The 112,648-nt window shown below is 58.3% G+C and carries 103 protein-coding genes; 55 read left to right on the top strand and 48 right to left on the bottom strand.

Features of this window, described 5'->3' with window-relative positions:
* Positions 1–122 precede the first annotated feature (122 nt).
* Both hrpB and WF513_RS14265 read left to right on the top strand, forming a co-directional pair.
* The gene (gene hrpB / locus WF513_RS14270) at positions 123–2,663 is read left to right on the top strand and encodes an ATP-dependent helicase HrpB (RefSeq protein WP_339080053.1); all 2,541 of its coding nucleotides are present in this window, start codon (positions 123–125) and stop codon (positions 2,661–2,663) included.
* Positions 2,664–2,959: 296 nt separating this feature from the next.
* The gene (locus tag WF513_RS14265) at positions 2,960–3,805 is read left to right on the top strand and encodes an SDR family oxidoreductase (protein WP_339080052.1); all 846 of its coding nucleotides are present in this window, start codon (positions 2,960–2,962) and stop codon (positions 3,803–3,805) included.
* A 28-nt stretch (positions 3,806–3,833) separates the two neighbouring features.
* Here the strand turns inward: WF513_RS14265 and WF513_RS14260 are convergent, their stop codons facing one another.
* A complete protein-coding gene (locus WF513_RS14260) occupies positions 3,834–4,496 on the bottom strand; it encodes a hypothetical protein (protein WP_339080051.1) in 663 nt (220 codons plus the stop codon).
* 152 nt (positions 4,497–4,648) lie between these two features.
* On the opposite strand from WF513_RS14260, the gene WF513_RS14255 reads away from it, so the two are divergent.
* The 3 genes from WF513_RS14255 to WF513_RS14245 all read left to right on the top strand — a co-directional run bounded on the left by WF513_RS14255 (position 4,649) and on the right by WF513_RS14245 (position 6,042).
* Positions 4,649–5,128, top strand: a complete 480-nt coding sequence (locus WF513_RS14255; RefSeq protein ID WP_339080050.1) for an NYN domain-containing protein — start codon at positions 4,649–4,651, stop codon at positions 5,126–5,128.
* A gap of 3 nt (positions 5,129–5,131) precedes the next feature.
* On the top strand, positions 5,132–5,758 hold the full coding sequence (locus tag WF513_RS14250; RefSeq protein ID WP_339080049.1) for a 3'-5' exonuclease: 627 nt from the start codon (positions 5,132–5,134) through the stop codon (positions 5,756–5,758).
* A 107-nt stretch (positions 5,759–5,865) separates the two neighbouring features.
* A complete protein-coding gene (locus WF513_RS14245; RefSeq protein ID WP_339080048.1) occupies positions 5,866–6,042 on the top strand; it encodes a DUF6435 family protein in 177 nt (58 codons plus the stop codon).
* Between the two features lie 52 nt (positions 6,043–6,094).
* Here WF513_RS14245 and WF513_RS14240 read toward each other — a convergent pair whose 3' ends face one another.
* Positions 6,095–7,000 (bottom strand): GlxA family transcriptional regulator, encoded by a 906-nt coding sequence (locus WF513_RS14240; protein ID WP_339083596.1) that lies wholly within the window; start codon positions 6,998–7,000, stop codon positions 6,095–6,097.
* Positions 7,001–7,240: 240 nt separating this feature from the next.
* Between WF513_RS14240 and WF513_RS14235 the strand changes: the two genes are divergently transcribed.
* Complete coding sequence (locus tag WF513_RS14235) at positions 7,241–8,377, top strand: acyl-CoA dehydrogenase family protein (RefSeq protein WP_339080047.1); 1,137 nt, start codon at positions 7,241–7,243, stop codon at positions 8,375–8,377.
* A gap of 120 nt (positions 8,378–8,497) precedes the next feature.
* Here WF513_RS14235 and WF513_RS14230 read toward each other — a convergent pair whose 3' ends face one another.
* The 5 genes from WF513_RS14230 to gatC form a co-directional block, all read right to left on the bottom strand.
* Complete coding sequence (locus tag WF513_RS14230) at positions 8,498–9,586, bottom strand: calcium/sodium antiporter (RefSeq protein WP_339080046.1); 1,089 nt, start codon at positions 9,584–9,586, stop codon at positions 8,498–8,500.
* Between the two features lie 99 nt (positions 9,587–9,685).
* Entirely contained in the window at positions 9,686–10,087 is a 402-nt protein-coding gene (locus tag WF513_RS14225) for a septal ring lytic transglycosylase RlpA family protein (protein ID WP_339083594.1), read from the bottom strand.
* Positions 10,088–10,199: 112 nt separating this feature from the next.
* Positions 10,200–11,648: an Asp-tRNA(Asn)/Glu-tRNA(Gln) amidotransferase subunit GatB gene (gene gatB / locus WF513_RS14220; RefSeq protein WP_339080045.1), complete on the bottom strand. Its 1,449-nt coding sequence runs from the start codon at positions 11,646–11,648 to the stop codon at positions 10,200–10,202.
* Positions 11,649–11,659: 11 nt separating this feature from the next.
* Positions 11,660–13,111, bottom strand: a complete 1,452-nt coding sequence (gatA, locus tag WF513_RS14215) for an Asp-tRNA(Asn)/Glu-tRNA(Gln) amidotransferase subunit GatA (RefSeq protein WP_339080044.1) — start codon at positions 13,109–13,111, stop codon at positions 11,660–11,662.
* A 15-nt stretch (positions 13,112–13,126) separates the two neighbouring features.
* Positions 13,127–13,414 (bottom strand): Asp-tRNA(Asn)/Glu-tRNA(Gln) amidotransferase subunit GatC, encoded by a 288-nt coding sequence (gatC, locus tag WF513_RS14210; protein WP_339080043.1) that lies wholly within the window; start codon positions 13,412–13,414, stop codon positions 13,127–13,129.
* Positions 13,415–13,654: 240 nt separating this feature from the next.
* Here gatC and mreB point away from each other — a divergent pair, with 240 nt between their 5' ends.
* From mreB to tldD, 8 genes are all read left to right on the top strand, one after another.
* Positions 13,655–14,695 carry a rod shape-determining protein MreB gene (gene mreB, locus WF513_RS14205; protein ID WP_339080042.1) on the top strand — a complete coding sequence of 347 codons (1,041 nt, stop codon included), beginning with the start codon at positions 13,655–13,657 and terminating at the stop codon, positions 14,693–14,695.
* A 171-nt stretch (positions 14,696–14,866) separates the two neighbouring features.
* Entirely contained in the window at positions 14,867–15,790 is a 924-nt protein-coding gene (mreC, locus tag WF513_RS14200; RefSeq protein WP_339083592.1) for a rod shape-determining protein MreC, read from the top strand.
* Positions 15,790–16,275 (top strand): rod shape-determining protein MreD, encoded by a 486-nt coding sequence (mreD, locus tag WF513_RS14195; protein ID WP_339080041.1) that lies wholly within the window; start codon positions 15,790–15,792, stop codon positions 16,273–16,275. Before mreC ends, mreD begins: the two co-directional genes overlap by 1 nt.
* 45 nt (positions 16,276–16,320) lie before the next feature.
* Entirely contained in the window at positions 16,321–16,941 is a 621-nt protein-coding gene (locus WF513_RS14190; RefSeq protein WP_339080040.1) for a Maf family protein, read from the top strand.
* A gap of 247 nt (positions 16,942–17,188) precedes the next feature.
* Positions 17,189–18,646 carry a ribonuclease G gene (gene rng, locus WF513_RS14185; protein ID WP_339080039.1) on the top strand — a complete coding sequence of 486 codons (1,458 nt, stop codon included), beginning with the start codon at positions 17,189–17,191 and terminating at the stop codon, positions 18,644–18,646.
* Between the two features lie 31 nt (positions 18,647–18,677).
* Positions 18,678–22,508: a YhdP family protein gene (locus tag WF513_RS14180; protein ID WP_339080038.1), complete on the top strand. Its 3,831-nt coding sequence runs from the start codon at positions 18,678–18,680 to the stop codon at positions 22,506–22,508.
* An 86-nt stretch (positions 22,509–22,594) separates the two neighbouring features.
* Entirely contained in the window at positions 22,595–23,443 is an 849-nt protein-coding gene (locus tag WF513_RS14175; protein WP_339080037.1) for a carbon-nitrogen hydrolase family protein, read from the top strand.
* A gap of 2 nt (positions 23,444–23,445) precedes the next feature.
* Entirely contained in the window at positions 23,446–24,903 is a 1,458-nt protein-coding gene (gene tldD, locus WF513_RS14170; RefSeq protein ID WP_339080036.1) for a metalloprotease TldD, read from the top strand.
* A gap of 63 nt (positions 24,904–24,966) precedes the next feature.
* Here the strand turns inward: tldD and yjgA are convergent, their stop codons facing one another.
* Positions 24,967–25,485, bottom strand: coding sequence for a ribosome biogenesis factor YjgA (gene yjgA, locus WF513_RS14165; protein ID WP_339080035.1), 519 nt, complete (start codon positions 25,483–25,485; stop codon positions 24,967–24,969).
* A gap of 103 nt (positions 25,486–25,588) precedes the next feature.
* Here yjgA and pmbA point away from each other — a divergent pair, with 103 nt between their 5' ends.
* The gene (gene pmbA / locus WF513_RS14160) at positions 25,589–26,935 is read left to right on the top strand and encodes a metalloprotease PmbA (protein WP_339080034.1); all 1,347 of its coding nucleotides are present in this window, start codon (positions 25,589–25,591) and stop codon (positions 26,933–26,935) included.
* Positions 26,936–26,999: 64 nt separating this feature from the next.
* Here pmbA and WF513_RS14155 read toward each other — a convergent pair whose 3' ends face one another.
* The 10 genes from WF513_RS14155 to WF513_RS14110 form a co-directional block, all read right to left on the bottom strand.
* Positions 27,000–27,272, bottom strand: a complete 273-nt coding sequence (locus tag WF513_RS14155; RefSeq protein ID WP_339080033.1) for an HPr family phosphocarrier protein — start codon at positions 27,270–27,272, stop codon at positions 27,000–27,002.
* Between the two features lie 12 nt (positions 27,273–27,284).
* Positions 27,285–28,142 carry an RNase adapter RapZ gene (gene rapZ / locus WF513_RS14150; protein ID WP_339080032.1) on the bottom strand — a complete coding sequence of 286 codons (858 nt, stop codon included), beginning with the start codon at positions 28,140–28,142 and terminating at the stop codon, positions 27,285–27,287.
* A 2-nt stretch (positions 28,143–28,144) separates the two neighbouring features.
* Positions 28,145–28,618: a PTS IIA-like nitrogen regulatory protein PtsN gene (ptsN, locus tag WF513_RS14145; RefSeq protein ID WP_339080031.1), complete on the bottom strand. Its 474-nt coding sequence runs from the start codon at positions 28,616–28,618 to the stop codon at positions 28,145–28,147.
* Between the two features lie 15 nt (positions 28,619–28,633).
* Positions 28,634–28,942: a ribosome-associated translation inhibitor RaiA gene (gene raiA, locus WF513_RS14140; protein WP_339080030.1), complete on the bottom strand. Its 309-nt coding sequence runs from the start codon at positions 28,940–28,942 to the stop codon at positions 28,634–28,636.
* 191 nt (positions 28,943–29,133) lie between these two features.
* Entirely contained in the window at positions 29,134–30,648 is a 1,515-nt protein-coding gene (locus WF513_RS14135; RefSeq protein ID WP_339080029.1) for an RNA polymerase factor sigma-54, read from the bottom strand.
* Between the two features lie 136 nt (positions 30,649–30,784).
* The gene (gene lptB / locus WF513_RS14130; protein WP_339080028.1) at positions 30,785–31,510 is read right to left on the bottom strand and encodes an LPS export ABC transporter ATP-binding protein; all 726 of its coding nucleotides are present in this window, start codon (positions 31,508–31,510) and stop codon (positions 30,785–30,787) included.
* A gap of 2 nt (positions 31,511–31,512) precedes the next feature.
* Positions 31,513–32,055 carry a lipopolysaccharide transport periplasmic protein LptA gene (lptA, locus tag WF513_RS14125; RefSeq protein WP_339080027.1) on the bottom strand — a complete coding sequence of 181 codons (543 nt, stop codon included), beginning with the start codon at positions 32,053–32,055 and terminating at the stop codon, positions 31,513–31,515.
* A complete protein-coding gene (gene lptC, locus WF513_RS14120; RefSeq protein WP_339080026.1) occupies positions 32,042–32,611 on the bottom strand; it encodes an LPS export ABC transporter periplasmic protein LptC in 570 nt (189 codons plus the stop codon). Before lptC ends, lptA begins: the two co-directional genes overlap by 14 nt.
* A 7-nt stretch (positions 32,612–32,618) precedes the next feature.
* Positions 32,619–33,158 carry an HAD family hydrolase gene (locus tag WF513_RS14115; protein ID WP_339080025.1) on the bottom strand — a complete coding sequence of 180 codons (540 nt, stop codon included), beginning with the start codon at positions 33,156–33,158 and terminating at the stop codon, positions 32,619–32,621.
* Positions 33,158–34,132 (bottom strand): KpsF/GutQ family sugar-phosphate isomerase, encoded by a 975-nt coding sequence (locus WF513_RS14110; protein WP_339080024.1) that lies wholly within the window; start codon positions 34,130–34,132, stop codon positions 33,158–33,160. Before WF513_RS14110 ends, WF513_RS14115 begins: the two co-directional genes overlap by 1 nt.
* Before the next feature lie 240 nt (positions 34,133–34,372).
* Between WF513_RS14110 and WF513_RS14105 the strand changes: the two genes are divergently transcribed.
* The 10 genes from WF513_RS14105 (at position 34,373) to hisC (ending at position 42,333) form a co-directional block, all read left to right on the top strand.
* Positions 34,373–35,182: an ATP-binding cassette domain-containing protein gene (locus WF513_RS14105; RefSeq protein ID WP_339080023.1), complete on the top strand. Its 810-nt coding sequence runs from the start codon at positions 34,373–34,375 to the stop codon at positions 35,180–35,182.
* Positions 35,182–35,979: a lipid asymmetry maintenance ABC transporter permease subunit MlaE gene (mlaE, locus tag WF513_RS14100; RefSeq protein WP_339080022.1), complete on the top strand. Its 798-nt coding sequence runs from the start codon at positions 35,182–35,184 to the stop codon at positions 35,977–35,979. Before WF513_RS14105 ends, mlaE begins: the two co-directional genes overlap by 1 nt.
* Positions 35,979–36,449 carry an outer membrane lipid asymmetry maintenance protein MlaD gene (mlaD, locus tag WF513_RS14095; RefSeq protein ID WP_339080021.1) on the top strand — a complete coding sequence of 157 codons (471 nt, stop codon included), beginning with the start codon at positions 35,979–35,981 and terminating at the stop codon, positions 36,447–36,449. The genes mlaE and mlaD overlap by 1 nt, the downstream gene beginning before the upstream one ends.
* 16 nt (positions 36,450–36,465) lie before the next feature.
* Positions 36,466–37,098: an ABC transporter substrate-binding protein gene (locus WF513_RS14090; protein WP_339080020.1), complete on the top strand. Its 633-nt coding sequence runs from the start codon at positions 36,466–36,468 to the stop codon at positions 37,096–37,098.
* Positions 37,095–37,403 (top strand): STAS domain-containing protein, encoded by a 309-nt coding sequence (locus tag WF513_RS14085; RefSeq protein ID WP_339080019.1) that lies wholly within the window; start codon positions 37,095–37,097, stop codon positions 37,401–37,403. The genes WF513_RS14090 and WF513_RS14085 overlap by 4 nt, the downstream gene beginning before the upstream one ends.
* A gap of 131 nt (positions 37,404–37,534) precedes the next feature.
* Positions 37,535–37,774, top strand: coding sequence for a BolA family protein (locus WF513_RS14080; protein WP_339080018.1), 240 nt, complete (start codon positions 37,535–37,537; stop codon positions 37,772–37,774).
* Positions 37,775–37,786: 12 nt separating this feature from the next.
* The gene (gene murA, locus WF513_RS14075; protein WP_339080017.1) at positions 37,787–39,052 is read left to right on the top strand and encodes a UDP-N-acetylglucosamine 1-carboxyvinyltransferase; all 1,266 of its coding nucleotides are present in this window, start codon (positions 37,787–37,789) and stop codon (positions 39,050–39,052) included.
* 4 nt (positions 39,053–39,056) lie between these two features.
* Positions 39,057–39,692, top strand: coding sequence for an ATP phosphoribosyltransferase (hisG, locus tag WF513_RS14070; protein WP_339080016.1), 636 nt, complete (start codon positions 39,057–39,059; stop codon positions 39,690–39,692).
* A 169-nt stretch (positions 39,693–39,861) separates the two neighbouring features.
* The gene (hisD, locus tag WF513_RS14065; RefSeq protein WP_339080015.1) at positions 39,862–41,172 is read left to right on the top strand and encodes a histidinol dehydrogenase; all 1,311 of its coding nucleotides are present in this window, start codon (positions 39,862–39,864) and stop codon (positions 41,170–41,172) included.
* A gap of 108 nt (positions 41,173–41,280) precedes the next feature.
* The gene (gene hisC / locus WF513_RS14060; RefSeq protein WP_339080014.1) at positions 41,281–42,333 is read left to right on the top strand and encodes a histidinol-phosphate transaminase; all 1,053 of its coding nucleotides are present in this window, start codon (positions 41,281–41,283) and stop codon (positions 42,331–42,333) included.
* 95 nt (positions 42,334–42,428) lie between these two features.
* On the opposite strand, the gene algW is transcribed toward hisC, so the two are convergent.
* Positions 42,429–43,571 (bottom strand): Do family serine endopeptidase AlgW, encoded by a 1,143-nt coding sequence (gene algW, locus WF513_RS14055; RefSeq protein WP_339080013.1) that lies wholly within the window; start codon positions 43,569–43,571, stop codon positions 42,429–42,431.
* 111 nt (positions 43,572–43,682) lie between these two features.
* Here algW and WF513_RS14050 point away from each other — a divergent pair, with 111 nt between their 5' ends.
* The 3 genes from WF513_RS14050 to cysN all read left to right on the top strand — a co-directional run bounded on the left by WF513_RS14050 (position 43,683) and on the right by cysN (position 47,450).
* Positions 43,683–44,441, top strand: coding sequence for a Nif3-like dinuclear metal center hexameric protein (locus WF513_RS14050; protein WP_339080012.1), 759 nt, complete (start codon positions 43,683–43,685; stop codon positions 44,439–44,441).
* Between the two features lie 176 nt (positions 44,442–44,617).
* Positions 44,618–45,535: a sulfate adenylyltransferase subunit CysD gene (cysD, locus tag WF513_RS14045; protein ID WP_339080011.1), complete on the top strand. Its 918-nt coding sequence runs from the start codon at positions 44,618–44,620 to the stop codon at positions 45,533–45,535.
* Between the two features lie 13 nt (positions 45,536–45,548).
* A complete protein-coding gene (gene cysN, locus WF513_RS14040) occupies positions 45,549–47,450 on the top strand; it encodes a sulfate adenylyltransferase subunit CysN (RefSeq protein WP_339080010.1) in 1,902 nt (633 codons plus the stop codon).
* Between the two features lie 82 nt (positions 47,451–47,532).
* Here the strand turns inward: cysN and WF513_RS14035 are convergent, their stop codons facing one another.
* A complete protein-coding gene (locus WF513_RS14035; RefSeq protein WP_339080009.1) occupies positions 47,533–47,970 on the bottom strand; it encodes a DUF1043 family protein in 438 nt (145 codons plus the stop codon).
* Positions 47,971–48,100: 130 nt separating this feature from the next.
* Between WF513_RS14035 and WF513_RS14030 the strand changes: the two genes are divergently transcribed.
* The 4 genes from WF513_RS14030 to WF513_RS14015 all read left to right on the top strand — a co-directional run bounded on the left by WF513_RS14030 (position 48,101) and on the right by WF513_RS14015 (position 52,995).
* A complete protein-coding gene (locus tag WF513_RS14030) occupies positions 48,101–48,730 on the top strand; it encodes an alpha/beta fold hydrolase (protein WP_339080008.1) in 630 nt (209 codons plus the stop codon).
* Between the two features lie 41 nt (positions 48,731–48,771).
* Positions 48,772–50,118: a tryptophan--tRNA ligase gene (locus tag WF513_RS14025; RefSeq protein ID WP_339080007.1), complete on the top strand. Its 1,347-nt coding sequence runs from the start codon at positions 48,772–48,774 to the stop codon at positions 50,116–50,118.
* Between the two features lie 227 nt (positions 50,119–50,345).
* Positions 50,346–51,440 carry a cell division protein ZapE gene (gene zapE, locus WF513_RS14020; protein WP_339080006.1) on the top strand — a complete coding sequence of 365 codons (1,095 nt, stop codon included), beginning with the start codon at positions 50,346–50,348 and terminating at the stop codon, positions 51,438–51,440.
* 214 nt (positions 51,441–51,654) lie between these two features.
* Positions 51,655–52,995, top strand: coding sequence for a DEAD/DEAH box helicase (locus WF513_RS14015; RefSeq protein ID WP_339080005.1), 1,341 nt, complete (start codon positions 51,655–51,657; stop codon positions 52,993–52,995).
* A gap of 2 nt (positions 52,996–52,997) precedes the next feature.
* Here the strand turns inward: WF513_RS14015 and WF513_RS14010 are convergent, their stop codons facing one another.
* The 3 genes from WF513_RS14010 to WF513_RS14000 all read right to left on the bottom strand — a co-directional run bounded on the left by WF513_RS14010 (position 52,998) and on the right by WF513_RS14000 (position 55,996).
* Positions 52,998–53,459, bottom strand: coding sequence for a PAS domain-containing protein (locus WF513_RS14010; RefSeq protein WP_339080004.1), 462 nt, complete (start codon positions 53,457–53,459; stop codon positions 52,998–53,000).
* Between the two features lie 161 nt (positions 53,460–53,620).
* On the bottom strand, positions 53,621–54,589 hold the full coding sequence (locus WF513_RS14005; RefSeq protein ID WP_339080003.1) for a response regulator: 969 nt from the start codon (positions 54,587–54,589) through the stop codon (positions 53,621–53,623).
* A 162-nt stretch (positions 54,590–54,751) separates the two neighbouring features.
* Complete coding sequence (locus WF513_RS14000; RefSeq protein WP_339080002.1) at positions 54,752–55,996, bottom strand: TIGR03862 family flavoprotein; 1,245 nt, start codon at positions 55,994–55,996, stop codon at positions 54,752–54,754.
* A 113-nt stretch (positions 55,997–56,109) separates the two neighbouring features.
* Between WF513_RS14000 and WF513_RS13995 the strand changes: the two genes are divergently transcribed.
* Positions 56,110–57,243 carry an aminotransferase class V-fold PLP-dependent enzyme gene (locus tag WF513_RS13995; protein ID WP_339080001.1) on the top strand — a complete coding sequence of 378 codons (1,134 nt, stop codon included), beginning with the start codon at positions 56,110–56,112 and terminating at the stop codon, positions 57,241–57,243.
* 7 nt (positions 57,244–57,250) lie between these two features.
* Here the strand turns inward: WF513_RS13995 and WF513_RS13990 are convergent, their stop codons facing one another.
* Both WF513_RS13990 and WF513_RS13985 read right to left on the bottom strand, forming a co-directional pair.
* A complete protein-coding gene (locus WF513_RS13990; RefSeq protein ID WP_339080000.1) occupies positions 57,251–58,102 on the bottom strand; it encodes a DMT family transporter in 852 nt (283 codons plus the stop codon).
* A 120-nt stretch (positions 58,103–58,222) separates the two neighbouring features.
* Positions 58,223–59,149, bottom strand: coding sequence for a histone deacetylase (locus tag WF513_RS13985; protein WP_339079999.1), 927 nt, complete (start codon positions 59,147–59,149; stop codon positions 58,223–58,225).
* A 292-nt stretch (positions 59,150–59,441) separates the two neighbouring features.
* Here WF513_RS13985 and tesB point away from each other — a divergent pair, with 292 nt between their 5' ends.
* Both tesB and WF513_RS13975 read left to right on the top strand, forming a co-directional pair.
* A complete protein-coding gene (tesB, locus tag WF513_RS13980) occupies positions 59,442–60,311 on the top strand; it encodes an acyl-CoA thioesterase II (protein ID WP_339079998.1) in 870 nt (289 codons plus the stop codon).
* The gene (locus tag WF513_RS13975) at positions 60,308–60,898 is read left to right on the top strand and encodes an HAD family hydrolase (protein ID WP_339079997.1); all 591 of its coding nucleotides are present in this window, start codon (positions 60,308–60,310) and stop codon (positions 60,896–60,898) included. The genes tesB and WF513_RS13975 overlap by 4 nt, the downstream gene beginning before the upstream one ends.
* A 50-nt stretch (positions 60,899–60,948) precedes the next feature.
* On the opposite strand, the gene WF513_RS13970 is transcribed toward WF513_RS13975, so the two are convergent.
* The 3 genes from WF513_RS13970 to WF513_RS13960 all read right to left on the bottom strand — a co-directional run bounded on the left by WF513_RS13970 (position 60,949) and on the right by WF513_RS13960 (position 66,011).
* The gene (locus WF513_RS13970) at positions 60,949–62,865 is read right to left on the bottom strand and encodes a methyl-accepting chemotaxis protein (protein ID WP_339079996.1); all 1,917 of its coding nucleotides are present in this window, start codon (positions 62,863–62,865) and stop codon (positions 60,949–60,951) included.
* A 184-nt stretch (positions 62,866–63,049) separates the two neighbouring features.
* Positions 63,050–63,445 carry a Cu(I)-responsive transcriptional regulator gene (gene cueR, locus WF513_RS13965; RefSeq protein WP_339079995.1) on the bottom strand — a complete coding sequence of 132 codons (396 nt, stop codon included), beginning with the start codon at positions 63,443–63,445 and terminating at the stop codon, positions 63,050–63,052.
* Between the two features lie 169 nt (positions 63,446–63,614).
* Complete coding sequence (locus tag WF513_RS13960; protein WP_339079994.1) at positions 63,615–66,011, bottom strand: heavy metal translocating P-type ATPase; 2,397 nt, start codon at positions 66,009–66,011, stop codon at positions 63,615–63,617.
* 138 nt (positions 66,012–66,149) lie between these two features.
* Between WF513_RS13960 and WF513_RS13955 the strand changes: the two genes are divergently transcribed.
* Entirely contained in the window at positions 66,150–66,362 is a 213-nt protein-coding gene (locus WF513_RS13955; protein WP_339079993.1) for a heavy-metal-associated domain-containing protein, read from the top strand.
* On the opposite strand, the gene WF513_RS13950 is transcribed toward WF513_RS13955, so the two are convergent.
* Positions 66,341–67,003 carry a TetR family transcriptional regulator gene (locus WF513_RS13950; protein ID WP_339079992.1) on the bottom strand — a complete coding sequence of 221 codons (663 nt, stop codon included), beginning with the start codon at positions 67,001–67,003 and terminating at the stop codon, positions 66,341–66,343. The genes WF513_RS13955 and WF513_RS13950 overlap by 22 nt on opposite strands.
* 139 nt (positions 67,004–67,142) lie before the next feature.
* On the opposite strand from WF513_RS13950, the gene WF513_RS13945 reads away from it, so the two are divergent.
* From WF513_RS13945 to WF513_RS13935, 3 genes are all read left to right on the top strand, one after another.
* The gene (locus WF513_RS13945) at positions 67,143–68,282 is read left to right on the top strand and encodes an efflux RND transporter periplasmic adaptor subunit (RefSeq protein ID WP_339079991.1); all 1,140 of its coding nucleotides are present in this window, start codon (positions 67,143–67,145) and stop codon (positions 68,280–68,282) included.
* Positions 68,283–68,294: 12 nt separating this feature from the next.
* Complete coding sequence (locus tag WF513_RS13940) at positions 68,295–71,423, top strand: efflux RND transporter permease subunit (protein WP_339079990.1); 3,129 nt, start codon at positions 68,295–68,297, stop codon at positions 71,421–71,423.
* Positions 71,424–71,556: 133 nt separating this feature from the next.
* Complete coding sequence (locus WF513_RS13935) at positions 71,557–72,747, top strand: multidrug effflux MFS transporter (protein ID WP_339079989.1); 1,191 nt, start codon at positions 71,557–71,559, stop codon at positions 72,745–72,747.
* Here the strand turns inward: WF513_RS13935 and WF513_RS13930 are convergent.
* On the bottom strand, positions 72,744–72,923 hold the full coding sequence (locus WF513_RS13930; RefSeq protein ID WP_339079988.1) for a hypothetical protein: 180 nt from the start codon (positions 72,921–72,923) through the stop codon (positions 72,744–72,746). The two genes, WF513_RS13935 and WF513_RS13930, sit on opposite strands and share 4 nt — an antisense overlap.
* A gap of 102 nt (positions 72,924–73,025) precedes the next feature.
* Positions 73,026–74,822 carry a PAS domain S-box protein gene (locus WF513_RS13925; protein ID WP_339079987.1) on the bottom strand — a complete coding sequence of 599 codons (1,797 nt, stop codon included), beginning with the start codon at positions 74,820–74,822 and terminating at the stop codon, positions 73,026–73,028.
* A gap of 376 nt (positions 74,823–75,198) precedes the next feature.
* Here WF513_RS13925 and WF513_RS13920 point away from each other — a divergent pair, with 376 nt between their 5' ends.
* The 6 genes from WF513_RS13920 to WF513_RS13895 all read left to right on the top strand — a co-directional run bounded on the left by WF513_RS13920 (position 75,199) and on the right by WF513_RS13895 (position 79,953).
* A complete protein-coding gene (locus tag WF513_RS13920; protein ID WP_339079986.1) occupies positions 75,199–75,585 on the top strand; it encodes a DUF2946 domain-containing protein in 387 nt (128 codons plus the stop codon).
* A 202-nt stretch (positions 75,586–75,787) separates the two neighbouring features.
* Positions 75,788–76,270, top strand: coding sequence for a copper chaperone PCu(A)C (locus WF513_RS13915; protein ID WP_339079985.1), 483 nt, complete (start codon positions 75,788–75,790; stop codon positions 76,268–76,270).
* A gap of 117 nt (positions 76,271–76,387) precedes the next feature.
* Complete coding sequence (locus WF513_RS13910; RefSeq protein WP_339079984.1) at positions 76,388–76,759, top strand: DUF2946 domain-containing protein; 372 nt, start codon at positions 76,388–76,390, stop codon at positions 76,757–76,759.
* 118 nt (positions 76,760–76,877) lie between these two features.
* The gene (locus tag WF513_RS13905) at positions 76,878–78,953 is read left to right on the top strand and encodes a TonB-dependent copper receptor (protein WP_339083590.1); all 2,076 of its coding nucleotides are present in this window, start codon (positions 76,878–76,880) and stop codon (positions 78,951–78,953) included.
* A 200-nt stretch (positions 78,954–79,153) separates the two neighbouring features.
* Positions 79,154–79,420, top strand: a complete 267-nt coding sequence (locus tag WF513_RS13900; RefSeq protein ID WP_339079983.1) for a PepSY domain-containing protein — start codon at positions 79,154–79,156, stop codon at positions 79,418–79,420.
* Positions 79,420–79,953: a cytochrome b/b6 domain-containing protein gene (locus WF513_RS13895; RefSeq protein ID WP_339079982.1), complete on the top strand. Its 534-nt coding sequence runs from the start codon at positions 79,420–79,422 to the stop codon at positions 79,951–79,953. Before WF513_RS13900 ends, WF513_RS13895 begins: the two co-directional genes overlap by 1 nt.
* 75 nt (positions 79,954–80,028) lie before the next feature.
* On the opposite strand, the gene WF513_RS13890 is transcribed toward WF513_RS13895, so the two are convergent.
* The 5 genes from WF513_RS13890 to WF513_RS13870 all read right to left on the bottom strand — a co-directional run bounded on the left by WF513_RS13890 (position 80,029) and on the right by WF513_RS13870 (position 84,232).
* Positions 80,029–80,976, bottom strand: coding sequence for an adenosine deaminase (locus WF513_RS13890; RefSeq protein WP_339079981.1), 948 nt, complete (start codon positions 80,974–80,976; stop codon positions 80,029–80,031).
* A 69-nt stretch (positions 80,977–81,045) separates the two neighbouring features.
* A complete protein-coding gene (locus WF513_RS13885; RefSeq protein ID WP_339079980.1) occupies positions 81,046–81,732 on the bottom strand; it encodes an SDR family oxidoreductase in 687 nt (228 codons plus the stop codon).
* Between the two features lie 78 nt (positions 81,733–81,810).
* Positions 81,811–82,398, bottom strand: a complete 588-nt coding sequence (locus tag WF513_RS13880) for a YigZ family protein (RefSeq protein ID WP_339079979.1) — start codon at positions 82,396–82,398, stop codon at positions 81,811–81,813.
* Positions 82,398–83,069 carry a TetR/AcrR family transcriptional regulator gene (locus WF513_RS13875; RefSeq protein ID WP_339079978.1) on the bottom strand — a complete coding sequence of 224 codons (672 nt, stop codon included), beginning with the start codon at positions 83,067–83,069 and terminating at the stop codon, positions 82,398–82,400. Before WF513_RS13875 ends, WF513_RS13880 begins: the two co-directional genes overlap by 1 nt.
* Positions 83,070–83,311: 242 nt before the next feature.
* Positions 83,312–84,232 carry a LysR family transcriptional regulator gene (locus WF513_RS13870; RefSeq protein WP_339079977.1) on the bottom strand — a complete coding sequence of 307 codons (921 nt, stop codon included), beginning with the start codon at positions 84,230–84,232 and terminating at the stop codon, positions 83,312–83,314.
* Positions 84,233–84,394: 162 nt separating this feature from the next.
* Here WF513_RS13870 and WF513_RS13865 point away from each other — a divergent pair, with 162 nt between their 5' ends.
* The 3 genes from WF513_RS13865 to WF513_RS13855 all read left to right on the top strand — a co-directional run bounded on the left by WF513_RS13865 (position 84,395) and on the right by WF513_RS13855 (position 88,547).
* Complete coding sequence (locus WF513_RS13865) at positions 84,395–85,741, top strand: aspartate aminotransferase family protein (protein ID WP_339079976.1); 1,347 nt, start codon at positions 84,395–84,397, stop codon at positions 85,739–85,741.
* A 194-nt stretch (positions 85,742–85,935) separates the two neighbouring features.
* Positions 85,936–87,432, top strand: a complete 1,497-nt coding sequence (locus tag WF513_RS13860; RefSeq protein ID WP_339079975.1) for a CoA-acylating methylmalonate-semialdehyde dehydrogenase — start codon at positions 85,936–85,938, stop codon at positions 87,430–87,432.
* A gap of 332 nt (positions 87,433–87,764) precedes the next feature.
* Positions 87,765–88,547, top strand: coding sequence for a gamma-glutamyl-gamma-aminobutyrate hydrolase family protein (locus WF513_RS13855; protein WP_339079974.1), 783 nt, complete (start codon positions 87,765–87,767; stop codon positions 88,545–88,547).
* A 126-nt stretch (positions 88,548–88,673) separates the two neighbouring features.
* Here WF513_RS13855 and WF513_RS13850 read toward each other — a convergent pair whose 3' ends face one another.
* The 4 genes from WF513_RS13850 to WF513_RS13835 form a co-directional block, all read right to left on the bottom strand.
* Positions 88,674–89,549: a restriction endonuclease gene (locus tag WF513_RS13850; RefSeq protein WP_339079973.1), complete on the bottom strand. Its 876-nt coding sequence runs from the start codon at positions 89,547–89,549 to the stop codon at positions 88,674–88,676.
* 271 nt (positions 89,550–89,820) lie between these two features.
* Positions 89,821–90,648 carry an NYN domain-containing protein gene (locus tag WF513_RS13845; protein ID WP_339079972.1) on the bottom strand — a complete coding sequence of 276 codons (828 nt, stop codon included), beginning with the start codon at positions 90,646–90,648 and terminating at the stop codon, positions 89,821–89,823.
* 106 nt (positions 90,649–90,754) lie between these two features.
* Positions 90,755–91,540: a transporter substrate-binding domain-containing protein gene (locus WF513_RS13840; protein WP_339079971.1), complete on the bottom strand. Its 786-nt coding sequence runs from the start codon at positions 91,538–91,540 to the stop codon at positions 90,755–90,757.
* A gap of 287 nt (positions 91,541–91,827) precedes the next feature.
* Positions 91,828–92,586, bottom strand: a complete 759-nt coding sequence (locus tag WF513_RS13835; protein WP_339079969.1) for an SDR family oxidoreductase — start codon at positions 92,584–92,586, stop codon at positions 91,828–91,830.
* 102 nt (positions 92,587–92,688) lie between these two features.
* Between WF513_RS13835 and WF513_RS13830 the strand changes: the two genes are divergently transcribed.
* The 5 genes from WF513_RS13830 (at position 92,689) to WF513_RS13810 (ending at position 97,159) form a co-directional block, all read left to right on the top strand.
* Positions 92,689–93,420 carry a DUF2470 domain-containing protein gene (locus WF513_RS13830; RefSeq protein ID WP_339079968.1) on the top strand — a complete coding sequence of 244 codons (732 nt, stop codon included), beginning with the start codon at positions 92,689–92,691 and terminating at the stop codon, positions 93,418–93,420.
* 218 nt (positions 93,421–93,638) lie between these two features.
* Entirely contained in the window at positions 93,639–94,148 is a 510-nt protein-coding gene (locus tag WF513_RS13825) for an FxsA family protein (RefSeq protein ID WP_339079967.1), read from the top strand.
* A gap of 213 nt (positions 94,149–94,361) precedes the next feature.
* Positions 94,362–94,655: a co-chaperone GroES gene (locus WF513_RS13820; protein ID WP_339079966.1), complete on the top strand. Its 294-nt coding sequence runs from the start codon at positions 94,362–94,364 to the stop codon at positions 94,653–94,655.
* Between the two features lie 58 nt (positions 94,656–94,713).
* The gene (groL, locus tag WF513_RS13815; RefSeq protein ID WP_339079964.1) at positions 94,714–96,357 is read left to right on the top strand and encodes a chaperonin GroEL; all 1,644 of its coding nucleotides are present in this window, start codon (positions 94,714–94,716) and stop codon (positions 96,355–96,357) included.
* Between the two features lie 574 nt (positions 96,358–96,931).
* Positions 96,932–97,159 carry a hypothetical protein gene (locus WF513_RS13810; RefSeq protein ID WP_339079963.1) on the top strand — a complete coding sequence of 76 codons (228 nt, stop codon included), beginning with the start codon at positions 96,932–96,934 and terminating at the stop codon, positions 97,157–97,159.
* Between the two features lie 231 nt (positions 97,160–97,390).
* On the opposite strand, the gene WF513_RS13805 is transcribed toward WF513_RS13810, so the two are convergent.
* The 7 genes from WF513_RS13805 to WF513_RS13775 all read right to left on the bottom strand — a co-directional run bounded on the left by WF513_RS13805 (position 97,391) and on the right by WF513_RS13775 (position 108,804).
* Positions 97,391–100,441 (bottom strand): multidrug efflux RND transporter permease subunit, encoded by a 3,051-nt coding sequence (locus WF513_RS13805; protein WP_339079962.1) that lies wholly within the window; start codon positions 100,439–100,441, stop codon positions 97,391–97,393.
* An 83-nt stretch (positions 100,442–100,524) separates the two neighbouring features.
* On the bottom strand, positions 100,525–101,655 hold the full coding sequence (locus WF513_RS13800) for an efflux RND transporter periplasmic adaptor subunit (protein ID WP_339079961.1): 1,131 nt from the start codon (positions 101,653–101,655) through the stop codon (positions 100,525–100,527).
* A gap of 183 nt (positions 101,656–101,838) precedes the next feature.
* On the bottom strand, positions 101,839–103,464 hold the full coding sequence (locus WF513_RS13795) for a methyl-accepting chemotaxis protein (RefSeq protein ID WP_339079960.1): 1,626 nt from the start codon (positions 103,462–103,464) through the stop codon (positions 101,839–101,841).
* Between the two features lie 201 nt (positions 103,465–103,665).
* Positions 103,666–104,805, bottom strand: a complete 1,140-nt coding sequence (locus WF513_RS13790; protein ID WP_339083588.1) for a DUF1513 domain-containing protein — start codon at positions 104,803–104,805, stop codon at positions 103,666–103,668.
* A gap of 9 nt (positions 104,806–104,814) precedes the next feature.
* Positions 104,815–105,876: an imelysin family protein gene (locus tag WF513_RS13785; protein ID WP_339079959.1), complete on the bottom strand. Its 1,062-nt coding sequence runs from the start codon at positions 105,874–105,876 to the stop codon at positions 104,815–104,817.
* A gap of 10 nt (positions 105,877–105,886) precedes the next feature.
* Positions 105,887–107,302, bottom strand: coding sequence for a di-heme oxidoredictase family protein (locus WF513_RS13780; RefSeq protein ID WP_339079958.1), 1,416 nt, complete (start codon positions 107,300–107,302; stop codon positions 105,887–105,889).
* Positions 107,303–107,481: 179 nt separating this feature from the next.
* Positions 107,482–108,804, bottom strand: a complete 1,323-nt coding sequence (locus tag WF513_RS13775; protein ID WP_339079957.1) for an imelysin family protein — start codon at positions 108,802–108,804, stop codon at positions 107,482–107,484.
* A gap of 199 nt (positions 108,805–109,003) precedes the next feature.
* On the opposite strand from WF513_RS13775, the gene WF513_RS13770 reads away from it, so the two are divergent.
* Entirely contained in the window at positions 109,004–109,576 is a 573-nt protein-coding gene (locus WF513_RS13770; RefSeq protein WP_339079956.1) for a LemA family protein, read from the top strand.
* 48 nt (positions 109,577–109,624) lie between these two features.
* On the top strand, positions 109,625–110,476 hold the full coding sequence (locus WF513_RS13765; protein WP_339083586.1) for a GIDE domain-containing protein: 852 nt from the start codon (positions 109,625–109,627) through the stop codon (positions 110,474–110,476).
* A gap of 61 nt (positions 110,477–110,537) precedes the next feature.
* On the opposite strand, the gene WF513_RS13760 is transcribed toward WF513_RS13765, so the two are convergent.
* Positions 110,538–112,601: an EAL domain-containing protein gene (locus WF513_RS13760; protein WP_339079955.1), complete on the bottom strand. Its 2,064-nt coding sequence runs from the start codon at positions 112,599–112,601 to the stop codon at positions 110,538–110,540.
* Between the last annotated feature and the right edge of the window lie 47 nt (positions 112,602–112,648).

Here is a 112,648-nt window from a genome sequence, read left to right as displayed (position 1 = left end):
TGGGCAATGCCGCTGCATCGGGCGCTGTTGCTGCATTTCGCCGGTAATATTGGCTGCACGTGAGACAGCACGAATGCCTGCCAGGTTCGCCGTTATAATCGTGCGCCTGAAATGGAGCCCGCATGAATTCCCTGCCTATCGATGTGTTGCTGCCCGATCTGTGTGCAGCCCTGGCCTTGCGTGACGAAGCGGTATTGGAAGCGCCGCCCGGTGCAGGCAAAACCACCCGTGTGCCCTTGGCGTTGCTGAACCAGCCCTGGCTGGCCGGGCAAACCATCATCATGCTTGAACCGCGGCGCTTGGCGGCGCGGGCAGCGGCCGAGCGCTTGGCCAGCGAACTGGGCGAGGTTGTGGGGGAAACCGTCGGTTACCGCATCCGCCTAGACAGCAAGGTTGGCCCGCGAACACGTATCGAAGTGGTGACCGAAGGCATCTTGGCGCGGCGTCTGCAGGATGACCCGGCCTTGGAAGGTGTCGGCTTAGTGATTTTCGATGAATTTCACGAGCGCAATCTGGACGCTGATTTAGCCCTGGCGCTGTGCCTGAATGGCCGTGCGATGTTTCGTGCCGAAGGTTCTGGCGAGTTGCCGCTAAAGGTGCTGCTGATGTCGGCGACATTGGAAGGCGAGCGCCTGGCAGGTTTATTGGGCGATGCACCGGTGTTGCGCAGCGAGGGGCGGATGTTCCCGGTGGACATCCGCTGGGGCGCGCCCTGGCAGGCGGGTGAGTGGCTTGAGCCGAAAGTGCTGCAAACCGTGTTGCAGGCGCTGGCGGATGAGTCAGGCAGCGTGTTGGTATTTTTGCCGGGGCAGGCGGAGATACGCCGGGTGGCTGAGCAATTAGCTGAAGCCCTGAGCGCTCGCCAGGATATTTTGCTCTGCCCGCTGCATGGCGAGCTGGACCTTAGCGCTCAGCGCGCGGCCATTGAGCCGGCGCCTGCAGGGCTGCGCAAAGTGGTGCTGGCGACCAATATCGCGGAAACCAGCTTGACCATTGATGGCGTGCGCGTGGTCATTGATGCGGGGCTGGCGCGGGTGCCGCGGTTTGATCCAAACAGCGGCATGGCCCGTCTTGATACCCAACGTATTTCCCGCGCCTCCGCGACCCAGCGCGGCGGCCGGGCTGGGCGTCTGCAGCCGGGCGTGTGCTATCGGCTGTGGTCGCAGGCCCAGCATGAACAGTTGGCCGCCTACGGCACAGCAGAAATTCTCCAGGCGGACCTCGCCGGCTTAGCCCTGCAGTTGGTGCGTTGGGGCGTGCAGCCCGATGAGCTGGTCTGGCTCGACCCGCCGCCTGCTGCCGCGTATGCCCAAGCAGTGGAGTTACTGGAGCGTTTGGGCGCGGTGGATACTCAGGGCGTGCTCACCCGCCATGGTCAGGCCATGGCCGAACTGCCGACCCATCCACGTATTGCCCATTTGTTGTTACGTGGGCAGGAGCTGGGCCTGGGTCCATTGGCCTGCGATCTGGCCGCGTTACTCGGCGAACGCGACATTCTGCGCGGCGCCGGTGCTGATGTGCACAGCCGGTTGGCGTTATTGGCCGGCGAGTCGCGCACCAGCCAACAAAACGCTGCTCGTGGCGCCGTGTCGCGCGTGCGGCAATTGGCCCGGCAGTTTCAGGGCTACCTCAAGCGCAGGCCCAGCCCGCAGGCGGTCAGTGATCCGGAACATTCACGTTGGCTAGGTGCACTGTTAGCGTTTGCCTACCCGGATCGTATCGCCCAGCAGCGCCGTATCGGCGGCGCCGAGTATCGACTGGCCAATGGTCGGGCGGCGTTGTTTGCCGAAGTTGACGGCCTGATGAAACACACTTGGATAGTGGTGGCTGATCTGGGCAGCCGACAGGGCCAGCGTGAAGAGCGTATCTACCTAGCTGCAGCGCTTGAACCGCAGCTGTTCGACAGCGTGTTGGCCGAGCAGGTGAGCAATCTTGAGGTGTTGGATTGGGATGAGCGTGAGGGCGCGTTGCGTGCCGAGCGCCAGCGCAAAGTGGGTGAACTGGTGCTGTCGCGCGAGGCCTTGACCGGGCTAGACGCACAACAACGCAGCCGTGCTTTGCTCGGTCTGGTACGGCGTAAAGGCTTGGCATTGTTGCCGTGGACGCCAGAGCTGCGCCAATGGCAAGCGCGGGTGACGTTACTGCGCGCGCTTGATTTAACCGCCAAAAACACCAGCGAATGGCCGGATGTCAGCGACGCTGCCTTGCTGGAGACGCTGGAAAACTGGTTGCAGCCTTATCTCGATAAAGTCAGCCGGCTTAGCCATTTCGCTCACCTGGATTTGCCCAGCCTGCTGCAAAACCTGCTGCCTTGGCCACTGCCGCAGCGCCTAGATGAGCTGGCCCCGCGTAGCGTACAAGTGCCTTCCGGTTCACGTATCGCGCTGGATTACAGCGAACAACCGCCGGTATTGGCGGTGCGGTTGCAGGAGCTATTCGGTTTGGCGGATACGCCGCGCATCGCCAGCGGCCGGCAGGTGATCAAGCTGCACCTGTTGTCACCGGCGCGCCGGCCGGTGCAGGTGACGCAAGATTTGGCCAACTTCTGGCGCAGCACCTATGCCGAGGTGAAGAAGGATTTAAAAGGCCGCTACCCGAAACATTATTGGCCGGACGACCCGCTGGTTGCCGAGCCAACAGCGCGGGTTAAACCGCGTAAGTAGGGTGTTAGGGTAAGCGCTGAGATCGCGTGCGGGCACCCTCCCGCAAGCGTTACAACCGTTACAGCATGACGCTGCTCAGGCTGCCGCAGCTGTTGATGTAGCAATAGATCGGCGTTGTAGCAGCCTATGCGCGCAGCGGATGGGCAGCATTGCTCACGCAGCCCAACCCGCTCAAGCACTGCGCTAGACGGCGGGTATGTCTGCTGCGTTAAGCACAGACAAGCACAGCCTTATTGCGATGACCGCCATAACAGGTTGTAGTAAGACTCTTCCACACGCTGGGTCGGGGGCTGGTTATGTACCGCAAGGTGTTCGCTAACAAAGTATTTGACCGCAAAGTGGTGCTAATCACCGGCGGCTGCGCGGGCATTGGCCGCGCGCTGGCGATGCGTCTGGCCCAGGCCGGTGCGCGGCTGGTGATTTTTGATCTGGACCAGCAAGCCCTCGACAGCTTGGTGCAGCACCTGGCCGATCACCACAACGCTGAGGCCTTAGGCGTGCTCTGCGATGTGGCCGACGCGGCGGCCGTTGAGCAGGCCATGGCCCTGACGGTCGAGCGTTTTAGTGGTATCGATGTGCTGGTTAATAACGCCGGTATTACTCACCGCAGCAGTTTTGCCGACACCGAGCTTGCGGTGTTTCAACGGATTATGGCGGTTAACTATTTCGGCGCGCTGCACTGCACCAAGGCCGCGCTGCCCAGTTTAGTTGCCCGCAGCGGGCAGATTATCGTGCTGAGCTCGCTGTCAGGCTTCTCACCGCTGCTCTATCGCAGCGCCTATAACGCCAGCAAGCATGCACTGCACGGGCTGTTTGAAACCCTGCGTTATGAACTCACAGGTTCTGGGGTCAATGTGATGCTGGTATGCCCGGGGTTCACCGCCACTGACCTGCGCAAAAATGCCTTAGTCGGTGATGGTTCTGTGGCCGCACAGCCGCCGTTAGCGATGGGTAAGGTGGCGTCGGCGCAGGATGTTGCTGAAGCCATCTACCGAGGCGCATTGAAGCGTCGGCGGCTGCTGGTGCTGTCTAATGTTGATTGGCGTGCGCGGGTATTGGCGCGGTTTTTCCCGCAGTTATTTGAGCGCGTTTTACTGCCGCGGTTATCCGGCTTGAAGCCGCCGCGTACGGGGCGTTTCTGATATGCCTTGCGGGACGTATCAGGCGGGCTCACTCGGCATCCGGTTGGCTGCTGCGCAGCATAAACAGACGAAACACCACCACACTCATAAACAGCTGTAAAAAGCGGCTCATGCAGTCCACCAGCAGGCTGCCCAAGGCATTATTGGCCAAGGTTTCGTTGGCCTGGCTCCAGCTGTCCAGCAGCCACAAAGGCAGCATGATGATCAGGATGGCGCCGAGCATGGGCCAGAAGTAACCACGGCTCATCGTGAAACTCTGCTGCAGCGCTTGCATCGGGCTCAGGCCGCGCAACACCAGCAAGTATTCGGCAAATGCTAACTTGACCATCAGCCATAGCCCCAGCAGCACAAATAGCGATGCGCCGAGCAAAATGGCTGCGGTGTTGAGCCCCGCTAACAGGGCAAAGCGTGGCCACAAACGCAGGCTTGCGGCCATGAGGTCGCGGCCGTGGGGTTGCAAGCCTTGGCTGCGGGCATCAAGAAACAAAATCAACGCCGCGCTGTACAGCGGGTAGAACAGCAGGCCGGCGATCAAGCGCGACAGCGTGGCCGATTCGGCAGCCACTAGATTGCCGACCTGTTGCAGTAACAAGCCTTCGAGCACGATCAGCGGCAGACATAAGCGAGCGATCGCCACGAGGTTGTGGCTAAAGAAGTACCAGGAGTCACGCAGTACGGAGAACAAATTCATGGAGGGCGCGCGTTAACTTAAGAAGGGCGGTCGCCACTTTAGCTGATTGCGGCGGCCGATTGCGCGCGAGGCCTCCTATTGATGCGGGCGCAGCACGCGTTCAGCTTCTGGCATACTGCTCGGCGCCTATCGCCCAGCCATGAGGATTGCCGGTGAAGAAGATCGCCGTATTCGCCGATGTACAGAACCTCTATTACACCGTGCGCCAGGCTTATGGTTGCCACTTTAATTACGCCGCGCTGTGGGCGGATATCAGCCAGCACGGGCAGATTGTCGAAGCCTACGCCTATGCCATCGACCGGGGTGATCAGAAGCAGCAGCAGTTTCAGCAGATCCTGCGCAACCTCGGTTTTACCGTAAAGCTCAAACCCTTTATCCAGCGCAGCGACGGCTCGGCCAAGGGCGATTGGGATGTGGGTATCACTATCGATATCATGGACGCCGCGCCGCGCGTCGACGAAGTGGTGCTGGCGTCTGGTGATGGCGATTTCGACATGCTGCTGGAGAAAATCCGCAGCAGTCATGGCGTCGAGGCGATCGCCTATGGCGTGCCAGGGCTGACCGCGCAATCACTGGTGCGCGCCGCCAGCCGTTATGTGCCGATTGAAGGCAGCCTGTTGCTGAGAAACTGATCAATGCTTGCAGATTCCATCGCCGTACTCGACTTTGAAACCACTGGCATGTCACCGGCCCAGCAGGCCCGCGCGACGGAAATTGGCGTGGTGATCGTCGAGGATGGACAGATCGTCGCGCGTTATCAAAGCCTGATGAACAGTGGCGCCTGGGTGCCACCGTTTATCGAGCAGCTCACCGGGATCAGCAACGCCATGCTGCGTTCGGCGCCGCCTGCCGCACAGGTGATGCAGGAGGTGGCTGAATTTGTTGGGGATCGCCCGCTGCTGGCGCACAACGCCAGCTTTGATCAAAAATTCTGGGACGCGGAGTTGGCGCTGATTCGCCGTCGTCGGGTGCAGCCGTTTGCCTGCTCCTTGTTATTGTCGCGGCGGTTATTGCCCATGGCGCCTAGTCATAAGCTGGGCAACCTTAACCATTGGGCCGGCTTGCCAAGTACCGGCAAGGCGCACCGGGCGTTGGCTGATGCGGAAATGGCTGCCAACCTGACCTGCTTTATGGCGGGGCTGCTGCGCGAGCGTCATGGTATTGCCGATATTTCCCACCAATTGCTGTGCAACCTGCAACGGGTGCCCGCGGCGAAAATGTCATTGGCCTTGCAGAAAATTCGCGACCAGACATTTAGCTAGCGTGCGGCCTTAGTACCTTGTTACATCTGTTCGCCAAGCTGTGCGTGCGACTGAATTAAGCTTGCAGCACGCTTATCCCGGCGTTTTTCTCGGCAGAGGCACCACACATGTTCGGTTTGTTTAAAAGTGATCCCGCGAAGAAATTGCGCAAGCAGTACAGCGCCAAGTTGGAGGAGGCCATGCAGGCTCAGCGCAGTGGTGATATTCGCAGCTACTCCATGCTGACCGAAGAAGCTCAAGCCTTGTGGGCTCAGCTTGAGCCGCTGGAGCGCGAGAAGTCCTGATATGGCGGTTGCTGTTCTTTAGAAAAGGCTGCCTGCGGGCAGCTTTTTGCGTTTAAGCGTGACCGTCTTTGTGTTGGAACTGGCGGCGGTATTGGTTGGGCGACAGTTCTGTGTGCTGACGAAACAGGCGAGCGAAGAAACTGGCGTCGTCGTATCCGACTTCATAGCTGATGGTCTTGATGCTTTTACGCGTGGCGCTGAGCAGGCCTTTGGCGGTTTCGATACGCAGGCGTTGCAGGTAATGCAGCGGCTTGTCACCGGTGGCGGTTTGGAAGCGGCGCATAAAATTACGGATGCTCATGCTGTGCTCGCGGGCCACGTCTTCAAAGCGGAACTTGTCGGCAAAGTGATCTTCTAGCCACTGCTGGATTTGCAGAATGGTCATGTCGTGGTGCAGTTTCTGCCCACCAAAGCCGATGCGGCCGGGTGCGTAGTTGCGCTGCACCTCATACAAAATATCGCGGGCGACACCCTGGGCCACGCTGGCACCGCAGAAGCGCTCGATCAAGTAGATATAGAGGTCGCAGGCCGAGGTGACGCCGCCCGCGCAGTAGAGATTATCGGCGTCCGTTAAGTGCTTTTCTTGGTTGAGCAGTACGTTGGGAAAGCGCTCGGTGAATTCGTTAAAGAAGCGCCAATACGTGGTGGCTTGTTTGCCGTCGAGCAGGCCGGCCTGGGCCATCCAGAACACCCCTGTGGCCTCGCCGCAAATCGCGCTGCCAGCAGTGTGGCGCTGTTTTAGCCAGCTAAGCACCTGCGGATGACGTTGGCACAGTGCATCAAAGTCGTCCCAGAAGGCCGGCAGTATAATGATGTCAGCATCATTCAGCGCGCCATCGACCGGTATCAACACGCCACTGAAGCTGCGTACCGGCAGGCCATCAGGGCTGACCAAGTGGATCTCGAAGGTCGGCGTCAGCCCCAGCCCCTGCTGTTTGCCGTAGCGCAGGCTGGCCATGTGGAAGAAGTCTTTGGCTTGCATCAGGGTCGAGGCAAACACGCCTTCGGTGGCCAGAATGCTGACGCGTTGCAGGGGCGCTGGTGACGTAATTGACATAATTAGTGTTCTTAAAAAGGCTAAGTGGTCATGAGCTGGCTGGATCGTCTTATTTATTGGCGCTTGTGTCCAGTGTAACCAAGCGTTTGCTTGGCTAAAGTCGTGGTCACTTTGAACCCGGTCCGATGAGTAGGTAGTGCCATGATCCCCAGAACGATTTTCAGCTCTGAACACGAACAGTTTCGTAACAGCGTGCGCAAGTTTCTTGAGCAAGAAGCGGTGCCATTCCATCAGCAGTGGGAAAAGGACGGCCACATCGATCGCGCACTCTGGAATAAGGCGGGGGAGGCCGGCATGCTCTGCTCGCATGTCCCTGAAGAATACGGCGGCATGGCGGCGGACTTTCTTTACAGCACTGTGGTGATTGAGGAGGTCGGTCGTCTGGGCCTGACCGGTATCGGCTTCTCACTGCATTCCGACATCGTTGCGCCTTACATCCTGCATTACGGCACCGAGGCGCAGAAGCAGCACTACCTGCCCAAGCTGGTATCCGGGGAAATGGTTACCGCTATCGCCATGACCGAGCCTGGCGCTGGCTCCGACCTGCAGGGCGTGAAAACCAACGCCGTACTCGATGGCGATGAGTACGTCATCAACGGCTCGAAAACCTTTATCACCAATGGCTTTCTCGCTGACTTGGTGATTGTGGTGGCCAAAACTGATCCGAAAGCCGGAGCCAAGGGCACCAGCCTGTTTTTAGTGGAGGCCAACACGCCCGGTTTCTCCAAAGGCAAGCGCCTAGAAAAAGTCGGTATGAAGGCCCAGGACACCTCCGAGTTATTCTTCCAAGATGTACGCGTGCCTAAGGAAAACCTACTGGGTCAGGCCGGCATGGGCTTCGCCTACCTAATGCAAGAGCTGCCGCAGGAGCGTTTGACCGTGGGCATCGGTGCACTGTCTTCGGCGGAAGCGGCGCTGCAATGGACCCTCGACTACACGCGTGAGCGCAAGGCGTTCGGCAAAGCGATTGCGGATTTCCAAAATACCCGCTTCAAGTTGGCGGAAATGGCCACGGAAATTCAGATCGGTCGAGTATTTGTCGATCGTTGCCTAGAGCTGCACCTGCAGGGCAAGTTGGATGTGCCCACTGCTGCCATGATCAAGTACTGGACCACAGATTTGCAGTGCAAGGTGCTCGACGAATGTGTGCAGCTGCACGGCGGTTACGGCTATATGTGGGAATACCCAGTGGCGCGGGCTTGGGCCGATGCGCGGGTACAACGCATCTACGCGGGCACCAACGAAATCATGAAAGAAATCATCGCCCGCTCGCTGTGACCGCTACGCAGCGACTAGGCCGCTAGTTACACAAGCAACAATGCAGCCCGGCTTATGCCGGGTTTTTTTGTGCCGATGCCCGTCACGTTTGGTGGCGTGACCGACATCGATTAGCACCTGTCAGGCTTTTTGCTTGTGCCAAGCGCGACCCGCGATCACCACCAGCGTCACCGCAGTCAACGGCAGTACATAACCGAGCATGGCATCACCAAACACCTCGGCAAACGGCTTGCCGGTGGACGACAGCACCAGATAGGCCGTGTAAGCCACGTAGTAGGCAACAAACAGCAGGCCTTCCCAGCGGTTGATGCGATAACCGGCGAAGAAGATCGGCAGGCAAGCCACAGCAACGGCGATCATCACCGGGAAGTCAAAGGCCAGGGCATTGGCTGCCACCTTGATGGCCTCAGGCGAAATCATCGAGGCCAGGCCTAGTACACAGAGCAGGTTGAAGATATTGCTGCCGACGATATTGCCCACCGCGATATCGCGCTCGCCCTTGATGGCCGCCATGATTGAGGTGGCCAGCTCCGGCAGTGAGGTGCCAATAGCGACGACGGTCAGGCCAATCACCAGCTCCGAGATGCCCAGCACGCGCGCCAGCGTAACCGCGCTGTCGACCAAGAAGTTAGAACCGGTGACCAGTAAGACCAAACCGACAATGATCAGCCCTAGGTTGATCACCCAGGCGTAAGGTTTGACGGGTTCATTAAGGCCAAACTCCTTAGCGAACTCGTCGTCCTCGTTGGCGCTCTTGTCGCGACGCGAACTAATGATCAGAAAGGCGGTGTAGCTCACCACGCCGGTGAACAGCAGGGCACCGTCGAGGCGGCTGAGGCTGCCGTCCCACGCCAGGGCATAGACCACCAAGCTCGCGCCGATCATGATCGGCACATCGAGGCGGATCAGTTGGCGCGAGACGATCAGCGGGGCAACCAATGCCGTCACGCCCAGGATCAGCAGAATATTGGCGATGTTGCTGCCAATCACGTTGCCGATGGCCAAGTCGCCACTGCCGTTCATCGCTGCTTGCACGCTGACGGCCGTTTCTGGTGCGCTGGTGCCGAAGGCCACGACGGTAAGGCCGATAATCAGCGGTGGAATGCCAAACTGTGCCGCTAGTTTGGCTGCGCCGCGCACCAGTACTTCAGCGCCGGCGACCAGCAGCACCAGGCCGATGATCAGGTAAACAAAGGTCATCAGGGTCATTGCAAGGGGCTCCAGAAAAGTGGCGCTAGTGTAATCATCGGCTTGCCGTGCGCCAGAGGCTGCTCGGGGCGATTAGGGCTTATTTGTAAGTATCTGTGTTTATTGGCTCAGCTGCTCGATGCGTACGGGCACCACGCCGTCACGTAGCATGTCGAGCTGTTTGGCGGCTTGTTGCGAGAGATCAATGATGCGTTTTTTTGCATAAGGGCCGCGATCATTGATGCGCACCACCACGGTTTTGTCGTTACGCAGGTTAGTCACCCGCACCCTGCTGCCAAATGGCAGGCTACGATGCGCGGCAGTCAAGGCGTGTTGGTCGAAACGCTCACCGCTGGCGGTTTTATTGCCGTGGTGGCGCGCGCCGTAATAAGACGCCTGACCGTCGGCGCGATAACCGTTTGGATCTGTCTGGCCCTGGCTGGCGCACCCGGCGAGCAAGGTCAGTGCGCCGAGTATCACGCTGTTGCGGATCAGTGCGCGTGCCCGTAGCCCAGGTGCAATCCGGGGGCTGAGGGTTTCCTGGATGGCATCCGGGCTACGAGTGGGCAATTATACTTACTCCGAGTGGAAGAACGCCGGGCAGGCCCGGCGTCGATTAGTCGCAAAAGCCGGCTCAGCCTTCGAGTTTTTTCTTCAGCAGCTCGTTCACTTGAGCAGGGTTAGCTTTGCCTTTCGAGGCTTTCATGGCCTGGCCGACAAAGAAGCCGAACATCTTGCCGCGCTTGGCTTCATCGCTGGCGCGGTACTGTTCAACCTGCTCGGTGTTGGCTGCCAGCACCTCGTCCAGCATCGACTCGATCGCGCCGGAGTCGGTGACCTGCTTCAGGCCTTTCTTCTCGATCACTTCATCGGCCGTCGCGCCTTCACCGGCGGCTAGGGCCTCAAAGACCATCTTGGCGATCTTGCCGCTGATGGTGTTGTCCTTGATGCGCAGGATCATGCCGCCCAATTGCTCGGCGCAAACGGGCGACTGCTCGATGCTTAGGTTGCCGCTGTTGAGCAGGCTAGACAGCTCCCCCATGACCCAGTTGGCGGCCAGCTTGGCATCGCCACACACAGCGTTAACGGCCTCAAAATAGTCAGCTTGCTCACGACTGGCGGCCAGTACGTCGGCGTCATAGGCGGACAGGCCAAACTCCCGTTCAAAGCGTTCGCGCTTTTGCACGGGCAGTTCCGGCAAGGTGACGCGAATTTCGTCGAGGAAGCTTTGCTCGATCACCACCGGTAGCAGGTCCGGGCAGGGGAAGTAACGGTAGTCGTTGGCCTCTTCCTTGCTGCGCATGGAGCGGGTTTGGTCTTTGTTTGGGTCGTACAGGCGGGTTTCCTGCACCACCCTGCCGCCGTCTTCGATCAGCTCGATCTGGCGCTGCACTTCATGGTTAATGGCTTTTTCGATAAAGCGGAATGAATTGACGTTTTTAATCTCGGCGCGGGTGCCGTATTCCGCTTGGCCGACCGGCCGTACTGAGACATTACAGTCGCAGCGCAGCGAGCCTTCGGCCATGTTGCCATCGCAAATATTGAGGTAACGCACCAAGGCGTGCATGGCCTTGACGTAGGCTACGGCTTCTTTAGCGGAGCGAATGTCTGGCTCGGAGACGATTTCCAGCAGCGGCGTACCGGCACGGTTGAGGTCGATACCGCTCATGCCATGGAAGTCTTCGTGCAAGCTTTTGCCGGCGTCCTCTTCCAGGTGGGCGCGGGTGATGCCGATGCGCTTCTGCGTGCCGTCTTCCAGGGTGATGTCCAAGAAGCCCTTGCCGACGATAGGGTGATCCATCTGGCTGGTTTGGTAGCCCTTGGGCAGGTCCGGGTAGAAGTAGTTTTTACGGGCAAAGATATTCTTCGGCGCGATTTCGGCGTCAATCGCCAAGCCGAACTTACAGGCCATGCGCACCGCTTCAGCATTCAGCACCGGCAGGGTGCCAGGCATGCCAAGGTCAACCAGGCTGGCCTGGGTGTTGGGCTCGGCGCCAAAGGCGATGGCGCTGGCGGAGAAAATCTTCGATTGGGTGCTGAGCTGGGCGTGAATTTCCAGCCCGATTACGGTTTCCCATTGCATCTTTATAGTCCTCAGAAGCCAGTCGGTGCTTGGGTGTGCCAGTCAGTAACCTGTTGGTACTGGTGGGCGACGTTGAGCAAGCGGCCTTCTTTGAAGTACGGGGCGAGCAGTTGCGCGCCCACCGGCAAACCATCAACAAAGCCCGCCGGCATCGACAAGCCAGGGATGCCGGCGAGGTTGGCGGTGATGGTGTAGATGTCTTCCAGATAGGCGGCGACTGGGTCGCTGTTCTTCTCGCCGAGCTTCCAGGCCAGGTTCGGCGTGGTCGGGCCGAGGATCACGTCAACATCGTTAAACGCGGCGACGAAATCATTCTTGATTAAGCGGCGGATCTTCTGCGCTTTGAGGTAATAGGCGTCGTAATAACCGGCGGACAATGCATAAGTGCCGACCATGATGCGGCGCTTCACCTCGGCGCCGAAGCCTTCACCGCGCGAGCGCTTGTAGAGGTCTTCAAGGTTGACCGGGTTTTCGCAGCGGTAGCCAAAGCGCACGCCGTCAAAACGCGACAGGTTGCTGCTGGCTTCCGCCGGGGCGATGACGTAGTAGGCCGGGATGGCGTGCTGCATATTCGGCAGGCTGATCTCTTTAACCGTGGCGCCGAGCTTTTTCAGCTCATCGACCACCGCCATGACCTTCTCACCGATGCGTGCATCGAGGCCTGCGCCGAAGTATTCCTTCGGCAAGCCAATGCGCAGGCCGTTCAGCGGTTGGCTCAGGGCGGCCAGGTAGTCATCAACCGGTTGATCAACGCTGGTGCTGTCTTTGGCATCAAAACCGGCCATGGCGTGCAGCATCAACGCGCAGTCTTCGGCGGTGCGCGCCAAAGGGCCGCCCTGATCAAGGCTTGAGGCATAGGCAATCATGCCCCAGCGCGAAACGCGCCCGTAGGTCGGCTTTATGCCGGTGAGGTTGGTCAGCGCCGCCGGCTGACGGATCGAGCCGCCGGTGTCGGTGCCAGTAGCAGCCGGTAGCAGCCGCGCCGCAACGGCCGCCGCAGAGCCGCCGCTGGAACCGCCGGGTACACGGGTTAGGTCCCAAGGGTTTTTTACTGCGCCGTAGTGGCTGGACTCGTTGGCCGAGCCCATGGCGAATTCGTCCATGTTCAACTTGCCCAAGGTCACGGCGCCGGCGGCCGCGAGCTTGTCGACCACGGTGGCGTTGTACGGCGCTTTAAAGCCGTTGAGGATTTTCGAGGCGCAGCTGGTGAGTACGTCTTGGGTGCAGAACAGGTCTTTGTGGCCGATTGGCGCACCGAGCAGCGCGCCGTTTTCGCCCGCTGCGCGGCGGCCATCAGCGGCCTTGGCTTGGGTGAGGGCCAGTTCGTCGGTGACGGTAATAAAACTATTAAGCTGCGGGTCGAGTTGGGCAATGCGCGCCAACAGGCTGCGGGTCAGCTCTTCGGATGAAAATTGCTTGTCGGCGAGTCCGCGGGTGATCTCGGCCAGAGTCAGTTGATACATGGCTAGGCGTTTCCCTTACTCGATGACTTGTGGAACCAGGTACAGACCGTTTTCCACGGCCGGGGCGATAGCTTGATAGGCGTCGCGCTGATTGTGTTCGGTAACGTGGTCAGCACGCAGGCGCTGAGTCGCTTCAAGCGGGTGAGCCAGCGGCTCAATGCCATCAGTATTGACGGCCTGCATGTGATCAATCAGGCCGAGAATGGAGTTGAGCTTTTCGGTAGTAGCCGGGATTTCAGCTTCATTTAGGCCCAATCGAGCCAAATGAGCGATCTTCTCCACGTCGCAGCGTTCAAGCGCCATCAGGTTTGTCCTTGTATAGGGGCCGTGCAGTTGCCGGCCGCTTGTGCAAATGTGAGTGGGTCGCCGTGCGCGGGTGCGCAAGGGATAAATAATTGAAGGTGGCGGTCAAAGGCCGCGATGTTGGGCCGTAAAGCCCGGAAAAGCCCGCAATCTACCATATTGGTGCCTTGCTCAAAATCCCTGCCGTTGTTAGAGTTTGCCGCACTTTTTACCCACGCGTTGCCTAGGGTCCTTAATCCCATGTTCAAAAAACTGCGTGGCATGTTTTCCAGCGATCTTTCGATTGACCTGGGCACTGCCAATACCCTGATTTATGTCCGCGAGCGCGGCATCGTTCTGAACGAGCCTTCTGTTGTTGCTATTCGCACCAGCGCCAATAACCAGAAGAGCGTGGTGGCGGTCGGTACCGATGCCAAGCGTATGCTCGGCCGCACCCCCGGTAACATCCAAGCCATTAGGCCGATGAAAGATGGTGTGATCGCCGACTTCAGCGTCTGCGAAAAAATGCTGCAGTACTTCATCAATAAAGTTCACGAAAATAGCTTTCTGCAGCCATCGCCACGCGTCTTGATTTGCGTGCCGTGCAAGTCGACTCAGGTTGAGCGTCGTGCCATCCGCGAGTCGGCCCTGGGTGCCGGTGCTCGTGAAGTGTTCCTGATTGAAGAACCTATGGCCGCTGCCATCGGCGCTGGCCTGCCGGTTGAAGAAGCGCGCGGTTCAATGGTGGTCGATATCGGCGGCGGTACCACGGAGATTGCCCTGATTTCGCTGAACGGTGTGGTATATGCCGAATCCGTTCGCGTCGGCGGCGACCGTTTCGACGAAGCCATCATCACCTACGTGCGCCGTAACTATGGTTCGCTGATCGGTGAATCCACCGCCGAGCGGATCAAGCAAGAAATCGGCACTGCCTACCCGGGCGGTGAAGTGCGCGAAGTCGACGTGCGTGGCCGTAATCTGGCTGAAGGTGTACCGCGCAGCTTTACCCTGAATTCCAATGAGGTGCTTGAAGCGCTGCAAGAATCGCTGGCGACCATTGTTCAGGCGGTTAAAAGCGCTCTTGAGCAGTCGCCGCCGGAGCTGGCCTCGGACATCGCCGAGCGTGGCTTGGTGTTGACCGGTGGCGGCGCATTGCTGCGTGATCTGGACAAACTGCTGTCACAGGAAACCGGCTTGCCGGTTATCGTCGCTGAAGATCCGCTCACCTGCGTAGCACGCGGCGGTGGCAAGGCGCTGGAAATGATGGACCGTCACAGCATGGACTTGCTGTCCTCAGAGTAAGGCGTTCGGCGAAATGAGCGGCGCAGCCAGTGTCTGCGCGGTTACCTTCGCCCTTTGCGAGTGAGCCTAAGCTGCAACCGGGTATCTTCCCGCTTGCAGCTTTTGTTTTGTGCCTGACGCTGTGAGGAATTGCCGATCAAACCGCTATTTGCCAAAGGTCCTTCGCTGGGTGTGCGCCTGTTGGTGTTCGCCGTGCTATCGGCTGCGTTGATGGTGGTCGATGCACGGTTCACGTGGCTGCAGCCGCTGCGGGCGCAACTGGGTGTGGTGGTCGAGCCGGTCTACTGGGCCGGCCGTTTACCGGTAAGGGTGTGGGAGAGTGCGACTCAGGAATTGAGTACGCGCAGCGAGTTAACGGCCGAAAACGAACAGCTCAAGGCTGAACAGTTAATCATGCAGCGCCGTTTGCAGAAGCTTGCCGCCTTGACTGAGCAAAACGTGCGCTTGCGCGAGCTGCTTAATTCCGCTGCGTTGGTCGATGACAAAGTGCTGGCCACTGAGCTGATCGGTGTCGATCCAAACCCCTTTACCCATCGTATCCTGATCGATAAAGGCGAGCAGGACGGGGTGGTCTTGGGTCAGCCGGTGCTCGATGCGCGTGGTCTGATGGGCCAAGTGGTTGAAGTTATGCCTTACACCTCGCGCGTTCTATTGATAACCGATACCACTCACAGCATTCCGGTGCAGGTTAACCGTAATGGCCTGCGCGCTATCGCCACGGGCACCGGTAATCCAGAGCGTTTGGAGTTGCGCCATGTGGCGGATACGGCGGACATCAAAGAAGGTGACTTACTGGTTAGCTCGGGCATGGGCCAGCGCTTCCCGGCGGGCTATCCGGTGGCCATGGTCACTGAAGTGATTCACGATTCTGGCCAGCCATTCGCCATTGTCCGTGCAGTACCGACGGCGAAGCTCAACCGCAGCCGCTATATGTTGCTGGTGTTTACCGATCAGCGTACGGCGGATCAGCGTGCCACTGAGTCGGCGCAAGCTCAAGAAGCCCTGGATCGTGAGATCCGTCAGCAGGCGCAGCCTGTGCAGCCGGCGGCTGGTGCGCCAGCGGCTCCCGTTAATCCGCCGGAGGCTGGGCAATAATGGCTGCGCGTTCAAGCAATATCTGGGTGGTCTGGCTGACCTTCGCCTTGGCGTTGCTGCTCAGTGTGTCGAGCATGCCGAAGTTTATGGAGCTGGGGCGCCCGTTGTGGCTGGCGTTGTTTCTGACCTATTGGGTGCTGGCGCTGCCGCATCGTGTGGGCATGACCACCGCCTGGGGCATTGGTTTGTTAGCGGATGTGCTGAATGGCAGCCTGCTCGGGCAAAACGCTTTGATTCTGACCTTGATAACGTTCCTCGTGCTGACCCTGCATCAACGCTTGCGCATGTTCCCTATGTGGCAGCAGAGCACTGTGCTGCTGGTGGTGTTTGGTCTGGCGCAATTGGTGCAGTTGTGGCTCAACGCGCTGACCGGCAGTCGTCCACCCACCCTAGCGTTTGTCTTACCGGCGCTGGTCAGCGCTCTGCTCTGGCCTTGGGTCTGCATGCTGTTGCGTGGGTTGCATCAGCGCCTGGGCGTCAACTAAACAAGGCCGCTCGGCCTTGCCTTTATCCGTCAGGGAGACGTCAGTATGGCCACCCTCTATCTCGCTTCTGGGTCGCCGCGCCGGCGAGAATTGCTGACGCAAATTGGCGTGCCTTTCCTTACGCACAGCGCCCCGATTGATGAAGGTTCGTTGCCAGGTGAGTCGCCAGTCGCCTATGTAGAGCGGCTGGCCTGCGCGAAGGCGCAAGCGGGGCTGGATGCTTTGGCAGCTATTCAAGGCGCGGTTGTGCTCGGGGCTGATACGGCGGTGGTGCTTGATGGGCGCATTCTGGGTAAGCCGGCTGACGGTGACGAGGCCTTGGCGACGCTTACGGCTCTGTCCGGGCGCTGCCATGAGGTGTTGACCGCCGTGGCGCTGGTTAGCCGCGAACGAATGGCGTCACGGGTGGTCAGCAGTCAGGTCACGTTTCGTCCGTTGAGTCGAGCCGAAATAGAGGCTTATTGGGCCAGCGGCGAACCCCAAGACAAGGCTGGGTGTTACGGTATTCAGGGCTTGGCAGCGGTGTTTGTCAGCCAGTTGCAGGGCAGTTATTCCGCGGTAGTTGGCTTGCCGTTGTGTGAGACTGCCGCATTACTTAAAGAATTTGCTATTCCGTGCTGGCAGCTACGGCCAGTTCACAGTCAAGAGGTTACGGGTCGCGGGTAATGATCGCCTTTAATCGGCGCAGTCCCCGGGCTTTCAGCTTTGCCGCAGAACCAGTTCACGATTTCCCGAGCTAGAGCCCTGCAAGGCGCTACGTTAGTAACAGCCTTCGGCTGGTCAAAGCGGGCGAGGAAGCGGAGTGTACTGTTGTACATGAGCATTCCGACTGGGCTCGCACCCGAGCCTGTTTTTAACGCCGCAGGGCCGATGCGCAGCAGATCGTAAACAGGTTCTCAGAAGAGATAAGCACATGAGTGAAGAGATCCTGATCAACATCACGCCCATGGAATCGCGCGTGGCGGTGGTGGAAAACGGCGTGCTGCAAGAAGTGCACGTCGAGCGCACACAAAAGCGCGGCATTGTTGGCAATATCTACAAAGGCAAGGTGGTGCGGGTGCTGCCGGGTATGCAAGCCGCTTTTGTCGACATCGGCCTGGACCGCGCGGCGTTTATTCATGCGGCGGAAATCTCCAGCCGCGACGGCCCGGCTGTGGAGAGCATCAGCGCGTTGGTGCATGAAGGCCAGAGCTTGGTGGTGCAGGTCACCAAGGACCCTATTGGCAGCAAAGGGGCTCGCCTTACCACGCAACTGTCGATCCCTTCGCGCTATTTAGTGTACATGCCGCGCACCGCGCATGTGGGCATCTCGCTGCGGATTGAGGATGAAGCCGAGCGCGAGCGGCTGAAGCAGGTGGTCACCGATTGCGTGGCCGCAGAAGGGATCGAGGAATCCGGTGGTTTTATCCTGCGCACGGCGGCTGATGGTGCGGGTGCTGATGAAATCCTTGCGGATATTCGTTACTTGCGCCGGCTGTGGGGCCAAATTGCCACGCAAATGAAGGTGGGTCCGACGCCGTTGGTGATCTACGAGGACCTCAGCCTGGCGCTGCGTACCCTACGTGATCTGGTCAGCCCTAAGATCGAAAAAATCCGCGTTGATTCCCGCGAGACCTTTCAGAAAATTACCCAGTTTGTCGACGAGTTGATGCCGGAAGTCGCCGACCGTCTGGAGCACTACCCCGGCGAGCGGCCGATATTTGATCTGTATGGCGTCGAAGATGAAATCCAGAAGGCACTGGAACGCAAGGTGCCGCTTAAGTCGGGCGGTTACCTGATCATTGATCCAGCCGAGGCGATGAGCACCATCGACGTCAACACCGGTGCGTTCGTTGGCCACCGCACGCTGGAAGAAACTATCTTCAAAACCAACTTGGAAGCCGCCACGGCGATTGCCCGCCAACTGCGCCTGCGCAATATCGGCGGCATCATCATTATTGATTTCATCGACATGGAAGATGAAGAGCATCAACGCCAAGTGCTGCGCACCCTAGAGAAGCAACTGGAGCGCGACCACGCCAAGACCAATATCATCGGCATCACCGAGTTAGGCCTGGTGCAGATGACCCGCAAGCGCACCCGTGAAAGCCTTGAGCAAGTGCTGTGCGAGCCCTGTAGCTGCTGCCAAGGGCGCGGCAAACTGAAAACAGCGGAGACCACCTGTTACGAGATTTTCCGCGAGATTCTGCGTGAAGCGCGGGCCTATCAGCCGGAAGGTTATCGGGTACTGGCCAACCAGAAAGTGGTCGACCGTCTGCTCGATGAAGAGTCGGCGAATGTCGCCGATCTTGAAGCCTTTATCGGCCGGACCATCAAATTCCAGGTTGAGACCATGTATTCCCAGGAGCAATACGATGTGGTGCTGCTCTGATATGCGCGCTAAGCGCTTAGGCGTGAACTGAATGGCAGCGTTGGCGCGCGGGTTTGCCCTGCTGCTGCGTTCGGCATTTTGGCTGTGCGCCGCGTCTCTGGTGCTTGCTGCGCTGTATGTCAGTCTCGGTCGCGAGCTGGTACCGCTGGTCGCTGAGTACCGTTTAGAAGCCGAAAATAAAGCCCGTGAAGCGTTGGCCATGCCGGTGCAGATTGGTGCGCTGGAAGGGCTGTGGCAGGGTTTCTCGCCGGTGCTGACCGCTCATGATGTGAGCATCGGCGAGGGCGCAGGGGCCTTGCAGCTTGATCAAGTGCGCGTGGTGCCGGATGTGCTGGCCAGCCTGATGGCGCAACAGGTGCGAATTGCCCGGCTTGAGCTGGATGGCGTGCAGTTGCGGGTGGCGCAGGATCAGGACGGCCGTTGGTCACTCAAGGGTTTGCCGCCACGCCGTGGTCCGACACCGGACTTGGCTCAGGTGCTGATTCAGTCGCAAGCGATTAAGCGCCTGTCGCTGTTTAACAGCCAGGTGACTGTGCAGGCTTTTGACCAACCCACGCGCACCCTGACCTACGTCAATCTGACCCTGTTTAATGGCAGTGTTCGCCAGCGTTTGCAGGGGCGATTGTTGCTGCCAGATGGCCAGCCGTTAGCTGTGCAATTGCGTACGCGCATCAATGCTCAGCGTTGGCAGGACAGTGATGCTGCGTTGTACCTGAGCCTGCCGCAAAGTGATTGGGCCGCCTGGGTGCCGCCTAGCCTACTGGCACAGTGGCGTCTTGAGCGGCTGCAGCTGGGCGGTGAGGTCTGGCTGAACTGGGCCAAAGGTGGCGTGCAGCGCGCCGTCAGCCGGCTGCATGTGCCCCAGTTCAAGGCCGGGTACGCCACGCGTAAATCGGTTGCACTGGAGGACGTGGCCCTGAATGCGTATTTCAGCCGTACCGAGCTGGGTTTCACGGTGCTGTTGGATGATCTGGCATTTAGCCGCGATGACCAGCGCTGGGGTGGCGTGCGCGTGGCCCTGACCCAGCAGGCGGAAAGTGCCGAGGTACACGAGCAATGGCTGCTCAATGCTGATCGCCTCGACCTAGCGCCATTGGAACCGCTGGTGGCGGCGCTGGCACCGTTGCCTGATAACGCCTTGGCGCTGCTTGAGCAGCTCAAGCCGCAGGGCGCGCTGCGCAACATTCAACTTGATTACCGCCCGCAACTGAGCGACAGCAAGCGCCTGCAATTTTCGGCCAATCTTGAGCGCGTTGGTTTTGCCGCGTGGCACGGCTCGCCCGCGGCGGAGAATGTCAGCGGCAGCATCAGCGGTGACCTTGGTCAGGGTGAGTTGCGCGTCGATAGCGAAGATTTTTCTCTGCATTTCCCCAATTTGTTTGCCGAGCCTTGGCGCTATAAGACCGCCAATGCCTTGCTGACCTGGCAGATTGATAAGCAGGCCTTCACCCTGCGCAGCCCTTACCTGAAAGTGGTGGGGGAAGAAGGACCTGCTGCGGGGGACTTTCTTATACGGCTGCGCACCGACCCCAGCGAAGAGGACTACATGGACCTGCGCGTTGGCCTGCGTAATGGCGATGCGCGCTTTACCGAGAAGTACCTGCCAAGTCGCTCACCGGGCTTGAGCCGTGAGCTGGATGCCTGGCTAAAAAGTGCCATCCGCGGTGGCGCGGTCGATGAAGGCTATTTCCAATATCAGGGCTCGTTGAACAAAGGCGCAGAAAATGCCGCGCGCAGCATCAGCCTGTTCTTCGCTGTACATGATGCCGAGCTGGCCTTTCAGCCAGGCTGGCCGGCGCTGCGCGAGGGCCGTGGTACGGTAATGATTGAAGACAGCGGTGTGCGGGTCGCGCTGGCCGAAGGCCGCTTACTCGACAGCCACGTGCATAATGCTCAAGTGTTAATCCCCACCGCCTTGCCCGGCCAGCCGCCGCGCCTGTTGCTGACCACTGAGCTGAGCAGCAACGTCAACGATGCGCTGCATATCCTGCAGCAAACGCCGCTCGGCACCGCGCAAACGTTCGCCGGCTGGACGGGTGAAGGTGCGCTGGCGGGCAAACTCAAGCTTGACCTGCCGCTGCGCAAAGGCTTGGCAGCGGATGTGGTGGTGGATTTCGCCACGCAAAGCGCGCAGCTCAGTCTGCCTAATCCGCCGCTGCAGTTCAGCCAAGTGCAGGGCGCATTTCGCTACAACACCGCCAGCGGCCTCAGTGCCCCGGATATTCGCGCTCAGGTGCTCGGTCATGCGGTGCGCGGCAAAGCGTTGGCCGAAGGCTCGCCGGGCAACGCGCGCAGTCGTATCGAGGCCAGCGGACAGATTGCGGTTGATGAGTTAAGCGCCTGGCTGGGTGTTACTCAGCCGCTGCCCGTCAGCGGCAGCCTGCCGTATCGCTTGAACCTGACGCTGGACGGTGCGGACAGCCAGTTACGGGTCAACTCCAGCCTGAAAGGAGTGACAGTGGCGCTGCCGTCACCTTTCGGTAAAGCACAAGCCGAGGAGCGCGCGACCCAGTGGCGCATGAGTGTGGGCGGGCGTGAGCAGCGTTACTGGCTCAATTACGCCGAGTTACTCAGCCTGTCTTTCGCGGCAAGTCCGGGCCAGTTTAATCAGGGCCGCGGTGAAATTCGTTTGGCTGACGGTCCAGCACGCCTGCCCACTGGCCAAGGGTTGCGTGTGCGCGGGCGAGTAGCAGAAGTGGATTGGTCGGCCTGGCAGCAGGTGTTGCAGCCTTACAGCAACCTGCCGGTGAATGACGCGCAACAACTGTTCAGCGATGCACAGCTGCGCATTAACCGTTTTACCGGCTTTGGCGTAACCCTTGAGTCGCTGGAAGTCGGCGTTAAGCGCGATGCCTTGAGCTGGGCCGTCAGCCTCGACAGCCCGCAGTTGAAGGGCCAAGTCGGCTTGCCCGATACCGCAGGGGCGCCGATTGCTCTAAACCTCGACTATCTGCGCTTCCCGGCGGCCGTGCCCAAACCTGAAGGCAAGCCGGCAGTGGACGCGCCAGACCCGCTGGCGGCGGTCGACCCGAGTCGTTTCCCAGCGCTGGATGTGCGTATCGCCGAGGTTTTTCAGGGTATAGAGCCGCTGGGCAGTTGGTCGCTCAAGGCGCGTCCGGTAAGCACCGGCGTGCAATTCAGCGAGCTGGATATCAACCTCAAAGGCTTGAAAGTAGCGGGTCGAGCCACGTGGTTGCAGGGCGCCAATGGCACGCGCACAGCCTATCAAGGTCGCTTAGAAGGCGCAGACTTGGGCGATGTGCTGATCGCGTGGGGCTATGCGCCAACGGCTACCAGCCGAGATTTTCATGTGGATGTGGACGGCGACTGGCCAGGCTCACCAGCGTGGTTCAGCATGAAGCGCGTGAGCGGCACGCTGGATGCTTCCTTGCGCAAAGGGCAGTTCTCCGAGGTCGAAGGGCCCGCCTCGGCGCTGCGAGTTTTTGGCCTATTGAACTTCAATTCGATTGGCCGGCGCTTGCGCCTGGATTTTTCCGACTTGCTGGGCAAAGGCCTCAGCTATGACCGGGTCAAAGGCGTGCTGCAGGCCAACAACGGCGTGTATGTCACCCGTGAGCCGATCACCCTTGAGGGGCCGTCGAGTAACCTTGAATTGAATGGCACGCTGGACATTGCCCATGACCGAATCGACGCCAAGCTGCTGGTCACCTTGCCGGTGACCAACAACCTGCCCCTGGCTGCACTGATTGTTGGCGCGCCGGCTATCGGTGGAGCACTGTTTATCGCGGATAAACTGCTGGGCAACAGCGTCGCGCGGTTTGCCAGCGTGCAATACGACGTCACCGGGCCTTGGCAGAATCCGGATATCAGCTTCGACAAGCCCTTTGAAAAGCCCCAGTAAAGCCCGCGTGTTGCATCTGCAGCCGTGCAGTCTGCCGGCATGGCTTGTAAGCTGAAGCCTAGTACCGGCATTGAGAAAAGACAGTCATGACCCTCGCAGTCATTCAAATGGTCAGCCAGGCCGACGTGTTGGACAATTTGGCGCAGGCAAGACAATTGCTTGAGCAAGCAGCCGTTCAGGGGGCGCGTCTGGCGGTGTTACCAGAAAATTTCGCCGCCATGGGCCGCCGTGATTTAGCGGCACTAGGGCGTGCCGAGGCTTTGGGCGAGGGGCCGATTTTGCCCTGGCTGCGCCAAACGGCCATAGATTTAGGTCTGTGGATTGTGGCGGGGACGTTGCCGCTGCCGTCGGACGGCCAGCCTGAAGCCAAGGCGCATGCCTGTTCATTGCTGATCGATGACAAGGGCCAGCGGGTGGCGCGCTACGACAAGTTGCACCTGTTCGATGTGGACGTCAGCGATAACCATGGCCGCTACCGCGAGTCGGATGATTACGCATTCGGCGGCCATGTGGTGGTGGCGGATACCCCCTGTGGCCGGTTGGGGCTGACGGTCTGTTACGACCTGCGCTTCCCCGAGCTTTACAGCGCTTTGCGAGCGGCGGGCGCCGAATTGATCAGCGTGCCCGCGGCCTTCACCGCCATGACTGGCGCCGCCCATTGGCAGGTACTAACCCGTGCGCGCGCGATTGAAACCCAGTGCTATGTGCTGGCCGCAGGCCAAGGCGGTACTCATCCTGGGCCGCGTGAAACCTTTGGCCACTCAGCGCTCATCGACCCATGGGGCCATGTGCTCGCGGAGTTGGCGCAGGGCCCTGGGGTGTTGCTGGCTGCGCGCGATGGCACAGAGCAAGCAGCAATACGCCAGCGCATGCCAATCACCCGACATAAACGATTTTTTGCAGCGGCCGAACCGCGGCTGCCAGGTTTGGAGTAGCTATGAACAATATGTTGGCGTCAGTCAGTGAGCATCTTTTAGGCCCGGGCGGCTTGACCATTGACCATCTGCCGGGTGTCTTGGCTGAGTTAGCGGGCCCCGGAATCGATGCGGCTGATCTGTATTTCCAGAGTCAGGTGTCGGAAACCTGGGCGCTGGAGGATGGCATTGTTAAAGAAGGCAGTTTTAACCTCGATCAGGGTGTTGGCGTGCGCGCCCAGTCCGGTGAGAAAACCGGCTTTGCCTACAGCAATGCGATTACCGCTGACGCCTTAAGTCAGGCGGCGCGTGCAGCCCGTTCGATTGCCCGTGCTGGCCAGAGCGGGCGCGTGCAGGCGTTCAGCAGCCCGTTGGTTAAACCGCTGTATGCCCAAGACAACCCGCTGGATGTGCTGGGCCGGGCGGAAAAGGTCGAGTTGCTCAAGCGTATCGACGTTGCGACCCGTGCCCTTGACCCGCGGATTAAACAAGTGTCAGTCAGCTTGGCGGGCGTTTGGGACCGTATTCTGGTCGCGGCCAATGACGGCAGCTTGGGTGCGGATGTGCGTCCGTTGGTGCGCTTCAATGTCAGCGTAATCGTTGAGCAAAACGGGCGCCGCGAGCGAGGCGGTCATGGCGGCGGCGGGCGCACCGATTACCGCTACTTCCTTGAGCAAACCAGCAATAACGAAGAGCGCGCCATGGGCTATGCCCGTGAGGCGTTGCGTCAGGCGCTGGTTAACCTTGAAGCGATTCCGGCGCCAGCAGGCAGTATGCCAGTGGTGATGGGTGCGGGTTGGTCCGGCGTGCTGCTGCACGAGGCGGTCGGCCACGGTCTTGAGGGCGACTTCAACCGTAAAGGCAGTTCGGCCTACAGCGGCAAAATTGGCGAAAAAGTCGCCTCCAGCCTGTGCACCATCGTTGATGACGGCACCTTGTTTGAGCGTCGTGGCTCCCTGAGCATGGACGATGAAGGCACCCAGACCCAATGCACTACGTTGATCGAAAACGGTGTGCTCAAGGGCTATATGCAAGACAAGCTTAACGCGCGCTTGATGGGCGTGGCCGCCACCGGCAACGGTCGGCGCGAATCCTATGCACACCTGCCCATGCCGCGCATGACCAACACCTACATGCTGGCGGGCGAAAGTGATCCGGAAGAAATCATCCGTTCGGTGAAAAAAGGCATCTACTGCGCCAACCTTGGCGGCGGTCAGGTGGATATCACCAGCGGCAAGTTCGTATTTTCTACCAGCGAAGCTTATTTGATCGAGGACGGTAAAATCACCGTACCGGTCAAAGGCGCCACCCTGATCGGTAACGGCCCGGAAGCCATGAGCAACGTGTCGATGGTCGGCAACGATTTGGCGCTGGACAGCGGCGTCGGCACCTGCGGCAAAGACGGCCAGTCAGTGCCAGTGGGCGTCGGCCAGCCAACGTTGAAAATCGATGCCATCACCGTCGGCGGTACGGGTACGTAGAGGCGGTTAAGGCGCGCGTTGGGTGGGTTACGCCGAAGGCGTAACCCACCCAACGCGGCAAGATCAACGCAAGCCGCGTTGCGCTTCATCCAGTTCGCGGATGTATTTGAAGATTTTGCGTGAAGCACCAGGCGCTTTGTTCTGCGCCAGCTCATGCTGAGCTTGGCGTGCCAACTGACGCAGGTATTGGCGGTCGGCGTCGGCGTACTGGCCGACAAAGGCTTCGAGGGTGTCATCGTTACCGTTGATCAAGCGGTCACGCCAACGCTCAAGGTTATGGAAGCGTTCGTTGTATTGGCGCGTTGAGGCGTCGAGTTGGTCGAGCAAGGTCAGGATGGATTCGATGTCCTGATCGCGCATCAGCCGGCCGATAAACTGCATATGGCGCTTTTTTGCGGCATTCGCAGTGTGCTTGGGTGCTTCGGCAAGTGCGCGGCGCAGCTCGTCGGTCAGCGGCAGCTTGTTCAGCAGGTCGAGTTTAAGGGTGGTCAGGCGTTGCCCCAGATCTTGTAGCGCATGCAACTCGCGTTTGACTTGGGTTTTGCTCTTCTCGCCGGAGAAGTCGTCAAGGTATTCAGACATGGTGGCGGTCCAGTGGAAAACGCCGACATGATAGCAGCAAGTTTCCAGCTGTAAGCGACTGGCCTGCGTGGCCGCGCTTGCCGCTTATCGTTCAGGAGTTTTTATGAGTGCAGTAGATACAGTTGGGCCTCAGGCCGTAGCGCAATTACAGGCCCAGGTAGAGCAGATCATCGCTGAGGCGAAAAAGCAGGGCGCGAGTGCCTGTGAGGTGGCGGTATCAGTGGAGCAGGGCTTGTCCACCACGGTGCGTCAGCGCGAAGTGGAAACGGTTGAATTCAACCGTGATCAAGGGTTTGGCATCACCTTGTATGTGGGGCAGCGCAAGGGCTCGGCCAGCACGTCGGCCACCGGGGACGCGGCTATTCGCGAGACGGTGGCGGCGGCTCTGGCCATTGCCAAACATACCTCCGAAGACGAATGCGCGGGTTTAGCGGATGCCGGGCTGATGGCGCGTGAGTTGCCGCAGTTGGACCTCTATCACGCCTGGGCGATCACCCCAGAACAGGCCATCGAACAAGCACTACGCTGCGAGGCAGCGGCATTTGCGGCAGACCAGCGGATCAAGAATGCTGATGGCACCACCCTTAATACCCATCAAGGTTGCCGGGTTTACGGTAACAGCCATGGTTTTATCAGTGGCTATGCCAGTACTCGCCACAGCCTGAGCTGCGTGATGATCGCCGAAGCCGATGGGCAGATGCAGCGTGACTACTGGTATGACGTCAATCGCCAAGGCGAGTTGCTGGCGGACGCCGGCAGCATTGGCCAGCGCGCTGCTGAGCGGGCGGTGAGCCGTTTGGGTGCGCGGCCGGTGCCAACCTGCGAAGTGCCGGTGCTGTTTGCCGCAGAGCTAGCCGGTGGCTTGTTTGGCAGCTTTTTAGCGGCTATTTCGGGCGGCAACCTGTACCGCAAGTCGTCATTTCTTGAGGGCACCTTGGGCCAGCAATTATTCCCCGAGTGGCTAACGCTGGGTGAACGCCCGCATATTCCGCGCGCGCTCGGCAGTGCCGCTTTCGATGGTGATGGTTTGGCAACCTATGCCAAATCTTTTGTTGAGCGTGGCGAGTTACTCTCTTACGTACTCGGCACATACTCCGGGCGCAAGCTGGGTATGCCCAGCACGGCTAACTCCGGCGGCGTGCATAACCTGTTCGTCAGCCACGGCGATGAAGACCAAAAAGCCTTGCTCAAGCGCATGGGTCGCGGCCTGTTGGTCACTGAGTTAATGGGCCAAGGTCTGAACATGGTCACCGGTGATTATTCGCGTGGCGCGGGTGGTTACTGGGTAGAAAACGGCGAAATCCAGTTCCCGGTGCAGGAAGTCACCATCGCCGGCAACATGCGCGACATGTTCAAACAGATTGTCGCGGTGGGCAGTGACGTGGAGTTGCGCGGTAATATACGTACCGGCTCGGTGCTAATTGAGCGCATGACGGTGGCAGGTAGCTGATTTACAGGCATAAAAAAGGGGCTGTCGCTTAAGCGTACAGCCCCTTTTTTATGCCGTGGGCGTTTTACTCGCCTTCGTCGAAGAAGTTGTTGATCAAGTCACTCAGGGCCGCCAGTGCGTCGTCTTCCAACTCGCCTTCGGTATGCACGTGCACGGCTGTGCCTTTACCCGCAGCCAGCATCATCACGGCCATAATACTTTTGCCATCAACCAAGGTTTCTGGGCTGCGGCCGACCTTCACGTGGCAAGGAAAGCGCCCAGCGACGCCAACAAACTTGGCGGCTGCGCGGGCGTGTAAACCCAGCTTATTGATAATGGTGATTTCGCGTGCAGGCATCGCGGTAATTCCTTAACTGAGGTCGCGGTGGCGAATCTGCACGTTTTTTAGGATGGGTTTTAGCGTTTCACCCAGACGGCTGGCCAGGTACACCGAACGGTGATGGCCGCCCGTGCAGCCAATCGCCACCGTGACATAGGCGCGGTTGCTGGCAGCAAAACGCGGCAACCATTTGCTCAGGTAGGCGAGGATGTCTTGGTACATGTCTTCGACATCGGCTTGGGCCGACAGGTATTCAATCACAGGTTGGTCGAGGCCCGAGAAATCGCGCAGATCTGGCTTCCAATAGGGGTTCGGCAAGCAGCGCACATCGAAGACCAAATCAGCATCCACTGGCATACCGCGCTTAAAACCAAAAGACTCCAGCAAAAATGCAGTACCCGGCTCAGGCTGGTTAAGCAGGCGTAACTTGAGGCTGTCGCGCAGTTGATACAGATTGAGGTGAGTGGTGTCGATCTTCAGGTCGGCCAAGTCGATGATCGGCCCCAGCAGCAGGCTTTCGTCGGCGATGGCCTCAGCCAGCGAGCGGCTTTCGTTGGTCAGCGGATGGCGCCGGCGGGTTTCTGAGAAGCGTTTGAGCAGCGTTTCTTCGTCGGCATCCAGGTAGATCACATCGCACTTGATATGCCGAGCACGAACTTCCGCGAGCAACTCGGGAAAGCGCTGCAGATGGCTCGGTAAGTTACGTGCATCAATCGACACCGCGACCTGCGGGTGCAGCAGTTCGGTGTGCACCAGCGCGCGTTCAGCGAGTTCAGGCAGCAGGCCGGCGGGCAGGTTATCAATGCAGTAGAAACCGTTATCCTCGAGCACATTGAGGGCGGTGCTCTTGCCGGAGCCGGAGCGACCGCTGACGATGATCAGGCGCATGCTCAGGCTCTATTGAGTTGGTTTTGTGTGTCGACTACCACTTGGTACAGCGCTTCGCTGCTTGCGGCTTGGCGCAGGCTGGCACGTACCTCACTGCGGTCGAGCATGCTGGCGATTTGTCGCAGCAACTCTAAGTGAGCATCCGTGGCCGCTTCTGGCACCAGTAGGACAAACAGTAGGTCCACAGGCGCACCGTCGATGGCGTCAAAATCCACCGCGGCATCTAAGCGCAGCAGCGCGCTGATGGGCGCTGTACAGCCCGGCAGGCGGCAGTGTGGAATGGCGATGCCGTTACCGAAACCGGTGGAGCCGAGTTTCTCGCGGGCAATTAGGCTTTCGAAAATATCTTGGCCATCCAGGTCAGGCAGCTCACGCGCCACCAGGTTGGCAATCTGTTCGAGAACACGCTTTTTACTGCCGCCCGGCACGTTCACGAGGGAACGACCGGGGGTCAGGATAGTTTCAAGTCGGATCATAGGAGATAGACGACGTCAGCGAGCCATAGCACCCTGTTGACGATCGAGCTGTTTTTCCTTGTGTTTGATGAGTTGTCGATCGAGTTTGTCAGTCAATAAATCGATGGCGGCGTACATGTCGTCATGCTCGGCATTGGCGACGATTTCACCGCCTGCGATATGCAGGGTCGCTTCGATTTTCTGCTTGAGCTTCTCGACCTCCATGATGACTTGTACGTTGGTGATTTTGTCGAAGTGGCGTTCTAATCGGCCGAGTTTTTCGCCGATGTAGTTACGCAGGGCGTCGGTCACATCCAGCTGGTGTCCACTGATGTTGACTTGCATACCGCTTTCTCCTTGTTGCCGTGTGTAAGAAGCAGGTAATAGACCTGCCGCCGGAACACTGTGGCGTGGAAGACGCTGTCAGAACAAGCCCGCAGCCACCGCTAATTGCTTAGTTGCAGTATGGCTGCTTAGCAAAATATGTGGCGTAGGGTGTTGTGCGCAGAATGAGCTGTCTTCCTTCTTGTGGCTGCCTAAATCAATCGCTTGCGCTCACTGGAAGGCGCTATTGCGAGGGATTCACGGTATTTGGCGACCGTGCGGCGGGCAACTTGAATGCCTTGTGCTTCCAGTAGACCAGCGATCTTGCTGTCACTCAATGGCTTTTTCGCATTTTCCGCGGCGACCAATTTTTTGATGATGGCGCGAATAGCTGTGGACGAACATTCGCCGCCCTCAGAGGTGCTGACATGGCTGGAGAAGAAGTATTTCAGCTCATAAATACCGCGCGGGGTGTGCATAAATTTCTGCGTGGTTACCCGCGAAATCGTCGACTCATGCATGCCCACCGCCTCCGCGATATCGTGCAGTACCAAGGGCTTCATCGCCTCGTCGCCGTAATCGAGAAAGCCGCGTTGGTGCTCGACTATTTGCGTCGCCACCTTCATCAAGGTCTCGTTGCGGCTTTGCAGGCTTTTGATAAACCAGCGCGCTTCTTGCAGTTGGTTACGCATGAAGGTGTTATCGGCACTGGAGTCGGCGCGCTTCACAAAGCCGGCGTACTGGGCATTGACGCGCAGGCGCGGCATGGCTTCTTGGTTTAGCTCCACCAGCCAGCGCTCGTTGTGTTTACGCACGATCACATCAGGCACCACGTATTCCGGCTCGCTGGACTCGATGTGCGAGCCGGGGCGCGGATTGAGACTCTGAATCAAGTCTATGACTTGGCGCAGCTCATCTTCCTTGAGCTTCATGCGGCGCATCAGTTGGCTGTAGTCGCGGCTGCCGAGCAAGTCCAGGTAGTCGCCCGCCAAGCGTTGGGCCTCGTTTAACCACGGGGTGCTAGTGGGCAGCTGGCGCAGTTGCAAGAGTAAGCATTCGCCCAGATTGCGCGCGGCGATGCCGGTGGGCTCGAACTGCTGAATGCGGTGCAGCACGGCTTCAACTTCGTCCAGCTCAATGTCCAGTTCCGGATCGAAGGCCTCGACCACTTCTTCCAGGGTTTCTTCGAGGTAGCCTTGCTGGTTGATGCAGTCGATCAGGGTCACGCCAATCAAGCGATCTTTGTCCGACATCGGCGCCAGGTTTAGCTGCCAGAGCAGGTGGCTTTGCAGGCTTTCACCGCTGGAGGTGCGGGTGGTGAAATCCCACTCGTCATCGTCGTTGGTGTTGCTGGGCAAGCTGCTGGCGCTGGTTTGGTAAATGTCTTCCCACGCGGTATCGACCGGTAGCTCGTTAGGAATACGCTCACCCCAATCGCCTTCTTCCAAGTTGTCCACGGTCTGGGTGGCTTCTTGATAGCTGGTTTCTTGATAGGGTGCTTCGGGCTGTTCGCTGGGGCTGGCGCTTTCTGCGCCATCGGCCATGGGGTCCGAATTGTCGAAATCCTCGCCTTCTTCTTGGCGTTCGAGCATCGGGTTAGATTCCAATGCCTCTTGGATCTCTTGTTGCAGATCCAAGGTCGACAGTTGGAGCAAACGGATGGCCTGTTGCAGCTGCGGTGTCATCGTCAGCTGCTGGCCCATTCTCATGACGAGCGATGGTTTCATTGCAGACCTTATTTACCGGCGTCTATGCGCAATCCACTACGGGCGTTTTAAAAAATGCCACTTGGAAGCAAATTATATGCCTGACTCTAAGGGGTTTGCCTAGCCTTGGCTGTGGCCAAAAAGAGAAAAGCTGCAGTTACAGCTTGAACTCGTGCCCCAAGTAGACTTCTTTGACTATTTGGTTGGCGAGGATGGCCTCGGCATTACCTTCGGCGATCAGCTGGCCATCACTGACAATATAAGCTGTTTCACAAATATCCAGAGTCTCGCGCACGTTATGGTCGGTGATCAACACACCGATGCCCTTGGCCTTGAGGTGATGGATGATCTGTTTGATATCGCCAACGGAAATCGGATCAACACCAGCGAACGGCTCATCGAGCAAAATAAACTTGGGGTTGGTTGCCAGCGCGCGAGCGATTTCCACCCGGCGACGTTCACCGCCCGACAGGCTCATGCCGAGGTTGTCGCGGATGTGACTGATGTGGAATTCCTGCAGCAGGCCTTCGAGTTCTTTGCGCCGCGCTGCACCGTCGAGGTCTTTGCGGGTTTCTAAGATGGCCATGATGTTGTCAGCCACGCTGAGCTTGCGGAAAATCGAAGCTTCCTGCGGCAAATAGCCGATACCGGCGCGCGCGCGGCCATGCATCGGTTGATGGCTGACGTCGAGGTCATCAATCATCACCCGACCCTGATCAGCTTGGACCAAGCCGACGATCATGTAAAAACAGGTGGTTTTACCGGCGCCGTTGGGGCCAAGTAAACCGACGATCTGCCCGCTCTCGATGCTCAGGCTGACGTCACGCACGACTTGGCGACCTTTGTAGCTTTTGGCCAAGTGTTGGGCTTTCAATGTGGCCATTTTTACTGCGCCTGTTGTTCAGCGGGTTTGTTCTTTGGCTGGATCACCATATCAATGCGCGGACGTGGCGCGGTGACATTGGTGCCAGTGGCGCGGCCGGCATTGACGATTTGGCGTTGGGTGTCATAAACGATTTTCTCGCCTTCGAAGGTGTTGCCTTCCTGGATCACCTTGGCCTGATCAATTAGCACGACGCGCTCGTTGGCCATAAAGTACTGAATGGTCAGGCCATAGGCCTTAACGATCTGTTTATCGGCTGAGGGCTGTTGCTCGTAGTAGGCCGGCCTGCCGACTGAGGTGAAGACTTCAACATCGCCCTGAGCATTCTGGGTAATGGTGACAGTGTCGCCGGTGACTTTCATGCTGCCTTGGGTGATGACGACGTCGCCGCGATACACTGCCACGCCTTGTTTGTCATCGAGTTCGGCGCTGTCAGCCTGAATACGGATCGGCTGTTCGCGGTCGGATGGCAATGCCCACACGCTGGCACTGCCGAGTGCGACGCTGAGGCTGAGTAGTAGGGGGAGGGTATTAACGAGCCTCATGCAGACCTCTTACGTTGGACAGCAGGAGCATCCTGCCGTCATTCAAGTACGCTTTCATTCCTTGTGCCGTGGTCACCCCATTGGCCGCGTCGATTCTAACGGCTTGCTGGGTCTGCGCATATTCCTTCTCGGGGAAGATGGTCAGGCGGCTGGTGGTGAGAATAGTCGGGCGGCCTTTGGCATCAATGCGATCAACGCGAACGCTGTCGATCAATTCGACTTCAGTGCCGCCAGACGATACCTCACCACGCTCGCTGCGGATCTTCCAAGGCAGTTCTGTGCCGCGAAACAGGTTCATATTTGGGCGGGTCATCAGGGTGATATCACTGGCCCTAAGGTGCTCGACCTTGTCGGCGGTCAGCTCATAGTGCAGCTTACCGTCGGCTTGGTATTGCACGGTGTAGGTGTTGGTGGCGTAAAAATCGATGGCCGTGTCGGTCCCGGCAGCATTCGGCTGCTGGTTGAAGCTTTCTGGGCTGAGGTTCCAAAAGCCGAGTGCAGCCACAAGCAGAGCGACACCGGCGATCAGGGCAACATTGAATAATTTGCGGGGCATGATGAGCCTATAGATAATCGGCTTGAGCAGCTTCAAGGGTGCCTTGGGCGTGCATGATCAGTTGGCAAAACTCGCGTGCCGCGCCTTCACCGCCGCGCGCATGAGTGACGCCATGGGCATGTTGGCGGACAAAACTGTCGGCGCTGGCAACGGCCATGCCCAGCCCTACGCGGCGGATCACCGGCAGATCGGGCAGGTCGTCACCCAGGTAGGCAACTTGTGAGTAGTCTAGCCCTAGTTCACCCAGTAACTCGTCTAATACCACCAGCTTGTCTTCGCGGCCCTGATAAAGATGTTGAATGCCTAGGTTCTGTGCGCGGCGCTCAACCACCGGCGTTTTGCGACCGCTGATAATGGCGGTGCGCACGCCTGAATTGATCAACATCTTGATGCCATGGCCGTCGAGGGTGTTGAAGGTTTTGAACTCGCTGCCGTCGACCAGAAAATACAGCTTGCCATCGGTAAGCACGCCGTCGACGTCAAAGATCGCCAGTTTAATGGCCTGAGCGCGTTGCAACAGGTCAGGGTTGATCGCAGCAATTGTCATCACATCACTCCGGCGCGCAGCAGGTCATGCATATTTAATGCACCGACCGCCTGGTGGTTGTCGTCGATCACCACCAATGAGCTGATTTTGTGGTCTTCCATGATTTTTAAGGCCTCAGCCGCGAGCATTTCCGCGCGGGCGGTCTTGCCCTGAACGGTCATGACGTCATCAATGATGGTCTGGCGTACATCGATGCTCCGATCCAGGGTGCGGCGTAAGTCGCCGTCGGTGAAAACGCCAGCCAAGCGGCCGTCGTCCTCGGTCACCACGGTCATGCCCAGGCCTTTTTGGGTCATCTCCAGCAGCGCGTCGCGCAGCGACGTGCCACGCTTGACACGTGGCAAGCTGGCGCCGGCGTGCATGACGTGTTCCACCTTCAGCAGCAAGCGTCGGCCCAGGGCGCCACCGGGATGGGAGAAGGCGAAGTCTTCAGCGGTGAAGCCGCGCGCTTCCAGCAACGCAATAGCCAAGGCGTCCCCCAGCACCAGGGAAACCGTGGTGGACGAGGTTGGCGCCAGATTCAGCGGGCAGGCTTCTTGGGCTACGCGCGCGTCCAGATTCACGTCTGCCGCTTTGGCCAGCGGCGACTCCGGGTTGCCGGTCAGGCTGATCAGGGTAATGCCGAGGCGCTTGATCAGCGGCAGCAGGGTAATGATTTCTGCGGTGGAGCCGGAGTTGGACAGGGCTAATACCACGTCGTCGCGGGTAATCATGCCCATGTCGCCGTGGCTGGCTTCGGCGGGATGCACGAAGAAGGCGGTTGTTCCGGTACTGGCCAAGGTTGCCGCGATTTTATTGCCGACGTGGCCGGATTTACCCATGCCGACCACCACAACACGGCCTTTGCTGGCGAGGATCAACTCGCAAGCCTGCACAAAATCACCGTTGATACGTTGCAGCAGGTCCTCGATCGCTTCGAGTTCTAGGCGAATGGTGCGCTGTGCTGACTGGATCAGATCAGTTGACTGGCTCATGACTTCTCTGCGTTGTGCGGCTAAGCGACCGATTATAACGGTAAAGGTGCGCCTGCCCAGCCTTTCCAGCAACGGCGGGTGTGGCGTTGTGAAGTGTTTATCTCTGGCAACATGATCAATCTTGGGTGGGGATTGTCGCGGTGCTATAGTTCGCACCCATTTTCGGTACGCTCGACGACCCGTAGTGCCCTTTGTCCAGGGTGGTGCGTCAGTCAGGCAAGCGTTGAGCAAGGAGTCCAGATGAGCGCCGAGAACCCTTATGCAGTCGAGCTTAAAAAGCTGAGTTTTAAGCGCGGTGAGCGGGATATTTTTAAGAACATCGATATCAGCATCATGCGTGGCAAGGTCACCGGCATTATGGGGCCGTCTGGCTGTGGCAAAACCACGCTGCTGCGTTTGATTGCCGCTGAGCTCAAGCCCAGTCAGGGCGAGGTCTGGGTTAATGATGTGAACCTGCCAAGCCTGTCGCGCAGTGAGCTGTTCGACATGCGTAAGCAGATGGGCGTGCTGTTCCAAAGTGGCGCGCTATTTACGGACCTAGATGTATTTGAGAACGTTGCTTTCCCGCTGCGCGTGCACACCAAGCTGCCGGAAGAGATGATTCGCGATATCGTCCTGATGAAATTGCAAGCCGTCGGCCTGCGCGGGGCTTTAGATTTGATGCCAGACGAGCTTTCGGGCGGCATGAAGCGGCGTGTGGCATTGGCGAGGGCAATTGCCCTAGACCCGCAAATATTGATGTACGACGAGCCTTTTGTGGGTCAGGACCCCATTGCTATGGGTGTTTTGGTGCGTTTGATTCGTCTGCTCAGCGATGCGCTGGGGATCACCAGCATTGTGGTATCCCATGACTTGGCGGAAACCGCGAGCATCGCCGACTACATCTATATCGTTGGTGACACCCAGGTATTGGGCTGGGGTACGCCGGCCGAGTTAAAAGCCTCGCAAGATCCGCGCGTGCGTCAATTCATGCAGGGCATCCCTGATGGGCCGGTGCCGTTCCATTTTCCTGCGGCTAATTACCGCGACGATCTGCTGGGAGGGCGCTGATGCGCAAGACATCTGTGCTCGAACGGGTGCGCCTGTTTGGGGTGGCCGGTATCGATCTGGTAGAAACATTGGGTCGCTCGGTGTTGTTTCTACTGCGCGCCCTGTTTGGTCGTGGCTCGACCGGCCACAGCTTTCAGCTGCTACTCAAACAACTGTACTCAGTTGGGGTTATGTCCCTGGCGATCATTGTTGTGTCTGGCCTGTTTATCGGCATGGTGCTGTCGCTGCAGGGTTTTAGCATCTTGGCCCAATACGGTTCAGAGCAGGCGGTGGGGCAGATGGTAGCCCTGACGTTGCTGCGCGAGTTAGGCCCGGTGGTGACTGCGTTGTTGTTCGCTGGGCGTGCCGGATCGGCGCTGACCGCGGAAATTGGCAATATGAAATCCACCGAGCAGCTGTCGAGTTTGGCGATGATTGGTGTTGATCCGCTGAAATACATCATTGCACCTCGTTTGTGGGCGGGCTTTATCTCCATGCCGCTGCTGGCAATGATCTTCAGCGTGGTCGGTATTTGGGGTGGCGCGATGGTCGCCATCGATTGGTTAGGCGTTTACGAGGGCTCGTTCTGGGCCAATATGCAAAGCAGTGTTTCGTTTCGTGAAGATGTGCTCAATGGGGTAATCAAGAGCGTGGTCTTTGCGTTTGTTGTGACCTGGATCGCTGTGTTTCAAGGGTATGACTGTGAGCCGACGTCGGAAGGGATTAGTCGTGCCACCACCAAAACCGTGGTGTACGCCTCACTTGCCGTATTGGGGCTGGACTTTATTCTGACCGCTTTGATGTTTGGAGATTTCTAATGCAGAACCGCACGCTGGAAATTGGTGTCGGCTTATTCCTGTTGGCTGGGCTTCTGGCCTTTTTGCTGTTGGCCTTGCGCGTCAGTGGTTTGACCGTGGGCAGTAACGACGATACGTACAAGGTGTACGCGCACTTTGAGAACATTGCCGGTTTAACGGTCAGATCGAAAGTGACCATGGCGGGTGTGACGATCGGTAAAGTCACCGCCATCGACCTAGACCGTAACAGCTACATGGGGCGGGTCACCATGCAGGTGGATGATGCCGTGAATAATCTGCCAGCAGACTCCACCGCCTCAATTCTTACCGCGGGTTTATTGGGCGAGAAGTACATTGGCATTAGCGTGGGGGGGGAAGAAGAGGTGCTGAGTGATGGCGGCACCATCTTTGACACGCAGTCATCGTTGGTATTGGAAGACTTGATTGGCAAGTTCTTGCTCAATTCGGTTAACAAAGACCAAGCTAATTAAAATAGAGGCACTGAAGATGTTCAACGCACTACGTAATGGTCTTTTTGTTTGTTTGGCTGTCCTATCGTGTTCGCTGCAGGCGGCTCCCGCTGCCCATGAGGTGGTGCAGCAGACCACCAGCACGCTGCTGGCTGACCTCAAAACTAACAAAGAGCAATACCGCACTGATCCGAGTGCGTTTTACGACGCACTGAACAGTATTCTTGGCCCGGTAGTGGATGTCGATGGGATTTCCCGTGGCGTGATGACCGTGCGCTATTCGCGCCAAGCGTCGCCTGAGCAAATGCAGCGTTTCCAGGAAAACTTTAAGCGCAGCTTGATGCAGTTTTATGGCAATGCATTGCTCGAATACAACAACCAAGACATTCGCGTGTTGCCGGTCAGCGGTCAGCAGGACGCGCAGCGCACCTCGGTGAACATGGAGATTAAAGACGGTAACGGCACCATCTATCCGCTGTCCTACACCATGGTCAATCAAGAGGGCACTTGGAAGATGCGTAACGTAGTGATCAACGGCATCAACGTCGGCAAATTATTCCGTGACCAGTTCTCCCAGTCCATGCAGAACAATCGCAATGATCTGGATAAGGTCATCGATAGCTGGACCGAAACGGTCGCCAAAACTCGCCAAGGGACGGATGCGACGTGAGTCAAGCAAGCATCAGCGAGGTTACGCCCGGCATCTTTAATTTGGTTGGCGTGCTGGATTATGTCAGCGCGCCGGCGTTGCGTGAGCAAGGCGCACGCCTGCTCAAGGCCAGTGCCGCGACAGGCTGCGTGCTTGATTGCACTGCTGTGGAGAAATCCAGCAGTGTCGGCATTGCTCTGCTGTTGGCTTTTATGCGTGACGCCATTGCGGTGGATAAAACCTTAAGCGTGCGCAACCTGCCCGAAGACATGCATCAAATTGCCGAGGTTTGTGGGTTGCTGGAAATTCTCCCGCTGCAATCTTGAGTACCTGCGGCCACCCTTGCACTCGCCCGAGAAGAATGCGGGGTTCGCAGGCGGGAGGCTTTTTTGTATGATGCTCGACCCGCGAGCGTCTGCTCCGCTGTCGTTAATTGATGCATTGATCGAGGTTGAGCATGCAGGCCTTTGAAGTAAAGAGTCTCCTTGAGGCTAAATTGCCGGATACCCAAGTGGAAGTGGAAGGCGAAGGCTGCAACTTTCAGCTGAACCTGATCAGTGACGAGTTGGCCGCCCTAGGCCCCGTCAAGCGTCAGCAGCAGGTCTACGCTCACCTCAACGCCTGGATTGCTGATGGCAGCATTCACGCCGTGAGTATGAAATTCTTTAGCCGTGCCGATTGGGCCGCGCGCTCCTAAACCGAGAGCATCATGGATAAATTGATTATTACCGGCGGCGTGCGCCTTGATGGCGAAATCCGTATTTCCGGGGCAAAGAACTCTGCCCTGCCGATTCTGGCTGCCACGTTGCTCGGTGACGCCCCCGTCACCATCTGCAACCTGCCGCACCTGCACGACATCACCACCATGATCGAGCTGTTTGGTCGCATGGGTATTGAGCCGATCATCGACGAGAAGCTCAGCGTGGAAGTCGACGCGCGCGCGATCAAAACCCTGATTGCACCCTACGAGCTGGTGAAAACCATGCGCGCCTCGATTTTGGTGCTTGGGCCAATGGTGGCGCGCTTTGGTTACGCCGAAGTGGCCCTGCCAGGCGGCTGCGCCATTGGCTCGCGCCCCGTTGACCTGCACATCCGTGGCCTCGAAGCCATGGGCGCGATCATTGATGTCGAGGCCGGTTACATCAAGGCCAAGGCGCCTGAAGGTGGCCTGCGTGGCGCGCACTTCTTCTTTGATACCGTCAGTGTAACCGGCACTGAAAACATCATGATGGCCGCTACCTTGGCCAAAGGCCGCAGCGTGTTGGAAAACGCGGCGCGTGAGCCGGAAGTGGTCGACCTGGCTAACTGCCTGATCGCCATGGGTGCAAAAATCTCTGGCGCAGGCACCGACACCATCACCATTGATGGCGTCGAGCGTTTGCACGGTGCGCGTTTCAGCGTGATGCCGGACCGTATTGAAACCGGCACTTACTTGGTTGCAGCGGCCATTACGGGTGGCCGGATCAAGGTCAAGGACGCTGATCCAACCACCTTGGAAGCGGTGCTGTCCAAGCTGCAAGAAGCCGGCGCTGAAATCACCTGCGGTAATGACTGGATCGAGCTGAATATGCACGGAAAGCGGCCTAAAGCCGTCAACCTGCGCACCGCGCCTTATCCAGCGTTCCCCACTGATATGCAGGCCCAGTTTGTGGCCCTGAATGCGGTTGCCGAAGGCACGGGTACGGTGATCGAAACCGTATTCGAAAACCGCTTTATGCACGTGCATGAAATGATCCGCATGGGCGCGCAGATTCAAGTTGAAGGTAATACGGCCATCGTCACGGGCGTGCAAACGCTCAAAGGCGCGCCTGTTATGGCCACCGATCTGCGCGCTTCAGCCAGCTTGGTGATCTCGGCGTTGGTCGCCGAAGGTGACACGCTGATCGACCGCATTTATCACATCGACCGCGGCTACGAGTGCATCGAAGAGAAGCTGCAGCTCTTGGGTGCCAAGATTCGCCGCGTGCCGGGTTGAGATCATGCTGACTATTGCCCTGTCCAAAGGCCGGATTCTTGATGACACCCTGCCGCTGCTGGCTGCAGCGGGTATTGTGCCGACAGAAGACCCGGACAAAAGCCGCAAGCTGATTATCCCGACCACCCTGGAGTACGTGCGCTTGCTGATCGTGCGCGCGACCGATGTGCCGACTTATGTCGAGCATGGCGCGGCGGACCTCGGCGTCGCCGGCAAAGATGTGCTGATGGAATACGGTGGCCAAGGCTTATACGAGCCGCTGGACCTGCGTATTGCTCAGTGCAAGCTAATGACGGCTGGTGCTGTTGGCGCGCCCGAGCCAAAAGGCCGGCTGCGGGTGGCGACTAAATTCGTCAACGTGGCCAAGCGCTATTACGCTGAACAAGGTCGTCAGGTTGACATCATCAAGCTCTATGGCTCGATGGAGTTGGCGCCGTTGGTGGGGTTGGCGGATAAGATTATTGACGTGGTCGACACCGGCAACACCCTGCGTGCCAATGGTCTAGAAGCTCAGGAGCTGATCGCCACGATCAGCTCGCGGTTGGTGGTCAACAAGGCCTCAATGAAGATGCAGCATGCGCGCATCCAGATGCTGATCGACACCTTGCGTGATGCGGTCGAAGCGCGACACCCCCGCTAATACCCGTGCGGCATTTCGCCGCGTAGCCGCCAAGGATGGCGGAAAGACCGAGCCTGCAGGAGCATTTTTCGGTTGCCTATCCGCGTCATAGCCAATTTTCTCGGGCGTCCATGCGGTGGGCTTGGTAGCCTAACCACGCCCGAGCATTTGCCAATTTAAGAGGCCCGCTATGACCGCTGCTATCGCCATCCGCCGACTCAACGCCGCTGACCAGGATTTTGCCCAGCATCTGGATCACCTGCTGAGCTGGGAAAGTGTCTCGGACGATGCGGTCAACCATCGCGTGCTGGAGATCATCAAGGCTGTGCGTGAGCGTGGCGATGCGGCGCTGGTCGAGTTCACTAAGCAGTTTGATGGGTTAGACGTCGCGTCGATGGCTGATTTGATTCTGCCGCGCGAGCGCTTAGAGCTGGCTCTGACCCGTATCACTCCTGAGCAGCGCCAGGCCTTAGAAGTGGCGGCTGAGCGGGTGCGCGTTTATCACGAGCGGCAAAAGCAAGAGTCTTGGAGCTATACCGAGGCCGACGGCACCGTGCTGGGACAGAAAATTACCCCGCTGGACCGTGCCGGCCTCTATGTGCCGGGCGGTAAGGCTTCGTATCCCTCGTCGGTGCTGATGAATGCCATCCCGGCCAAGGTGGCGGGCGTGCCGGAAGTGGTGATGGTGGTGCCGACGCCCCGTGGCGAGATTAATGAATTGGTGTTGGCCGCCGCCTGCATCGCCGGCGTCGACCGGGTGTTTACCATTGGTGGGGCGCAAGCCGTGGCTGCACTGGCCTATGGCACCGAAAGTGTGCCGCCAGTGGATAAAATTGTCGGCCCCGGCAATATCTATGTCGCCACCGCCAAGCGCCACGTGTTCGGCAAGGTCGGCATCGACATGATCGCCGGCCCTTCGGAGATTCTGGTGGTGTGTGACGGTCAGACCGACCCGGACTGGATCGCCATGGACCTGTTCTCCCAAGCCGAGCACGACGAAGACGCGCAGTCGATTCTGGTCAGCCCGGATGCTGCGTTCCTTGATCGCGTCGCGCAAAGCATTGCCAAGCTGCTGCCGACTCTGGAGCGCGAAAGCATTGCGCGCACCTCTCTTGAAGGCCGTGGCGCGTTGATCCAGGTCGCCGACATGGCTCAAGCCATTGAGGTGGCCAACCGTATCGCGCCGGAACACTTGGAGCTGTCGGTAGAAAACCCAGAGCAATACTTGCCGTTGATCCGCCACGCCGGCGCGATCTTTATGGGTCGCTTCACCGCCGAAGCCTTGGGTGATTACTGCGCAGGCCCTAACCACGTGCTGCCCACTTCGGGTACCGCGCGTTATTCCTCACCGCTCGGGGTGTACGACTTCCAGAAGCGCTCGTCGATCATCCATTGTTCGGCAGAAGGTGCGTCTGAGTTAGGCAAAGTTGCCAGCGTGCTGGCCCGTGGCGAGTCGCTGACCGCCCACGCCCGCAGCGCTGAATACCGCATCAAGGGTTGAGCGTAGGGTGGACAACGCTGTTCTTGTCCACCTGATGTGCATGTAATGTCGGTGGACAAAAAAGCGTTGTTCACCCTACAAGAATTGAATTCGAGGAGAGAAGGGTAGATGAGCAAATTCTGGAGCCCCTTCGTTAAAAACCTGGTGCCTTACGTGCCGGGCGAGCAGCCCAAATTAGCCAAGCTGGTTAAGCTCAACACCAATGAAAATCCCTACGGCCCGTCGCCCAAAGCAATCGCGGCCATGCAGGCGGAGCTAAACGACAACCTGCGCCTGTACCCGGACCCAAACGGCGAACGGCTGAAGCAGGCGGTGGCTGACTTTTATGCTGTGCAGACCAATCAGGTGTTCCTTGGCAATGGTTCCGATGAAGTGCTAGCACACGCCTTTCACGGCCTCTTCCAGCACGGCCAACCGTTGCTGTTCCCGGACATCAGTTACAGCTTCTACCCGGTGTATTGCGGCCTGTATGGCATTACCGCTGAAACGATTGCCTTGGATGAGCAGTTCCAAATTCGCCTAGAGGATTACGTACGCCCCAACGGCGGCATCGTTTTCCCCAATCCGAATGCTCCGACGGGCTGCGCGCAGGGGCTGGAGGCGATTGAGCGCCTGCTTAAAGCCAACCCGGATACCGTGGTGCTGGTCGATGAGGCCTATATCGATTTTGGCGGCGAAACGGCCATCAGTTTGGTGGACCAGTACCCCAATCTACTGGTCAGCCAGACATTGTCCAAATCACGCTCCTTGGCCGGTTTGCGCGTCGGTATTGCGGTGGGTCATCCGGACTTAATTGAGGCGCTGGAGCGGATTAAAAATAGCTTCAACTCCTACCCCCTGGACCGTATGGCAATTGCCGGCGCGGCGGCGGCATTCGAGGACAAGGATTATTTCGAGCAGACCTGCCAGCGGGTCATCGACAGCCGTGAGGCGATGGTGGCTGAATTGCAAACGCTGGGGTTCGAGGTGCTGCCTTCAGCGGCGAACTTCGTTTTTGCCCGTCACCCGGATAAAGATGCCGCGACCTTGGCTGCCGGCTTGCGTGAACAAGGGGTCATCGTGCGCCACTTCAAGCAGCAGCGCATTGCTCAGTTCTTGCGCATCAGCATCGGTACGCCGGAGCAAAACCAGGCGTTGTTGGATGCGCTAGCAGGGCTATAAGCAGCATGCTTTAAATAGCAGGAGCGGATCTAACGCTCCGGCTTTTTTATGCCGTGCAGGTTAAGCAGCCGTGTGCAGGCCATCCATGCCGTGACTTATTTGTCGCTGATAGGTGGCCTGACGCCGATTTCTGCGGTGAGCTGCAGCGCTTTGCCGTTGCGCAAGATATCAATACGGATCTTCTCGCCAGGTTTGGCCCGGGCTACCTGGTTCATTGAGCGGCGACCATCGCCTGCTGTTTCACCGTCAATGCTGAGAATCAGGTCGCCGGGCTGCAGCCCGGCCTTTTGCGCCGGCCCCTCGCGATAGATGCCCGCCACAACGATGCCGGGGCGACCGTCTAGGCCGAAGGATTCGGCCAGCTCTGGGGTCAGCGGTTGCACTTCGATACCCAGCCAGCCGCGAATCACCTGGCCGTGCTCGATAATTGCCTGCATCACTTCCATTGCCAGCTTCACCGGAATAGCAAAGCCGATACCTTGCGAGCCGCCTGACTTAGAAAAGATGGCGGTGTTGATGCCGACCAGATTGCCGTAAGCATCCACTAGCGCGCCGCCCGAATTACCGGGGTTGATCGCGGCATCGGTCTGGATAAAGTCTTCGTAAGTATTGAGGCCGAGCTGGTTGCGCCCGGTGGCGCTGATAATGCCCATGGTCACGGTCTGGCCGACGCCGAATGGGTTGCCGATAGCCAGGCTAACATCGCCAATACGGATGTTGTCTGAGCGGCCGAGGATGATAAACGGCAGGTCTGGCAAGTCAATTTTCAATACGGCGAGGTCAGTTTCTGGGTCACTGCCAATCAGTCGGGCTAGGGTTTCACGGCCATCTTTCAAGGCCACGACAATCTGGTCGGCGCCCGCCACCACGTGGTTGTTAGTCAGTAAATAGCCTTCCGGACTCATGATCACCGCCGAACCTAGGCTCGACTCCATACGCTGTTGCCTAGGCAGGTTGTCGCCGAAGAATTTGCGAAACTGCGGGTCTTCGAACAGCGGGTGCGTAGGTTTATTAACGAACTTGCTGCTGTAAAGGTTAGCCACCGCTGGTGAAGCGACAGTGACGGCGTCGGCATAAGACACCGGTCCTTCCTGCGCTCGGCTGAAGAGCGGGGCTTGGCGCACGTTTACATCCTGCCCCGGCAGGCCGACCCATTGCGGAAAATATTGCATGATCAGCAACGCCGACAGCACGCCGACCAGTAGGGGCCAGCCGAGGAAACGCAGGGCCTTGAACATCGATTCAATCCTGAGGGTTGCCGGGGGCAGGTGCGCCCCTTAAGGTGCGCCATTATAGGGAAGCACCTGGAAATAAAGCAGCGCCCCGCAACTATTGATAAGGAAACTCTAATGGCCATCGCCCTAGCGATCTTGGTGGAGGAAGCCGATCGCTACCTCAACGCCGCGCGCATCAATGATTATTGCCCCAACGGCTTGCAGGTTGAAGGCCGGCCGCAGGTGCGCCGTATTGTCAGTGGGGTCACCGCCAGCCAGGCGCTACTCGACGCTGCCGTGGAGGCTGGTGCTGACGTGGTGTTGGTGCACCACGGTTATTTTTGGAAGGGCGAGAACTCCTGTGTCACCGGGATGAAGCGGCGCCGCCTGCATACCTTGCTGGCTAATGACATGAGCCTGCTGGCCTATCATTTGCCGCTGGATGTGCACGCGGACGTCGGCAATAACGTGCAACTGGCCGCCCAACTCGGCATCACCGTAGAAGGCTCGCTGGAGCCTGAAAATCCAAGCACTGTCGGCTTAGTCGGCTCACTTGCCGAGGCCATGACGGCACAGGATTTCGCCCGCCATGTGCATCAGGTGCTTGGTCGTGAGCCACTGTTAATCACAGGCGAGGGCATGATCCGCCGCGTGGGATGGTGCACGGGCGGCGGGCAGGGCTACATCGATCAAGCGATCGCGGCGGGTGTTGACCTCTATCTGACAGGGGAGGCCTCTGAGCAGACCTTCCACAGTGCCCAAGAGAGCGGCATCAGCTTTATCGCCGCCGGTCACCACGCCACTGAGCGTTACGGGGTGCAAGCGTTGGGTGAATACCTGGCGCGACGCTTTGCTATTGAGCATGTGTTTATCGATTGCCCCAACCCCATCTAACGGCCTGCTTTGGCGTTGACCAAGCGCCCATTGAGTGGCTGGGGACCGGCTTGCCTGTCGGTATAAAGCTAGACCGTTTCGATCTAAACAGGCTCCTGATTAGACGATGATGCTGTGCTAGAGTGCCGCTTCGTCCACGGCCCGCCGGCCCAACTACATCGAAATCGTGAGTAGCCATGCTCGATAAACTGACCCATCTGAAGCAGCTTGAGGCGGAAAGTATCCACATCATTCGTGAAGTGGCTGCTGAATTCGACAATCCGGTCATGCTCTATTCCATCGGTAAAGACTCCGCAGTGATGTTGCACCTGGCGCGTAAAGCCTTCTATCCGGGCAAGTTACCGTTCCCGGTGATGCACATCGATACCCGCTGGAAGTTTCAGGAGATGTATCGTTTTCGCAAGCAGATGGTCGACGAGTATGGCCTGGAGCTGATCACCCACATCAACCCCGATGGCGTGGCGCAGGACATGAACCCCTTCACCTACGGTAGTGCCAAGCACACCGACGTGATGAAAACCGAAGGCCTTAAGCAGGCGTTGAACCATCACGGCTTTGATGCCGCCTTTGGTGGCGCCCGTCGTGATGAAGAGAAGTCGCGGGCTAAAGAGCGCGTGTACTCTTTCCGCGACAGCAAGCACCGCTGGGACCCGAAAAATCAGCGTCCCGAACTGTGGAATGTTTACAACGGCAACGTCAAAAAGGGCGAGTCGATTCGCGTATTCCCGTTGTCCAACTGGACCGAGTTGGATATCTGGCAGTACATCTACCTAGAAAGCATCCCAATTGTTCCGCTGTACTTCGCCGCCGAGCGTGACGTGATCGAGATGAACGGTGCGCTGATCATGATCGACGACGAGCGCATCCTCGAGCACCTTACCCCTGAGCAAAAAGCCAGCATCCATAAAAAGATGGTGCGCTTCCGGACCCTCGGTTGCTACCCGCTAACCGGTGCGGTGGAGTCCACGGCAACCAGCCTGCCGGAGATTATTCAGGAAATGCTGTTGGCCAAAACCTCTGAGCGCCAAGGCCGCGTCATCGACCATGACTCCAGCGGCTCGATGGAAGAGAAGAAACGTCAGGGCTATTTCTAAGCAAGGGGTTAATATGTCGCACCAATCCGAATTGATCAGCGAAGACATTCTCGCTTACCTGGCCCAGCACGAACGTAAAGAGCTGCTGCGCTTTCTTACGTGCGGCAACGTCGACGACGGCAAAAGCACACTGATTGGCCGTCTACTGCATGACTCCAAGATGATCTATGAAGACCATCTGGAAGCCATCAGCAAAGACTCGAAAAAAGTCGGCACCACCGGTGACGATATTGACTTGGCGCTGCTGGTCGACGGCCTGCAGGCCGAGCGCGAGCAAGGCATCACCATTGATGTGGCCTACCGCTATTTCAGCACCACCAAACGCAAATTTATCATTGCCGACACCCCCGGCCATGAGCAGTACACCCGCAACATGGCCACCGGTGCGTCCAACTGCGACCTGGCAATTATTTTGATCGACGCCCGTTACGGCGTGCAGACCCAGACCAAGCGCCATAGCTTTATTGCCTCCTTGCTGGGCATTAAGCACATCGTCGTTGCGGTCAATAAGATGGATCTCAAAGGCTTCGATCAGGGCGTTTTTGAGCAGATCAAGTCCGACTACCTAGCGTTTGTTGAAGGGATTGCCTTCAAGCCAAGCTCGATGTATTTCGTGCCGATGTCAGCGCTCAAGGGCGACAACGTGGTCAACAAGAGCGAGCAGTCGCCTTGGTACACCGGTCAATCGTTGATGGAGATTCTTGAAACGGTGGAAGTGGCTGGCGATCGTAACTTCAACGACTTGCGCTTCCCGGTGCAGTACGTCAACCGCCCCAACCTGAACTTCCGCGGGTTTGCCGGCACCTTGGCCAGCGGCATCGTGCGCAAGGGCGATGAAGTGATTGCTTTGCCATCGGGCAAGGGCAGCAAGGTCAAGTCCATTGTCACCTTTGAAGGTGAGCTGGAGCAGGCCGGTCCTGGTCAGGCGATCACCATCACCTTGGAAGACGAAATTGATGTGTCGCGCGGCGACATGCTGGTGCACGGTGATAACCGTCCGCAAGTGGTCGATAGTTTCGACGCCATGCTGGTGTGGATGGCCGAAGAGCCGATGCTGCCGGGTAAGAAATACGACATCAAGCGCGCCACCAGTTATGTGCCGGGCTCGATTGCCTGCATCAATCACCGGGTGGATGTGAACACCTTAGAAGAAGGCGCGGCTAGCAGCCTGCACCTTAATGAAATCGGCCAGGTGCGTATCGCCTTGGATGCACCGATTGCGCTGGACGGCTATGCGCACAACCGTACCACTGGCTCCTTTATCATCATCGACCGCCTAACCAATGGCACCGTTGGCGCTGGCATGATCATCGCCGAACCGATTGGCGCGCACGGCTCGGGTGGTCATCATGGTCAGCTGGCCCATGTGTCGACCGAAGAGCGGGCCACGCGTTTCGGTCAGCAGCCGGCCACGGTGTTGTTCAGCGGCCTGTCTGGCGCGGGCAAAAGCACCCTGGCCTATGCCGTGGAGCGCAAACTGTTCGACTCAGGCCGTGCGGTGTATGTATTGGATGGCCAGAACCTGCGTCATGACCTGAATAAGGGCCTGCCGCAGGATCGTGCCGGGCGTACCGAGAACTGGCGGCGTGCCGCTCACGTGGCGCGTCAGTTCAACGAGGCTGGCTTGCTAACCTTGGCGGCCTTCGTTGCCCCGGATGCCGAAGGCCGTGATCAGGCCAAGGCGCTGATCGGTACCGAGCGTCTGATCACCGTGTATGTGCAGGCTTCGCCGCAGGTCTGCGCCGAACGCGACCCGCAAGGGTTGTACGCCGCCGGTGGCGATAACATCCCGGGCGAGTCCTTCCCTTATGACGTGCCGTTGAATGCTGACCTAGTAATCGACACCCAAGCACTGTCGCTGGAGGAAAGCGTCAAGCAGGTGCTGGCACTGCTGCGCGAGCGTGGGGTGATTTAACGCTGGCTCAGTCATTAAAAAACCCGCTCAGTGCGGGTTTTTTATGGGTGCTGAATTGTCAGTGCAGTGGTTTGAGCGGCTGTTACTTGTTCTTCAGTCCGTAACTTTCATCCAGCATGCCGGGCACATCGGCAGTTTTTGGCGCGTAGTCTTTGGGCATCTCATGGTGCACGGGCGGCTTTAGGCGCTCGCGTTTTTCGCCGCTATCGTCGGCATGCAGGGTGGCCAGTAGGCGCTGACGGGTTAATTCGTCTAAGGCCAGGCGATTGGCTCCGTCGGACAGGTGTTGCTGCACATCCAGTTGGGTCTGGCTGAGTTTTTTCACCAGGCTGGCGGTGGTGTTGAAGTGGGTGACCACCTCACTCTGGTAGGTGTCGAAGCGTTGTTGAATTTCATCCAGCTGGCGCTGGGTACGGTTGGGTGCAGCGTTGGGCGCTAGGCGCGCAATCAGGAAGCCAATGGCAATGCCGGCTACCAGGGTAATGGCGGGTAGCAACCAGGCGGTAAGCGTCTGTTCCACGAGTCCTTCCTCTCTAAACGGCTTTGCTTTACGTTAACGGCTCGAACCTGCGCTGTATAGCCGAATGATGTGTGCAGCGCAGGCTGTCTGCTAGACGTGTCGACCCTCTGCGAGGTCACGGAGTTCCCTGTTGCTTAGCCGCGAAACCCCCTTGATGATTGCCGGCCCTTGCGGCCAACTCGAAGCCCTGCGGCTGGACACCCTTGACGCCCGTGGTGTGGCGCTGATCTGCCACCCCAATCCGGTGCAAGGCGGCACCATGCTCAATAAGGTGGTTTCGACCTTGCAGCGCACTGCTCGCGACTGTGGTTTGGCCACGGTGCGCTTTAATTACCGCGGTGTCGGCGCCAGCGCCGGCAGCCATGATATGGCCAGTGGCGAGGTGGATGACGCTGAGGCTGTGGCCCACTGGTTGCGCGCCCAATACCCTGATTTACCGCTTACCCTGATGGGTTTTTCCTTTGGTGGCTTTGTGGCGGCCGCGCTGGGTGGGCGTTTGGAAGCTCAGGGCGTGATGCCCGAGAAGCTGTTTATGTTGGCCCCGGCAGTGCAACGTCTGACGGCTGAAACGCCGCCTGCGAGCCACTGCCCGCTGGTTCTGATCCAGCCGGAAGATGATGAGGTGATCGACCCGCAAACGGTTTACCAATGGTCAGCGGCACTCGGGCGTGCCCATGAGCTGTTGAAAGTGGCAGAATGCGGGCACTTTTTTCACGGCAAGCTCACTGATCTTAAAGATCTGCTGCTGCCGCGTCTCTGACCCCTACAGGCTGTCTGCGCCTGAGTTGATAAGCGAACGCCATGACCACTCGTATCCTTACCGGCATCACCACCACCGGCACCCCGCACCTGGGTAACTATGCGGGCGCGATTCGCCCAGCGATTGTGGCCAGTCGCGCAGCCGATGCGGACTCGTTCTATTTTCTGGCTGACTACCATGCGCTGATCAAGTGCGATCAGCCGGCGCGCATTCAGCGTTCACGTCTGGAAATTGCTGCTGCTTGGCTGGCGCTGGGGTTGGATACCGATAAAGCAACCTTCTACCGTCAGTCAGATATCCCTGAAATTCCTGAGCTGTGCTGGTTGCTTACCTGCGTGGCAGGCAAGGGGCTGCTGAATCGCGCCCATGCCTACAAGGCGTCGGTGGACAAAAACGTCGAACAGGGCGAAGACCCGGACGCTGGCATCACCATGGGCCTGTTCAGCTACCCCGTGCTGATGGCGGCCGACATCCTGATGTTCAACGCGCACAAAGTGCCGGTTGGTCGCGATCAGATTCAACATGTGGAAATGGCCCGTGACATCGCTCAGCGCTTCAACCACCTGTTCGGTAACGGTAAAGAGCTGTTCACCCTGCCTGAGGCAGTGATTGAAGAAGACGTCGCCACCTTGCCCGGCCTCGACGGGCGCAAGATGAGCAAAAGCTACGACAACACCATCCCGTTGTTCGGCAGCGCCAAGCAGCTTAAGGACGCCGTGGCACGTATCGTCACCGACTCCAAGCTGCCGGGCGAGGCGAAAGACCCCGACAACTCGCACCTGTTCACCCTCTATCAAGCCTTTGCGGCACCCACCCAACAGGCGGATTTCCGTGCAGCGCTGCAAGAGGGTCTTGGATGGGGCGAGGCCAAGCAGGCATTGGTCACCCTACTTGAAGCTGAGTTGGGCGAAGCCCGTGAGCGTTATCAGGCGCTGATCAGCAAACCTGCGGACTTAGAAGATATTTTGCTGGCCGGCGCTGCCAAGGCGCGCAAAATAGCGACGCCGTTTCTTGGCGAGCTGCGTGAGGCGGTGGGCCTGCGTTCCTTCCGCAGTCAGGATGTAAGCGATGCCAATGAAAAGAAAAAAGCCGGTAAGAGCGCGCGTTTTGTCAGCTTCCGTGACGACGATGGCCGTTTCCGTTTCCGTCTGTTAGACGCGTCGGGTGAGCAGTTGCTGCTGTCCATACCCTTTGCTGATGGCAAGGCTGCAGGCATGGTCAATAAGCGCTTGCAGTCCGGTGATACGCTGGATGTACGTGAGCAAAACGGCGGCTTTGGTGTTTGGTTGGACGATGAGTGCGTGGCGACCAGCCCGACATTTGCCGACAGCGCTGCCGCCCAAGCGGCGATCCAGCGCTTGCGTGAGGCGCTGACCCCGGCTGAATAAAGGCTCGGTAGCTCGGTAGCTCGGTAGGATGGGTTGAGTCACGCGATACCCATGCGGGCTCATCAATGCTTAGCATCGCAGGTTCAACCTGCGCGGCCTGACCCGCCCTACGGCTGCGCGGCGGTGTGTTAATTGGATTTCCGCCGACCAGTCGTGCTGGCTGATTGCCAAGCAGTGGGGGCATCGCTAGAGTGGCGTCCCCGTTTTACGTGCTCGGCTAACGAATTATGAACCCCCTAGAACGCTACCAAGCTGACCTCAAGCGCCCTGAGTTTTTCCATGATGCTGCTCAGGAAACAGCGGTGCGCCATCTGCAGCGTCTGTATGACGACCTGATCGCGGCCGAGAAGGGCACCTCAGGTGTGTTCAGCAAACTGTTTGCTAGAAAACCGCAGGGGCCGGTCAAGGGTTTGTATTTCTGGGGTGGCGTCGGTCGCGGTAAGACCTACTTGGTCGACACCTTCTTCGATGCGCTGCCGTTTGAGCGCAAAGTGCGTACCCACTTTCACCGCTTTATGAAGCGCGTGCACGAAGAAATGCGCACCCTCAAAGGCGAAAAGAACCCGTTGACCATTATCGGTAAGCGCTTTGCCGACGAAGCGCGGGTAATTTGTTTCGATGAGTTCTTCGTCTCTGACATCACCGACGCGATGATCCTCGCCACCCTGCTGGAGGAGCTGTTCAAAAACGGTGTCAGCCTGGTCGCGACCTCCAATATCGTGCCCGATGGCCTGTACAAAAACGGTCTGCAGCGCGCGCGCTTTCTGCCGGCGATTGCCCTGTTAAAACTGCACACCGATGTCGTCAATGTCGACAGTGGTATTGACTACCGCCTGCGTGCGCTTGAGCAGGCGGAGTTGTTCCACTGGCCGCTGGACGCTGCTGCCGAAGAAAGCCTGCAAAAGAGCTTCACCAGCCTGCTGCCTGAGCACTGCGTGGTGCAGGAAAACGAGCCGTTAATGATCGAAAACCGCGCCATCATCGCGCGCAAAATCGGTGATGACGTGGCCTGGTTTGACTTCCGTGAGCTGTGCGATGGCCCCCGCAGCCAGAACGACTACATCGAGCTGGGCAAGGTTTTCCATGCCGTGTTGCTGGCGAACGTTGAGCAAATGAGCACCGCCAAAGACGATATGGCCCGGCGCTTTGTTAATTTGGTGGACGAGTTCTATGACCGCAACGTCAAGCTGATCATCTCCGCTGAAGTAGAGCTGAAAGACCTCTACACCGGCGGTCGCTTGACCTTCGAATTCCAGCGTACCCTCAGCCGCCTGCTGGAAATGCAGTCGCATGAGTTTCTCTCGCGCCCGCACAAGCCCTGAGTGCAGGACACAGAGCGCCATTCTCGTAGGGTGGATGGCGCTTTATCCATCCACCGCCTCATGCCCCCTCATGGTGGATGAAAAAAGCGTCATCCACCCTACACACTGATTCGGCGTGCTTATGGCGCTGGCGGTTGCTGAAGACAGTCAGGCCGCCTGCCTTCAGGCAGGGTAAACTCAGCGCCATCGCCTTTTAGCTCTTTGTGGTAACCCTATGACGTTTGCCTCCCTCGGCCTGATCGAGCCTCTGTTGCGCACCCTCGATAGCCTCGACTACAAAACCCCAACTGCCGTGCAAGCGCAGGCCATTGTGCCGATCCTTGCGGGGCGTGATCTGATGGCTGCCGCACAGACCGGTACCGGCAAGACCGCAGGCTTTGCCTTGCCCGTGTTGCAACGGCTGATGATGGAAGGGCCGGAGGTGGCGAGTAACTCAGTGCGCGCGCTGGTACTGGTGCCAACGCGTGAGTTGGCTGAGCAGGTGCTGCAGAGCTTTATTACCTACGGTCAACACCTGCCGCTGCGCAGTTTTGCCGCGTATGGCGGGGTCAGCATTAATCCGCAAATGATGAAGCTGCGTAAAGGCGTGGATGTGCTGGTGGCAACGCCCGGCCGTTTGCTCGACCTCTATCGGCAGAAAGCAGTCAAATTCAACCAAGTACAAACTTTGGTCCTCGACGAAGCCGACCGCATGCTGGATCTGGGCTTTGCCAGCGAGCTGGAGAGTGTGTTCCGCGTATTACCGAAAAAACGTCAGACTCTGCTGTTTTCTGCGACGTTCTCCGACGCCATCCGCAGCATGGCGGGTGAGATGCTCAATGATCCGCTGAGTATCGAGGTCAGCCCGCGTAATGCGGCGGCCAAATCAGTCAAGCAGTGGCTGATCCCAGTGGATAAAAAGCGCAAAAGCGAGCTGTTTCTGCACCTGTATCAGGCCAAGCGCTGGAGCCAGGCGCTGGTGTTTGTGAAAACGCGTAAGGGCGTTGATGAGCTGCAAGCCGAGCTGCAGGGCCACGGCATCAGCGCCGACTCAATCCATGGCGACAAGCCCCAAGCCACTCGCCAGCGTGCTTTACAGCGGTTTAAAGATGGCGAAGTGAAGGTGCTGGTGGCCACCGACGTGGCCGCCCGCGGCCTGGACATCGACGACATGCCGCTGGTGGTCAATTTTGACTTGCCCACCGTCGCCGAAGACTACGTGCACCGCATCGGTCGCACGGGCCGTGCTGGCGCTTTAGGGCAGGCGGTATCACTGGTCTGCGCTGATGAAGTGCAGCTGTTGTCCGCCATCGAGACCCTGACTCAGCAGGTGCTGCAACGCGTCGATGAGCCGGACTTTATCCCCGATCACCGCGTCCCGCAGACGTTGCCCGGTGGTCAGGTGGTGAAAAAATCAAAAAAAGCCAAGAAGCCGAAAATAGTCGGTGGTGGCAAAAGCGGCAGTTTAGGCCGCTGGATGGAGGCCGATGCACCCGCTGCACCGGCGGTCAAAGCGGTGCGCAAGGTGCCGAGTTTTGGCGCTAAGGCGGGTAAACCGGGGAAGTTTGCTAAATAGCCTTAGGCGATACTGGCGGCTTGGGCGGCTGCCAGTTGTTTTTTATGGGTGGCAGCGGCCGTCATGTCGTAGATCACCACGCAAATATGCTCGACTTCGCCCGGTGCACCCGCCAGCGGCAGCAGGGTGACGTTTTGGTACATAAATTCTTCTTGGCCGGTGATCGGCTGGTAGTTCTTGAAGTGCATCAGGTAGGGGTGTTGCTCCCACAGGCTGAATGCGCGGGTGCCCAATTGCACCACAGTATCAACCTTACGCCGTAGCCAGGTTTCGTCGATCTCTGGGAATAGGCTGAACAGGGTTTTGCCATGCACCTCATCTGGGCCCATGCCAGAGTGGTTTTCCATAAAACTGTTCCACACCTCGACCTGATATCGACGGTCGAGCACGATCACGCCAACATCGATGCACTGCACGATATCGAGCAGCCAGTGCACTTCTTTAATATCAATCTGGGCGGGCATAGGGGTGGCCTGTATGGTTAGTTCGGTTAGTCAATTTCGGCGGCTGACGCCCTGATACTGCGTTGCCGCTCCTCCCAACAGCCGGCTATGGCTCGTTGCGCCGCCTGGTCTCAGCACCTCAGCTATCCGGTCTTGAGTCAACCCACTAGCCGTACAGGCCACTAACTCATCAGGTAGTTGATTTTGTTGGTCAGGCGCTTGATCGAATCTTCGGTAAACAGCAGCAGCAAATCGAAGTGGATGTCGTGCGATTCCAAGCTGTAACTGACTTCCACCGCCAGGGTTTTCTTCCAGCGGCGCTGATTAAGGTGAATCAGTTGCTCAATGGAGGAATGTTGGCCGAGCAGTTGCGGATGACCTTGAGAGAAGCGCACATCGATCTGCTCGGCAATCCCTGAAAGGCATGCGCCAATCAAGATGCTCGCCAAATCCAAAAGCATCTCTGAGGTTTCTAGATCGTCCTTCGGCTGCCAGTTAAGCAGGCGCGCCATGTCAGCAACTTCTGAATCATGAAACAGCAACAGCGATTCGCCCGCGATGCCGTCACCGATAAAACCTTGGCACACCGCACTCATGCGCTCGCCGCGCATGGCGTCAGTGAGGGTCATGTGCAGTTCGCTGACTTCAAAAATATTCACCTGCGGCACTGGCAACTGCACGAACACGCCGAGTGCCTTGGCCAGCAGAGCGGCGGCGCGGCCCATGGCCACGTTGGTCACTTCGCGTAGGGCGTCGCGGAAATTAACCTTGAGCTCATCGAGCACAGCGGCTTGGCTGACGGCGCTGGGCGCAGCCTCAGGGTCGAACAGGCCAAGTTCGAGCAGGGTGCTACGCAGTGTTTCGGGATCGGCAGGCTTCTTGATAAAAGCCAGTGCACCCAGCTCTTTAACCCGTCGCACCGCTTCATCTTGAACATCACCGGAAACCACCAGCACCTTGCAGGCCAGGCCTTCAGCGCGGATCGCCGCGAGGGTTTCATAGCCATCCAGCACCGGCATGGTCAGGTCCAGCAGCATCACCTGACCTAAACCTTGGCGCAGCGCCTCAAGGGCTTCTTGGCCATTGGTTGCTTGGCTAATAGTGACCGGCCATTCAGGCGGCAGCGCGCGGATCAACTGCTTGCGCGCCATGTTCGAGTCGTCGCAGACCACTAAAGGAATCAAGGCTGAAGATTACCTGTGCGCGTGGGAGAGCACCGCTTGCAGACTGTTTGCGGGCGATTGCCCTCGATTACACAGCCGGTTTGTGCGGTTTTTTTCAAGCATAGCCGTTTGAGGTGGCGCGTGGGAGGCTTATTCGGTTGGGCGTTGCAGCCACTCAAGGATGCCCTGCGCAGCTTTGCGGCCACTGGCAAAGCAGGCGGTTAGCAGGTAACCCCCGGTGGGGGCTTCCCAGTCGAGCATTTCTCCGGCGCAAAAGGTACCGGGCAGCTGTTTCAGCATCAGGTGCGGGGTCATGTGCTCGAACGCTACGCCACCGGCGCTACTAATGGCCTCATCCAAGGGGCGTGGACGAATCAAGGCGATGGGCAGGGCTTTAATGACGCTGGCCAATTGCAGTGGGTCAGTAAACACCTCAGCGTTGGCTAACTCGCGCAGCAGAGCCGCTTTAACGCCATCAATGCCAGCCTGCCGGTGCAGGTGTTTAGCCATTGATTGCGAGCCGCGTGGCTTGCTTAAGGCGATGTGCAGTTTGCCCAGCGGCGTTTGCGGTAATAGATCGAGGTAAACCTTGGCACTGCTCTGCCGATTGATTGTGTCGCGAATGCTCGCTGACAGGGCATAAACCAGGCTGCCTTCGATGCCGCTGGCGGTTAGCACACACTCGCCCAAACGCGGCGCTTGCTGGGGCAGGCACAGGCTGACATTTTTCAGCGGCGCGCCGGCGAATTTATCGCGCAGTAATGGGCTCCACGCAGCAACATCGAAGCCGCAGTTACTCGCCTGCAAGGGCGCTATGTGCACCCCGCGCGCCTCAAGTAGCGGCACCCAGGCACCGTCTGAGCCGAGGCGCGCCCAGCTGCCGCCCCCCAGCGCCAGTAGGGTGGCATCGCTATTAACCGCCCGTTCACCCGCTGGCGAGCTGATGCGTAAGGCGCCCTGGGCATCCCAGCCCAGCCAGCGATGCCGTGTGTGGATCTGTACGCCCAGTTCGCGCAGGCGCTTGAGCCAGGCGCGCAACAGCGGCGCGGCTTTCATATCACTGGGGAATACCCGGCCTGAGGTGCCGACAAAGGTGTTGATGCCCAGGCCGTGAATCCAGCCGCGCAGGGCATCGGCATCGAAGTCTTGCAGCAGTGCGGTCACTTCATTCTGTCGCGCGCCATAACGGCCCACAAACGCAGGTTTTGCCTCGGAGTGGGTAATGTTCATGCCGCCGACGCCCGCCAGGAGGAACTTGCGGCCCACTGACGGCATACCGTCATACAGTTCGACCTGCACGCCGCCAAAGGCCAGCACTTCTGCCGCCATTAACCCGGCGGGGCCGCCGCCGATAATAACGACGCGAGAGGCAGGCTGTTGGGTGAGGGTGGTCATGGCAGGTTCGGGGTTATCAGCGGGCTAACATTCTAACTGACGCCGCTGCGACCTTGTCATTTCTGCGAGCTTCGGGCACGGTCAAGCCTAAGCCTTTTTAACTGGAGCCCTTTATGTCTGACCTTTACCCCAGCAACGACCCCGATGGCCTGATCGAATACTCGGTGGTCTACACCGACCGCTCACTCAACCACATGTCGCAGTCGTTTCAGGGCGTGATGAAGGACATTTCCGCCACCCTCAAGCAGGTCTACAACGCTCATGCGGTAGCCATTGTGCCGGGTAGCGGCACGTATGGCATGGAAGCCGTGGCGCGGCAGCTGGCCACGGGGCAGAAGTGCTTGGTTATCCGTAATGGTTGGTTCAGCTACCGTTGGACGCAGATTTTTGAGATGGGTCAGATCCCGTCTGAGGCCATCGCGCTCAAGGCCCGTCAGGTTAAGAGCGTCAGCCAAGCAGCGTTCACACCGCCGGCGCTGGCTGATGTATTGGCCGTTATAGCCGTAGAAAAGCCTCACGTGGTGTTTGCGCCGCATGTGGAAACGTCTTCCGGGATGCTGCTGCCGGACGGCTACCTGCGCGCGGTGGCGGATGCTGTGCACGCGGTGGGCGGTTTGTTTGTGCTCGACTGCATTGCCTCCGGCACGCTTTGGGTGGACATGCAGGCGTGCGGTGTTGATGTGCTGATCAGCGCGCCGCAAAAGGGCTGGAGCGCTTCACCCTGCTGCGCCCTAGTAATGCTCAGTGAAGCGGCCCAGGCTCGCGTCGAGGCAACCCAGAGCAGCAGTTTTGCCTGTGACCTGAAGAAGTGGCTGCAGATCATGCAGGCTTATGAGCAGGGCGGCCACGCTTACCACGCCACTATGCCCAGCGATGCCTTGGCACGCTTTCGCGAGGCCATGCGTGAAGCTGAAGCTATCGGCTTTGCCACCGTACGTCAGCAACAGCAGGAGTTGGGCGATCGAGTGCGGGCCATGCTTGCCAGTAAAGGCTTTAAAAGTGTCGCCGCTCCGGGCTTTGAAGCACCCGGTGTGGTGGTCTCTTACACCGACGATGCGCAAATCAAAAACGGCAGTAAATTCGCCGCCTTGGGTTTGCAAATTGCTGCGGGCGTGCCGCTGCAATGTGATGAGCCAGCGGACTTCCAGACCTTCCGCCTCGGCTTGTTTGGGCTGGATAAACTGGGCAATATCGAGCGCACGGTAAACACCTTGGAGCAGGCGCTGGATAAGGTCTTAGCCGAGTAACGCTTGGTCAGGCCTTTACGCGGCGTTGCTGCACGCTCAGCACCAACGCAATCCCGCCGAGCACTGCAGCGGCGCTGAGCAGCAAGCGCAGGCTGAGCGCTTCATCCAATAAGAGGCTGCCGGCCAGCGCCGCAAGGATCGGCACGCTGAGCTGTACGCAAGCGGCTTGAAAAGCGTGCAGGCCGCGCAGCGCGCTGTACCAGATGGCGTAGCCGACCCCTGAAGTCAACGCGCCAGACAGTAGCGCATAGATTAGCCCCGGCATATCCCAGCGGGCCTGAGCGAATAACAGGGTGCTGAGCGCCAGCGCCATAGGCACGGTGCGCAGGAAGTTGCCGGCGGTGGCCGCCAGCGGGTCTTTGACGCCGCGGCCTAATAATGAGTAAACCCCCCAGGCAACGCCCGCCAACAGCATCAGCAGTGCGGCTGCTGCAGGAGGTCTATTGGCGCCGGGCAACAGTAAGATGAGTAGGCCTGCGAATGCCATGACTAGCCCACTGCAACCCTTTAGCCCCAAGCGTTCACCGCGGTACAGGCCCCAGGCAAGCATGCTCAATTGCACCGCGCCGAACAGAATCAATGCCCCCGCACCCGCTTCTAGGTTGAGATAAGCGAAGGAGAACGCGGCGGCGTAAATAAACAACGCGGTGGCCGCAGGCCAGCTACCGGCATTGACGTTGTTGGCTTTGCGCAGGCGCAGCAGCAGCCACAGCGTAATCGCGCCGGCAAGCAGGCGCAGGCCGGTAAAGCTGGCCGCATCAATCTCGGTGTCGCGCAGTGCTAGGCGACATAGCAGCGAGTTACCGGCAAAGGCCAGCATGGCCAGGGTGGTTAGCAGTAAGGTTCGAGTATTGACCATGGCTAAATTTAATGAGGTGATACAGCGATGCTTGGCGATGGGTATCGCTGCGCTCAACGCCATCCTACGGGGTTGGTTAATTTTATTGCCTGCAGCGCCAAGCTTAACGCCATCCCGCAGTTATGCGCCGCCCAAGCCGCGTTCGCGCCACACCCGGTCAGCGCTGTGATGGAGTATCCCGTGCCGGCGCGCCAATGCTGCACGGTCTTTGTCGTAGCCGCCGCCAATCACCCCGACCACCGCAATGTCGCGGCCTAGGCAGTGGTTGAGCACCGCTTCATCACGGGCAGCGATGCCGGCGTCAGTCAGGTTGAGGTAGCCGAGGGCGTCATCCTGATGCACGTCGACGCCGGCGTCGTAGAGCACGATGTCCGGCTGGTACAGCGGCAATAGGTAGTTGAGGGTGTCGTCCACCACCTTGAGGTAATCGGCATCGCCCATGCCATTGGGCAGCGGAATGTCCCAGTCACTCAGCGCTTTGCGTGCCGGGTAATTTTTCTCGCAGTGCAGCGACACGGTAATCGCCTCTGGGGTGTTTTCCAGTAGGCGTGCGGTGCCGTCACCTTGGTGCACGTCGCAGTCGAAAATCAGCACGCGCTGGGCTTTACCGCTGGCCAGCAAATAGTGGCTGATCACCGCCAGGTCATTGAAGATGCAGAAACCGGCCGGATGATCGAAGTGCGCGTGATGGGTGCCGCCGGCTAAGTGGCAGGCCAACCCATGCTGCAACGCCTGCTCGGCGGCCAGCAGCGAGCCGCCGACCGCGCGAATGGTGCGCTGCGCCAGCGCTGCGCTCCATGGCAAGCCTAGGCGGCGCTGTTCTTCATAAGCCAATGCCCCGCTGGCAAACCGCTCGATATACGCCGGGCAATGCGCCAAGGCAAGAATGTCTGCAGGGCACAGTTCAGGGCGCAGTAATTCGGCGTCGGTGCACAAGCCACTGCTCACTAAGTGATCGCGCAGCAGGCGGAACTTCTCCATGGGGAAGCGGTGGTTGCTGGGGAAGGGCGGGCTGTAATCGTCGTGATAAACCAGCGGCAAACGCATGGGGGCAGGCTCGTTCGGATGTGCGCAGAGTATGGCGGCCCGGCAACGCTTGGCTCAAGTCAGTCTGCTGATTGGCTTAAATGCTGCCATGATTATCCGCATTCATCGTTCAGTTGGGCCGACAAGCGTCGGCAAAGTCTTTACCATCTCGCCCCCTAGCCCGATGCGCTAACGGGTATGTCGCAATAGCCCCGAGTATCATCAAGGCCTGCGTATCGCGTCACTTTCTCTGCAGGGGAAGGGCATAAGGAAGGCGTCGCTAGGCGACATTTAGGTTAACCGGAGAGCATGCATGAGTCAGGTGTTGAATGAATTGGTCGCCCTGCTGACCCTGGAAACCATCGAGGAGAACCTGTTTCGTGGCGTCAGCCAAGACCTCGGCTTTCGTCAGCTCTTTGGCGGTCAGGTGCTCGGTCAATGCGTCTCGGCAGCCAGCCAGACGGTGGAGCCGGAGCGGCATGTGCACTCCATGCACGGTTATTTTCTGCGCCCCGGAGATTCCACCCTGCCGGTGGTGTATCAGGTTGAACGCGTGCGTGACGGCGGCAGCTTTAGCACGCGTCGGGTAACGGCGATCCAGAAGGGCAAGCCAATTTTTACCTGCAGCGCGTCGTTTCAATTTGATGAAGAAGGCTTCCACCACCAAGACCTGATGCCCGACGTGCCGGGGCCGGAAGCCTTAAAGTCGGAGACCGAACTGGCGCGGATGATCGCCGATGCCTTACCTGAGCGCATGCGTGAACGGGCAGTGAGCGACAAACCGATCGAAATTCGCCCTGTAACGGTGGGCAACCCCTTTGCGCCGCAACCCTGTGAGCCGGTTAAGCATGTGTGGTTTCGCGCGGCCGGCGAGTTGCCGGATGACCCGCAGCTGCACAAATACCTGCTGGGTTATGCCAGTGACTTCAATTTACTGACCACCTCCATGCTGCCGCATGGCGTTTCGGTGTGGCAGAAGTTTATGCAGGTGGCCAGCCTCGACCATTCGCTGTGGTTCCATGGCAACCTGCGCATGGATGAATGGTTGCTGTACAGCATGGACAGCCCGTGGTCTGGCAATGCACGCGGTTTTGCCCGCGGCAGCATCTTTAATCGTCAAGGCCAATTGGTCGCCTCAGTGGCCCAAGAAGGCCTGACACGTGTGCGGGAGGACTGGAAATGAGCCTAAATGCTGCGCGCCATTGGGTGTTCGACATGGACGGCACCCTAACCCTGGCTGTGCATGATTTTGAAGCGATCAAGCGGGCGCTGGATATTCCCCTGGCCGAGGACATTCTTGGCTACTTAGCCGCCTTACCTGCAGATGTGGCAGCGGCTAAACATGCGTGGTTACTGGAGCATGAGCGCGAGCTGGCGCTGACCTCGGAACCCGCGCCGGGGGCGATTGCGCTGGTGCGTGAGCTGCGTGAGCGCGGTTGCCGCCTGGGCATCCTCACCCGCAATGCCCATGAGCTGGCGCTGCTGACGCTGCGTGCCATTGGCCTGGATGACTGCTTTGCCAGCGCCGATGTAATCGGCCGGGATGAAGCGCCGCCCAAGCCTGACCCCGGCGGCTTACTGCACTTCGCTAATGCGTGGCAGGTGACGCCAAGCGAGCTGGTGATGGTCGGTGATTACCGCTTTGATCTTGAGTGCGCCCGCGCGGCCGGAGCCCGCAGCGTATTGGTCAACCTGGCAGAAAATCCCTGGCCAGAGCTGACCGATCACTTTGCCTTAGATTGCCTTGCGTTGCAGCGCTCTCTTGGATGAAATTCACTACCACACTCACTGCTGCAGCGAGACAGTCATTAAGGCTGCGCTCATTGGTACTTGAACTGGCCTACTAGGGTTTGTAGGTCAACCGCCAGATGGGCCAGTTGGCTGCTGGCTTGGGCGGTCTGTTCGGCAGACTCGGTGACTCGTTCGGCGACGTCATTGATGTTGACCACGTTCTGATTAATCTCATCCGACACCGCGCTCTGTTCTTCGGCAGCGCTGGCAATTTGCGCGTTCATATCATTGATGCTGGTCACTGAGAGGGTTATTTTTTCAAGTGCGACGCTGGCCTGCTGGGCTTGGCTGACACTCTCGTGTGCGCGCGTCTGGCTTTGCTGCATGACGACTGCCGCCTCGCGTGCCGCATTCTGCAGCTGTTCGATTACAGTTTGAATCTCGACGGTGGATTGCTGGGTGCGTGATGCCAGGGTGCGCACTTCGTCCGCCACCACGGCAAAACCACGGCCCTGCTCGCCGGCTCGAGCAGCTTCAATTGCGGCGTTAAGGGCCAGTAGGTTGGTTTGCTCGGCGACTCCACGGATTACCTCAAGGACGCTGCTAATATTTTTGCTGTCGTCTTGCAAGCGGGCAATGACCTGGGCGGCACGTTCGACGTCGCTGGCGACTGCGCCAATCGCGCTCACTGCTTCGGCAACAACATGTTGGCCTTGAAGTGCTTGCTGGTCGGTACTGTTGGCAGAGCGTGCAGCCTCCGAGGCGTGGCGTGCGACTTCTTGCACGGTGGCAGTCATTTCATTCATCGCTGTGGCCACTTGTTCAATTTCGCCACGCTGTTTTGCTAAGTCGCGGTTCAGTTCATCGGTAATAGCCGACATTTCCTCGGCGGCAGATGCCACCTGAGTGGTAGAGCCTGCGACGTCAGCTACGAGCCTGCGGACTTTCTCGGCAAAGTGGTTGAAGGCCTGCGCCAACTCAGCCACCTCATCACGGCCGTTGATTGGCAGGCGGCGAGTGAGGTCGCCTTCACCAGCCGCGATGTCACGCATAGCGGCGGCGGCGGCACTTATCGGTTGGACGATGCTGCGCGCGATGAGCATGGCTAGCAGCAGACCAACCGCCAGAGCGATGACCGCCACAATAGCGGCACTATTGCGCGCACCAGCCAAGGCATCGGCGTAGTAGCTGCGGTCCATGGCGATTTCCAACAGACCCAACGGTTGGCCTGAGAAGTCCTTTATGGGCGCGGCAAATACGGCGACTGAGCGGCCGTCGAGTTCCGTCTGCAGCGTTACTGCTTTACCGTTGTAGGCGTCTTCACGCTGAGCGTTTGACAGCAGTTGGGGATTACTGAACGTACTGGCGAATGCGCTGTATTGGCCGGATGCTTGCCTGAGTATCAAGCCTACATCAACGTTGTAGCGTTGTTTGAACGAGTCGAAGAAGGGCTGTCCGAATGACAAGCCGAACTCCACCGAACCGACATGGCGGCCTTCGGCTTGAATCGGTGCTAAACCACGAATGCCAAGGCCGGCGACCCCTGACTCAATGCCATGTAAGGAGCGCTTCTGGGCATTGACTTGAATCACTGTCTTGCGGATAGCCGACAAATCATCACCGAACTTTGGCGGCTCATGCACACGCAGAAACGAGGTCGCCGGCGCTTGATGGAACTGGAATTGACGCAGGTTGTACCGCCCCGCCATGTTCGCAAAACCCGGTACGAACATAGCAGTAAGGCGCTCACGATCACCGTCGGCCATAGCCTGTTGAACGTCGGGGATGCCAGCCACCAGCGCCGACAATTTTTCAGACATGACGCCTTCCGATTCAATCGCGGTAGTGATGTTATTGAATAAGCCTCGCAGTTCGCGTTGTTCAGCTTCGGCGATCACATTGTTAAAGCGGCTTAAAAAAACTGTCAGCAGGACTGCGACGGTTACAGCCAGCAACAACACCAGGCTGATAGCGATGCGCTGACCAATTTTAAAATTGCTGAACATGGCTGAAGCTCCAAATAGTAAGAGTCATCACTGTCATAGTGTGGAGAGTTAGTGTGCATGGTGTTGGGCGCGGGCTTGCCCAAAAGTTTTCGGCTATTGAGGGCATATCTTTAATGCTCAGCCCGTGCCGGCCTGGCATGCGCTCAGTGTTGTCCATATCGGTTTGAGACGCAGCGGAGTATCGCTAGCTGACGCGCCCAGCCAAGTCTTTGAGGATCGGGCAATCGGGGCGGTCGTTGCCTTGGCAGCTGTCTATTAGTTCTTTGAGGGTGTCGCGCAAGCCGCTGAGTTCGTTGATCTTGCGTTCCAGCTCATTGATATGGGTGGCGGCGAGCGCTTTAACATCGGCACTGGCGCGCTCACGGTCCTGCCACAGGGCCAGCAGCTGACTGACTTCGGCCAAGGAAAAGCCGAGATCACGTGAGCGTTTGATAAAAGCCAAGCGATGCAGGTCCTGCGCGCTGTACTGGCGGTAGCCACCTTCTGTGCGGTAGGCGGTGGGCAGCAGATTGATGCTTTCGTAGTAGCGAATCATCTTGGCGCTAAGGCCAGTCTTCTTTGCCGCTTGGCCGATATTCATGGGCGTTTCCTAAACGATGTTCAGAGGCTGTGGCCGGCCACGCAGGCTGCACGTCACGATAATTATTAAGGGTTGCCTCGGTACATTCGCCAGTTTTACCGATGGCGCTGATGGGTTGCGCCGTTCAGCTGTTATGGCGGCCGATTGAACTGCCTGCGCTCAACCCATCCTAGGGTTTGTGGCTGCGATCCTGAGGTTTCCAGGTTTTAAGCAGTAAAGCATTGCTCACCACGCTGACGCTGGACAGGGCCATGGCGGCGCCGGCCAGCATCGGGTTAAGCAAACCCGCTGCTGCTAGGGGAATACCAATCAGGTTATAAGCGAAGGCCCAGAACAGGTTTTGCCGGATTTTGTTGTAGGTGCGTTTACTGATATCCAGCGCGTCGGCCACCAAGCGCGGGTCGCCGCGCATCAGGGTAATGCCGGCGGCATGCATGGCCACATCGGTGCCGCTGCCCATGGCGATGCCAACATCAGCGGCGGCGAGAGCTGGGGCATCGTTGATGCCGTCGCCGACCATGGCCACCACCGCGTCTTTTTTCAATGCTGTGATGATTTCAGCTTTATTTGCCGGCAATACTTCAGCATGCGCGACGGTAATACCAAGCGCCTTGGCCACGGCATTAACGCTGCCGCGGTTGTCGCCGCTGATCAGGTGGCTGTCGATACCCTGCTCAGAAAGCGCGGCAATGGCTTCTGCTGCGCCCTCTTTGAGGGTGTCGCCAAAGGCAAATAAACCGAGAACCTGTGGTCGCGGCGCCAGTTCCATCAGCCACGACAAGGTGCGGCCCTCGGCTTCCCACTCAAGTGCTTGGGCGACAAGCGTCTGGTTCTGCAGCCAGTGTTCTTCCAGCAGGCGTTTGTTGCCCAGCGCCAGCTGACGCTCGCCAATGTGCCCAGCAATACCGCGCCCGGCCAGTGCTTTGCTGTCGCTGACCTCAGCCAGTGTCAGCTGCTGTTCCGCACATTCATCCAGTACCGCTTTAGCCAGTGGGTGTTCGCTGCCGCGTTGCAGTGCGCCGGCCAGTTGCAGCAGGTGCGTGGTGTCGCCGTCGACGGCTTGCAGGTGGGCGATGCGCGGCGAGCCTGAGGTTAGCGTGCCAGTCTTGTCGAAGGCCACTAGGTTGACCGAGTGGGCGATCTCCAGCGCTTCGGCGTCTTTGATCAAAATGCCATGACGCGCGGCCACGCCGGTGCCGGCCATGATGGCGGTCGGGGTCGCTAAACCAAGGGCGCACGGGCAGGCAATCACCAGTACGGCCACGGCGTTGAGCAGCGCCGTCTCAATACCTGCGCCCAGTGCTAGCCAGGTAATTAAAGTGGCCAAGGCAATCAGCAAAACACTGGGCACGAAGATCCGGCTGACTTTATCCACCAATTTTTGGATCGGTGCTTTAGCTGCTTGAGCGTCTTCAACCAAGCGAATAATGCGTGACAGCACAGTTTCTGCACCGAGGGCGGTGGTTTCGATCAGCAAGCGACCTTCACCGTTGATCGCCCCGGCAGTCACCGTATCGCCCGGTTGTTTCGGCTGCGGCAGGCTCTCGCCGCTAATCAGTGCTTCATCGGCATGGCTCTGGCCTTGCGCTACCAATCCATCGACCGGGAAGCGTTCGCCGGGCTTAACCACAATACAGTCGCCCAGCTGCAATTCATTCAGTGCGACCCATTGTTCGCTGCCATCGCGCAGGCGTAAAGCGCGCTCCGGGCGCAAGGCTTGCAGAGCGCGGATGGCGCTGCTGGTTTGGCGTTTGGCGCGGCTCTCTAGGTATTTACCGAGCAGGATCAGGGTGATGATCACCGCCGAGGCTTCGAAGTACAGGTGCGGCATGCCATTGGCTGGGGTCACCGCCCACTGATACAGGCTTAAGCCGTAAGCGGCGCTGGTACCGATGGCGACCAGTTGGTCCATGTTGCCCGCTTTGGCCCGCAGCGCACTCCACGCCGCGCGGTAGAAGCGTGCACCGAAAATAAACTGCACCGGCGTGGCCAGAACGAACTGCGCCCACGCCGGTAACATCCAATGCAGGCCAAAGGGCGCCACCAGCATGGGCAGCACTAGGGGCAGCGTCAGGGCGATGGCCAAGAACAGCATCCAGCGTTCGCGTAGCAGCTGTTTGGCGGCCGTGGCTTGGGTAGTTTGTGAGTCGCCAATCCGGCTGGCGTGATAACCCGCCTTGCTCACGGCCTGCAGCAGAGCGGTTATGTCGCCCGCGTTTAGCACCTGCAGTTGCGCCCGCTCGGTGGCCAGGTTGACGCTAACTGAGAGCACACCCGGCTGCTGCGCCAACGCGCGCTCGATGCGGCCGGCGCAGCTGGCGCAGGTCATACCGCTGATGGCTAATTCCACGCGTGCGCTGGGCACGCTGTAACCGGCGGCGCTCACGGCATTCACCAGTTGCTCCAGGCTGCCGGCGGGCGCTTCGATGCGCGCGTGTTCGCTGGCCAGGTTGACACTGACACTGGCGACGTCGGCCACTTTGGCCAGCGCGCGCTCTACTCGGCCGGCGCAGCTGGCGCAGGTCATGCCGGCGATTGGTAGGTCAACGCTGATGAGATGAGACATGTAGTGCCCTCCATTGGACTGCGCTAGAGGATCAACCTTGCCACCTAGGTAAGGTCAAGGGCTGTTTTATGGCTTGACCTTACCCCGCTAGCAGGGAGGACACTGTGCGCCTCAATTAGTTAATGCAGGTGCTGAGTGATGCAAACAACGAGCGTTCACACATTTCGGGTCGAGGGCATGACCTGCGACCATTGTATTAAAGCAGTGACCGACGCCGTGCTGGCTCGTGATGCCGCTGCGGATGTCAGGGTAAAAATCCAAGGCGGCGAGGTCACGGTGGGCAGCCACCTGGCCAGTGATGAATTGATTATCGCGATTGCCGAAGCCGGCTACAGCGCAGGCTTGGCGTGATCAGCAAGTGAAGGCTCGTGGGCTGGCCAATCGCGGATCAGCCCACGAAAGCAGGCATCGACCATCGGCGCGGTGTCATGCAGCGGGTCAAACAGCGTAGGGTCGCGCAGCCAGTCGTGAAACAAGCCTACCAGTAACGCATGCACCGAGCGCGCTGCCAGGCGCGGACTCAGCCCCGCATGCAAGCGCGGGCTGACGGCTGGGCTGCTGAACTGCTGCTCGCAGAGCTCGATAAACAGATTGATAAAGGCCTCATGGCGCTCTTCAGCCTCGCGTAACTCCTCGGTGAACTCGCAACGCCGTAGCAGCACCGTGAAGATGCGGCGTTTTTGTTCGTCCCGGGCCAAGTTAGCAATGGCCTCGATGCACAGCTCACGTAAGGTCAGCAGCGGGTCATGCTCGGGGCAGCCGCGCATACGCTCAGCCAGATGCTCAGGCGGCAAGCGCACTTGGTTGAGCATGGCGTTGAAAAGGTGGGCCTTGTTAGCGAAGTGCCAATACACCGCGCCGCGCGTGACCCCGGCCTGGCGGGCAATATGCTCCAAGCTGGTGCGTGCCACGCCTTTTTCTAGAAACAGCGTTTCGGCGGCCGCAAGCAGAGCAATCCGGGTTTTTTCAGCATTTTCTTTGGTTCGGCGCATGGCAGCAGGTGCATTTCTGGCTAGGCTCAAGGCCAAAGTGTAATGAAGTTGAGGGCAATGTTCTATTTACAAACACTTGTGTATGTAACTAGCATTGCCGGTCATAACTGCTGCGCCTCGCGTTCCTTCGGAGACATCCATGCCCTTTTCCCTTCATCTGCCGGCGGCTGCCGGTGCCTTGTTGCTGGCTATTTTTGCCTGCCCGCTGTACGCCGCTGATACCCCGCCGGCGCCCGAAGTGGTGGTGGAAACGGTAAAGGTCGAAGCGTTACCGCTGGAGTTTGAATACTCCGCCCGCACGGCAGGTTTTCGCGAGGTGCAGGTGCGCGCTCAGGTCAGCGGGATTTTGCAGGAACGCACCTATCTAGAAGGCAGCCAGGTCAAGCAAGGGCAGGTGATGTTCCGCATTGACCCGCGCATTTATCAGGCGGCGCTAAGCCGGGCTAAGGGTGCGCTGGCGCAGGAGCAAGCACGCTATCGTCAGACGGAACGCAACCTCAAGCGCATCCGTGAGCTGCAGAAAAAGGGTTTTGCCAGCGAGAGTGAACTGGACAACGCGGTGTCGAATTTCGAGCAGAGCAAAGCCAATATTCAAGCGGCGGAAGCCGAGGTGTTGTCCAAGCAGATCGACCTCGACTACACCACAGTGAAGGCACCGATCTCCGGCATCACCAGTAAGGAAACGGTCTCCGAAGGCAGCCTGATGGTCGCCGGTGATCCGAATGCCAGCCTGCTGAGCAACATCACCCAGCTGGACCCGATCTACGTCAATTTTGCCGCCCCCGACTCTGACGTGGAGAGTGTGCGCAGTGGCTTGCAGAACGGCAGCTTAGTGCTGCCGGAAGACGGCAAAATGAGCGTGACGATTACCCTTGGCGACGGCAGCGTCTATCCATTAGAAGGCAAGGTGGACTTTACCGACAGCTTGGTTGATCGCGGCACGGGCACGGTCAGCGCTCGCGCTGTGGCGCCTAATCCCGAGCAGCATCTTCTACCCGGTCAGTTTGTCCGGGTTCAGGTCAAAGGTTTGAGCCTGCCCAATGCCATGACCCTGCCTGAACGGGCGATTGCCCAAGGCCCAAGCGGTACTTTTGTGTATGTCGTCGATGAGCAAGGCTTGGCGCGTAAGCGGCAGGTCACTACCGGGCACACAGCCAAAGGTCGCTGGGTGATTATTTCTGGGGTCAGTGCCGGGGAGCGGGTGATCGTTGAGGGCCTGCCGAAAGTGCGCCCGGACAGCCCGGTCAAGGTTGTTGCTCCCGCTGCCAGCCAATCTTAAGGAGCGCCTGACGTGATCTCACGCTTCTTTATTGACCGCCCGGTGTTTGCCGCCGTCATCTCGATCGTCATCATCATGGCCGGCCTTATGGCCATGCGTTCGCTGCCGATCGCCCAGTACCCGCAGATTCTGCCGCCGCAAGTGTCGGTTAGCGCCAGCTATGCCGGTGCCAGCGCCCAGGTCATCGCTGAGACAGTGGCTGCGCCGCTGGAACAGTCGATTAACGGCGTTGAGGGCATGATCTACCAGCAGTCCAACTCCGGCGGTAACGCCATGAGCCTGTCGGTGTACTTCGAAGTGGGTCGTGATCCGGATCAGGCCACCATCGACGTCAACAACCGGGTGCAAGCGGCACTGGCTAAATTGCCCGAAGAAGTGCGCCGCCAAGGTGTGAAAGTGCAGAAGAAGTCTTCCGACATTCTGCAGGTGGTGACGTTGTTTTCCCCGGATGGCTCGCGCGATCCGGTGTTCATCAGTAACTACGCGCTGATCAACGTTATCGACGAACTTAAACGCTTGCCCGGTGTGGGCGATGTCACCCAGTTCGGCTCTAAAGACTATTCCATGCGCATTTGGTTGCGCCCGGATAAGCTGGCGCAGTTCAACCTAACGCCCAGCGATGTGGTCAAGTCGATCCGTGAGCAGAACTCGCAGTTTGCCGCCGGCAGCTTCGGCCAGCAGCCGCTCAAGCAAGAGCAAGACTTCACCTACACGGTGACCACCCAAGGCCGCTTCACTGACCCGAAAGAGTTTGAAAACGTCATCCTGCGCACCGATGAAACCGGCGCAAGTTTGCTGCTCAAGGATGTCGCCCGCATCGAACTCGGTGCGCAAGACTACTCGCTGATGACCTCGCTAAACGGCCAGCAGAACGCTGCGTTTGGCGTTTATCTGCAACCCGGCGCCAATGCCCTGGACACCGCCGAAGCGGTCAGCAACGCGCTGGAGCGGCTGTCGAAGAATTTCCCCAGCGGCATGACCTTTAAAGTGCCGTATGACACCACCAAATTTGTCCGGGTATCGATCGAAGAGGTGATTTACACCTTCTTCGAAGCCCTGGTACTGGTGGTGTTAGTGGTGTTTATCTTCCTGCAAAACTGGCGCGCCACGCTGATCCCGGTGCTGGCGATTCCGGTGTCATTGATCGGCACCTTCGCCGGCATGTACATGCTCGGTTTCTCGATCAACCTGCTCACGCTGTTCGGCATGGTGCTGGCCATCGGTATCGTGGTGGACGATGCCATTGTGGTGATTGAAAACGTCGAGCGGGTGATGGCCACCGACAAGGTTGGCCCGCGCGAGGCCACCATCAAAGCCATGGAAGAGGTTACAGGGCCGATCATCGCCATCGTGCTGGTGCTCTGCGCAGTGTTTGTGCCAGTCGGATTTCTCGGTGGCCTGGCCGGGGAAATGTATAAACAGTTCGCCATCACTATTGCCGTGTCTGTGGTGATTTCCGGCATCGTCGCCCTGACCCTGAGCCCGGCGCTGTGCGCCTTGCTGCTCAAGCCCGGTCATCATGAACCAGCGGCGCCATTTCGCCTGTTCAACCGCTTCTTTGACAAAATGACCGACGGTTACACCGCCGGTGTGCGCTTCTTTCTTAAGCGCTCAGCGGTGGGCTTGCTGCTGTTCGGCGCAATGATTGCGGTAATGGTGGTGCTGTTCAACCGGGTGCCCAGTTCTTTGGTTCCCAGCGAGGACCAAGGCTATGTGATCAACGCCTACTTCCTGCCACCCGCTGCATCACTGACCCGTACCGAGAAACTCACCAGCGAGGTGACTCAGCAATTGATGGCGCACCCAGCCGTTCAGGACGTGGTGACCTTTGCCGGTTTCGACGTGTTGAGTTCGGGTACGCGCAGTAACTCGGGTGTGTCCTTTGTGCCGCTAAAGGATTGGAGTGAGCGCACCACGCCTGAGCTGGATGCGCGCAACCTGACCGGCGAGTTTATGGCCATGGCCTCAAGCCAGAAAGACGGCGTGATGATGAGCTTCAACCCGCCGCCGATTACCGGTATGAGCACCACCGGCGGTTTTGAAGGCTTTATCCAAGACCGCAGTGGCGGCGGCACGGCAGAATTGGCGAGCAAGGTGCAAGCCTTCCTTGCCGCTGCAGCTAAGCGCCCAGAACTTAAAGGGGTGCAGAGCACCTTTAACGCCAATGTGCCGCAGTACTATATCGATCTTGATCGCACCAAGGCGCGTGCTTTGGGCGTACCGATCAATGATGTGTTCACCGCCATGCAGGCGACGTTTGGCAGCTTCTATGTCAACGATTTCAGCTTGTACGGCCGCACCTTCCAAGTCAGCTTGCAGGCCGAGGCGGAGTTCCGCAGCAAGCCTGAGGACCTGTCCCAAGTCTACGTGCGCGCCGCCAGCGGTGAGTTGGTATCGCTGGCCAGCCTTGTTAAGGTCAAACGTATTCTTGGCCCCGATACTTACGCGCGCTTTAACGTCTACCCGGCCGCGAAGATTCTCGGTGGGCCGGCTCCAGGTTACAGCTCAGGTCAGGCCCTGAGCGCGATTCAGCAAGTGGCGGATGAAGTGCTGGGCAGCGAATACAGCATCGGTTGGACCGGTTCGGCCTTCCAAGAAGTGGCATCCCAGGGTTCGGGTAGCAGTGCCTTTCTCTTCGGTTTAATCATGGTATTCCTGATCCTCGCTGCGCAGTACGAGCGCTGGACCTTGCCGTTGGTGGTGGTCACAGCGGTGCCATTCGCGGTGTTCGGGGCGATCCTTGCGGTGTGGCTGCGCGGCATCGAAAACGATTTGTACTTTCAGGTTGGCCTGCTCACGTTGATCGGCCTGGCGGCGAAGAACGCCATTCTTATCGTCGAGTTCGCGGTACTCAACCGACAAAACGGCATGGGCATTTTCGAGTCGGCGCTGGAGGCTTCGCGCCTACGTTTTCGCCCGATCATCATGACGTCGCTGGCGTTTATCCTCGGTGTGGTACCGCTGGCTATTAGCTCGGGCGCAGGCTCTGCCAGTCGTCATTCGATCGGCACCGGGGTGATTGGCGGCATGTTGGCGGCCACCTTCCTGGCGATTTTCCTGATTCCAATGTTCTACCTGTTGGTGGAATCCATAGCAGAAAAAATCAGTAAAGGCCGGAAAAAAGCCGACACACCGGTTTAACCCCGCGCCTCGAGAAGGGCAGGCAGGTCGTAGCCCGGATGCAATCCGGGAGCGATTTGCAAGGTCGTGAGTGTTGCGGACGTGCTCCGGATCATTGACGACGGCCCATCTGCTCTTACTTTCCTGGATACCCATGCCGTTACGTCTTTTGTTGATACTCGGTGCGCTTAGCGCATTCGGGCCGCTGGCCATTGACTTCTACCTGCCGAGCTTCCCGGCTCTGGCCCGCGCTTTTGCTACCGATGTTGAGCATGTGCAGCTGTCGTTGGCCGTCTACTTTATCGGCTTAGCTATTGGTCAGCTGGTTTACGGCCCGCTGGCTGATCGTTTCGGCCGGCGCAAGCCGCTGCTTGTCGGGGTGACGTTATTCAGTCTGGCGTCGCTGGCTTGCGCGCTGGCGCCTAGTTTGGAGTGGCTAATCGCGGCGCGGTTTGTACAAGCATTGGGCGGTTGCGCCGGCATGGTGGTGTCGCGGGCGGTGGTGCGCGATTTATGCGACCCGATCAACTCAGCCAAGGTGTTTTCCCAGTTGATGCTGGTGATGGGGCTGGCGCCGATTCTTGCACCGTTAGCCGGTGGTCTGCTGCTGAGTACGTTGGGTTGGCCGTCGATCTTTATCTGCCTGACGCTGTTTAGCTTTCTGTGCCTGTTGGCGGTGGCTAAGTGGCTGCCGGAAACGCTGGCCAGGGACGCGCCGTCAGCGCCTTTAAGCGGTGCGCTCGGGCAATACCGGCGCCTGTTGGCGAATTTGCCGTTCCTTGGGTATGCGTTAACAGGCGGGTTTGCCGTTGCCGGGATGTTTGCCTACATCGCCGGTTCGCCGTTCGTATTTATCGAGCTGTACGGCATACCCACTGAGCACTATGGCTGGCTGTTTGGCAGCAACGCGTTGGGTTTTATTCTGGCGGCGCAGCTGAATGCCTGGTTGGTCGCACGGCATGGACCGGGGTATTGGTTGGGTAAAGTCGTCTGGTTTTACTGGGCCGCCGGCTTAGCTCTGTTGCTGGTGGCGCTGGCCAAGCCGCAGGCGCTGTGGCCGTTACTGATTCCGCTGTTCTGCTGCATTGCCTGTTTGGGCATCCTTTTGCCCAATGCCTCAGCATGTGCCATGGCTGGGCAAGGCCGGCATGCTGGCAGTGCGTCGGCGTTGCTTGGCAGCCTGCAATTCGCCATCGCCGCCAGTGCTGCCGCCATGGTGGGCGTGCTGCATGACGGCAGCGCCTGGCCAGTTGCGGTGGTGATTTTTAGCTGCGGGATTTTAGCCGTTGGCTGCTCCCTATTTACCCGCTGGGCCGAACGTGGAGTGAGCCATGTATTGGGCTAACTGGCAGCGCGTTGTTGTTCTGTGGGTAAAACATGCGGCGCATTCACGCGCGTTTGCAGTGTGCTGACGAACTGGCGTGCTTCGGCTTCACTGCGGAAGGTGACGCTCTGTTTACCAATGCGTACTTGCCAGCCGCTGCCTGCAGCTGTTTTTACCGGTTGGGTCATAACGTTCATAGACGGATCTCCTCAAGGCAAGAACGTGCAGTCTACGCGCTCAATATGAACCTTTATTGACCTGTAACAAATCTGATCACCACCGCTGCGCTGTTGGTCTGCTCAGCTCACCGTGGTGGCGCTGAACTGCACCGCTAGCCCCGCCAGCCGGGTGAACTCAGTAACCAGCGCGATATCCGCAGAGCTTGGCCGGGTGGGGTGCGGGTAATAGATGCCGAAGGTGCCGAGCACGTGGCCGTTATCGTCTTTAAACGGCAGCGACCAGCACGCATGCAGGCCGGCTGCGAGGGCAACGGACTGGTATTCGCGCCAATTGGGGTGCTGGCTGACATCTTCGGCAATCACTAATTCGCCACTCGCGGCGGCATGCCCGCATGAGCCTACGCCCAACGCCGCTTGAATCCCTTCAATGGCGTGGCAATACGCTTCCGGCAGGCTGGGCGCTGCACCCACATGCAAACGTTGGTATTCATCAAGCAGCATGATGGATACGCGCATCTGCGGTTGCAGCCTTTCCAGACGCTGACTGATGCCGACAAGGATGCTATTCAGCGGATGCAGGGCCAGCAGTTCATCCAGTACAGCATTGCGCGCCTGTTGCAGCTGCAGGGTTTGATAGCGTTCATGCACGTCACGTAGGCTGCCGTGTAGGCTCTTTTCCAGCGCATTGAAATTAAACTGCAATTCCACCCGGCGTACTTGGCCGCAGCGGGTCAGTAACTGGCATTCCAAGCGCAGATTATCCAAGTCACCTTTGAGCAGTTCTTGCAGCCTTTGGTTAAGCGGGACGTGGCCCAATTCCGGCATAAATCGCTGCAGTGGGCTGCCCAGGCTTTCGTGGACGGGGTAACCACTGATGCGCTCCCACGCCGGGTTAAGGAAGGTCAGCTGGTTGGCTGCATTAGTGATAAAAATCGCATCACCCAAGTGCTCGACCAGCGAGCGGTAACGGTGCTCGCTGACCTGCAGTTCGCTGTCCAGTTTTTTATAGTCGGTGAGGTCGATGTCAACGCAGTACATCTCCACCTGATCGAAGCTGTTACGCAGCATAAGATGGCTGGAGTAGACCCAAATCGGAGTGCCATCTTTGCGCTGCAACTGGACCTCAGCTGCGGGGATTGGTGGCCCGCCGAGTTGCCATAAATTGACGGCGCTGATTAGTTTGCTGCGGTTCTGCGGCGGTACGACCAGCTCCTCTAGGCGACGGCCCATGACTTCATGCAGGGCATAACCATAGAGTTGTGTGCTGGCCTGGTTCCAATAAATGACCCGGCGTTCTCGGTCGTAGCCCTGCACGGCAATTCGCGGTGTTTGTTCAAACAATTGCCGAAAACGCTGCTCACTTTCACGCAAGGCGCTTTCATCGCGTTTCTGTGCACTGATGTTCTGCAAGGTCCCGAGGATGCGACCAGGCTCGACGACTTCTCCACGCAGCATCACCCAGGTGGCTGATTGTTGCTGCGGCAGCAACAGGCGAGCGCTGACCGTCATGCTCGTGTGGTCCTCGAGTAAGGCGAGCAAGGCACGCTGCACCGCAGGACGTTCGGCAGGGTGCAGCCAACTGAGCAGGTCTTCAACGTTACATGGCTGACTATTAAGGTCGCGGCCAAGCAGGCGCTGCGCCTCGTCACTGAGCTGGAAACCGTTGCGGTATTCCCAGCTGCCGAGTCCGGCATTGCGTTGGGTGTGTTGCAGCAGTTGGCTGCTGTGGGTCAGTGCATCGAGCAGCCGACGCTGCGCATGGCGGTCGCGCAGGCTGAAAAAGAAGATCAACCCGGTGCTGAGCAAAATAAACAGCAGACCTTTGCTGGTTTGCAGAGCAGCTACCCTCTCACTGTTCTTGATCAGCGCATTCAGCACATAGTCGCTGCCGAAAATCCACAGAGCACTAAACAGCATGTACACGCCTGCTAAGCGCAATGGGCCTCGAAAATCAGGTCGCATCTAGTTTCACCAAGGGGCTAAGTCGAAAACTACTTAGGCTGTTACCAGCGCTGAAGTTGTGCAGATGTTGCTTAGCTTAGCTGAGCTAGGCGCTAAACGCAGAGTGCAGTGCAAGGCGTTTAGGGCAAGATTAAGCGCGCAGCCCCTAGCGTGCTGCGGGAGCCGTTGAATAAACCGCGGCTGCTATTAAGCGCGTGTTGGTAAACACTTTGCGCTCAGCTGTTGGCGCACAGGCACCCAGCACACTAGTATTGAGGCCAGCACGCTGCGGCAATCCATCGCAGCGGCGCCGCACCAATGATGCGCAAGAGCAATGCTAGAGTCGCGCCCCATGAAATTAACCCGATCTGACCGTCGCCTGCTGGCCTGGATGCTGTATTTCAGCGTGCTGTTCAGTGCGTTCGCCTGCAGCATTGGCCATGGGCAAATGGCCGGTTTGCAGCTCAGCGGGTTGAGCAGTCAGTACTGCTCTTTCGACGGTAACTTCGGTGCGGGCGCGGATCTGGACGGCTCCGGTGTTGTCGCACCCAATCCCGCGACGGGAACGGGGTGCGCTCTCGCCAGCCTGTTCAGCGCGATCATTCTTGCAGCTTTCTTCGGCCTCTTAGGCTTACTGGTTGCAAGCTGCGCGGCGTTGTTAAGCGTTTTCTTCGCCCCCCATCCGGTCCGCTACCTCTGGCCATCGGCCAATCCCCGCGCCTCACCTTCAACCCTCTAGGTTTTGCCGAAGCATCGCCGTTGAACCGCATGGTTCACGTGTGTGCACGGTATGTTCGAGCTAGCGCACGCGAGCTGTGAGTCAATTTTCCATTGGTAACACCACCCGGTTCGGCGCTGGCATTGCTAGGTGTCCGGCCTGTGCTGATGCACCTTATAAAACCTTACGCCGTGGACAGCCAGTCCACTCCAGGAGAAACACCATGCTATTGAAAAAGACCCTGCTAATTGCCGCACTGCTTAGCCCAAGCCTGTTTGCCAACGCGCATGACTACAGCGTGGGCAACCTGCACATTGAACACCCGTGGTCGCGTGAGATGCCGCCGGTTGCGCCGACCGCAGCCGCTTATTTTGTGGTGCATAACAAAGGCAGTGAAGCGGATCGCCTGCTCAGTGTCAGCACCCCGGCGGCCGGTAAGGCTGAGCTGCATGAGCATGTACATGCCGATGGCCTGATGAAGATGCAGCAGGTGCAGGGCGTGGACATTGCCGCCGGTGGCGAGGTGAAGTTCGAACCCATGGGCTACCACGTCATGCTGTTCAACGTGCAGCAGCAGGCCAAAGACGGCGAACGCTTCCCGCTGACCCTGACCTTCGAGAAGGCCGGCCAGCTAGAGGTACAGGTTGATGTGCACAACGATGCGCCTAGCGCTGAGCCTATGCAGGGTGATGAGCACAGTCACTAGGGTGCTGACCCACTCGTTGCACTGCAACGAGTGGGTTCCGTAGTTTTTATTGATATTTATCAATCGCGTGACAACCACGCGTGGTCATAATTTGCGCGAGATGCTTGAGTAACCGTGATGCCCTGTAGTCGCCCCCGTTCAGCCCGCTACCGCTCAGCCTGCTTGGCCTTATTGGCCATGTTGTTGCTCAGCGTCGGGCCGCTGTGGTCGCAACTTAGCCAGCCTGTGGATATGGCATGGCTGAACGAGCTGGCCTGCGGCGAACACCGCGACGCACAAACCAGTGCCCTCAGTGATGAAGCGCTGTGGGCTAAATGCGGTTACTGCACCTTGCTGCTCAATAGCCCCGCCACCGGTTGCTCCAGCCGGACGCTGGCACTGGCGGCAACTGCGGCAGTCGACCGACATACCGCGCCGGTTCGCTCTGGAGTTGCCCGCTCAGCTATTTTTCCCGGCTCACGCAGCCGCGCACCGCCTGTTTATTCCTGATCGCAATTGCCCTTGTTACCGGCGTGAATGTTGCTAAAGCACGGCCGGTTATTAATTGGTGTGCCTCGATTTTGGAATAAATATGCTTACTCGTTCGCTGTTAACCAGTGCTGCACCTATGCGCCTCGCGCCGCTCTATGTTTGCTTGCTCTGGGCTGCTCAGGCGCATGCCGAGCAAAACGCCGAACCGTCGCTGCTGCAGTTGCCGCCCTTAGTGGTGACTGGGGTCGCTCAGCAGTCGCCGGTGACGGTGGTCACTGACCCCAAACAGCCGCGCCAGCCAGTGCCCGCCGCCGATGGCGCGGACTACCTGAAAACCATTCCCGGCTTTAATGCCATCCGCAGCGGCGGTGCCAATGGTGACCCGCTGTTTCGTGGGCAATTTGGCTCGCGCCTGAACATCCTCAGCGACGGCGGCGTGTTGCTCGGCGCATGCCCCAATCGGATGGATGCACCGACCTCTTACTTGTCACCGGAAAACTTCGACCGTTTGACCGTTATCAAAGGCCCACAAAGCGTGTTGTGGGGGCCAGGTGCCTCGGCCGCAACGATTTTGTTTGAGCGTGATACGCCGCGTTTTGAAGCCCTCGGTGGGCGTGTCGATGGCAGCGTATTAGCCGGCTCCAATGGCCGTTTTGATCGCCGTATTGATGCCACTGCCGGCGGCAGTCAGGGTTATATCCGCGTGCTCGGTAACACCGCCCAAGCCGATGACTATGAAGACGGCAATGGCGACACCGTGCCCTCGCGCTGGGAGAAATGGAACAGCGACATGCTGCTGGGCTGGACGCCGAACGACGACACCCTGATCGAACTCAGCGCCGGCCGAGGTGATGGTGAAGCGCGTTATGCCGGGCGCGGCATGGATGGCAGCCAATTCCTGCGCGAAAGCCTCGGCCTGCGCGTGCGGCTGGAGAATCTTGGCGAGGTGTTCCGAGGCCTCGAAGGGCAGGTGTATTACAACTACGCCGACCACGTGATGGACAACTTCAGCCTGCGCAGCCCAAATCCGCAGGATGTGATGGCCATGATGCGCAACCCCATGGCCAGTAATGTTGATCGTCGCACCTTGGGCGGTCGTTTGGTGGGCACGTGGACCTGGCAGTCGGTCGAGCTTAAGGCTGGCGTTGATGCCCAACGTAACGAGCACCGCAAGCGAGCCTCCACATTTATGATGGGGCGTTATACCGACTACGACCAATTCAACTGGGATAAAGATGCTGAGTTTCACAACTACGGCCTGTTCGGTGAATTGACCTGGCAGGTTAGCGAGCGTGAGCGCTGGGTCACCGGCGCACGCCTGGACCGTGCCTCGGTCAAGGATTACCGGCAGACGCTTGGCAGCCAAATGAACGGGACGCTCCGCGCCAACCCCACGGCTGATGAAACCCGCAGTGACACGCTGCCCAGTGGCTTTGTGCGTTACGAGCAGGACCTGCAAAACCTGCCGGCCACCTGGTATGCCGGCCTTGGCCACACCCAGCGCTTCCCCGATTATTGGGAGTTGTTCTCCGCCAGCCCCGGGCCAATTGGTTTTGTGCAACCGATGGAAAGCCTGGAACCGGAGAAAACCACCCAGCTGGATATGGGCATCAACTACCGGGGTGCAAAACTCGAAGCCTGGGCCTCGGTCTATGCCGGGCAGGTGCGTGATTACATCAGCTTCAGCTATGGCCCGGGGATGATGCCTGGGCATGTACGCTCGCAAGCCAGCAATATCGACGCGCGGATCATGGGCGGCGAGCTGGGCATGAGTTATCGCCTGGACAGCAACTGGAAAACCGATGCCAGCGTGGCCTATGCCTGGGCCAAAAACAGCTCGGATGATCGCCCGTTGGGGCAAACGCCGCCGCTGGAAGCGCGTTTTGGTTTGGCCTATGAGCGCAGTGATTGGAGCGCTGGCGCTCTATGGCGTGTGGTCGCGGCGCAGAACCGGGTGGATGAAGGCAAAGGCAACGTGGTCGGCAAGGACTTCGACAGCAGCAGCGGCTTTGCCGTGTTCTCGCTGAACACCGCGTACCGCTTGACGCCTGACGTCAAACTCAGTGCCGGCGTGGATAACCTCTTCGATAAAGCCTACAGCGAGCACCTCAACCTGGCCGGTAACGCCGGGTTCGGGTTTGCAGCGGACGACCCGCAAGCGTTCAACGAGCCTGGGCGCACGCTATGGACCAAGGTGGATTTCAGCTTCTAAGTTCACCTTGTGTGCGGTCGGTAAACCGGCTGCACAGCTTGGCTGCATAAACCGCATCGGCCACTTTGTCGCGAACAGATTGGCCGATGCGGTTTTTTTGTGGGCGATGGAAATAAGTGGCGCGCCTTAAGCAGTTTTTAAGCTTCGACGCGCACTGTGCTCCTGCAGACGTTAATCCACTCTCTCGAAAGGTACATCTCATGCGCAAATTAGTCCTGTTGTCCCTGCTGCTTGCCAGCCCGTTGACCTTCGCTGCGACCCAGTGCACCACCGCTGACAAAGCGCAGTGGCAGGATCAGGATGCGTTCCAGGCTGACCTCAAGGCCCAGGGTTACGAGATCAAGAAGTTCAAAGTGACCAGCGGCAACTGCTACGAAATCTACGGCTTCAACAAAGACGGCCAGAAGGTTGAGATCTACTTCGATCCGGTCACCGGCAAGGTCATCAAAGGTGGTGTTGAAGGCTGATGAATACACCCACCCAGCGCCTATGGGACCCCGTGGTCAGGCTGTTCCACTGGTCCTTAGCGGGCGTCTTCCTGGCTAATTACTTCTTCACCGAAGAAGGCGAGAACTGGCACCGCTGGTTTGGTTATTACGCTATGGCCTGGCTGACGATTCGCCTGGTGTGGGGTTTTATTGGGTCACCGGCAGCGCGTTGGGCCGACTTTTGGCCGACCCGGGCACGGCTGGCTGAGCACATACGGGCACTCGTTGGTGGCCGTGATTACCACCGCATGGGGCATTCGCCGCTAGGCGGCCTGGTCATGATCGGCATGATGCTGTTGATGCTCGGTTTGGGCGTGACCGGCTTCCTGATGGAGGAAGTCGATTATTTCTGGGGTGCTGATTTACCGCTGGAAATTCATGAATTCTGTGCCAACGCGTTAATGGCCCTGGTGGGACTGCATATCGCGGCGGCACTGTTTGAAAGCTATCGACTGAAAGAAAACCTGCCGTTGTCGATGGTCACGGGTAAGCGGCGCACGCTTGATCCGTGAATGACCGAACACGCTCAGCAGTACCGCTTAAAAAATAGCCCGGCGAATGCCGGGCTATTTTTTGCTCTGTGCGCGTTAAACCAGTCGCGCATCTAGGCTGTTTTGCGCGAGGCGCTTGGCCTGTTCCTGAGTCATGCCCAAGCTTTCATGCAGCGCAGCGAAGTTCTCGGTCACGTAGCCGCCGAAGTAGGCCGGGTCGTCCGAGTTCACCGTGACCTTCACCCCGCGTTCGAGCATCTGCAGGATGGTGTGCTGGCGCATGTCGTCGAACACGCAGAGTTTGGTATTGGACAGCGGGCACACGGTCAGCGGAATCTGCTCGTCGATCAGCCGCTGCATCAGCCGCTCATCCTCGATGGCGCGCACGCCGTGGTCGATACGTTTAACTTTCAGCAGGTCTAGGGCTTCCCAGATGTACTCGGGCGGACCTTCTTCGCCGGCGTGCGCCACGGTCAGATAACCCTCGCTGCGGGCCTTGTCGAATACCCGCTGGAACTTGCTCGGCGGATGGCCCATCTCAGAGCTGTCCAAGCCCACGGCGATAAACGCATCGCGGAACGGCACGGCTTGTTCCAGCGTTTTAAACGCCTCTTCCTCGGGCAGATGCCGCAAAAAGCTCAAGATCAAGCCGTGGCTGATGCCCAGTTGTTTCTCGCCATCCACCAGCGCCTGCTTGATGCCGCGCAGCACCACTTCAAACGCAATACCACGGTCGGTGTGGGTCTGCGGGTCGAAGAATGGCTCGGTGTGGATGACGTTCTGCGCTTTGCATTTGAGCAGGTAGGCCCACGTCAGGTCATAGAAGTCCTGTTCAGTGCGCAGCACATCGGCGCCGGCGTAATAGAGGTCGAGAAACTCCTGCAGGTTGTGAAACGCATACGCACCGCGCAGCGCTTCAACGTCATTCCAGGGCAGGGCGATTTTGTTGCGTTCAGCCAACGCAAACAGCAACTCAGGCTCCAGCGAGCCTTCTAGGTGCAGGTGCAATTCGGCTTTGGGCAAGGCGTTGAGCCAGTCGTACATAGTCAGTTCTCGTGATCAGGCGTGCGTGGCGCAAAGTTTAACCGCATGAGCAGGGCTGCGCCGGTCTGATTACCAAGGGATCGTCTGGCCCTTATAGTCGATAAAGTGGTGGCCGCCGCGTCCGGCGAACTGTTCGATCTGCTGCACCAGCCCTTTGCAGCTGTCGACGATTTCCACCGGTGCGTTGTCGCCACCCATCTCGGTCTTAACCCAGCCCGGATGCAGCGATAACACGGTGGGGCGTGGCTCGGCCAGGCTGCAGATAAAACTGTTGGTCATGGAATTGAGCGCCGCCTTGCTGGCCTTATACAGCGCCAGAGTATTGCCTTCTGGGTTGCAGACGCTACCCAGTACCGAGCTCATAAAAGCCAACACGCCGGTGTCGGGGCGCAACTGGCCAACCAAGCGCTCAGCCAGACGAATCGGCGCAAGCGCATTGGTCATAAACAACTGGCCCAACTCTTCGCAGGTGACGGCGCTGGCTGACTGATTGACCGGGCCGGAGATACCCGCGTTAATAAGAAGCAGGTCAAACGTTTGCCCCTGTAGGCGTTTAATCAGTGCCATCAAGGCTTGGCCGTCGTCGATATCCAGCGTTTCAATGTGTACGCCGGGCAGCGCGCGTAAGGCGTCTGCGCGGCTGGGGTCGCGCACCGTTGCAGTGATCTGCCAGCCATCGTGATGCAATTGCTTAACCACGCCCAGGCCGAGCCCGCGCGAGGCGCCGATGATCAGAGCAGTTCGAGTCGAGGTCATGAGGCTACTCCCAAGGTAAAGGCCGTTATCTTAGCGCCGGCAAGCCGATAGGTGTGCGGTGATGAGGTGTGCCGGGCGTTAGTGTGCGCGTTGCAAGATACTGCGACCACGGCTGATACCCGCCAGCAGCTCTTGCAGCTCGGCGACTCGTTGCGCAGGCAAGGCTAAGGACAGTTCGGCGCCTGTGGCGTCGTAGGCTTGGTTTTCCAGCAGGCAATCGAGGTCTGCTAAGCGCGCTTTGAGCAATGGCAATTCGGCAAACAGGCAATGGCAGCGACAGTGCTCACGGGCAATCAGCTCAAGACATGGCGCCGCTTGCAGGCATTTGTTGGCGCTGCCGCCATAGGCGCGGGCCAGGCCGCCGGTGCCGAGTTGAATGCCGCCGTACCAGCGGATCACCAGCACCGCGACGTGGTCCATGTCTTGCGCTTCGATGGCAGCGAGGATTGGCCTCCCGGCGGTGCCGCCCGGTTCGCCGTCATCATTAAAGCGGTAGTGCTGGCCGACTTTCCACGCCCAGCAGTTATGGCTGGCGCTGGCGTCGCTGTGTAAGGCGATAAACGCCTGCGCCTCGGCTGCACTGGCCACCGGGGCGGCGAGGGCGATAAAGCGACTTTTGCGAATATCCTCGCGGTAGTCGCAAGGGCCCAGCAGGGTGAACGGCATTAAGTGTCTTTGCCGGGCGGCGTTAAGCCGCAGCCTTTGAGGATGATGCTGATCAGGTTGTCAGTGGCTTCGTCGTAATCGGCTTTGACCAGCCGCGAGCGGCCGGTAACACGGCAGATCTGCGAAGCAAAATCGGCGTAATGTTGGGTGCTGCCCCAAAGCAGGAAAATCAAATGCACTGGGTCGACCGGGTCCATCTTGCCGGCGGCGCTCCAGGCGGCGAACACGGCAGCACGGCCGCGAAACCACGTTTGATAATCCTGATCGAGCATCTGTGACAGGTGCTCACCGCCGCTGATCACTTCCATGGCATAAATGCGCGACGCTTTCGGGTGGCGCCGCGAGAAATCCATTTTGGCGCGGATATAGCGCGCTAGCGCTTGGGCGGGGTCGTCATCGACGCTGAGGGTGTTGAAGGTGCTGTCCCACAGTTCAAGGATGTTCCCCAGCACCGCCTGATACAGCCCCAGCTTATTGCTGAAGTAGTAGTGCAGGTTGGCCTTAGGCAGCCCAACGTTCTGCGCGATGGTGTTCATGCTGGTGCCTTTAAAGCCGTGCTTAGCGAACTCTTCTTCGGCGGCCTTGATAATGGCATGTTCATTTTTCTGCCGAATACGCCCAGCCGGTTTGGTGTTTAGGTCGGCAATGTGCGCAAGTTCTTCAACGGTCATAAACGGTTCCGCAGGGGTCAGGTTTTTGGGTTGGGCAGCACTGATACCCCAGCGCTTCTTGGGAGACAAGCCGACCGGGCTTAAAAAGCACAACAGTGGATGTTTTTTTCGGGCTTTACACCGAATTTGGCCTAGGGCTGCGCCTTCAGTGCGTAGCCCGGATGCAATCCGGGGCCATCGGTCGTTTGCCAGGGCGTTCCCGGATTGCATCCGGGCTACAGCGTCGGTGCGCTCCAAACGGCTTAGCTGCAGTTCGCCAGCGCCTCCAAAAAACTCTCCAGCACCAAATGCGCACGGCGGCCTTTACGCGTGACCGAGGCCAAGCTGATGTCGTAAAACCGGCTGTTGGGTTTGAGCACGCGCAGCCGGCCTTGTTGCACCCAAGCTTGGGCATAGTGGTCGGGCAGGTAGCCGATATAGCGGCCGGTGAGAATCAAAAAAGCCATGCCTTCGCGGTCGGAGGCGCTGGCGGTGCAATTGAGCACCTGATAATGGTTTTGCACCTCGGGCGGCAGGCGGAAGGTTGGGGCGATGGCTTCTTGAGCATCGAGGCGCTCGTCCTCAAGCAGCCGGTCATCCACATAGAATAACGGGTGGCCAACCGCGCAGTAGAGCAGCGAGCGTTCGTCGTACAGCGTTTGATATTCCAGCCCCGACAGCGCCCCCACTTGCGGCACTACGCCGACATGCAAACGGCCGTCGAGTACGCCTTGCTCGACCTCACTCGGTGGCGTCATGCGGATATGAATGCGCACATCCGGACCTTGGGTTTTCAGCTGAGCCAAGGCATTGGTGATGCGCATATGCGGCACTGTCACCAGGTTGTCGGTCAGGCCGATGTTCAGTTCACCGCGCAGATGCTGGTGCAGGCCGTTGACCTCGGTGCGAAAGCTCTCCAGCGCCGCCAGCAATTGCTGGGTGCTCTGGTACACCTCGCGGCCCTCTTCGGTCAGGGCAAAACCTGCGCGGCCGCGCTGGCAAAGGCGTAAGCCCAAGCGCTGCTCAAGGTCGCTCATCTGCTGGCTAATGGCCGAGCGGCCAATGCCCAAGGCGCTTTCGGCAGCGGAAAAACCGCCGCATTCCGCCACACTGCGAAACAGCTTAAGCAGACGAATATCAAAATCACTGACTTGCGCCAACGGTTCGGGGCGGCGTGCGCTCATTGTTTGCTACTCATGGTGTGCGGCCTATTGTTTAGCTAATGCTTAACTGAAGATAAGAAGAGTCATGTTTTCTTGAATGTAAGCCCGTGGCACCTTTACTGGCAACAGATGCGTTATCTCCCAGCACCTACACCGCTTAAGTCGCACACACGTGAGGCCACCATGACCATGCAGCAGACCACTACTCCGTCCCTCGCCAGCCAGCTCAAGCTGGATGCGCACTGGATGCCGTTTTCCGCCAACCGTAACTTCAAGCGCGACCCGCGTTTGATTGTCGGCGCCGACGGTAACCACTTTATCGATGATAAGGGCCGGCGCGTGTTTGATAGCTTGTCGGGGTTGTGGACCTGCGGTGCAGGGCACAACCGCAAGGAAATACAAGATGCGGTGGCCAAGCAGTTGGGCACCCTGGACTATGCGCCTGGCTTCCAATTCGGCCACCCGTTGTCCTATCAGCTGGCCGAGAAAATCACCGAGCTGACCCCGGCCGGTCTTGACCACGTCTTTTACACCGACTCTGGCTCCGAGTGCGCCGACACCTCAGTGAAGATGGCGCGTGCTTATTGGCGCTTGAAGGGTCAGCCGAGCAAAACCAAATTTATCGGCCGTGCCCGTGGTTACCATGGCGTGAATGTCTGCGGCACCTCGCTGGGCGGCATGGGCGGCAACCGTAAAATGTTCGGCCAAATGATGGACGCCGACCACCTGCCACACACCCTGCAGACGCACTTGGCTTTTACCAAAGGCATGGCTGAAACCGGCGGTGTTGAGCTGGCCAACGAGTTGTTGAAGCTGATTGAGTTGCACGATGCCTCCAACATCGCCGCTGTGATGGTCGAACCCATGTCGGGGTCTGCGGGCGTGATCGTGCCGCCAGCTGGCTACTTAAAGCGCCTGCGTGAAATCTGCACCCAACACAACATTCTGCTGATTTTCGATGAAGTGATCACCGCCTACGGTCGTCTTGGCAAATGGACCGGCGCCGAATACTTTGGCGTCACCCCAGACATCATGAACACCGCTAAGCAGGTCACCAACGGCGCAATCCCGATGGGTGCCGTGATCGCCTCCAGCGAGATTTACAACACCTTTATGAACCAGGCCATCCCCGAGCATATGGTCGAGTTCGGCCATGGCTACACCTACTCCGGCCACCCGGTTGCCTGCGCCGCTGGCTTGGCGACGTTGGAATTGCTCAAGCGTGATCACTTGATCGAGCAATCCGCTGCCCTGGCACCGATTTTTGAAGACAAGCTGCACAGCCTCAAGGGCAGCAAGCATGTGGTCGATATCCGCAACTGCGGCTTGGCCGGTTCACTGCAAATCACCCCGCGCGACGGCGACCCGGTGATCCGTCCATTCGAGGCCGGAATCAAACTGTGGAATGCCGGGTTCTATGTGCGCTTCGGCGGCGACACCCTCCAGTTTGGGCCAACCTTTAACACCACGCCCGAGCAACTGGACTCTGTGTTCAACGCCGTGGGTGATGTACTCAACAACCTCGACTGATCGATCAACGTAGGGTGGATCGGGACGCGTAGTCGACGATTTACCTACGCGGCCCGACCCATCCATCGGCCTGATCCAATACCGTAATGGTGGATGAAAACAGCGTCATCCACCCTACGGGAACACCCCAATTTTCCTGCAGACGCCAGCCGTTCGGCATCTGCAAAAACAAGATCCGTTATTAAGGAATTGCCATGACCCTCGTTACCCACTTGATCAACGGCGAAATGATCGCCGGCACCGGTCGCACTGCCGACGTGTTCAACCCGTCTACCGGTGAAGTCAGCAAGCAAGTGGCCCTTGCAGATCGCGCCACCATGCAACTGGCCATCGACTCAGCCAAAAGCGCGTTCCCAGCCTGGCGTAAAACCCCGCCGGCCAAACGTGCCCAAGTGATGTTCCGTTTTAAGCAATTGCTCGAAGCGCACGAAGCGGCTATTGCCAAGCTGATCAGCGAAGAACACGGCAAAACCCTCGAGGACGCCGTCGGCGAGCTTAAGCGCGGCATCGAAAACGTCGAGTTTGCCTGTGGCGCGCCGCAAATTCTCAAGGGTGAATACAGCCGCAATGTCGGCCCGAACATCGACGCTTGGAGCGACCTGCAGCCGATTGGCGTAGTTGCCGGGATCACCCCATTTAACTTCCCGGCTATGGTGCCGTTGTGGATGTACCCGCTGGCCATCGTGTGCGGCAACTGCTTTATCTTGAAGCCGTCCGAGCGTGACCCAAGCTCCACCCTGTACATCGCCCAACTGCTGATCGAGGCCGGCTTGCCAAAAGGCGTGCTCAACGTGGTGCACGGCGATAAAGAAGCGGTGGATGCACTGATCGAAGCGCCAGACGTCAAAGCCCTGAGCTTCGTTGGCTCCACGCCGATTGCCGAATACATCTACAGCGAAGGCACCAAGCGCGGTAAGCGCGTTCAAGCGTTGGGCGGGGCGAAGAACCACGCCGTGCTGATGCCCGACGCCGATTTGGACAACACCGTGAATGCCCTGATGGGCGCGGCGTACGGTTCCTGCGGTGAGCGCTGCATGGCCATCTCGGTGGCCGTGTGTGTGGGTGATCAGATTGCCGATGCGCTGGTTGAAAAACTCGTGCCGCAAATCAAAACCCTGAAAATCGGCGCAGGCACCAACAGCGGCCTCGACATGGGCCCACTGGTCACCGCTGCGGCGCGTGACAAGGTCAAAGGCTACATCGACGCTGGTTTGGCCCAAGGCGCCAGCCTAGTGGTGGATGGCCGTGATTTGGTGGTGGCCGGTAATGAGAACGGCTACTTCGTCGGCGGCACCCTGTTCGACAACGTCACGCCGGAAATGACCATCTACACCGATGAAATCTTCGGTCCCGTGTTGTGCATCGTCCGCGTCAGCAGCTTGGAAGCCGCCATACAGCTGATCAACGACCACGAATACGGCAACGGCACCTGCATCTTCACCCGCGACGGCGAAGCGGCTCACCTGTTCTGCGACGAAATCGAAGTCGGCATGGTCGGCGTCAACGTGCCGCTGCCCGTACCGGTTAGCTACCACAGCTTCGGCGGCTGGAAGCGCTCGCTGTTCGGCGACCTGCACGCCTACGGCCCAGACGGCGTGCGCTTCTACACCCGCAAAAAAGCCGTGACCCAACGCTGGCCGCAACGTGCTAGCCATGAGGCCGCGCAGTTTGCTTTTCCAAGTAACGGTTAATTAACACCCAAGGGGCTGATCGCAGGATCAGCCCCTTTTTGGATCTGTTTAACTCTGTGGGAGGGGCTGGGCGGCGTTCCGCTTTAGCCGCGAGCTTTCGCAACCATCCGCTTGCATGCGATCAGTCCCCTCGCCCCGTTGGGGAGAGGGGTTGGGGAGAGGGGAGCAGTACCGCTTTACGCAGTAAACCAGCCGCGCGGGCGCGGCGTTGGTGCAGTGTCCGGCATGGCCGGTTACGGCACCCCTTGGGTGAGCGGGTTCAGGGTTTCCTGGCCCGCAAGCCCGCTCTCCCAAGGGCAGCCCACTTCAACTATTTATGAAGAGGACTTGCTATGAACAAACCCTTTATTGGCCTACCCCTGTGCCGTTGGCAGCTGACCGATCGTGACATCGGCTGGTTTCACTTGGTCGGCGAAAAATACATCCGCTCTGTTACCGGCTTCGGCGCCTTCCCGCTGATGATCCCAGCCTTTGGCGATGACCTGGACATGGACACCGTGCTCGACAGTGTCAGCGGCATCATGTTCGGCGGTTCACTGTCCAATGTGCACCCCAGCTTCTACGACGACGAACACCCCGGTCTTGGCCTTGCCGACAAACCGCGCGACGCCACCGTGCTGCGGCTGATGCGCGCCTGTATTGAGCGCGGCATCCCCTTCCTAGGTATCTGCCGCGGCGTGCAGGAAATGAATGTGCTCTATGGCGGCACCCTGCACCGCGAAGTGCACGCCGTTGCAGGTCGCCTTGATCACCGTGAGGTCAAAGACGTACCCGACGATGTAGCCTACGGTCCCATGCACAACGTGACCCTGACCGAAGGCGGCGTGCTGCACACGCTGCTCGGCGAGCGCGAAGTGAAGGTCAACTCATTGCACTGTCAGGGTATTGATCGCTTGGGTGAAGGTTTGCAGATCGAGGCCGTGGCGGAGGATGGGCAGATAGAAGCCGTCAGCGTGATCGGCGCCAAAGCCTTTGCCGTTGGGGTGCAGTGGCACCCTGAGTATCGCTATTGGGAGAAGGCAGATTACAACGCTCTGCTGGGGGCGTTTCATCAGGCGGCGCGGGACTATCAATTGAAGAAATTGGCGTTTCGCAACGAGGCGGCGCCGGCCTGAACTAAATCGATGCGCTGCACTGATGATTGAAACATTAAGGCCCATCGCGTGATGGGCCTTGTTGCTTAGGTGTTGATGGGTATGGCTGTGTGAACCTAGGCTACCGACTCATCCTCCGGGTGCAGCCTAAATATCTGTAGAATCAAAAAAATCATTATCCAAAATTTTTATTTCATAAGTGCTTTTGATTTGTACTCCGACATTAAACTTATGCATTAAATCTACAAGTTTGCAGCCGTCAATTAAAATTATAGAGTGGTGAGCGTTCCTTGCCTTGGTCTTTGCTTTTTCGTCAAAAGATGATGTTGTTACAAATATGCCTTTTCTCGTGTCACCGCTCATTGCGCCAATAAAATTCCTAATATCAGTCTCTCGAACTTTTGTTTCACTATATCGTTTTGCTTGTATGTATATTTTTTCTAGACCAAGCTGGTCTTCGTTAATGATCCCATCAATCCCGCCATCGCCTGACTTTGCTGTTTCAATAAATTCCCCATATCCCATTTTTTTAAGCAGTATCAGGATCATTTTTTCAAATGCGTAAGGATCTACTTCTTTAAGTTTTAAAAGTAGCTCATTTTTAACTTCACGCTCTATTTGTTCAAATCCGTTATCGATTAGATCCTGTGGGCTGGAGCTGTAGATGGTTACTGCTTTGGCTGTATTTTTTTCAGGTTCGTAAAAATTTATAACATCAGATTGAATTTTCTCCAGCGAAACATTTTCTTTTCCTGCGGATTTACCTTTTTCTGTTATCTGTACAAGTCCGCGTTCCGGGTACTGAACAAGCCCACCTTTCTTGAGATAAGATTTTCCCCACGCTATCCGGTTTTCTATTACGCGATCACCACTTTTTGTGATTTGACTTAGAAGCTCAATCGGCAGGTTGGAGTAATACTTTTCCTCGACTAATCGAATTAGTTCTCTGCCTTTTATGATTTTCTCATCACTTAATATTTCTAAAATAGGTAGAAAGGTTTCATTGAATTTTGGTAGTTCCATCGTGCTCTCGTATATTTTTCTAAGTCTGTACCTGATATTTGCTTGGCACGCATTTCGAAGGATGGGCAGAGCGTATCGATACGCAGCCATAATGGCTATTCAAAATTATCATTCACTGATCTATCCATATTTTGCCGCTCTCCCAGTTCTCTCGTAATGGCCTTGCCCACTACATCCGAGTCTTGCTGCGCTCGACTTTCCTTGATCCATCATTGCTACAGGACCAGTCGTGAAAGCCATCCCTGGCTCTGCTATTTATGTTCGGTGTGGATTATTTGCTTGGCTTTCGATTACGGACTGCTAGTGCTTGTCCGCCTGTAGGTGTTGTACCCAGTACCTGCAGTTCAAAACGCCCATTCTGCGCTTTGATCAGATCACTCAGTTTTCTAAATCCGTACATGCGTGAGTCAAAGTCCGAACGCAGTTTGCTGATATTGGAGCCGAGTACAGCGAGTAAGCACCAGCCGTCTTCATCCGAGTTGTCGTCGATCACTTTAACAATAAAATCCACCGGCACTTTCTGCGGTTTGACCTTGGTCGTTGTTTGCGGCGTGCTGGGCTTGCTTTCTGCTGTGCTGGCAGGTGCTGGTGCAGTGGCTGACGCGCCATTGCCGGTGCTTTCCAGTTCGGCGGGTTCGGCGTCGTTGCGCAGCAGTTCGGTGTAGATAAATTTGTCGCAGGCGGACACGAAAGGCTTGGGTGTTTTCTGTTCGCCAAAGCCGATGACTTCCAGCCCTTCTTCACGTAGGCGGGCGGCCAGGCGGGTGAAGTCGCTGTCGCTGGAAACCAGGCAGAAGCCATCAAAGCGCCGGGTATAGAGCAGGTCCATGGCGTCGATGATCAGTGAACTGTCGGTGGCGTTTTTGCCGGTGGTGTAGGCGAACTGCTGCATGGGTTGAATCGAGTGTTCCAGCAGTACCTTCTTCCAGCCGCCCAGTTGTGGGCCGGTCCAGTCGCCGTAGATGCGTTTAACGCTGGCGATACCATATTTGGCAATTTCTTCGAACAGGCTTTCGACGATTGCCGCAGAAGCGTTGTCGGCGTCGATCAGCACGGCGAGGTGTTTTTGTTGGCGTGGGGTCGCGATTTTGGCTGCCATATTTCGTCCTTGAATGTAGAGGCGCGACATTACTGCGAATGGGTATGGGTGCGCCAGCGCATCAGCTTTTGGTATTGGGCTCTCGGCGTATGTATAAGCTCTGGAGCTAGGGTGTTGTCGCTGTCTGCTCCCAGTCGGTGACCGAGTAGCGTTGCAGGATGGCGGCAAGCCGGCCTGTGCGGCGCATGTCGGCTAAACCTTCACGAATTATATTCATCAGGCGGGTGGCTTCTGGGTCGGCAGGGGAGAAGGCGATATGCAGGTCGGCGCGGTAACCGGGCAGCACGCCGGTGATTTGAGTGCGCTGGCCAAGGTCCATTTTGCTTACTTTAGCCTTGAGTACGTTGCAGTTATCCAGCACTAAGTCGATGCGCTGTTGCATCAGCATCAAGAGCAGGCTGCGCAGCGCCGATTCGCCCTTGGCTTGGTAAACTAATGGGTTATCGCTGCGTAGATGCTGATCCAACGGGCCGCCTGAGTCGTAGTGGTAGCCCTGAATGACGCCGAGGCGCTGTTGGTAGAGGTCGGTCATGTCGGTGAAGCGCCAGCTAGTGTCGCTGCGGGTTAGGAAGCAGGTGCTGTCTTCGCCCATCACCAATTGCAACCGCGGGTCGGGGGCGCTGTTGTAGGTGTTGGCCAGCAGAACATCTGCGTTGCCTTTGGCCACCATGTGCACCGCCCGTGACCAGGGTTTGATTTGGTATTTCACGGCAATCCCTTGGGCGGCAAAGATTTCTTCAAGCACCTCGACGACATAACCGGGTTTGCCGCTGGCGGCATCGCAGTTGTAAGGGCAGAAATCATCGCCCACCAAAATCAATGGCTCGGCAGCCTGCACATGCGCGGTGAAGAGGCTACAGAGCAGCACTGTTATTGCTCGCAAACTGGTCAATTGCAGGCCTCCATCTGGTGGGTGATTGCTGCGCAAGTGTGCCCGTTGGCTGCTTTGAGCGTAGCGACAGCGATGCCGGATGGCTATGGCGCATTTGTAGCGCTGCGCCGAGGATGGTCAGCGTGTTCGGCTCAGCTGCTATGAACCGCCGCTCAGGTGCTTTCTGGCAGGCATAAAAAAACCGACGGCAGAGCCCTGCCATCGGTACTTTATTACACCCGCTAAGCGCCAAACTGCTCAGGTGAGCAGCATCAGCCTTAAGGTGGGCTTTGCGGTGCAGGCTGCACTTACAGGCGCAGGCCGCCGTCCAGTTCCAGAATGCGACCGGTGTAGTAGTCGTTTTCTAGGATGTAAGCCACCGAGTGGGCGATCTCGGCAGGTTTGCCCATGCGCCGTAGCGGGATGACCGAGGTCATGCGCTCCAATGCTTCGGGCTTCATGCTGGCGACCATCTCGGTTTCGATAAAGCCCGGTGCCACGCCGGCAACGCGGATGCCGTAACGCGCCAGCTCTTTGGCCCAAACCACAGTGTCGGCTGCTACACCGGCCTTGGCGGCGGAGTAGTTGGCCTGGCCCATGTTACCGGCACGCGAGATGGAGGAGATGTTGATAATCGCGCCTTCGTTTTTCAGCTCGATCATCTTCGCCGCCACTTCACGGGTGCACAGAAACACGCCGGTGAGGTTAACGTCGATCACTGATTGCCACTGGGCCAGGCTCAGCTTGGTGATTTCGCCATCTTTGACCTTGATGGTCAGGCCGTCGCGCAAGATACCGGCATTGTTGACCAAGCCATTGATTGCGCCGAAGTCTTCAGCAATCTGTGCCACGGTCTGGGTCACTTGCTCTTCGTTGGCGACGTTGCACAGGTAGGCGCGGGCTTCGACGCCATGGGTTTTACAGGCGACCACGGCTTCATCAAGTTTTTCTTGGTTCAGATCAACCAGCGCCAGCTTGACGCCTTTTTCTGCTAGGTATTCAGCCATGGCCCGGCCTAGGCCTTGGCAGCCACCTGTGATGACGATGACTTTGTCTTTCAGTTGCATGTGCTTTCCCCTCAAGGTGTTGGGTGTAACCTTGCCGGCGCTGTAAGCAGTATTCTGCAGCGCCTGTCCGTTTGTGACGGATTCTATGCAAGGAGTCATAAGGTGAGCGTTAAAGCCGGCAAGCATGCCCGAGAATTGCTGCTCAAGGAATACCGGGGCGTGCTCAGCACCCATTCCAAGGCGATGCCGGGGTTCCCTTTCGGATCGGTGGTGCCCTACTGCCTGGATGCCGAAGGGTTCCCGCTGATGCTGATCAGTCGCATCGCCCAGCACACCCATAACCTCAAGCAAGACGCTAAATGTTCGCTGTTGGTCGGTGAGCGTGGCGCCGAAGATGTGCAGGCGGTGGGGCGGCTGACGTTGCTTGCGCACGCGCGGCAGTTAGAAGATGGCGCGCAGATTGAGGCCGCAGCGCAGCGTTATTACCGCTATTTTCCTGGCTCGCAGGACCATCACCGCGTGCATGATTTCGATTTCTGGCGCTTAGAGCCCGTGCGCTGGCGTTACATCGGTGGTTTTGGCGCCATTCATTGGCTCGATCAAGTGGCCTTGGCTAACCCTTTTGCCGGTGAAAGTGAAGCCAGCATGGTTGAGCATATGAATGATGATCATGTCGCAGCCATTGCTCATTATGTTGAGCTGGCAGGGTTGCCGAGGCACGCGCCGGCTGAGTTAGTCGGTGTCGACAGCGAGGGTTTTCATCTGCGCATTGCTCAGGGCCTCTATTGGCTGGCTTTTCCAACATCCTGTAACAGTGCCCATGAAGTGCGCCAGGCCTTGGTAGTGCTGGCGCGGGCCACTGTCTGGCCGACTGGCGATCAGGCTTCAGCTTGAATTCAGCTGAATGCCCCATACTTCACCTGTACTGGAAGCTGCTGTTCTATTTAGAGCGCGCCAACGGCCTGCTGCGCACCGGCTCTGCCGAGTTAAAGCGCATGTTGGTACACGGCGCTGAATGGCTCAATGACAGCGGTAAACTTCTTATCCTCGTTGGCTCTTGCCCTGCATGGCGCGAGTTTGCGAAACCGTAAACAGGCTCTAAGGAACCTCTGATGCGTTTTTTTCTGTTGTTATTTTTGCTCTTCCCCATTATTGAACTGGCTGTGCTGATACAGGTGGGCAGCGCGATCGGGGTCTTGCCGACGCTGCTGTTGGTGGTCGGCTCGGCGATTCTCGGTACTTTTCTGCTGCGGGTGGCGGGTGTGGCCACGGCTTGGCGTGCGCGAGAGAAGCTTTCCCGCGGCGAGTTACCTGAGCAGGAAATGCTTGAAGGTCTGCTGATCGCGTTGGGCGGTGGTTTGTTGTTGTTGCCAGGCTTTATCAGCGACATTTTCGGTATTTTTTGCCTGATCCCCTTCACCCGCCGCGTGCTGGTAAACAAAATACGCCTGCGTGCGGCGGAGCAGGCCATGCGCCAGCGTGCCTTTTTTGATGAGCAGCCCCTGCGCGCCGGTCCGGCTCGGCCTGGTGCGGCACAGCCTAGTGCTGCCAAACCGAATGCGGTCCAATCGAATGCGGCCCAACCCAATGTCCTGGAAGGCGAATTTGAGCGTCGTGAGTAAGCCCCTTCAGGCGCCCGTATGCGTAAAGATTTCGCCCTCAGCCCTTGAAATTCCCCCATACGCCCTTATGTAGCGGACACCGCAAGGTTTTCTGTCGCAAGGCAGATTCAGACTTCAGCGCTGCGCTTGGCGCAGTGCTACCGGCCTCGCCGGATTTTGCTAACCCGTCGGTGAAGACACCGGCTAAAAATTACCCACTGGGAGAGATCGACAATGAAGCTTCGTCCTTTGCATGACCGCGTCGTAATCCGTCGCAGCGAAGAAGAAAAGAAAACCGCGGGCGGCATCGTGCTGCCAGGTTCCGCTGCTGAAAAAGCTAACAGCGGTGAGATTCTTGCTGTTGGTACCGGCCGCGTGCTGGACAACGGTGAAGTGCGTGCGCTGGCCGTTAAAGTCGGTGACAAAGTGGTGTTTGGCCCTTACTCGGGCAGCAACACTGTCAAAGTTGATGGCGAAGACCTGCTGGTAATGGCTGAGAACGAAATTCTCGCTGTTGTTGAAGACTGATTTCTGCGCCCGTCGCTACGAATTCCGCTCTATTTGAACGAATCAAGGATTAATCATCATGGCTGCTAAAGAAGTTAAATTCGGCGATTCCGCCCGTAAGAAAATGCTGGTTGGCGTTAACGTCCTGGCTGACGCAGTAAAAGCGACCCTCGGCCCTAAAGGCCGTAACGTTGTGATCGAGAAGAGCTACGGCGCGCCGACCATCACCAAAGACGGCGTTTCCGTTGCCAAAGAAATCGAGCTGAAAGATCGCTTTGAAAACATGGGCGCTCAGCTGGTTAAAGACGTGGCTTCGCGCGCTAACGATGACGCAGGCGACGGCACCACCACCGCCACCGTCCTGGCTCAAGCCATCGTCAATGAAGGCCTGAAAGCCGTCGCTGCCGGCATGAACCCAATGGACCTCAAGCGCGGCATCGACAAGGCGACCATCGCCATCGTTGCTGAGCTGAAGAACCTGTCCAAGCCGTGCGCTGACACCAAAGCCATCGCTCAGGTCGGCTCGATCTCCGCCAACTCCGACACCTCCATCGGCAACATCATTGCCGAAGCCATGGAAAAAGTCGGCAAAGAAGGCGTGATCACCGTTGAAGAAGGCTCGGGCCTGGAAAACGAACTGTCGGTTGTTGAAGGCATGCAGTTCGACCGTGGTTACCTGTCCCCGTACTTCATCAACAAGCCAGACACCATGGTCGCCGAGCTCGACGGCCCGCTGATTCTGCTGGTTGACAAGAAAATCTCCAACATCCGTGAGCTGCTGCCTGTTCTTGAAGCGGTGGCCAAATCCGGCCGTCCGCTGCTGATCGTGGCTGAAGACGTTGAAGGCGAAGCCTTGGCGACTCTGGTGGTGAACAACATGCGCGGCATCGTTAAAGTGGCTGCCGTGAAGGCGCCAGGCTTTGGTGATCGTCGCAAGGCCATGCTGCAGGACATCGCTGTGCTGACTGGCGGTACCGTTATCTCCGAAGAGATCGGCCTGAGCCTGGAAAGCGCCACTCTGGAGCACCTGGGTAACGCTAAGCGCGTCATCCTCAGCAAAGAAAACACCACCATCATCGACGGTTCCGGTGTTCAAGCTGACATCGAGTCGCGCGTTCTGCAGATCCGTAAGCAGATCGAAGACACCTCGTCCGACTACGACAAAGAGAAGCTGCAAGAGCGTCTGGCCAAACTGGCAGGCGGCGTTGCGGTGATCAAAGTCGGTGCCGGCACCGAAGTTGAAATGAAAGAGAAGAAAGCCCGCGTTGACGATGCCCTGCACGCTACCCGTGCAGCCGTTGAAGAAGGCGTTGTACCTGGCGGCGGCGTGGCACTGGTTCGCGCTCTGCAGGCCATCAGCGAACTGAAAGGCGAGAACGCTGATCAAGACGTTGGTATCGCACTGCTGCGCCGTGCGGTTGAAGCACCACTGCGTCAGATCGTGGCCAACGCCGGCGGCGAGCCAAGCGTAGTGGTCGACAAGGTCAAGCAGGGTTCGGGTAACTTCGGCTTCAACGCCGCTACCGACACCTACGGTGACATGATTGAGATGGGTATTCTCGATCCGGCCAAGGTCACCCGTTCGGCGCTGCAAGCTGCCGCTTCGATCGCCAGCTTGATGATCACCACCGAAGCGATGATTGCTGAAGTGGTTGAAGACAAGCCGGCTGGTGGTGGTATGCCAGACATGGGCGGCATGGGCGGTATGGGCGGCATGATGTAAGCCAGCCCGGCCCCTAGCAGGCCGCCGCTAGGCGGTTTGCATGTTGTAAAGAAAACCCCGTGCTTGCCACGGGGTTTTTATGTTCTGCGATAACGTCATTTCTTAGTTTGATCAGCCCCCGCTTTCAGCCCGTTAATCAGCATTGTGTGAATGTTGCGTACAAGCGCGTCCTGTTTCTGATCCCGCCTAAAAACTCCTCCACCTCGCAATCAGAACTGATCCTGCGCTTACGGTTAGACACCCGCCCTGAATCATCCTTGCCCGCCTAGGTAACGCCGAGCTTTTGAGTTGGCGCTGCGTGTCACCTGCGCCGGTTCATTCTCTGCGTGGGCTAACTCCCTCTATAACCGCCACGTGAGGCGGCGCAACTAAGTTATTGGGTGGCTGGAACCATTGGCGCGAATGCGGTTCAGACGCCTGGCGTATAAGTCATGTGTTGGCTAGACATGGGTTGAATTGGGCCGGCTGGCACGGTGATGGAGTAACGACCGTTGGTCGCTGAACAGCGCGCGGGAATATCAGTGGTCTAGGGTTAGCAGACAACGTTTGACTGCGCTATCAAGAGGTTGCGGTGATGAAGCTAGAAATTGCACGAGGTTTTTTCTTGGTCGGTGCGCTTAGCGTGGCCTCGTTCGCGGCGGCGGCTTGGCAGGAAGCCAGCCCGCAGGTTATCAACCTCGACGAGCAGCTAGGCTACTGCCCGTTACCCATGCAGGTGCGCGCTACCGAAGCGTTGCGACCCGATCACGACCTGCTGCTGTTTATGTTCAGCCTGTCCCAAGGTGCGCGATCGCAGGGCTAGTCTGCTCAAGCGTTTGTCGGAGGCTTTATCAGGTCGATGCGGCGAAGCGGATAGGCCGCCGGCTGTGCCGCTCTAGGGTGGCGCCTCAACCAGCTGAATTATCGCCGCTCACTTGCTTCCCTAGCCCGCAAAAGCGAGGGGATTGATTGCATTCAGTAGACGTATGAGTCGGCGAAATCGCCTACCCGGCAGCTCTTTTTTGTGGCCTGCCATCCTTGGCAGGCCTTTGGCTTAGCGGTGCGTTTGCGTAGCTTTAGGTGCGGCGTCGGGTTGCGCCAGCAGGCTGTATACGCAGGGCAGCACAAACAAGGTGAACAGCGTGCCGATCGACATGCCAGTGGCGATCACCAAGCCGATATCAAAGCGGCTCACCGCGCCGGCGCCAGTGGCCAGAATGAGTGGCAGCATGGCGAACACCATAGCAGCGGTGGTCATCAATACGGGGCGCAGGCGAATCGCCGCGGCCTCTTCGACGGCTTCTCGGCGTGACAAGCCCTTCTCACGTCGCAATTGATTAGCGAACTCGACGATCAAGATGCCGTGCTTGGTGATTAAGCCAATCAGCGTGACCAGGCCCACCTGGGTGTAGATGTTCATGCTCGAGAAGCCCAAGAACAGCGGTATCAGTGCGCCACAAATCGACAGCGGCACTGTGACCATGATCACCAGAGGGTCGCGAAAGCTTTCGAACTGCGCCGCCAACACCAAAAAGATCAGCGCCAGCGCCAGGCCGAAGGTGATGTACAGCGCGTTGCCTTCCTGCACCAGTTGGCGCGAGGCGCCGGCAAAGTCATAGGCAAAGCCGGCTGGCGCTTCTTCTTGCATGATCGTGGTGATCGTCTCGATGGCTTCACCCATGCTGACGATGGGTACACCTTGGATGATCGCCGAGTTGAGCTGCTGGAACTGGGTGAGCTGGGTCGGCCGGGCGCGATCGCTGACCTTAACTAACGTCGACAGCGCCAGCATCGCGCCACTTTCGCTCTTCACGTAGTAGCTGCTCAGCCACTGCGGGTTGTCGCGGAAGGGCCGCTCGACTTGGGCAATCACTTTGTAGCTGCGACCGTCGATGGTGAAGCGGTTGATCTCGCCTTCACCGAGCAGGCTGGCCAGGGTCAGGCCGAGGTCTTCCATGGACACACCCATTTGCGCGGCTTTTTCGCGGTCGATTTCCACCACCACTTCGGGTTTGTCGAAGGCCAGGTCAACGTCAAGGAAGGCAAACTTGCCCGAGGCCACGGCGCGTTGTTTGACCTTCTCCGCCACCTGCAGCAGCGACTGGTAGTCGCTGGGGGTGTTGATCACAAATTGGAAGGGCAGGCCGTCACCGGTACCCGGCAAAGAGGGCAGGTTGAAGCCGAAAATCTGCAAGCCGGCAATTTGCGACAGACGGCTTTGCACCTCCGGCAAAATCTCCATTTGGGTGCGTTCGCGCTCGTCCCATGGCGTCATCAAAAAGCCGCCGATACCGGATTGCACGCCGCTGGTGCCGTTGATCTGGAAGGAGGAGTAATACTCCGGGAACTCCTTAAAGATGGTCACGAACTCGTCGGTGTACTTATTCAAGTAGTCGAGGTTGGTCGGCTGCGGTGCATTGGCGATCATAAAAATGATGCCTTGGTCTTCCTCTGGGGCCAGCTCACTTTCGGTGAATTTGAGCAGTACGGGGATCAAGCACATCACGATTACCGCAAAAACCAACACCACTGGGCGGGTGTCGAGGGTGCTGTGCAGAGCGCGCTGGTAGCGTTGCTTGAGGCCGTTGAAGATCTGGTCGAGCTTGTGCGATAAGCCGGATGGGTTCTCGTCATGGCGCAGCAACTTGGCGCACATCATCGGTGACAGGGTCAGGGCGACGATGCCCGAGATAATCACGGCACCGGCCAGGGTTAAGGCAAACTCCTTAAACAGCGCTCCCGTAAGCCCTTCGAGGAAGCCGATTGGGGCGTACACCGCCGCCAGAGTAATGGTCATCGACACCACCGGGACGGCAATCTCGCGCGCGCCTTCAATCGCCGCATCGAAGGGGGTTTTGCCGTCTTCGATATGCCGGTGGATGTTCTCCACCACAACGATGGCGTCGTCCACCACCAAGCCGATGGCCAGCACCATCGCCAGCAGCGTGAGCAGGTTGATCGAGTAACCCATCAGCTGCATAAAAAACAGCACACCGATCATCGAGAGCGGGATGGTGATCACTGGGATCACCACCGAGCGGAAGGCCCCGAGGAACAGGAACACCACGACGATGACGATCAACACCGCCTCAAACAGGGTTTTCACCACCTCGTCGATGGACGCTTGAATAAACAGCGTTGCGTCGTAGGCAATCGACACCTTGAGGTTCGGCGGCAGCTGCGACTCAAGGTCGGGCATGACCTTGCGCACTTCCTTAATTACATCCAGCGGGTTGGCGCCGGGTGTGCCCTTGATGGCGATATACACCGAAGGCGTGCCATCAAAAGAGCTGATGGAGTCATAACTTTCTGCGCCCATTTCCACCCGCGCCACATCGCGGATCAGTACGCGGGTGTCGCCTAGGGTTTTCAGCGGGATGGCAGCAAATGCGTCGGCTGACTTGAGGTCGGTTTCGGCGTTAATGCTGGTGACCACGTACTCGCCTTTCACCTCGCCCGCGGCGGACAGGAAGTTGTACTGGCGCACCGCATTGTTAACGTCGCTGGCGGTCACGCCGTAAGCGGCCATCTTCACCGGGTCGAGCCACAGACGCATGGCAAACACTTGGTTACCGAGAATTTCGGCTTCAGCCATACCCGGCAGGGTGGCCAGCTTGGGCTGGATAACCCGCGAGAGGTAGTCGGTGATCTGCGGGTTGGACAACTCCTCGCTGTAGAAGCTGATGTACATCAGCGCCGTGGAGTCGGCGGCTTCTTTGCTCAGTACAGGGTCTTGGGCATCCTGCGGCAGCTGGTTTTTCACCTCGTTGGCCTTGGCCAGCAATTCGGTGAATAAACGGTCGCTGTTGGCGCCAATGCGCGCATAAATCGAGATGATCGACACATTCTGTCGGCTCACCGAGGTCATGTAGTCGATACCGTCGGCGCTCGCGAGGCTCTGCTGCAGCGGCTGGGTGATGTAGCCTTGAATAGTCTCGGCATTGGCCCCGGGATAAGCCGTGGTCACCGTGATCAGTGCGTTTTCCATCTGCGGATACTGGCGGATGGTGAGTTTGCTGAACGCCTGGAAGCCAAGCAGGATGATCAACAAACTGACCACGGTCGCCAGTACCGGGCGACGGATAAAGGGATCAGTAAAAGCCATAAATAAATTCCTTTGCAGCGCCGGTCACTTTGCGCCGTTGCGCCGCTGCCTACGTTGCGGGTTCGACGTTATGCAGCAGCCTGTTACTCGTCGCTCGGCTTGGCCGGTGCGTTGGCGATGCTGACATGGGCACCGTTATCCAGTTTCAGCTGGCCAGCAGAGACCACCCGCTCACCGGCTTGCAGGCCTTTACTGATGATCACTTGGCCCTCGCGACGCTCGCCCGTCTCAACAAAACGCCGTTCCACGCTCAGCTCGGCCTGGCCGTTTTCATCTTTGATCACTTGGTCGCTCTCATCTTTTTTCTCGTTGATGAGGTACACCGAGTTGCCGTAGAGGGTGAAGTTGATCGCCGTTTCCGGCACGACCACCACCTGCTCATCACCGGGCAATAGCACCTCTATATTGGCGAACATGCCAGGCAGCAATTTGTTCTCGGGGTTGGCCAACATGGCACGCACTTGCACGTTACGCGTGGTGTTTTCGACTTTGGGGTTAATCGCGCTAATTTCACCCTCAAACACTTCGCCTGGGTAGGCCGCGACCCGGAAACGCACACGCTCAGCAATGGCCAGCTTGGGCACCGCTTGCTCCGGCAGGAAGAAGTCCACGTACAGCTTGCTCAGGTCCTGCAGGGTGGCAATGGTGGTACCGGAGGCCAGGAAGTCGCCGACATCGACCTGACGGATGCCGATGGTGCCGGCAAACGGTGCCAAGATGCGTTTCTTGGCCAGTTGCGCTTGCAGTTGCGCGACGCTGGCATCGGCTTTTTGCAGGCTGGCGGCAAGGCGGTCGAACTCGCTCTTGGAGATGCTCTGGCGGTTGATCAAGCTGCGGCCGCGCTCATATTCCACCCGCGCTAACCCTAAGTCTGCTTGCGCGGTGGCCAGGTTGGCTTGCTCTACATCGCTGTTCATCTGGATCAACGGTTGTTCAAAACCGACGTTTTCACCCGAGGTAAACAGCACCTTTTGCACGGTGCCACCGACCTCAACCGTCAAGTCGACGCCTTGGAATGCGATAAGCGTGCCGATGGCCGGAATACGGCTCTGCCATGGTCGTTGTTCTGCCGTTGCAGCATCAATGCTGATAGCCGGCTGCGGTGCCGAGAACGTCTGCACTTGCTGATAAATGGAATAGCCTTTGTAGGCGGCGAGGGCGAGTACCACAACGAGTACGGCGCCGAGCATAAACAGCATGCGACGGAGCAACATATTCCGGTTCCTTGGCAAGGCGGAGAGGGGCCTGGGAATAGGCAAGTGGGGCACAGTAGACCTCGTGTCGAGGCCTGTCAAAGATTGGCATTTGTGCAAAGCGGCGGTGTAAAAAATTCCTACTGAGTCAGGTTTTAAAAAAAATGCCAGCTGCGGCTGGCATTTTTTCTTATCTAAAGCGACTTATGCACTTAGGCGTTGGGTGACCTCGTTGAGCTGGCTGGACAGTACCTGCAGGTTTCCCCCAGCACGTTCGGTACGTAGTACGTTTTCCTGGTTTGCCGTGGCAATGGCAGTGATCTCTGTGAGGTTACGTGAGATGTCTTCGGCCACCGAGGTCTGCTCCTCAGCAGCAGTGGCGATCTGCCGGTTCATATCACGGATCGCCTCCACGGCCTGAGTGATCAGCTGTAATGTGGCACCCGCCTCAGTGACCCGGGTCACGCCTTCCTCGCTGCGCTGCTGGCCGCTCTGAATGGCGCGCACCGCATTGACTGCCCCCGTTTGCACCGTATCAATGATCTGATGAATCTCAGCAGTGGATACGGCCGTGCGCTGGGCAAGGGTACGGACCTCGTCAGCAACGACCGCAAAGCCGCGTCCTTGCTCGCCCGCCCGCGCTGCTTCGATGGCCGCGTTTAGCGCCAGCAGGTTGGTCTGCTCGGCGATGCCGCGAATCACTTCCAACACTTTGCTGATACGTCCAGTGTCGCTTTCCAGGCGGCGAATCACTTCGGAGGTGTTGCTGATTTCACCGCGAATATCAGTAATGGTGCTGATGGTCGCCTGCATAACCATTTCGCCCTTACGGGCCGCGTTGTCAGCAGCATCGGCAGCGCTAGAAGCCTCGACTGCATGGCGAGCAACTTCCTGGGCAGTAGCAGACATTTCATGCATGGCTGTGGCCACCTGGTCGGTGCGCGAAAATTGTTCACGAGTGCCCTGAGCCATTAGCGTGGCAATGGAGTTGAGTTCGCCGCTGGCCGTATCTAAATCGACGGTACTGCGCTTCAAGCGGGTGAAGGTGTCTGCTAGAAAATCACGCAGGATATTAGCGGCCACGGCCAGCTTGCCCAGCTCATCCTGGCGAATGGACTCAACATGTTTGCCGAAGTTGCCCTGGCTGAGTTGGGCGATGTGTTCGATTAATTCGCGGATTGGGGTAATCAGGTTACGGTTGATTAGCCACAAGCCGAACAGCCCGATAATAACTGTGGCGCCGAGCATCAGCAGAGTGCCCAAGATAATCGTGCGATCAGCTGCAGCGTTGATCAGCGTTGCCTGCTCCAACCCCTGTTTATGCAGTTCGATGGCCAGTGCTTCCATTTGCTGAGCCGTGTTGCGGTCGATGCCTGATACCGCTTTGTCACCGATACGAAAGTCAGCGCCTGCGGCAAGATAGGCATCGCGGCCTTTGCGGTAATTCACCCCAAGTATCTGGTGCTCATTGCGCAAGTTATCGATCTTGGTTTTGAGGGTGCGGTCGTTAACTGCCAGTTCACTCAGTTGCCCCAACTGGTCCTGCACGTTGCGCTCCTGCGCCTCGAACTGACCCCAGAATTTGTCGAATTGAGCCTTGTCACTGCCCCGCAGCAAGACGTTCTTCCATTCCTGAACCTGAGTCTTGAAGTTCAGATTGGTCGCGTCAATTCGCGCCGATTTCTCTAATGGCCCGGCCAGCAGACCTTGGTAGGCCTGCATACCGTTGGACAGGAAGCTAAAGCAGGCCAGCGCCGTCACCAGAATCAGTGCCAGGCTTGCGCCGAGTAGGGCGAGTATTTGCGCACGCAAGGATGTTTTCAGGAACATGGTGATACCCCTAAATGTGGAAGGCGGGATGCCTGAGACATCAAGTGCGCCTTACGGCAAAGATTCCCCCTCGACAGCCGATCGAACGGGGCGTGATAAGCGATCACGCAAAAGTATAGATCGGCTCTGCGACGGCGTTCTTTAACATGTTGTGTATTGTGTTTCAGGCGTGCAGGTGGGGGGTAAGTTCACGCCTACCGGCTAGGCTACGCGCAAATGGTTGTCCCATAACCCTGCGGGCAGTTGCAGGGGGTGGCTGACAATGCGTGCAGGGCGGCAGTTATACAGGCGGCAACGGCCCACGCCGCTGCTGACGACAAAGCCGTCACTGACCGCACCCACGCCGGCGCAGTCGGCCACGTGCGCATCGAGGCGCAGTTCGGTGCTGTCTAAATCCCAGATAAATACGCGGTTGCCGCGCGGTGCAGTCAGGGCGAGCAGGCGCAGTTCGCTATGGATCGCCACGCTGGCGGTGTATTGGCTCATCAGCTGGCGCTGCGCTTCGGCCACTGGGAAGTGCTGAAAGGCATGGCCGGGGCGTTTAATCGCAAGCAGCGGTACGTTATCGCTGAACTCGCCCATATATTGCTGGCCGGTGACAACGGTGCCATCGCTGGCCACGGCCATATGGCGCACGCTGTTCATCTGCTCGGGCAGTTGTTCTTTACTCACCAGGCTGCCATCGCGGCGCAGCAGCACCAGGCTCGACTCCATACTGCTTAGGTTCATCTCAACGCGGCTGTCGGCCTCGGTGCGGATGCCGCCGTTGGCCACCGCCAGGGTTTCACCGTCTGGCAGCCAGAGCAGCTGATGCGGACCAATGCCGTGGGTCGACAATTCGCTGCTGCGCAGGAGTTGTTCTCCTTGCAGGCGGTAGACGCCGAGCACACCGCGACCGGGTTCAGAGGTGTCGTTTTCGGTGGCGTACAGCCATTCGCCGTCTTTGTGAAACACCGCATGGCCGTAAAAATGGCGCTGCTGGGCTGAGCGTAAGGTTTGCAGCAGGCGGCCGTCACGGGTGTCGATCAAGTAGCTCTCGGTACTTGGCCGGCGCCCAACAAACAGTGCCATGGGCAAAAACGGATGGGCGATCACATCGTGGCAGCGTTCGCCAACTGGCGTGGCGAATGCTTGGCTGCCGTCCAGCCGATAGCCGACCGCGAAATGCTTACCGGCGCTGTTATTCCGCGCCGACAGCAGCAGCGGCTGTGCGCCCCCATTAATAAGCGTCCAACCGGCCAGCGTGTTGCCGATCAATGCTGTCGCAGTGAGTGACGTGGCGGCCACTGCCGTGGCGGCCACGGCGGCTGCACTGAGGCCGAGAAAGGCGCGGCGGTTGATCTGCATGGTTCAGTCGCCGTCATGGGCGTTGAAGCCCAATTGAATGCCCAAGGTTTTCGCCAGTTCGGCTTCATGCAAGCGATGCAGAGTGCTCAAACTGTCATACAGAGCGCTGAGTTCGGCGCGGCCGGCTTCGTCACCGAGCAGTTCAGCGAGTGGGCGCTGGGCAGCCGCTAGGCGCTGACGGGTGTCGCTGTAGGCGACGTTGATACGTTGTTTTAGCGCGTCTTGATCACTGCCCAGTAGCGCTTGGATACCGTCTTGTTCGGCGCCCAGCCACATCCGTTCAGCGCTGGCTAAGCTGGCCGCGAGGTTAGTCAGGCTGGCGTTGCTGCGCCATGCTTCGGCTTGATAAGGCTGCGGCTGACCATTACTTTGCCGGCCCATGGGCGTGCCGAGTTTCTTTTTCAGTCCATCAATGGCACTGACGTGGGTGCGCAGCAATTCCGCCACCGCTTCCGGGGCTTCTGCGAAGCGCGCATTGGGGAAGTCCTTTAGCTGCGCCGCCATGCCGTCTTCACTCTGCCAGCTAGCAAGTACATCGGCCGCGAGGGTTTGCTGGTGTTGGCCAATGGCCACGAGCAGCGGGCAGTAGCGGGCTTTTTGCTCGGCGTTGTTTAGGTCAATCGCCGAATCAAACAGCAGGTATTCATAGGCAGTAAGGCCTTGCACCACGACGCTGGATGTATCCAAGTCAGCCGGGGTTAAGGTAGGTTTCTTGCTGACCAGCGCTTCAACCTGACGCGCGACCAGGTTCTTTTTGTCAGGCCAAAATTGCACCTGCCAGGCGCGGTTACCTTCCGCCAATGGGCCGAGCAACACCGGTTGTACAGCGGCCCAAGCGCTCTGCGCGCTGGCAAAGGCTTGGCGCGCTTGGGCAAGGCTTTGCTGGTTGGTGCAGAAGGCTTGGCCACTGCTCGCCAGTTGGCGGTCGGCCTCATGCCACGCACTGTAAATCGGCAGCACCACGCCATCGGTCAGCGCGCGGCTGACCTGTTGCTGCGGGTCCGCTGGGCTGCAGGCGGTGAGTGTCAGGCTGAGTAAAGCTAAGCCTAGGGGGGAGCGGTTCATCGGTGACTCCTTACAGCGAGTTCAGGAAGGCCAACAGCGCGTCGCGCTCATCAGCGTTAAATGTCAGTACCTGTTGTTTGGCGGCTTCGGCTTCACCGCCGTGCCAGGCAATGGCCTCCAGCAGAGTGCGGGCGCGGCCGTCATGCAAAAACTGGGTGTGACCATTAACTGTTTCGGTCAAGCCGATGCCCCACAGCGGTGGGGTGCGCCATTCGTTACCCGTGGCGAGGAACTCTGGGCGGTTATCGGCCAAGCCTGGGCCCATGTCATGCAGCAGCAGGTCGGTGTAGGAGCGGATCACTTGGTTGGCCAGCTCGGGCTCAGCCGCGTCCGGGGCTGTGGTGAATTTCGCGGTGTGGCAGCCCTGACAGCCGGCCTGATAGAACAGGTTTTTACCGGCTAACACCGACGGCGTATCAGCATCGCGGCGCGCCGGTACGCCGAGGTTACGGGTGTAAAACAGCACGTTGGCGAGAATGTTATCGCTGACTTCCGGTGCACCGCCATTCGCGGCATTGCGGCAGTCTGTTTGCGTTTCGCTGCAATTGTCATGGCTGATCAACGTGCTGGTCAGGCCCATGTCGTTGGCAAAAGCATCCGCATTTTGTTGATTGAGGTTTGGTTGCCCGGCCTTCCAACCAAAGCGGCCGAGCACGGTACGCTGCTCTGCGTGGTCCCAGACCTGGTTGGCGCGCCCGGAAATACCATCGCCGTTGCTATCCTCGGGGTCGGCATTGGCCAGGATGGCCGCCTCAGGAATCGCTTCCAGTAAGCCAAGGCCGATCATCGGCGGGGCGATTCGGGCCGAAAACAGCGTGTCGGGGTGCAGGGCGCCGTAGCCGAGTTGGCTGATCTGCAGCGTAGGCTTGCGCAGCTCTACCTGCAGGCCGTCAGCAAACCTTACATGCTCGCTGCTGTAGCTGACGCGCACCTTGGCTTCTGGAGTAATGCCGGGGTTGGCTGTGTCCTGCAATTGGCCGCCGTAGGTGGGTTCGGCCAGTACGCCGAGGCGTTGAATAATGGCCGCATGCTCGCTGCCAGCTGGGATCGACAGGCGCACCAGCATCGACACTGAACTGAGCGCATCCGCGGCAGGCGGGTGGCCGCGACCGTCTTTAATGTGGCAGTTCTGGCAGGCGTTGGTATTGAACAGCGGGCCAAGGCCATCGCGCGCGGTGGTGGTGGCCGGCGCGCTGACCCAAGGGTTACGGAAGAAGCTGTTACCGACGCTGAAATCTAAGCGTCTTGAGGGTGCCAGGTTAGCCGACGGCAGAGAGAAGGCATTCTGGTCAGTTTTGCGCACGGTAGCGCTGCCGGCAGACAAGGCTTCGCCGGGTTCCGCTTGGGTGAAGCGTGGAGTTTGGTCGCAGGCCGTTAGCGACAGTCCAAGGGCCAGTAATAATGCGAGGCGACACGGCGCAAACATGCATGAACATCCGCAGCAGAAAACAGTGACTAAACATTAACAGCCCGTCACTGTTTAAATAAGACGGATTTGCATTATCAATGGTGACTAAAAGCCGCAGCTATTAAAAAGCCGCGCCTCTTTGCAGGGGTGCGGCTTTTGAGCGGGCATCGCTGACGCGCAGCGAGTCAGCGTTTTGATCAGAAGCTGTGGTCAGCGGTGTCTGGATTGAGATCACCGATGCCCAGCTTACCGGCGGCCTGCTCGATGGCGCTGGTCTGTGTAACCAGTGCGGCGATTGCATCACGGACGATCTGCTGGCCATCGCTGTTGTCGGCGGCGATCAGTTGGTCGAAGTGCTGACCATTATTGGCGCTGTCGACCAGTGCCTGCAGTTTAGCTTCAGTGGCCGCGAGGTCGGCTTGCAACGTGCTGTCGGCAGCTGCGTCCAGCGTGGCCACCATCGACGACAGGCTTGGGCCGGTCAGGGTGCTGCCATCAACTTTTTTGTATTCGCCCAAGTAGACGTTACGGATGCCTTTGGCGTTGTAGAAGTGCGAGTTGTGGGTGTTGTCGCTGAAGCAGTCGTGCTCGTCTTCGGTGGAGTTGGCTTCCAGCGCGACCTTCATGCGCTCGCCGGCCAGCTCACCAAGGGACAGGCTACCCATACCAAAGAGCATTTTGCGCAAGCCGTTTTCGGCTGACTCAGCTTCAAGCTGGGCGCGGTAGTTGCTCGCGTTACCTGGCTGCCATTGCACGACCATCGCATCCAGGTCGCTAACCAGCAGGTCAGTCGCCGCTTTGAGGAAGGCACCGCGGCGCTCATTATTGCCACCGGTTGCGCCCTCACCGACCACAAAGTCGCTGGCCGGGCGCTCGCCGGCACCTGGGTTGCTGCCGTTGAGGTCTTGGCCCCAAAGCAGAAACTCGATGGCGTGGTAGCCGGTGGCGACGTTAGCTTCGGAGCCACCCAGTTCATTCAGGCTGGCGAGCAGTTCTGGGGTGATGGTGCTGGCGTCGAGTTTATCTTCGCCGACTTGGATTTCAGTATTGGCGATGATGTTGGCGCTGGCGCCCGGGTTGCCCAGGGCATATTGGTAGTCTTGGGCAACGTAATCAATCAGGCCTTCATCCAATGGCCACGCGTTCATCTGGCCTTCCCAGTCGTCGACGACGGCATTGCCAAAGCGGAACACTTCACTTTGCATGTACGGCACGCGCGCCGCCAACCAGGCAGCGCGAGCCGCGTTTAAGGTGTCGGTATTCGGGTTGGCGAGCAGGGCATCAACCGCTGCTTGCAAGGTTTTACCGGTGCTGGCGGCATCGCTGAATACGGCCAGTGCCAGTTCTGCGTAGTGGCTGACCACCGCGTTACCCGCGCGTTGATCAATCTGGCTGGTGGCCGCTGCGCTGTTGGCAGCTGGTGCGGCGGCCTGGCGGGCGGACGCTGTATCGTCACCACAGCCGGCGAGAGAAATGGCGAGGGCAAGCAGGCTGGCCGAGGCTAGGGGCATACGAAGCATGGTGAAATCCTGTGCAAGTCAAAGTGAAGTGTCCGAACAGACGGGCGCATAAGCTAAAACATAATGCGAAATATTATCATTTTGCGCAAAGGCTGGTTGCGGTTTTTCACTGAACGCTGTGGGTAAAGTCTGCGCCAGGCCGCATTGATAGGGCTAAAATGCGCCAAAACCGTCTTTAAGATCCGTTCAGGAGTTGCCCATGAGCCTTACCAGTGTTGTGATTATTGTGCTGTTGATCCTGCTCGCGGCTTACGCTGTGATGCTCTACAACGCGCTGGTGCGCTTGAAGCATGGCGTCAGCAAAGCCTGGTCGAATATTGATGTGATGCTTAAGCAGCGCCATGAAGAACTGCCCAAGCTGGTGGAAACCTGCAAGCAATACATGCAGCACGAGCGCAGCACGTTAGAGGCGGTGATTGCCGCGCGCCAAGCGGTTTCTAGCGCCCAAGCTAAAGGTGATATGAATGCCCTCGGCAAGGCTGAAACAGGTTTGCGCGCCGGTCTTGGTCAGTTGTTTGCGTTGGCGGAGAACTACCCGGAACTGAAAGCCAATGAAAGCTTCCAGCACCTGCAGCAGCGTATCAGCGGCCTGGAAAACGGCATCGCCGACCGCCGCGAGCTCTACAACGAGGCGGTTAACCTTAATAACGTGCGCATTGAGCAGTTCCCCGATGTGCTGATTGCCCGTGCCTTTGCCTTCAAAGAAGCGGTGCTGTTGCAATTTAGCGAAGGCGAAAAAGCCGATGTAAACCTCAAGTCACTGTTTGGTTAGGTCGTGGATATTCAGGGACAGGTGATCGCTTTAGCCTGCAGCGCGGCGATGAGCGCGGGCGGGGCTTGGTGGTTTTTACAGCGTTTCTCTCAAGCTCGGCATCTGCTCGATACGCCCACCTCGAAAATTCGATCAGCGGCCCAAGGCTATGTCGAATTCTACGGTGTGCTACGTGACAGCGCCGACCCACAGCTACTCGGCCCGCTGACTCACACGCCTTGCCTGTGGTGGCGTTACAAGATCGAGGAATACACCTCCAACGGTAAAAAACGCAGTTGGCGGACGTTGGAAAGTGCCAGCAGCGAAGCGCTGTTGCTTCTGCACGACAGCACGGGCAGTTGCCTGATTGATCCGCGCGGCGCGCACGTGCGGCCGCTGACCCGCGTGGTCTGGAAAGGCAGCTTGCGCCACCCCCTCGGCGCGGCAAAAACTGGCTGGCGCGCGCTGTTCAGCAATGACCAACGCTATCGCTACACCGAGGAGCGCTTGCATGTCGACCAGCCGCTGTATGCCATCGGCGACTTTCGCAGCAGCGGTGGCGGGCGTCAGGGTTTTGATTTATCGGCAGCGCAAGGCACTGTGATTCGAGAATGGAAGGCCGATTTTGGCGGGTTACTGCAGCGCTTTGATAGTGACGGCAATGGCCAGTTAGATGAGCGCGAATGGCAACGCGTGCAACTCGCTGCCAGCCTGGAGGCTGAAGATCGCCATCGCCTGCAGAGCACTCAAGCTGAGCAGCATCATCTGGCCAAACCACGTGAGGCGCAGCCGTTTATCCTTTCCTGCGCCGGCGAGGATGAATTGGTACGCCAGTTTTATTGGCAGGCGGCGGGCGGTGTGTTGTTGTGTGTGACCGGTGCGCTGGCTACCGCTTGGTTGCTGGGCGTCACTCACTTCTAACCGAATAACCCCTGCAATAATAAACCCGCCAACTGGCGGGTTTATTATTTTACATATGGCGTTAAAGTGTTGCGGGGTTAGCGCTGGTGTTCAAGCGTCTGGCCTGCTTGAGGTAGGCAGTCAGTTCGCGGGCTGGCAAGGGTTTGCTGTACAGGTAACCCTGACCTTCGTTGCAGCCTTGCGCAATGATGTAAGCCTCTTGCTCAACCGTTTCCACCCCTTCAGCGATCACCTGCATACCGAGGCTTTTACCCAACTGGATGATGGCGCGCACGATGGTGGCGTCGTCTTCGTCTTCCAGTAAATCCTGAACAAAGCTCTTGTCGATTTTGATCTTGTCCAGCGGCAGGCTCTTTAGGTAACTCAGCGAGGAGTAGCCAGTGCCAAAGTCATCAATGGCGATCAGCGCACCAGAGCGGCGCAGGCTCAGCAAGTGTTGTGCGGCGGTGTTGATGTCTTCCATCAGGCCGGTTTCGGTGACTTCCAGTTCCAGGCTACGCAGCGGCAGGCGGTAGACCTGCATCAGGTTGTTAACCACCCGTGGCAGCTCGACGTGGTGCAGCTGCACAGTGGATAAGTTGACTGCCATGCGCAGCTCGGTAAAGCCTTGGTCATGCCATTCGCGCAGCTGGCGGCAGGTTTGATCAAGGATCCATTCACCAATCGCAATGATGGTGCCGTTCTGTTCAGCCAGCGGGATAAACAGGTCTGGCGGCACTAAACCATGTTGCGGGTGCTGCCAACGCAGCAACGCTTCGACGCCCACCACGCTGTGGTCGCGGTAATCCACCTGCGGTTGATAAACCAAGTGCAGCTGGTTCAGTGCTAAGGCATCGCGCAGGTCTTTTTCCAGCTCACGGCGGCGACGCATCTCACTGTCGATACTGGCGATGTAGAACTGATAACGGTTACGCGAGCGACTCTTGGCCAGGGTCATGGTTTGTTCAGCTTTCTGCAGCAGCTTCTCCGTGCTGTCGCCATCTTCCGGGAACAGAGTGATGCCGATTGTGGCGCGCAGACGCACGTGTTGCTGGTCGAGCACAAATGAATTGTCGAGGTCATCGAGCACGCTTTGCGCCAGTTCAGCCGCTTCATAAGGCTGCTCGATATCCGCTTGGACCAGCACGAACTGGTCGCCCCCTAGCCGGGCTAACGCACCAAGCCGGCCGCTGTGGCTGCGCAGCCGGTCGGACAAAGCCAGTAACAGCTGGTCGCCTGTTTGGTAGCTGAATTGCTCGTTAATGCCTTTGAAGTCGTCTAGGCCGACGCACAACACCGCCACGCGACGATTTAGCCGGCCAGCGTCTTCAAGAATTTTGTCGAGTTGCTGTTGCAGTTGCTGGCGGTTTGGCAAACCAGTAAGAAAGTCATACTGGGCCATGCGCAGCAGGCTGCTCTCGGCCTCGCGGCGCAAGTTAGTGTTGCGCTCAATGGAGGAGAGCAACTGATTGGCCGTATTGATCCAAAGGCCCAGCTCGTTTTTCTCGTTACCCTTAAGCATCGGCAGCTTGTGTTCGCTGGGCCGATCCGGGTTGATGTTGGTCAGGTGCTCAATGATCTTCGATAACGGTTTGGTCAATAGCAGGTGGTAGACCAGATACAGCACCAAGCTCATGGCCAAGGCGCGCAGTACACCGGAGATAAAGATGATCACTGAGTTAGTGATAAAGCTCTCACCGTATTGCGCGGTGTCGAGGGTGATGCTGAGGTCGCCGTAGTACTCGCTGTAAGGGCCACGACCAACCAGTTGGGTGGTAAAACTCTGCTCTTTGCCGAGGATTGGATCGGTTAACCAGCGGGTCGGAATATTGATCTGCTCGCGGCTCTTCTGCGCCAGCATCGGCTCATTGGGGTGGCCGATTGAGGCCACGCGCACCGACTCATGTTGGAACAGGCCTTCAATGACCTGCATGCCCATTTCCCGGTCAAGGCTATAAACCGCCTGGGTCGATGGGTCGCGGAACATCCCGAGGATACGGTGCGCATCGTTAGCGACGGCCTGACGTGTTTTGTACACGTCGAAGACAATCTGCGCACAACTTAGGACGACCCCAACGATGAGCGCTGAAAGCAGCACTACACGGAGTAATTTAAGCGACAAGCTGTTTTTGAGTTCCAGCTTCAAGAGGCGGTTCCTTGTTCGAAGCCGTTAGCGTCAGACGTACTGAGTAT

Source organism: Pseudomonas sp. TMP9 (assembly GCF_037943105.1).
GTDB lineage: Bacteria > Pseudomonadota > Gammaproteobacteria > Pseudomonadales > Pseudomonadaceae > Aquipseudomonas.
Note: the sequence above shows the minus strand (reverse complement) of the source record. Positions and strands in the feature narration are given on the sequence as shown.

Excerpts from the sequence above, each read along its gene's own strand:
- WF513_RS14240 (WP_339083596.1), bottom strand. The coding sequence starts at position 7,000 with ATGGCCAGCCTGCGCTACGGCAAACAGCAGGGGCTGGGGCTGACGCCG.
- WF513_RS13960 (WP_339079994.1), bottom strand. The coding sequence starts at position 66,011 with ATGTCTCATCTCATCAGCGTTGACCTACCAATCGCCGGCATGACCTGC.
- WF513_RS13820 (WP_339079966.1), top strand. The coding sequence starts at position 94,362 with ATGAAGCTTCGTCCTTTGCATGACCGCGTCGTAATCCGTCGCAGCGAA.
- WF513_RS14115 (WP_339080025.1), bottom strand. The coding sequence starts at position 33,158 with ATGACAATTGCTGCGATCAACCCTGACCTGTTGCAACGCGCTCAGGCC.
- WF513_RS13890 (WP_339079981.1), bottom strand. The coding sequence starts at position 80,976 with ATGTACGACTGGCTCAACGCCTTGCCCAAAGCCGAATTGCACCTGCAC.
- mreD (WP_339080041.1), top strand. The coding sequence starts at position 15,790 with ATGGCTGCGCGTTCAAGCAATATCTGGGTGGTCTGGCTGACCTTCGCC.
- cueR (WP_339079995.1), bottom strand. The coding sequence starts at position 63,445 with ATGAATATCGGCCAAGCGGCAAAGAAGACTGGCCTTAGCGCCAAGATG.
- WF513_RS13885 (WP_339079980.1), bottom strand. The coding sequence starts at position 81,732 with ATGACCTCGACTCGAACTGCTCTGATCATCGGCGCCTCGCGCGGGCTC.
- WF513_RS13910 (WP_339079984.1), top strand. The coding sequence starts at position 76,388 with ATGCCCTGTAGTCGCCCCCGTTCAGCCCGCTACCGCTCAGCCTGCTTG.
- WF513_RS14250 (WP_339080049.1), top strand. The coding sequence starts at position 5,132 with ATGCTTGCAGATTCCATCGCCGTACTCGACTTTGAAACCACTGGCATG.
- WF513_RS13810 (WP_339079963.1), top strand. The coding sequence starts at position 96,932 with ATGAAGCTAGAAATTGCACGAGGTTTTTTCTTGGTCGGTGCGCTTAGC.
- WF513_RS13795 (WP_339079960.1), bottom strand. The coding sequence starts at position 103,464 with ATGTTCCTGAAAACATCCTTGCGTGCGCAAATACTCGCCCTACTCGGC.
- WF513_RS13985 (WP_339079999.1), bottom strand. The coding sequence starts at position 59,149 with ATGCGTTTGCCGCTGGTTTATCACGACGATTACAGCCCGCCCTTCCCC.
- WF513_RS13900 (WP_339079983.1), top strand. The coding sequence starts at position 79,154 with ATGCGCAAATTAGTCCTGTTGTCCCTGCTGCTTGCCAGCCCGTTGACC.
- WF513_RS13850 (WP_339079973.1), bottom strand. The coding sequence starts at position 89,549 with ATGGAACTACCAAAATTCAATGAAACCTTTCTACCTATTTTAGAAATA.
- WF513_RS13880 (WP_339079979.1), bottom strand. The coding sequence starts at position 82,398 with ATGCCGTTCACCCTGCTGGGCCCTTGCGACTACCGCGAGGATATTCGC.
- cysD (WP_339080011.1), top strand. The coding sequence starts at position 44,618 with ATGCTCGATAAACTGACCCATCTGAAGCAGCTTGAGGCGGAAAGTATC.
- WF513_RS14000 (WP_339080002.1), bottom strand. The coding sequence starts at position 55,996 with ATGACCACCCTCACCCAACAGCCTGCCTCTCGCGTCGTTATTATCGGC.
- tldD (WP_339080036.1), top strand. The coding sequence starts at position 23,446 with ATGAACAATATGTTGGCGTCAGTCAGTGAGCATCTTTTAGGCCCGGGC.
- WF513_RS13935 (WP_339079989.1), top strand. The coding sequence starts at position 71,557 with ATGCCGTTACGTCTTTTGTTGATACTCGGTGCGCTTAGCGCATTCGGG.
- WF513_RS14155 (WP_339080033.1), bottom strand. The coding sequence starts at position 27,272 with ATGCCTGCACGCGAAATCACCATTATCAATAAGCTGGGTTTACACGCC.
- WF513_RS14135 (WP_339080029.1), bottom strand. The coding sequence starts at position 30,648 with ATGAAACCATCGCTCGTCATGAGAATGGGCCAGCAGCTGACGATGACA.
- gatB (WP_339080045.1), bottom strand. The coding sequence starts at position 11,648 with ATGCAATGGGAAACCGTAATCGGGCTGGAAATTCACGCCCAGCTCAGC.
- mreB (WP_339080042.1), top strand. The coding sequence starts at position 13,655 with ATGTTCAAAAAACTGCGTGGCATGTTTTCCAGCGATCTTTCGATTGAC.
- WF513_RS13835 (WP_339079969.1), bottom strand. The coding sequence starts at position 92,586 with ATGCAACTGAAAGACAAAGTCATCGTCATCACAGGTGGCTGCCAAGGC.
- groL (WP_339079964.1), top strand. The coding sequence starts at position 94,714 with ATGGCTGCTAAAGAAGTTAAATTCGGCGATTCCGCCCGTAAGAAAATG.
- WF513_RS13945 (WP_339079991.1), top strand. The coding sequence starts at position 67,143 with ATGCCCTTTTCCCTTCATCTGCCGGCGGCTGCCGGTGCCTTGTTGCTG.
- WF513_RS13930 (WP_339079988.1), bottom strand. The coding sequence starts at position 72,923 with ATGAACGTTATGACCCAACCGGTAAAAACAGCTGCAGGCAGCGGCTGG.
- WF513_RS13995 (WP_339080001.1), top strand. The coding sequence starts at position 56,110 with ATGTCTGACCTTTACCCCAGCAACGACCCCGATGGCCTGATCGAATAC.
- WF513_RS13845 (WP_339079972.1), bottom strand. The coding sequence starts at position 90,648 with ATGGCAGCCAAAATCGCGACCCCACGCCAACAAAAACACCTCGCCGTG.
- WF513_RS14180 (WP_339080038.1), top strand. The coding sequence starts at position 18,678 with ATGGCAGCGTTGGCGCGCGGGTTTGCCCTGCTGCTGCGTTCGGCATTT.
- WF513_RS14235 (WP_339080047.1), top strand. The coding sequence starts at position 7,241 with ATGATCCCCAGAACGATTTTCAGCTCTGAACACGAACAGTTTCGTAAC.
- WF513_RS13770 (WP_339079956.1), top strand. The coding sequence starts at position 109,004 with ATGAGCCTTACCAGTGTTGTGATTATTGTGCTGTTGATCCTGCTCGCG.
- zapE (WP_339080006.1), top strand. The coding sequence starts at position 50,346 with ATGAACCCCCTAGAACGCTACCAAGCTGACCTCAAGCGCCCTGAGTTT.
- WF513_RS14110 (WP_339080024.1), bottom strand. The coding sequence starts at position 34,132 with ATGAGCCAGTCAACTGATCTGATCCAGTCAGCACAGCGCACCATTCGC.
- WF513_RS13925 (WP_339079987.1), bottom strand. The coding sequence starts at position 74,822 with ATGCTGTTTAGTGCTCTGTGGATTTTCGGCAGCGACTATGTGCTGAAT.
- mlaD (WP_339080021.1), top strand. The coding sequence starts at position 35,979 with ATGCAGAACCGCACGCTGGAAATTGGTGTCGGCTTATTCCTGTTGGCT.
- WF513_RS14080 (WP_339080018.1), top strand. The coding sequence starts at position 37,535 with ATGCAGGCCTTTGAAGTAAAGAGTCTCCTTGAGGCTAAATTGCCGGAT.
- WF513_RS13915 (WP_339079985.1), top strand. The coding sequence starts at position 75,788 with ATGCTATTGAAAAAGACCCTGCTAATTGCCGCACTGCTTAGCCCAAGC.
- murA (WP_339080017.1), top strand. The coding sequence starts at position 37,787 with ATGGATAAATTGATTATTACCGGCGGCGTGCGCCTTGATGGCGAAATC.
- ptsN (WP_339080031.1), bottom strand. The coding sequence starts at position 28,618 with ATGATCCGACTTGAAACTATCCTGACCCCCGGTCGTTCCCTCGTGAAC.
- cysN (WP_339080010.1), top strand. The coding sequence starts at position 45,549 with ATGTCGCACCAATCCGAATTGATCAGCGAAGACATTCTCGCTTACCTG.
- WF513_RS14050 (WP_339080012.1), top strand. The coding sequence starts at position 43,683 with ATGGCCATCGCCCTAGCGATCTTGGTGGAGGAAGCCGATCGCTACCTC.
- WF513_RS14245 (WP_339080048.1), top strand. The coding sequence starts at position 5,866 with ATGTTCGGTTTGTTTAAAAGTGATCCCGCGAAGAAATTGCGCAAGCAG.
- WF513_RS13905 (WP_339083590.1), top strand. The coding sequence starts at position 76,878 with ATGCGCCTCGCGCCGCTCTATGTTTGCTTGCTCTGGGCTGCTCAGGCG.
- hrpB (WP_339080053.1), top strand. The coding sequence starts at position 123 with ATGAATTCCCTGCCTATCGATGTGTTGCTGCCCGATCTGTGTGCAGCC.
- WF513_RS13895 (WP_339079982.1), top strand. The coding sequence starts at position 79,420 with ATGAATACACCCACCCAGCGCCTATGGGACCCCGTGGTCAGGCTGTTC.
- WF513_RS13825 (WP_339079967.1), top strand. The coding sequence starts at position 93,639 with ATGCGTTTTTTTCTGTTGTTATTTTTGCTCTTCCCCATTATTGAACTG.
- WF513_RS13765 (WP_339083586.1), top strand. The coding sequence starts at position 109,625 with ATGAGCGCGGGCGGGGCTTGGTGGTTTTTACAGCGTTTCTCTCAAGCT.
- hisC (WP_339080014.1), top strand. The coding sequence starts at position 41,281 with ATGAGCAAATTCTGGAGCCCCTTCGTTAAAAACCTGGTGCCTTACGTG.
- WF513_RS14105 (WP_339080023.1), top strand. The coding sequence starts at position 34,373 with ATGAGCGCCGAGAACCCTTATGCAGTCGAGCTTAAAAAGCTGAGTTTT.
- tesB (WP_339079998.1), top strand. The coding sequence starts at position 59,442 with ATGAGTCAGGTGTTGAATGAATTGGTCGCCCTGCTGACCCTGGAAACC.
- gatA (WP_339080044.1), bottom strand. The coding sequence starts at position 13,111 with ATGTATCAACTGACTCTGGCCGAGATCACCCGCGGACTCGCCGACAAG.
- WF513_RS13955 (WP_339079993.1), top strand. The coding sequence starts at position 66,150 with ATGCAAACAACGAGCGTTCACACATTTCGGGTCGAGGGCATGACCTGC.
- WF513_RS14025 (WP_339080007.1), top strand. The coding sequence starts at position 48,772 with ATGACCACTCGTATCCTTACCGGCATCACCACCACCGGCACCCCGCAC.
- WF513_RS14190 (WP_339080040.1), top strand. The coding sequence starts at position 16,321 with ATGGCCACCCTCTATCTCGCTTCTGGGTCGCCGCGCCGGCGAGAATTG.
- WF513_RS13855 (WP_339079974.1), top strand. The coding sequence starts at position 87,765 with ATGAACAAACCCTTTATTGGCCTACCCCTGTGCCGTTGGCAGCTGACC.
- hisD (WP_339080015.1), top strand. The coding sequence starts at position 39,862 with ATGACCGCTGCTATCGCCATCCGCCGACTCAACGCCGCTGACCAGGAT.
- WF513_RS14265 (WP_339080052.1), top strand. The coding sequence starts at position 2,960 with ATGTACCGCAAGGTGTTCGCTAACAAAGTATTTGACCGCAAAGTGGTG.
- WF513_RS13775 (WP_339079957.1), bottom strand. The coding sequence starts at position 108,804 with ATGCTTCGTATGCCCCTAGCCTCGGCCAGCCTGCTTGCCCTCGCCATT.
- rng (WP_339080039.1), top strand. The coding sequence starts at position 17,189 with ATGAGTGAAGAGATCCTGATCAACATCACGCCCATGGAATCGCGCGTG.
- WF513_RS13785 (WP_339079959.1), bottom strand. The coding sequence starts at position 105,876 with ATGAACCGCTCCCCCCTAGGCTTAGCTTTACTCAGCCTGACACTCACC.
- algW (WP_339080013.1), bottom strand. The coding sequence starts at position 43,571 with ATGTTCAAGGCCCTGCGTTTCCTCGGCTGGCCCCTACTGGTCGGCGTG.
- WF513_RS13975 (WP_339079997.1), top strand. The coding sequence starts at position 60,308 with ATGAGCCTAAATGCTGCGCGCCATTGGGTGTTCGACATGGACGGCACC.
- WF513_RS14260 (WP_339080051.1), bottom strand. The coding sequence starts at position 4,496 with ATGAATTTGTTCTCCGTACTGCGTGACTCCTGGTACTTCTTTAGCCAC.
- hisG (WP_339080016.1), top strand. The coding sequence starts at position 39,057 with ATGCTGACTATTGCCCTGTCCAAAGGCCGGATTCTTGATGACACCCTG.
- WF513_RS13860 (WP_339079975.1), top strand. The coding sequence starts at position 85,936 with ATGACCCTCGTTACCCACTTGATCAACGGCGAAATGATCGCCGGCACC.
- WF513_RS13870 (WP_339079977.1), bottom strand. The coding sequence starts at position 84,232 with ATGAGCGCACGCCGCCCCGAACCGTTGGCGCAAGTCAGTGATTTTGAT.
- WF513_RS14090 (WP_339080020.1), top strand. The coding sequence starts at position 36,466 with ATGTTCAACGCACTACGTAATGGTCTTTTTGTTTGTTTGGCTGTCCTA.
- WF513_RS14230 (WP_339080046.1), bottom strand. The coding sequence starts at position 9,586 with ATGACCCTGATGACCTTTGTTTACCTGATCATCGGCCTGGTGCTGCTG.
- yjgA (WP_339080035.1), bottom strand. The coding sequence starts at position 25,485 with ATGTCTGAATACCTTGACGACTTCTCCGGCGAGAAGAGCAAAACCCAA.
- mlaE (WP_339080022.1), top strand. The coding sequence starts at position 35,182 with ATGCGCAAGACATCTGTGCTCGAACGGGTGCGCCTGTTTGGGGTGGCC.
- WF513_RS14015 (WP_339080005.1), top strand. The coding sequence starts at position 51,655 with ATGACGTTTGCCTCCCTCGGCCTGATCGAGCCTCTGTTGCGCACCCTC.
- WF513_RS14175 (WP_339080037.1), top strand. The coding sequence starts at position 22,595 with ATGACCCTCGCAGTCATTCAAATGGTCAGCCAGGCCGACGTGTTGGAC.
- WF513_RS13920 (WP_339079986.1), top strand. The coding sequence starts at position 75,199 with ATGAAATTAACCCGATCTGACCGTCGCCTGCTGGCCTGGATGCTGTAT.
- pmbA (WP_339080034.1), top strand. The coding sequence starts at position 25,589 with ATGAGTGCAGTAGATACAGTTGGGCCTCAGGCCGTAGCGCAATTACAG.
- WF513_RS13800 (WP_339079961.1), bottom strand. The coding sequence starts at position 101,655 with ATGTTGCTCCGTCGCATGCTGTTTATGCTCGGCGCCGTACTCGTTGTG.
- WF513_RS13780 (WP_339079958.1), bottom strand. The coding sequence starts at position 107,302 with ATGTTTGCGCCGTGTCGCCTCGCATTATTACTGGCCCTTGGACTGTCG.
- WF513_RS13970 (WP_339079996.1), bottom strand. The coding sequence starts at position 62,865 with ATGTTCAGCAATTTTAAAATTGGTCAGCGCATCGCTATCAGCCTGGTG.
- gatC (WP_339080043.1), bottom strand. The coding sequence starts at position 13,414 with ATGGCGCTTGAACGCTGCGACGTGGAGAAGATCGCTCATTTGGCTCGA.
- raiA (WP_339080030.1), bottom strand. The coding sequence starts at position 28,942 with ATGCAAGTCAACATCAGTGGACACCAGCTGGATGTGACCGACGCCCTG.
- WF513_RS13805 (WP_339079962.1), bottom strand. The coding sequence starts at position 100,441 with ATGGCTTTTACTGATCCCTTTATCCGTCGCCCGGTACTGGCGACCGTG.
- WF513_RS13990 (WP_339080000.1), bottom strand. The coding sequence starts at position 58,102 with ATGGTCAATACTCGAACCTTACTGCTAACCACCCTGGCCATGCTGGCC.
- WF513_RS13950 (WP_339079992.1), bottom strand. The coding sequence starts at position 67,003 with ATGCGCCGAACCAAAGAAAATGCTGAAAAAACCCGGATTGCTCTGCTT.
- lptA (WP_339080027.1), bottom strand. The coding sequence starts at position 32,055 with ATGAGGCTCGTTAATACCCTCCCCCTACTACTCAGCCTCAGCGTCGCA.
- lptB (WP_339080028.1), bottom strand. The coding sequence starts at position 31,510 with ATGGCCACATTGAAAGCCCAACACTTGGCCAAAAGCTACAAAGGTCGC.
- WF513_RS13875 (WP_339079978.1), bottom strand. The coding sequence starts at position 83,069 with ATGACCGTTGAAGAACTTGCGCACATTGCCGACCTAAACACCAAACCG.
- lptC (WP_339080026.1), bottom strand. The coding sequence starts at position 32,611 with ATGCCCCGCAAATTATTCAATGTTGCCCTGATCGCCGGTGTCGCTCTG.
- rapZ (WP_339080032.1), bottom strand. The coding sequence starts at position 28,142 with ATGCGCCTGATCATCGTCAGCGGTCGCTCCGGCTCCGGCAAGAGCACC.
- WF513_RS13865 (WP_339079976.1), top strand. The coding sequence starts at position 84,395 with ATGACCATGCAGCAGACCACTACTCCGTCCCTCGCCAGCCAGCTCAAG.
- WF513_RS14005 (WP_339080003.1), bottom strand. The coding sequence starts at position 54,589 with ATGGCGCGCAAGCAGTTGATCCGCGCGCTGCCGCCTGAATGGCCGGTC.
- WF513_RS14010 (WP_339080004.1), bottom strand. The coding sequence starts at position 53,459 with ATGCCCGCCCAGATTGATATTAAAGAAGTGCACTGGCTGCTCGATATC.